The sequence below is a fragment of the Janthinobacterium sp. PC23-8 genome, from assembly GCF_002250505.1.
GTDB lineage: Bacteria > Pseudomonadota > Gammaproteobacteria > Burkholderiales > Burkholderiaceae_D > Janthinobacterium.
Genome location: NZ_NJGY01000001.1, coordinates 2,173,549 through 2,288,891, shown reverse-complemented (window position 1 = coordinate 2,288,891; position 115,343 = coordinate 2,173,549). Strand labels below are relative to the sequence as shown.

The 115,343-nt window shown below is 58.2% G+C and carries 93 protein-coding genes, 4 tRNA genes and 4 pseudogenes (2 of these 101 only partly in view); 48 read left to right on the top strand and 53 right to left on the bottom strand.

Annotated elements, in window-relative coordinates; genetic code table 11:
- Positions 1-981, top strand: partial view of a UvrD-helicase domain-containing protein gene (locus CD932_RS09840; protein ID WP_094442479.1) — the 3' end only. It extends 1,080 nt beyond the left edge of the window; only the last 981 of its 2,061 coding nucleotides appear in the window; its start codon lies off the left edge, out of view; its stop codon occupies positions 979-981.
- A gap of 2 nt (positions 982-983) precedes the next feature.
- Here CD932_RS09840 and CD932_RS09835 read toward each other — a convergent pair whose 3' ends face one another.
- Together CD932_RS09835 and CD932_RS09830 are read right to left on the bottom strand one after the other, a co-directional pair.
- Entirely contained in the window at positions 984-1,325 is a 342-nt protein-coding gene (locus CD932_RS09835) for an addiction module antidote protein (protein WP_094442478.1), read from the bottom strand.
- On the bottom strand, positions 1,322-1,792 hold the full coding sequence (locus CD932_RS09830) for a type II toxin-antitoxin system RelE/ParE family toxin (protein ID WP_254926612.1): 471 nt from the start codon (positions 1,790-1,792) through the stop codon (positions 1,322-1,324). Before CD932_RS09830 ends, CD932_RS09835 begins: the two co-directional genes overlap by 4 nt.
- An 85-nt stretch (positions 1,793-1,877) precedes the next feature.
- Between CD932_RS09830 and CD932_RS09825 the strand changes: the two genes are divergently transcribed.
- Positions 1,878-2,093, top strand: coding sequence for a SlyX family protein (locus CD932_RS09825; protein WP_094442476.1), 216 nt, complete (start codon positions 1,878-1,880; stop codon positions 2,091-2,093).
- A gap of 8 nt (positions 2,094-2,101) precedes the next feature.
- On the opposite strand, the gene CD932_RS09820 is transcribed toward CD932_RS09825, so the two are convergent.
- Complete coding sequence (locus tag CD932_RS09820; RefSeq protein ID WP_094442475.1) at positions 2,102-2,461, bottom strand: DUF6404 family protein; 360 nt, start codon at positions 2,459-2,461, stop codon at positions 2,102-2,104.
- A gap of 176 nt (positions 2,462-2,637) precedes the next feature.
- On the opposite strand from CD932_RS09820, the gene CD932_RS09815 reads away from it, so the two are divergent.
- The 16 genes from CD932_RS09815 to ahpF all read left to right on the top strand — a co-directional run bounded on the left by CD932_RS09815 (position 2,638) and on the right by ahpF (position 19,897).
- Positions 2,638-4,791, top strand: a complete 2,154-nt coding sequence (locus CD932_RS09815; RefSeq protein WP_094442474.1) for a M3 family metallopeptidase — start codon at positions 2,638-2,640, stop codon at positions 4,789-4,791.
- A 193-nt stretch (positions 4,792-4,984) separates the two neighbouring features.
- Positions 4,985-7,141 (top strand): M3 family metallopeptidase, encoded by a 2,157-nt coding sequence (locus tag CD932_RS09810; protein ID WP_094442473.1) that lies wholly within the window; start codon positions 4,985-4,987, stop codon positions 7,139-7,141.
- Positions 7,142-7,243: 102 nt separating this feature from the next.
- Entirely contained in the window at positions 7,244-7,453 is a 210-nt protein-coding gene (locus CD932_RS09805; protein WP_094442472.1) for a VF530 family DNA-binding protein, read from the top strand.
- An 11-nt stretch (positions 7,454-7,464) separates the two neighbouring features.
- Positions 7,465-7,755, top strand: a complete 291-nt coding sequence (locus tag CD932_RS09800) for a DUF4404 family protein (RefSeq protein ID WP_094442471.1) — start codon at positions 7,465-7,467, stop codon at positions 7,753-7,755.
- Positions 7,756-7,978: 223 nt separating this feature from the next.
- Positions 7,979-10,234, top strand: coding sequence for a YgiQ family radical SAM protein (locus CD932_RS09795; protein WP_217907282.1), 2,256 nt, complete (start codon positions 7,979-7,981; stop codon positions 10,232-10,234).
- Between the two features lie 73 nt (positions 10,235-10,307).
- On the top strand, positions 10,308-10,502 hold the full coding sequence (locus tag CD932_RS09790; protein ID WP_094442469.1) for a hypothetical protein: 195 nt from the start codon (positions 10,308-10,310) through the stop codon (positions 10,500-10,502).
- Positions 10,503-10,506: 4 nt separating this feature from the next.
- The gene (locus tag CD932_RS09785) at positions 10,507-10,815 is read left to right on the top strand and encodes a type II toxin-antitoxin system RelE/ParE family toxin (RefSeq protein ID WP_176460816.1); all 309 of its coding nucleotides are present in this window, start codon (positions 10,507-10,509) and stop codon (positions 10,813-10,815) included.
- Positions 10,816-10,980: 165 nt separating this feature from the next.
- The gene (locus tag CD932_RS09780; protein ID WP_254926611.1) at positions 10,981-11,916 is read left to right on the top strand and encodes a sugar ABC transporter substrate-binding protein; all 936 of its coding nucleotides are present in this window, start codon (positions 10,981-10,983) and stop codon (positions 11,914-11,916) included.
- Positions 11,917-11,993: 77 nt separating this feature from the next.
- A complete protein-coding gene (locus CD932_RS09775) occupies positions 11,994-13,547 on the top strand; it encodes a sugar ABC transporter ATP-binding protein (RefSeq protein WP_094442466.1) in 1,554 nt (517 codons plus the stop codon).
- 19 nt (positions 13,548-13,566) lie between these two features.
- On the top strand, positions 13,567-14,535 hold the full coding sequence (locus CD932_RS09770; protein ID WP_094442465.1) for an ABC transporter permease: 969 nt from the start codon (positions 13,567-13,569) through the stop codon (positions 14,533-14,535).
- A 9-nt stretch (positions 14,536-14,544) separates the two neighbouring features.
- Positions 14,545-15,582, top strand: coding sequence for a LacI family DNA-binding transcriptional regulator (locus CD932_RS09765; protein ID WP_094442464.1), 1,038 nt, complete (start codon positions 14,545-14,547; stop codon positions 15,580-15,582).
- The gene (gene rbsK / locus CD932_RS09760; RefSeq protein WP_094442463.1) at positions 15,579-16,490 is read left to right on the top strand and encodes a ribokinase; all 912 of its coding nucleotides are present in this window, start codon (positions 15,579-15,581) and stop codon (positions 16,488-16,490) included. The genes CD932_RS09765 and rbsK overlap by 4 nt, the downstream gene beginning before the upstream one ends.
- Before the next feature lie 8 nt (positions 16,491-16,498).
- Complete coding sequence (gene rbsD / locus CD932_RS09755) at positions 16,499-16,891, top strand: D-ribose pyranase (RefSeq protein ID WP_094442462.1); 393 nt, start codon at positions 16,499-16,501, stop codon at positions 16,889-16,891.
- Between the two features lie 198 nt (positions 16,892-17,089).
- Positions 17,090-17,485: a DUF3597 domain-containing protein gene (locus CD932_RS09750; protein ID WP_094442461.1), complete on the top strand. Its 396-nt coding sequence runs from the start codon at positions 17,090-17,092 to the stop codon at positions 17,483-17,485.
- 154 nt (positions 17,486-17,639) lie between these two features.
- Positions 17,640-18,203, top strand: coding sequence for an alkyl hydroperoxide reductase subunit C (ahpC, locus tag CD932_RS09745; RefSeq protein ID WP_094442460.1), 564 nt, complete (start codon positions 17,640-17,642; stop codon positions 18,201-18,203).
- 98 nt (positions 18,204-18,301) lie between these two features.
- A complete protein-coding gene (ahpF, locus tag CD932_RS09740) occupies positions 18,302-19,897 on the top strand; it encodes an alkyl hydroperoxide reductase subunit F (RefSeq protein ID WP_094442459.1) in 1,596 nt (531 codons plus the stop codon).
- Positions 19,898-19,961: 64 nt separating this feature from the next.
- Here ahpF and CD932_RS09735 read toward each other — a convergent pair whose 3' ends face one another.
- From CD932_RS09735 to CD932_RS09710, 6 genes are all read right to left on the bottom strand, one after another.
- A complete protein-coding gene (locus tag CD932_RS09735) occupies positions 19,962-20,588 on the bottom strand; it encodes an ATP-binding cassette domain-containing protein (RefSeq protein WP_094442458.1) in 627 nt (208 codons plus the stop codon).
- Positions 20,579-21,586, bottom strand: a complete 1,008-nt coding sequence (locus CD932_RS09730; RefSeq protein ID WP_141213221.1) for a hypothetical protein — start codon at positions 21,584-21,586, stop codon at positions 20,579-20,581. The genes CD932_RS09735 and CD932_RS09730 overlap by 10 nt, the downstream gene beginning before the upstream one ends.
- Before the next feature lie 198 nt (positions 21,587-21,784).
- A tRNA-Asp gene (locus CD932_RS09725) sits at positions 21,785-21,861 on the bottom strand.
- A 54-nt stretch (positions 21,862-21,915) separates the two neighbouring features.
- Positions 21,916-21,991: transfer RNA gene (locus tag CD932_RS09720), tRNA-Val, on the bottom strand.
- A gap of 184 nt (positions 21,992-22,175) precedes the next feature.
- Positions 22,176-22,252 (bottom strand) — tRNA-Asp (locus CD932_RS09715).
- Positions 22,253-22,306: 54 nt separating this feature from the next.
- Positions 22,307-22,382: transfer RNA gene (locus CD932_RS09710), tRNA-Val, on the bottom strand.
- A gap of 225 nt (positions 22,383-22,607) precedes the next feature.
- Here CD932_RS09710 and dinB point away from each other — a divergent pair.
- A complete protein-coding gene (gene dinB / locus CD932_RS09705; RefSeq protein ID WP_254926540.1) occupies positions 22,608-23,792 on the top strand; it encodes a DNA polymerase IV in 1,185 nt (394 codons plus the stop codon).
- 117 nt (positions 23,793-23,909) lie between these two features.
- Positions 23,910-24,806 (top strand): recombination-associated protein RdgC, encoded by an 897-nt coding sequence (locus CD932_RS09700; protein WP_094442455.1) that lies wholly within the window; start codon positions 23,910-23,912, stop codon positions 24,804-24,806.
- A 126-nt stretch (positions 24,807-24,932) separates the two neighbouring features.
- Here CD932_RS09700 and CD932_RS09695 read toward each other — a convergent pair whose 3' ends face one another.
- Both CD932_RS09695 and CD932_RS09690 read right to left on the bottom strand, forming a co-directional pair.
- On the bottom strand, positions 24,933-27,668 hold the full coding sequence (locus tag CD932_RS09695) for a TonB-dependent receptor (RefSeq protein ID WP_094442454.1): 2,736 nt from the start codon (positions 27,666-27,668) through the stop codon (positions 24,933-24,935).
- 488 nt (positions 27,669-28,156) lie between these two features.
- Positions 28,157-28,642 carry an asparaginase domain-containing protein gene (locus CD932_RS09690; RefSeq protein WP_094442453.1) on the bottom strand — a complete coding sequence of 162 codons (486 nt, stop codon included), beginning with the start codon at positions 28,640-28,642 and terminating at the stop codon, positions 28,157-28,159.
- A 167-nt stretch (positions 28,643-28,809) separates the two neighbouring features.
- On the opposite strand from CD932_RS09690, the gene CD932_RS09685 reads away from it, so the two are divergent.
- Positions 28,810-29,583, top strand: a complete 774-nt coding sequence (locus CD932_RS09685) for an L-asparaginase (protein ID WP_094442452.1) — start codon at positions 28,810-28,812, stop codon at positions 29,581-29,583.
- Here the strand turns inward: CD932_RS09685 and CD932_RS09680 are convergent.
- A complete protein-coding gene (locus tag CD932_RS09680; protein ID WP_094442451.1) occupies positions 29,561-30,586 on the bottom strand; it encodes a D-2-hydroxyacid dehydrogenase family protein in 1,026 nt (341 codons plus the stop codon). The two genes, CD932_RS09685 and CD932_RS09680, sit on opposite strands and share 23 nt — an antisense overlap.
- A gap of 302 nt (positions 30,587-30,888) precedes the next feature.
- Between CD932_RS09680 and CD932_RS09675 the strand changes: the two genes are divergently transcribed.
- Entirely contained in the window at positions 30,889-32,760 is a 1,872-nt protein-coding gene (locus tag CD932_RS09675; RefSeq protein ID WP_094442450.1) for a phosphoenolpyruvate carboxykinase (GTP), read from the top strand.
- Between the two features lie 138 nt (positions 32,761-32,898).
- Here the strand turns inward: CD932_RS09675 and uvrA are convergent, their stop codons facing one another.
- A complete protein-coding gene (gene uvrA, locus CD932_RS09670; RefSeq protein ID WP_094442449.1) occupies positions 32,899-35,748 on the bottom strand; it encodes an excinuclease ABC subunit UvrA in 2,850 nt (949 codons plus the stop codon).
- A 372-nt stretch (positions 35,749-36,120) separates the two neighbouring features.
- Between uvrA and ssb the strand changes: the two genes are divergently transcribed.
- The 5 genes from ssb (at position 36,121) to CD932_RS09645 (ending at position 42,073) form a co-directional block, all read left to right on the top strand.
- Positions 36,121-36,645 carry a single-stranded DNA-binding protein gene (gene ssb / locus CD932_RS09665; RefSeq protein WP_094442448.1) on the top strand — a complete coding sequence of 175 codons (525 nt, stop codon included), beginning with the start codon at positions 36,121-36,123 and terminating at the stop codon, positions 36,643-36,645.
- Positions 36,646-36,832: 187 nt separating this feature from the next.
- A complete protein-coding gene (locus CD932_RS09660) occupies positions 36,833-38,050 on the top strand; it encodes a site-specific integrase (RefSeq protein WP_217907249.1) in 1,218 nt (405 codons plus the stop codon).
- Positions 38,047-39,594, top strand: a complete 1,548-nt coding sequence (locus CD932_RS09655; protein WP_176460921.1) for a site-specific integrase — start codon at positions 38,047-38,049, stop codon at positions 39,592-39,594. The genes CD932_RS09660 and CD932_RS09655 overlap by 4 nt, the downstream gene beginning before the upstream one ends.
- The gene (locus CD932_RS09650; protein ID WP_094442446.1) at positions 39,591-41,621 is read left to right on the top strand and encodes a hypothetical protein; all 2,031 of its coding nucleotides are present in this window, start codon (positions 39,591-39,593) and stop codon (positions 41,619-41,621) included. The genes CD932_RS09655 and CD932_RS09650 overlap by 4 nt, the downstream gene beginning before the upstream one ends.
- Positions 41,618-42,073 (top strand): hypothetical protein, encoded by a 456-nt coding sequence (locus tag CD932_RS09645; protein ID WP_094442445.1) that lies wholly within the window; start codon positions 41,618-41,620, stop codon positions 42,071-42,073. Before CD932_RS09650 ends, CD932_RS09645 begins: the two co-directional genes overlap by 4 nt.
- Before the next feature lie 126 nt (positions 42,074-42,199).
- Here CD932_RS09645 and CD932_RS09640 read toward each other — a convergent pair whose 3' ends face one another.
- Positions 42,200-46,066 (bottom strand): hypothetical protein, encoded by a 3,867-nt coding sequence (locus CD932_RS09640; protein ID WP_141213220.1) that lies wholly within the window; start codon positions 46,064-46,066, stop codon positions 42,200-42,202.
- A 168-nt stretch (positions 46,067-46,234) separates the two neighbouring features.
- On the opposite strand from CD932_RS09640, the pseudogene CD932_RS29330 reads away from it, so the two are divergent.
- Both CD932_RS29330 and CD932_RS09630 read left to right on the top strand, forming a co-directional pair.
- Positions 46,235-46,422: pseudogene (locus CD932_RS29330) on the top strand (hypothetical protein); the annotation flags it as partial.
- 323 nt (positions 46,423-46,745) lie between these two features.
- Complete coding sequence (locus tag CD932_RS09630) at positions 46,746-47,900, top strand: HNH endonuclease (protein WP_094442443.1); 1,155 nt, start codon at positions 46,746-46,748, stop codon at positions 47,898-47,900.
- Between the two features lie 583 nt (positions 47,901-48,483).
- On the opposite strand, the gene CD932_RS09625 is transcribed toward CD932_RS09630, so the two are convergent.
- On the bottom strand, positions 48,484-49,284 hold the full coding sequence (locus CD932_RS09625; protein ID WP_094442442.1) for an SOS response-associated peptidase family protein: 801 nt from the start codon (positions 49,282-49,284) through the stop codon (positions 48,484-48,486).
- Between the two features lie 160 nt (positions 49,285-49,444).
- Here CD932_RS09625 and CD932_RS09620 point away from each other — a divergent pair, with 160 nt between their 5' ends.
- Together CD932_RS09620 and CD932_RS09615 are read left to right on the top strand one after the other, a co-directional pair.
- Entirely contained in the window at positions 49,445-50,458 is a 1,014-nt protein-coding gene (locus CD932_RS09620; protein WP_094442441.1) for a CBASS cGAMP-activated phospholipase, read from the top strand.
- Positions 50,459-50,460: 2 nt separating this feature from the next.
- On the top strand, positions 50,461-51,876 hold the full coding sequence (locus CD932_RS09615; RefSeq protein ID WP_094442440.1) for a cyclic GMP-AMP synthase DncV-like nucleotidyltransferase: 1,416 nt from the start codon (positions 50,461-50,463) through the stop codon (positions 51,874-51,876).
- A gap of 5 nt (positions 51,877-51,881) precedes the next feature.
- Here CD932_RS09615 and CD932_RS09610 read toward each other — a convergent pair whose 3' ends face one another.
- The 6 genes from CD932_RS09610 to CD932_RS09585 all read right to left on the bottom strand — a co-directional run bounded on the left by CD932_RS09610 (position 51,882) and on the right by CD932_RS09585 (position 59,980).
- Positions 51,882-55,052: an error-prone DNA polymerase gene (locus CD932_RS09610; protein WP_094442439.1), complete on the bottom strand. Its 3,171-nt coding sequence runs from the start codon at positions 55,050-55,052 to the stop codon at positions 51,882-51,884.
- A gap of 3 nt (positions 55,053-55,055) precedes the next feature.
- Complete coding sequence (locus tag CD932_RS09605) at positions 55,056-56,528, bottom strand: DNA polymerase Y family protein (protein ID WP_094442438.1); 1,473 nt, start codon at positions 56,526-56,528, stop codon at positions 55,056-55,058.
- Positions 56,461-57,204 carry a translesion DNA synthesis-associated protein ImuA gene (gene imuA / locus CD932_RS09600; RefSeq protein WP_094442437.1) on the bottom strand — a complete coding sequence of 248 codons (744 nt, stop codon included), beginning with the start codon at positions 57,202-57,204 and terminating at the stop codon, positions 56,461-56,463. Before imuA ends, CD932_RS09605 begins: the two co-directional genes overlap by 68 nt.
- 825 nt (positions 57,205-58,029) lie before the next feature.
- Positions 58,030-58,230: a hypothetical protein gene (locus CD932_RS09595; protein WP_094442436.1), complete on the bottom strand. Its 201-nt coding sequence runs from the start codon at positions 58,228-58,230 to the stop codon at positions 58,030-58,032.
- Positions 58,231-58,513: 283 nt separating this feature from the next.
- Complete coding sequence (locus tag CD932_RS09590) at positions 58,514-59,437, bottom strand: phage exclusion protein Lit family protein (RefSeq protein ID WP_094442435.1); 924 nt, start codon at positions 59,435-59,437, stop codon at positions 58,514-58,516.
- Positions 59,438-59,542: 105 nt separating this feature from the next.
- On the bottom strand, positions 59,543-59,980 hold the full coding sequence (locus CD932_RS09585; RefSeq protein WP_141213219.1) for a GIY-YIG nuclease family protein: 438 nt from the start codon (positions 59,978-59,980) through the stop codon (positions 59,543-59,545).
- Positions 59,981-60,428: 448 nt separating this feature from the next.
- Between CD932_RS09585 and CD932_RS09580 the strand changes: the two genes are divergently transcribed.
- Positions 60,429-60,722 carry an H-NS family nucleoid-associated regulatory protein gene (locus tag CD932_RS09580; protein WP_094442433.1) on the top strand — a complete coding sequence of 98 codons (294 nt, stop codon included), beginning with the start codon at positions 60,429-60,431 and terminating at the stop codon, positions 60,720-60,722.
- A 521-nt stretch (positions 60,723-61,243) separates the two neighbouring features.
- Positions 61,244-62,776 (top strand): HNH endonuclease, encoded by a 1,533-nt coding sequence (locus CD932_RS09575; RefSeq protein WP_094442432.1) that lies wholly within the window; start codon positions 61,244-61,246, stop codon positions 62,774-62,776.
- Between the two features lie 145 nt (positions 62,777-62,921).
- Here CD932_RS09575 and CD932_RS09570 read toward each other — a convergent pair whose 3' ends face one another.
- The 10 genes and pseudogenes from CD932_RS09570 to CD932_RS09535 all read right to left on the bottom strand — a co-directional run bounded on the left by CD932_RS09570 (position 62,922) and on the right by CD932_RS09535 (position 72,944).
- Entirely contained in the window at positions 62,922-63,380 is a 459-nt protein-coding gene (locus tag CD932_RS09570; RefSeq protein WP_141213218.1) for a Mov34/MPN/PAD-1 family protein, read from the bottom strand.
- Between the two features lie 167 nt (positions 63,381-63,547).
- Positions 63,548-64,885, bottom strand: a complete 1,338-nt coding sequence (locus CD932_RS09565) for an IS4 family transposase (RefSeq protein WP_094442111.1) — start codon at positions 64,883-64,885, stop codon at positions 63,548-63,550.
- 54 nt (positions 64,886-64,939) lie between these two features.
- Positions 64,940-65,989, bottom strand: coding sequence for a ThiF family adenylyltransferase (locus CD932_RS29745; protein WP_369679838.1), 1,050 nt, complete (start codon positions 65,987-65,989; stop codon positions 64,940-64,942).
- A gap of 132 nt (positions 65,990-66,121) precedes the next feature.
- Positions 66,122-66,286 (bottom strand): annotated as a pseudogene (locus CD932_RS29320) (hypothetical protein); the annotation flags it as partial.
- Positions 66,287-66,323: 37 nt separating this feature from the next.
- Entirely contained in the window at positions 66,324-67,661 is a 1,338-nt protein-coding gene (locus CD932_RS09555; RefSeq protein WP_094442111.1) for an IS4 family transposase, read from the bottom strand.
- Positions 67,662-67,715: 54 nt separating this feature from the next.
- Positions 67,716-68,765 (bottom strand): ThiF family adenylyltransferase, encoded by a 1,050-nt coding sequence (locus CD932_RS29740; RefSeq protein ID WP_369679838.1) that lies wholly within the window; start codon positions 68,763-68,765, stop codon positions 67,716-67,718.
- Positions 68,766-68,897: 132 nt separating this feature from the next.
- Positions 68,898-69,062, bottom strand: a pseudogene (locus CD932_RS29310) (hypothetical protein); the annotation flags it as partial.
- Between the two features lie 37 nt (positions 69,063-69,099).
- A complete protein-coding gene (locus tag CD932_RS09545; RefSeq protein WP_094442111.1) occupies positions 69,100-70,437 on the bottom strand; it encodes an IS4 family transposase in 1,338 nt (445 codons plus the stop codon).
- Positions 70,438-70,783: 346 nt separating this feature from the next.
- Positions 70,784-71,917, bottom strand: coding sequence for a cyclic GMP-AMP synthase DncV-like nucleotidyltransferase (locus tag CD932_RS09540; protein ID WP_094442429.1), 1,134 nt, complete (start codon positions 71,915-71,917; stop codon positions 70,784-70,786).
- Positions 71,910-72,944: a CBASS cGAMP-activated phospholipase gene (locus CD932_RS09535; RefSeq protein WP_094443563.1), complete on the bottom strand. Its 1,035-nt coding sequence runs from the start codon at positions 72,942-72,944 to the stop codon at positions 71,910-71,912. The genes CD932_RS09540 and CD932_RS09535 overlap by 8 nt, the downstream gene beginning before the upstream one ends.
- Positions 72,945-73,160: 216 nt before the next feature.
- On the opposite strand from CD932_RS09535, the gene CD932_RS28150 reads away from it, so the two are divergent.
- Positions 73,161-73,511 (top strand): helix-turn-helix transcriptional regulator, encoded by a 351-nt coding sequence (locus tag CD932_RS28150; RefSeq protein ID WP_141213217.1) that lies wholly within the window; start codon positions 73,161-73,163, stop codon positions 73,509-73,511.
- A 733-nt stretch (positions 73,512-74,244) separates the two neighbouring features.
- Here CD932_RS28150 and CD932_RS09530 read toward each other — a convergent pair.
- Positions 74,245-75,398, bottom strand: a pseudogene (locus CD932_RS09530) (IS3 family transposase); the annotation flags it as partial.
- Positions 75,399-76,156: 758 nt separating this feature from the next.
- On the opposite strand from CD932_RS09530, the gene CD932_RS09520 reads away from it, so the two are divergent.
- A complete protein-coding gene (locus CD932_RS09520) occupies positions 76,157-76,369 on the top strand; it encodes a hypothetical protein (RefSeq protein ID WP_094442427.1) in 213 nt (70 codons plus the stop codon).
- 169 nt (positions 76,370-76,538) lie between these two features.
- Positions 76,539-76,940 carry a hypothetical protein gene (locus CD932_RS09515; RefSeq protein ID WP_094442426.1) on the top strand — a complete coding sequence of 134 codons (402 nt, stop codon included), beginning with the start codon at positions 76,539-76,541 and terminating at the stop codon, positions 76,938-76,940.
- A gap of 180 nt (positions 76,941-77,120) precedes the next feature.
- On the opposite strand, the gene CD932_RS09510 is transcribed toward CD932_RS09515, so the two are convergent.
- From CD932_RS09510 to CD932_RS28145, 5 genes are all read right to left on the bottom strand, one after another.
- Complete coding sequence (locus CD932_RS09510) at positions 77,121-77,666, bottom strand: RNA 2'-phosphotransferase (RefSeq protein WP_094442425.1); 546 nt, start codon at positions 77,664-77,666, stop codon at positions 77,121-77,123.
- Between the two features lie 412 nt (positions 77,667-78,078).
- Entirely contained in the window at positions 78,079-78,444 is a 366-nt protein-coding gene (locus tag CD932_RS09505) for a hypothetical protein (protein WP_141213216.1), read from the bottom strand.
- Between the two features lie 431 nt (positions 78,445-78,875).
- Positions 78,876-79,397: an HAD domain-containing protein gene (locus CD932_RS09500; protein WP_094442423.1), complete on the bottom strand. Its 522-nt coding sequence runs from the start codon at positions 79,395-79,397 to the stop codon at positions 78,876-78,878.
- Positions 79,398-79,510: 113 nt separating this feature from the next.
- Complete coding sequence (locus CD932_RS09495) at positions 79,511-80,662, bottom strand: hypothetical protein (protein ID WP_141213215.1); 1,152 nt, start codon at positions 80,660-80,662, stop codon at positions 79,511-79,513.
- Between the two features lie 812 nt (positions 80,663-81,474).
- Positions 81,475-82,374, bottom strand: coding sequence for a hypothetical protein (locus tag CD932_RS28145; protein ID WP_141213214.1), 900 nt, complete (start codon positions 82,372-82,374; stop codon positions 81,475-81,477).
- Here CD932_RS28145 and CD932_RS09485 point away from each other — a divergent pair.
- Entirely contained in the window at positions 82,324-82,614 is a 291-nt protein-coding gene (locus tag CD932_RS09485; protein ID WP_369679837.1) for a helix-turn-helix domain-containing protein, read from the top strand. The two genes, CD932_RS28145 and CD932_RS09485, sit on opposite strands and share 51 nt — an antisense overlap.
- A gap of 343 nt (positions 82,615-82,957) precedes the next feature.
- Here CD932_RS09485 and CD932_RS09480 read toward each other — a convergent pair whose 3' ends face one another.
- Together CD932_RS09480 and CD932_RS09475 are read right to left on the bottom strand one after the other, a co-directional pair.
- A complete protein-coding gene (locus CD932_RS09480) occupies positions 82,958-83,632 on the bottom strand; it encodes a hypothetical protein (RefSeq protein ID WP_094442420.1) in 675 nt (224 codons plus the stop codon).
- Positions 83,633-84,011: 379 nt separating this feature from the next.
- Positions 84,012-84,266 (bottom strand): hypothetical protein, encoded by a 255-nt coding sequence (locus CD932_RS09475; protein WP_141213213.1) that lies wholly within the window; start codon positions 84,264-84,266, stop codon positions 84,012-84,014.
- 218 nt (positions 84,267-84,484) lie between these two features.
- Between CD932_RS09475 and CD932_RS09470 the strand changes: the two genes are divergently transcribed.
- The gene (locus CD932_RS09470) at positions 84,485-85,498 is read left to right on the top strand and encodes a nucleotidyltransferase domain-containing protein (protein WP_094442418.1); all 1,014 of its coding nucleotides are present in this window, start codon (positions 84,485-84,487) and stop codon (positions 85,496-85,498) included.
- Positions 85,499-85,633: 135 nt separating this feature from the next.
- Positions 85,634-86,314, top strand: coding sequence for an endonuclease NucS domain-containing protein (locus CD932_RS09465; RefSeq protein WP_094442417.1), 681 nt, complete (start codon positions 85,634-85,636; stop codon positions 86,312-86,314).
- Between the two features lie 418 nt (positions 86,315-86,732).
- Here CD932_RS09465 and CD932_RS09460 read toward each other — a convergent pair whose 3' ends face one another.
- From CD932_RS09460 to CD932_RS09445, 4 genes are all read right to left on the bottom strand, one after another.
- Positions 86,733-87,191: a nuclear transport factor 2 family protein gene (locus CD932_RS09460; protein ID WP_094442416.1), complete on the bottom strand. Its 459-nt coding sequence runs from the start codon at positions 87,189-87,191 to the stop codon at positions 86,733-86,735.
- Positions 87,192-87,487: 296 nt separating this feature from the next.
- Positions 87,488-88,948: a class II fumarate hydratase gene (fumC, locus tag CD932_RS09455; protein ID WP_094442415.1), complete on the bottom strand. Its 1,461-nt coding sequence runs from the start codon at positions 88,946-88,948 to the stop codon at positions 87,488-87,490.
- Positions 88,949-88,964: 16 nt separating this feature from the next.
- Complete coding sequence (gene mqo / locus CD932_RS09450) at positions 88,965-90,482, bottom strand: malate dehydrogenase (quinone) (RefSeq protein WP_176460920.1); 1,518 nt, start codon at positions 90,480-90,482, stop codon at positions 88,965-88,967.
- Complete coding sequence (locus CD932_RS09445) at positions 90,479-90,880, bottom strand: hypothetical protein (RefSeq protein ID WP_094442414.1); 402 nt, start codon at positions 90,878-90,880, stop codon at positions 90,479-90,481. The genes mqo and CD932_RS09445 overlap by 4 nt, the downstream gene beginning before the upstream one ends.
- A 185-nt stretch (positions 90,881-91,065) precedes the next feature.
- Between CD932_RS09445 and CD932_RS09440 the strand changes: the two genes are divergently transcribed.
- The 3 genes from CD932_RS09440 to CD932_RS09430 are packed head-to-tail and all read left to right on the top strand — an operon-like array spanning position 91,066 to position 94,414.
- Positions 91,066-91,959 carry a glyoxalase gene (locus CD932_RS09440; RefSeq protein ID WP_094442413.1) on the top strand — a complete coding sequence of 298 codons (894 nt, stop codon included), beginning with the start codon at positions 91,066-91,068 and terminating at the stop codon, positions 91,957-91,959.
- Entirely contained in the window at positions 91,943-93,349 is a 1,407-nt protein-coding gene (locus tag CD932_RS09435; RefSeq protein ID WP_254926539.1) for an alginate export family protein, read from the top strand. The genes CD932_RS09440 and CD932_RS09435 overlap by 17 nt, the downstream gene beginning before the upstream one ends.
- 45 nt (positions 93,350-93,394) lie before the next feature.
- Positions 93,395-94,414, top strand: a complete 1,020-nt coding sequence (locus CD932_RS09430) for a hypothetical protein (protein ID WP_094442411.1) — start codon at positions 93,395-93,397, stop codon at positions 94,412-94,414.
- Here CD932_RS09430 and CD932_RS09425 read toward each other — a convergent pair.
- From CD932_RS09425 to CD932_RS09415, 3 genes are all read right to left on the bottom strand, one after another.
- Entirely contained in the window at positions 94,411-97,992 is a 3,582-nt protein-coding gene (locus CD932_RS09425) for a M1 family aminopeptidase (RefSeq protein ID WP_094442410.1), read from the bottom strand. The two genes, CD932_RS09430 and CD932_RS09425, sit on opposite strands and share 4 nt — an antisense overlap.
- 10 nt (positions 97,993-98,002) lie before the next feature.
- The gene (locus tag CD932_RS09420) at positions 98,003-98,893 is read right to left on the bottom strand and encodes an ABC transporter ATP-binding protein (protein WP_094442409.1); all 891 of its coding nucleotides are present in this window, start codon (positions 98,891-98,893) and stop codon (positions 98,003-98,005) included.
- 256 nt (positions 98,894-99,149) lie between these two features.
- Positions 99,150-99,986, bottom strand: coding sequence for a hypothetical protein (locus CD932_RS09415; protein WP_094442408.1), 837 nt, complete (start codon positions 99,984-99,986; stop codon positions 99,150-99,152).
- 168 nt (positions 99,987-100,154) lie between these two features.
- Here CD932_RS09415 and CD932_RS09410 point away from each other — a divergent pair, with 168 nt between their 5' ends.
- The gene (locus CD932_RS09410; protein ID WP_094442407.1) at positions 100,155-100,898 is read left to right on the top strand and encodes a metallophosphoesterase; all 744 of its coding nucleotides are present in this window, start codon (positions 100,155-100,157) and stop codon (positions 100,896-100,898) included.
- 4 nt (positions 100,899-100,902) lie between these two features.
- Here the strand turns inward: CD932_RS09410 and CD932_RS09405 are convergent, their stop codons facing one another.
- The 5 genes from CD932_RS09405 to CD932_RS09385 all read right to left on the bottom strand — a co-directional run bounded on the left by CD932_RS09405 (position 100,903) and on the right by CD932_RS09385 (position 109,408).
- A complete protein-coding gene (locus tag CD932_RS09405; protein ID WP_094442406.1) occupies positions 100,903-102,249 on the bottom strand; it encodes a sigma-54 dependent transcriptional regulator in 1,347 nt (448 codons plus the stop codon).
- Positions 102,242-104,149 carry an ATP-binding protein gene (locus CD932_RS09400; protein WP_094442405.1) on the bottom strand — a complete coding sequence of 636 codons (1,908 nt, stop codon included), beginning with the start codon at positions 104,147-104,149 and terminating at the stop codon, positions 102,242-102,244. Before CD932_RS09400 ends, CD932_RS09405 begins: the two co-directional genes overlap by 8 nt.
- A 109-nt stretch (positions 104,150-104,258) precedes the next feature.
- On the bottom strand, positions 104,259-105,275 hold the full coding sequence (locus tag CD932_RS09395) for a porin (RefSeq protein WP_094442404.1): 1,017 nt from the start codon (positions 105,273-105,275) through the stop codon (positions 104,259-104,261).
- Between the two features lie 101 nt (positions 105,276-105,376).
- A complete protein-coding gene (locus CD932_RS09390; RefSeq protein WP_094442403.1) occupies positions 105,377-106,690 on the bottom strand; it encodes a dicarboxylate/amino acid:cation symporter in 1,314 nt (437 codons plus the stop codon).
- Between the two features lie 384 nt (positions 106,691-107,074).
- Positions 107,075-109,408 (bottom strand): catecholate siderophore receptor Fiu, encoded by a 2,334-nt coding sequence (locus CD932_RS09385; RefSeq protein ID WP_094442402.1) that lies wholly within the window; start codon positions 109,406-109,408, stop codon positions 107,075-107,077.
- Positions 109,409-109,688: 280 nt separating this feature from the next.
- On the opposite strand from CD932_RS09385, the gene nudC reads away from it, so the two are divergent.
- Positions 109,689-110,525 carry an NAD(+) diphosphatase gene (gene nudC, locus CD932_RS09380; RefSeq protein ID WP_094443560.1) on the top strand — a complete coding sequence of 279 codons (837 nt, stop codon included), beginning with the start codon at positions 109,689-109,691 and terminating at the stop codon, positions 110,523-110,525.
- Between the two features lie 74 nt (positions 110,526-110,599).
- The gene (gene folE, locus CD932_RS09375) at positions 110,600-111,166 is read left to right on the top strand and encodes a GTP cyclohydrolase I FolE (protein ID WP_065305913.1); all 567 of its coding nucleotides are present in this window, start codon (positions 110,600-110,602) and stop codon (positions 111,164-111,166) included.
- A 60-nt stretch (positions 111,167-111,226) separates the two neighbouring features.
- Here the strand turns inward: folE and CD932_RS09370 are convergent, their stop codons facing one another.
- Entirely contained in the window at positions 111,227-111,592 is a 366-nt protein-coding gene (locus CD932_RS09370) for a hypothetical protein (RefSeq protein ID WP_094442401.1), read from the bottom strand.
- Positions 111,593-111,865: 273 nt separating this feature from the next.
- On the opposite strand from CD932_RS09370, the gene CD932_RS09365 reads away from it, so the two are divergent.
- Positions 111,866-113,482 carry a methyl-accepting chemotaxis protein gene (locus tag CD932_RS09365; RefSeq protein WP_094442400.1) on the top strand — a complete coding sequence of 539 codons (1,617 nt, stop codon included), beginning with the start codon at positions 111,866-111,868 and terminating at the stop codon, positions 113,480-113,482.
- Here CD932_RS09365 and CD932_RS09360 read toward each other — a convergent pair.
- The gene (locus tag CD932_RS09360) at positions 113,445-113,873 is read right to left on the bottom strand and encodes a hypothetical protein (protein WP_094442399.1); all 429 of its coding nucleotides are present in this window, start codon (positions 113,871-113,873) and stop codon (positions 113,445-113,447) included. The two genes, CD932_RS09365 and CD932_RS09360, sit on opposite strands and share 38 nt — an antisense overlap.
- Positions 113,874-113,983: 110 nt before the next feature.
- On the opposite strand from CD932_RS09360, the gene CD932_RS09355 reads away from it, so the two are divergent.
- Positions 113,984-114,682 carry a glutathione binding-like protein gene (locus tag CD932_RS09355; RefSeq protein ID WP_094443559.1) on the top strand — a complete coding sequence of 233 codons (699 nt, stop codon included), beginning with the start codon at positions 113,984-113,986 and terminating at the stop codon, positions 114,680-114,682.
- Positions 114,683-114,693: 11 nt separating this feature from the next.
- Positions 114,694-115,343, top strand: partial view of a heavy metal response regulator transcription factor gene (locus tag CD932_RS09350; protein WP_094442398.1) — the 5' portion only. 34 nt of this gene lie beyond the right edge of the window; only the first 650 of its 684 coding nucleotides appear in the window; its start codon is at positions 114,694-114,696; its stop codon lies beyond the right edge, outside the window.

Sequence of the window (115,343 nt, the reverse complement as noted above, 5' to 3'; positions counted from 1 at the left end):
CAGGCGCGCATCATCGAGCAGTGCTTGCGCAAGGAGCGCATCCCATACACGATTTCCGGCGGCCAGAGTTTTTTCGACAAGGCCGAAATCAAGGACATCATCAGCTATTTGCGCCTCTTGGCCAATGAAGACGACGATCCGGCCTTTATCCGCGCCGTCACCACGCCGCGCCGGGGCGTGGGCCAGTCGACCCTGGAGGTGCTGGGGGCGTTCTCGGGCCAGTGGCAGTGTTCGCTGTTCCAGGCCGTGTTCAAGGGCGGCATCGAAGCCAAGCTGACCGATCGTCAGCTGGGGCCGCTCAGGGATTTCTGCAACTTCATCAACGACCTCGAATCGCGCGCCAGCCGGCCCGGCGCGGCCGGCAGCGGCGACGCGGCGGCCGAAGTGCTCGACGACATGATGAAGGAAATCCATTACGAGTCCTACCTGTACGACGCCTTCGAAGAGCGGCAGGCGCAAAGCAAGTGGCAGAACGTGCTTGAATTCGTCAACTGGTTGAAGGAGCGCGGCCGGGGCGGCAAGGACCGCGACGGCGAAGAAAAAAACGTGCTGGAACTGACGCAGATGGTGGCCCTGATGACCATGTTGGAAGGCAAGGACGAAGAGCAGGATGCGGTGCGCATGTCGACCCTGCATGCCTCGAAAGGACTGGAGTTTCCGCATGTGTTCCTGGTCGGCGTGGAAGAGGGCATCTTGCCGCACAAGGGCGACGCCGATGCGCCGCCCGAAACCATGGCCGCGCGCATCCAGGAGGAACGTCGCCTGATGTACGTGGGCATCACGCGCGCCCAGCGCACCTTGCAGATTACCTGGTGCAAGAAGCGCAAGCGCGCCGGCGAGCAGGTGCATTGCGACGTGTCGCGCTTTGTCAAGGAAATGGAACTCGACGTGGGCGACGCCGTGCCGACCGAGTCGGAAGTGATTTCACCGAAGGAACGCCTGGCGCGCATGAAGGCGCTGCTGGCCACTCCCAAGGGTTGAGTTCAGCTGGCGTCGGGCGTGACCTTGGGCACGATGGCAAACTGCATGCCCAGCGCGTCGAGCATTTTCAGGATGGTGTCAAAGCGCGGCTTGCTGCCTTCGCGCAAGGCTTTATAGGCGCCTTCGCGCGTGATGTCGGCCCTTGCCGCCACCTTGCCCATGCCATGCGCGCGCACCACGTCGCCCATGGCTGCCTGGAACAGTTCGGCATTGCCGGTGGCGACGATCTCGCTCATGTAGGCGGCGATGGCGTCCGGGCTGGTCAGATGCTGGGTCGGGTCGAAACGGCTCAGGCCCAGCGCGCCCAAGTCGTCGAGGTCGAAACTGTCGTGGTCATGGTTCATTGTTTTCGTCCTTTTCGTCCTTTTCGGTCGTTGACGGCGGCCTGTTTCTGCTTGCGCAGCGCCGCCTGCTTTGCCTTCAATTCGGCCAATATCTGTTTTGCTTGCGCGATATCGCGCTGTTGGCTGGCCTTGTCGCCGCCGAGCAGCAGCAGGATCAAGGCGCCCAGATTGGTTTCGTGAAAATACACGCGCCATCCCGGCCCCGTCTGTAAAAAACGCAGTTCGCACACGCCGTCGCCGACCGCGCGCCAGTCGCCTCTTTTCCCATGCTGCAAGTTCTTGATGCGCGCGTCAATGGCGGCCGCCGCCACATCGTGCAGCCTGCCTTCCCAGCGCCGATACTCCGCCGTCTTGTAGGTATCGATCAGGCACGGTTCGTTACGAGTTAATGTATCCATTGTAATCGTTTGTTCTCGTTCGTCAAGGAGCATAGGCGATTCAAGCATAGTAAAAATCCCGCCCCACATGGCCAAGACAGCAGCTCGTTTGCGGTGGATCGCGATGCAGGGAGAGTAAAATGCGCGTTTGATGCCAGGAGTTACCGTGAGCACGATGGATAATGAACAGATGGAAAGCCGCTTCGTCGATATCGAGATCAAGCTGGCGCAGCAGGAAGACCTGGTCGAGTCGCTGAACCAGATGGTGTACCAGCAGGGCCGCCGCATCGACCAGCTCGAAGCGATGCTGCACAAGCTGGGCGAACACGTGCGCGACGGCGCGCAGCAGGCCAATGGCGGCCAGGTCAACGAGCGCCCGCCGCATTATTGAGAGGCAGCTCAGCCCAGCGTGGACCAGTCCGGCAACTGGTGCTTGCGCCGGTCGTGGGCGTAGAAGCTGGCCAGGGCGAGGCCAAACAGCAGGCCGGCGACACACGCCGCCGCCATCGCGATCAAGGCGGCTTGCAGCGGCGCGGCACCCTGGAACCAGCCGAACACGCCCAGGAACACGCCCATGAAGAGACCAAACCAGCCGCCCGTGAGGAGCGCAGTGGATAGAAAAGACTGGAAATGTGGCGGTGCGATCTGCACGCCGGCCTTCCACAGCAGGCGGATCAGCGGCGGCGCGTAATGACTGCGCATCATGCCTGTCGCTTGCAATAATTCCATGGCCCGTGTCTTGCGCTGTTCAAAGTTCATCTGGCATCCTAAATTGTTGCTGATTGGATACTATACGACATGCGGGCGGCAAGAAAATACGCGCTTTCTCACCGCTACCATCGCTTGTTGCGGATGACGCAAGTATGTCAGGCTGTTATGATTTCAGGCTGGCCCGCGACACAATCGCGGTTCTCTTGCGTTCTTTGAAAGATGTCATGACCCGTCCAACACTGCTCGTCATCGCCGCCAGCCTGATGCTGGCGCCAGCCGCTTTTGCCGCGACCAGGGCGCCAGCGGCCACTGCCACGGCGGCCGCCGCCCTGCCTGCAAGCAATCCGTTTGCGCAAGCGAGCACCTTGCCGTTCCATTATCCCCCCTTCGACAAGGTGCGGGACGCCGACTACGCGCCCGCCTTTGCGGCCGGCATGGCACAGCACCTGGCTGAAATCAATGCCATCGCCAACAACCCGAAAGCGGCCACTTTTGAGAACACCATCGTCGCCATGGAGCGCGCCGGCCAGTTGCTCGGCCGCGTGCGCACCGTATTTTCGGTCATGTCGGGCTCGAACACGAACGAGGCCATCCAGGGCCTGGAGCGTGAGCTGGCGCCAAAAATGGCCGCCCATGGCGATGCGATCATGCTCAACGGCAAGCTGTACCAGCGCATCAGCGCCTTGTACGCCAGGCGCGACAAGCTGGGCCTCGATGCTGAATCGAAACGTTTATTGGAACGCTACCACACCGATTTCGTGCGTGCCGGCGCCAGGCTGTCCGCCGCCGACAAGGACCAGCTGAAAACCTGCAACGGCCAACTGGCCGCGCTGTCGACCACGTTTGCACAGAATGTGCTCAAGGAACTCAATGCTTCGGCAGTGGTCGTCGATACCCGCGAAGAACTCGACGGCCTTTCGCCGGCCGCCATCGAAGTGGCCGCCGGTCTCGCCAAAAAGCGCGGCCTGGATGGCAAATATGTGATCGCGCTGGTCAACACCACCGGCCAGGCGCCGCTGTCGCAACTGACCAACCGCACCGTGCGCGAACGCATCATGATGGCCTCGCAGGCGCGCGGCAGCCATGGCGGCCAGTTCGACAACCGCCAGGTGGTGCTGGACCTGGCCCGGCTGCGCGCCGAACGCGCTGCGCTGATGGGCTACCCGAACTACGCCGCCTATGCGCTGGAAGACCAGACCGCCAAAACCACCACCGCCGTCAATGCGCTGCTCGGTGAATTGGCCAAACCGGCTGTGACCAACGCGCGCCATGAAGCGGACGATATCCAGAAAGTCATCGACGCTGAAAAGGGCGGCTTCAAGGTCGGCGCCAGCGACTGGGCGTTTTATAGCGACAAGGTGCGCGCCGAACGCTACAACTTCGACCAGAACCAGTTGAAGCCTTATTTTGAAATGCACAGCGTGCTGACGAAAGGCGTGTTTTTTGCCGCCGGCAAGCTGTACGGCCTCAGTTTCAAGCAGCGCACCGACTTGCCGGTGTATAACGCCGACATGCTGGTGTTCGACGTGTTCAACGAGGACGGCAAGCAACTGGCCATCTTCACGCTTGATCCTTACGCGCGCAGCAACAAGCGCGGTGGCGCCTGGGCCAATGCCTATGTCAGCCAGTCGGCGCTGCTGGGCAACGAACCGGTGATCGCCAACAACCTGAACATTCCGAAGCCGGAAGCGGGCCAGCCGACCCTGATGACGTTCGACGAAGTGACCACCATGTTCCACGAATTCGGCCATGCGCTGCACGGCATGTTCTCGAACGTGAAGTATCCGCGCTTCTCGGGTACCAGCGTGCCGCGCGACTTCGTCGAATACCCGTCGCAAGTCAATGAAATGTGGGCGCTGTGGCCGGAAGTGCTGCAGAACTACGCCAGGCACTACCAGACGGGCGTGGCTATTCCTGCCGAACTGCTGGCCAAGGTGACGGCGGCCGACAATTTCAACCAGGGCTATAAAACCACCGAATACCTGGCCTCGGCCCTGCTCGACCAGCGCTGGCACCAACTGACGCCGCAACAGATTCCGAGCGACGTGCTGGCGTTTGAAAAAACCGCCTTGCTGGAGGCCGGCATCGACTTTGCGCCGGCGCCGCCACGCTACCGCACCACGTATTTCTCGCACGCCTTTGCCGGCGGCTATTCGGCCGGCTACTACGCCTATCTGTGGTCGGAAAAGCTCGACGCCGATACGGTGGAATGGTTCAAGGAAAACGGCGGCCTGACGCGCAAGAACGGCGACTGGTTCCGTACGAAACTGCTGTCGCGCGGCGGCAGCGCCGATGCGCTGCAGATTTACCGCGATTTCCGCGGCCGCGATGCAAAGATCGAACCGCTGCTGGAGCGCCGCGGCCTCGCCGGCAAATAAGTACCCCTCATCTGCCACTAAGCTAAAAATGGCCGCCACGTCTGGGCGGCCATTTTTATTTGGTCAAGCGGAAAGCGCGCCGTGGTAAACCGCGCATTCGGCCCGGGCCGCCGCGCTGGCGGACTGCCCTGCTATCATTTGCCACTGGTCCGCGACATGGTCGCGGTTCTTCCCCGCACTCCAGAAGGATCTCATGCTCCGTCCACCACTGCTCGTCATCGCCGCCAGCGTCATGCTGGCCCACGCCGCCCCGCAAGCCATGGCCGCCGCCGCGCCTGCGCCCGCCACCGCGCCTGCCGCCGTCAGCGCGCAAAATCCGCTGTTGAAAGCAAGCCCGCTGCCGTTCCAGATGCCGCAGTTTGGCCTGATCAAGGACGCGCACTACGCGCCGGCGTTTGCCGAAGGCATGAAGCGCCAGCTGGCCGAAGTCAATGCGATCGCCAACAATCGCCAGGCGCCGACGTTTGAAAACACCATCGTCGCGCTCGAACGCACGGGCCAGTTGCTGCACCGCGTGCAGAGCATTTTCAGTAACATGACTTCGACCAATACCAATGCCGTGCTTGAAGCGGTGGAAGTCGATGTGTCGCCCAAGCTGGCCGCCCATGCGGACGCCATCAGCCTCAATCCGAAACTGTTTACCCGCATTGACACCCTGTATGCCAAGCGCGACAAGCTGGGCCTGGACGCAGAATCGCTGCGCCTGCTGGACCGCTACCATACCGATTTCGTGCGTGCCGGCGCCAAGCTGTCCGACGCCGACAAGGAAAAACTGAAAGCCTTCAATGCCGAGCAGGCCGGCCTGGAAACGGCGTTTGCGCAAAACGTGCTGAAGGAAACCAATGCCAAGGGCCTGGTGGTGCACACCCGCGAAGAGCTGGCCGGCATGACCGACAGCGATATCGACACGGCCGCCGCCGCCGCCAGGGAGCGCGGCCTGGACGGCAAGTTCCTCATCGCCCTGGTCAATACCAGCGGCCAGCCGCCGCTGGCCGTCATGACCCACCGCGCCACGCGCCAGCGCCTGATGGACGCGTCCTTGAATCGCGGCAGCCAGGGCGGCCAATTCGACAACCGCGCCATCGTGCTGAAACTGGCAACACTGCGCGCCGAACGCGCCACCTTGCTCGGCTACCCGAACTACGCGGCCTACTCGCTGGAAGACCAGACGGCGAAAACCACCACGGCGGTGAACACCTTGCTGTCGGAACTGGCGAAACCGGCGGTGACCAATGCACGCCGCGAAGCGGCCGACCTGCAGGGCGTGGTCGACGCGGAAAAAGGCGGTTTCACCGTGGCGGGGGCCGACTGGGCCATCTATACCGACAAACTGCGCAAGCAGCGTTTCAATTTTGACGAAAACCAGCTGAAGCCCTACCTGGAACTCAATAGCGTACTGAACAACGGCGTATTTTTTGCGGCCAATAAACTGTATGGCATCAGTTTCAAACAGCGCACCGATCTCCCGGTGTATAACCCGGACGTGCGCGTGTACGACGTGATCGACGCCAATGGCAAGCCGCTGGCGCTGTTTATCGCCGACTTCTACGCGCGCGGCAACAAGCACGGCGGCGCCTGGATGAATGAATATGTGTCGCAATCGGGCCTGATGGGCACGCATCCGGTGGTGGCCAATCAACTCAATATTCCGAAGCCGCCGGCTGGCCAGCCGACCCTGCTGACGTTTGACGAAGTGACCACCATGTTCCACGAATTTGGCCATGCGCTGCACGGCATGTTCTCGAACGTGAAATATCCGCGCTTTGCCGGCACCAGCGTGCCGAGCGACTTTGTCGAATATCCGTCGCAAGTCAATGAAATGTGGGCCGTCTGGCCGGAAGTGCTGCAGAACTACGCCAAACACTACCAGAGCGGCGCGGCGATGCCGCAGGAACTGCTCGACAAAGTGATGGCGGCGAAAAAATTCAACCAGGGCTTCATGACCACCGAATACCTGGCCGCCGCCCTGCTCGACCAGCGCTGGCACCAGCTGGCGCCAGGCCAGATACCGACCGATGTGCTGGCGTTTGAAGCGGCGTCCTTGAAGGATGCCGGCGTCGACTATGCGCCGGTGCCGCCACGCTATCGCACCAGCTATTTCTCGCACAGTTTTTCGGGCGGCTATTCGGCCGCCTATTACGCCTACCTGTGGTCGGAAAAACTCGATGCCGAGTCGGTCAACTGGTTCAAGGAAAATGGCGGCCTGACGCGCAAGAACGGCGACTGGTTCCGCAGCAAACTGCTGTCGCGCGGCGGCAGCGTCGACGCGCTGCAGTTGTTCCGCGATTTCCGCGGCCGTGACGCCACCGTCGAGCCGCTGCTGGAACGCCGTGGCCTGAAAACACAGTAAAGCTTGACTGCGCTTGCACCATTCCTGAGCGGAAGGTGCAAGCGTAACGTACGGGCGGCGTAGAATTGAGTAAGATAGAAAACAAGGCGTTGAAAGAGAAAAATGAGTCAAGATTTGAATGGCGTCACCCTGGAAGCGATCGTGACGCGATTGCAAGCCCATTACGGCTGGGATGGCTTGGGCAAGCGGATCGATATCAATTGCTTTATCAGCGAGCCGAGCATCAAGTCGAGCCTGAAGTTTTTACGCAAGACCCCGTGGGCCAGGAGCAAGGTGGAACAGCTGTATCTGGACACGCAATTTACTGACTGACAGGAAAAAACATGGAAAGCAAACTCAAGGAATCGTTACAACAGCTGCGCTCGAACCTGGAGTCGAGCAGCCCCGTCGATGAAGAGTTGCAAGGTTTGCTGCAAAAGCTCGATGGCGACATCCACCTGCTGCTGGCAAAGCGCGCCGCGCTCGAAGCCCAGTCACCGCCGGAAGAAGAATCGACCACCTATGGCCTGGCCGAGCGCAGCCAGGAACTGTCGGCCAAGTTTGCTGTCAAGCATCCGAAGCTGGAGCCGGCGCTGCGCGAACTGGGGGAGATACTGGCGAATATGGGGATTTGAGGGGGTCTGTCGCTTCGCGATCGCGATGCGCCCCATTGGCGCGCATCGCCCCCAAGTGATTGAAATATAAACGTTTTTTGCACCGAAATCCAACAGTCGAATGCAGGCTGTCAGGTTTGAAATGGCCAATTCCGGTACAATCGGGCCAATGAACTCCCCAACCAATTTATTTGCGACCGTTCCCAAGCGGTCTGCCCGCGCTGCCGTGGCGCCTTTCCTGCCGATGTCGCGCGCCGAGATGGATGCGCTGGGCTGGGACCAGTGCGACGTCATTCTCGTCACCGGCGACGCCTATATCGACCACCCGAGTTTTGGCATGGCCCTGGTCGGCCGCCTGCTCGAAGCGCAAGGTTACCGCGTCGGCATCATCAGCCAGCCCGACTGGCTGTCGGCCGACGCCTTCCGCATCCTCGGCAAGCCGCGCCTGTACTACGGCGTGACCGCCGGCAATATGGATTCCATGGTCAACCAGTACACGGCCGACCGCAAGATCCGCTCCGACGACGCCTACACGGCCAACGCCGAACCGAACAAACGCCCGGACCGCGCCGTCACCGTCTACGCCCAGCGCGCGCGTGAAGCTTATCCGGATGTGCCGGTGGTGATCGGCAGCATCGAAGCCTCGTTGCGCCGCATCGCCCACTATGATTACTGGTCGGACAAAGTCCGCCGTTCGGTGCTGCCCGATTCCAAGGCCGATTTGCTGATCTTCGGCAATGCCGAGCGCGCGCTGGTGGACCTGACGCACCGCCTGGCCGCCGGTGAAGCGATCAAGGATATCCGCGACCTGCGCGGCACCGCCTTCATGGTGCCGGCCGGCTGGTTGCCGGGCGACGACTGGGGCGTGCACAATTCCACCCGCGTCGACGTGCCCGGCAAGGTCGATCCGCATTACAGCCCGTATGACATGGTGCAGGAAGACAAGACCGCCTGCGCCACCGAGAACGCCTCGAAGTCGGCCGAAGTGATCAAGCCGATCCGCATCATGAGCCGCGAAGAACGGCTGGCGATGGCCAAGGAAAAGCACGACAAGACCGTGGTGCGCCTGCCCGCGTACGACGTGGTCAAGGACGACCCGGTGATGTATGCGCACGCTTCGCGCGTGTTTCACCTGGAATCGAACCCCGGCAATGCGCGCGCCATGGTGCAGGCGCATGGGGAACGCGACGTATGGCTCAATCCGCCGCCGCTGCCGCTGGCCATGGACGAGATGGATGGCGTGTACGACATGAACTACGCGCGCGCGCCGCACCCGAGCTACGGCAAGGCGCATATCCCGGCCTGGGAAATGATCCGCTTTTCCGTCAACATCATGCGCGGCTGCTTCGGCGGCTGCACCTTCTGCTCGATTACCGAGCACGAAGGCCGGATTATCCAGAGCCGTTCGGAACCGTCGATCCTGCGCGAAATCGAGCATATCCGCGATAAAACCAAAGGCTTTACGGGCACCATTTCCGATATGGGTGGTCCGACCGCCAATATGTACCGCCTGGCCTGCAAGGAAAAAGAGATCGAAGTATCGTGCCGCCGCCTGTCGTGCGTGTACCCGTCGATCTGCGTCAACCTCGGCACAGACCACAGCAAGCTCATTTCACTGTATCGCAAGGCACGCGCGATTCCCGGCATCAAGAAGGTATTGATCAGCTCGGGCCTGCGCTACGACCTGGCCGTGCGCTCGCCCGAATACGTCAAGGAACTGGTGACCCACCACGTCGGCGGCCTCCTGAAAATCGCGCCCGAGCACACGGAAGAGGGCACCTTGTCGAAAATGATGAAGCCCGGCATTGGCGCCTATGACGAATTCAAGGAAATGTTCGACCGCTTTTCGCTCGAAGCGGGCAAGAAGCAGTACCTGATTCCGTATTTCATCGCCGCCCACCCCGGCACCACCGATCTGGACATGCTGAACCTGGCGCTGTGGCTGAAGAAAAACAATTTCAAGCTGGACCAGGTGCAGACCTTCATGCCGACACCGATGGCGATGGCCACCACCATGTATCACACGCGTAAGAATCCTTTGCGCAAGGTGACCGCCGACTCGGAAACGGTGGAAACGGCGCGCAGCGGCAAGATCCGCCGCACCCATAAGGCCTTCCTGCGCTACCAGGACCCGGCCAACTGGCCGATCCTGCGCGAAGCGCTGGTCAACATGGGCCGTGGCGACCTGATCGGCAATGGCGACAAGCATTTGATTCCGGCCTGGACCTCGTCGGAATCGGGCGGCCTGGCCGCAGGCGAACGCAGCCGCCAGACGCACGGCGCCGGCACGCCCGACAAGTTCAAGGTCACGCCGGGCAAGAACCGCATAGCGCTGGGCGGCACGGCGGCCGCGCCGAAAGCCTCGGCGGCCGAGTCAAAAGTGCGTCCGTCGATTCTGTCGACCATCAAGACCAGGGCAAAACCGGCGGCTATTGCGCCGATCAGCCGTGGCAAGACGCCTGCGGCCAAGGGTGGTGCGCCGGCACGCGGGCGCAGATAAGCGGCCAATTGAAGCAAGCCCGTTTGGTGCCGGCTTGCTTCAACTGCATAAGAAATAGGCATATAATTCACTGATGACTACCGTAACCACGCCTGTGGCGCCAAAATTCCTGATGCCCCGTGACGCCGATGCAGTTGGCCCGCAAAACGAGGCGGAACGCCGGCTGTATGAACTCGTCATGGAAGGCCTCAACAGCGGCCCTTCGCCGACAACAAACGTCGCCGAGTTGGCCGCTGAACTGCGAGCGCGCATCCGCACCAAGCGATAAAGTCGTGGAATTCAAACTTGCGCCCGTTGCCAAAAGTGATGTGCTTGAGATTACCGACTACTACGCCGAGATCTCTGTCGACCTGGCTGAGCGCTTCGTTTCCGAGCTTGAAACTACCTTGCACGGCCTGTGCTTCCAGCCCGGTGTCGGATCGCGCCGCTATGCTCATTTCCTTGCTGACCAATCGTTGCGCGTCTGGCAGCTTGATCACTTCCCCTTTCTGCTGTTCTATCGTGTCGACGGCATCTGGATCGAAGTATTGCGCGTCCTGCACGAACGACGCGACCTTTCCGCCAATCTGATCACCCACTAATTGCTGCACTGCACATACAGAATTGCTTGCACTCCAATGGGGCATTGAGGCACACTTCGCTACGCGCAAACGTTTGCGCGCAGCGTTTTACAAAAAAGCATTGCTCAGACGTGCTTGCCCAACCATACCCTGGAGACTGACATGACATCCCGTATTCGCCTCAAAATGATCGCCGCCGCCGCTCTCGTGTGCACCCTGCCTGCCTTGCCGGCGATGGCGCAGACAACGGCCAAACCGAAGGTCGCACTGGTGATGAAGTCGCTCGCCAATGAATTTTTCCTGACCATGGAAAACGGCGCGAAGGCGCACCAGAAGGCCAACGCCGCCAAATATGACCTGCTGTCGAACGGCATCAAGGATGAAACCGATACCTCGAGCCAGATCAAGCTGGTCGAGCAGATGATCGTCTCGCGCGTGAACGCGCTGGTGATTGCCCCGGCCGACTCGAAAGCGCTGGTGCCGGTACTGAAGAAAGCCGTCGATGCGGGCATTCTCGTGGTCAATATCGACAACAAGCTCGACGACGCTGCCCTGAAAGAAAAAGGCATCTCGATTCCATTCGTCGGCCCGGACAACCGCAAGGGCGCCAAGCTGGTCGGCGACTTCCTGGGCAAGCAGATCAAGAAGGGTGACCAGGTCGCCATCATCGAAGGCGTGTCGACCACCTATAACGCACAGCAGCGCACGCTGGGCTTCCAGGACGCCATGGCCAGCGCCGGCGCCAAGGTCGTCAGCGTCCAGTCGGGCCAGTGGGAAATCGCTCCGGCCAACACGGTCGCCGCCGCCATGCTGAACGCCAACCCGAACATCACCGCCATCCTCGCTGGCAACGACAACATGGCCCTCGGCGCCGTGTCGGCCATCAAGGCCGCCGGCAAGACCGGCAAGGTGAAGGTTGTCGGTTACGACAATATCAACGCCATCAAGCCGATGCTGGCTGACGGCCGCGTACTGGCGACCGCCGACCAGTTCGGTTCGCAGCAAGCCGTGTTCGGTATCGAAGCCGTGCTGAAAGCCATTGCCGAGAAGAAAAAGCAAGCAGAGCTGGGCGGCACCATCGAAACCAGGGTGGAACTGGTGACCAAGGGCGCCAAGTCCTGATCGTCTGATCCCGCCGGGGCTGGCGTGTGCCGCAATGGCAGGCGCCAGCCCCGTTTGTCCTTTTACGCGGAGCTTCCATGCCTAGCGACACCCCTGCAGCGCACCTTGCCGCCACCCCTTTGCTCACGCTCGACAATATCGGCAAGTCCTATGTCGGCCCCGTGCTCGGCGGCGTGGCCCTGCGTTTCATTCCCGGCCAGGTGCTGGCGCTGACGGGCGAAAACGGCGCGGGCAAGAGCACGCTGTCGAAGATCGTCTGCGGCCTGGAGCAAGCCACCACGGGCACCATGTTGCTCGATGGCAAACCGTATCAGCCGGCCTCGCGCGGCGCTGCCGAAGCGCTGGGCATCCGCATGGTGATGCAGGAGCTGAACCTGATTCCGACCCTGTCGATCGCGGAAAACTTATATCTTAAAAATTTGCCGCAACGTTTCGGCTGGATCGACCGCGCCCGTCTCGAGCGCGACGCGCGCGAACAGATGGAAAAAGTCGGCCTGGGCGGGCTCGACCCGTGGACCCTGGTGGGCGAACTGGGCATCGGCCACCAGCAGATGATTGAAATCGCGCGCAACCTGATCGGCTCGTGCCGTTTGCTGGTGCTCGACGAGCCGACCGCCATGCTGACGCACCGCGAAGTCGAACTGCTGTTCCTTCAAATTGAACGCCTGAAAGCCGAAGGCGTGGCCATCATTTATATTTCGCACCGCCTGGAAGAACTCAAGCGCGTGGCCGACCGCATCGCCGTGCTGCGCGACGGCCAATTGGTGTGCGACGACGATATCGCAGGCCATACGGCGGCCGACCTGGTCAGTCTGATGGTGGGCCGCTCGGCCGACGACGAGATCGACCTGAGCGGGCGCACCATTGGCGCACCGCTGCTGCGCGTGCGCGGCCTGGCGCGTGGCGACACCGTGCACCCCACCTCGTTCGACCTGCGCGCCGGTGAAATCCTTGGCATCGCCGGCCTGATCGGTTCGGGCCGCACGGAACTGCTGCGCCTGATCTTTGGCGCCGACCGCGCCGACGCCGGCCAGGTCTTCCTGGGCGACAGCGAAACGCCGGCCGTGCTCGGCTCGCCGCAGGCGGCCGTGAAGGCCGGCATCGCCATGATCACCGAAGACCGCAAGGGCCAGGGCCTGCTGCTGCGCCAGTCGATCGCCATCAACACCACCCTCGCATCGCTCGACACCGTCAACCGCGCCGGCTGGATGGATCATGCGGCGGAAGCCACCGTCGCCAATGACTATATCGGCCAGCTCGGCGTGCGTTCGCGCAACTGCGAGCAGGCCGTCGGCGAACTGTCGGGCGGCAACCAGCAAAAAGTGGTGATCGCGCGCTGGCTGTACCGCGACTGCCCCGTGATGCTGTTTGACGAGCCGACGCGCGGCATCGATATCGGCGCCAAGTTCGACATCTATCAGGTGCTGGCCGAACAGGCGCGCCAGGGCAAGGGCCTGCTCATCGTCTCGAGCGACCTGCGCGAACTGATGCTGATCTGCGACCGCATCGCCGTGATGAGCGCCGGCAAGATCGTCGACACTTTCGAGCGCGGCGCCTGGAGCCAGGACGCGCTGCTGTCGGCGGCGTTCTCCGGCTATATGAATACTCCTTCCACCCCCGCCGCGGCTTGACGCCGCCGGAAAGCTATCCATGACGACTTCTTCTCCTTCGTATCTGCAGCGCAGCCTGGCCGACCTGAAAAACTATGCGGGCCTGATCGGCGCGCTGCTGGCCATGTGTGTGCTGTTCTCGTTTGCCAGCGAAAACTTCTTTACCGTGGCTACCCTCAGCACCCTGTCGAACAATATTCCGACGCTGGTGGTGATGGCGGTTGGCATGACCTTTATTTTGATTATCGGCGGCATCGACCTGTCGGTCGGCTCGGTGATGGCGCTGGCCGCCTCGGTGCTGTCGCTGGCGGTGGTGCACTGGGGCTGGCCCGTATGGAGCGCGGCCTTGCTGGGCATGCTGGTGGCCGGCACCTGCGGCGCGATTACCGGATTGATTTCCGTCGGTTGGCGCATTCCGTCCTTTATCGTCTCGCTGGGCGTGCTGGAAATGGCGCGCGGCCTGGCCTACCAGGTGACGAACTCGCGCACCGAATATATCGGCAGTGCCGTCGAAGGCATCAGCTCGCCGATCGCGTTCGGCCTGTCGCCGGCCTTTATCGCCTCGATCGCCATCGTCGTCATCGGCCACCTGGTGCTCACGCGTACCGTGCTGGGCCGTCACTGGATCGGCATCGGCACTAATGAAGAAGCGGTGCGCCTGTCGGGAATCAATCCAAAACCGTCGAAAGTGCTGGTCTTCGCGCTGATGGGCCTGCTGGCCGGCGTGGGCGCGCTGTTCCAGGTCTCGCGCCTGGAAGCGGCCGACCCGAACGGCGGCGTGGGCATGGAGTTGCAGGTGATTGCCGCCGTGGTGATTGGCGGCACCAGCCTGATGGGCGGGCGCGGTTCCGTCATCAGCACCTTTATCGGTGTGTTGATCATTTCCGTGCTGGAAGCGGGTCTGGCGCAGGTGGGCGTATCCGAACCCGTCAAACGCATCGTCACGGGCCTGGTAATCGTCGCCGCCGTGGTGCTCGATACCTATCGCCGTCGCGGCGAGCGCGCATAATAGCTTTCCATGGCGACCATCAAACAGGTGGCACAGGTGGCGGGGGTGTCTTTCACCACCGTCTCGCACGTGCTCAACAAGACGCGCCCCGTCAGCGACGAGGCGCGCGCGGCCGTACTGGCGGCGGTGGCGCAATTGCATTACGTGCCCAGCGCGCTGGCGCGTTCCCTGAAGTGCCGCAGCACCGGCACCGTCGGCCTGATCATTCCCAACAATACCAACCCGTATTTTTCGGAAGTGGCGCGCGGTATCGAAGACAGCTGCTATGCGGCCGGCTACAGCGTGATCCTGTGCAATTCCGATGACGACCCGGTCAAGCAGCGCGAGTACCTGAACGTGCTGCTGACCAAGCGCTGCGACGGCTTGATTCTGTCCGCGCTGGCCGACCGCGATGGCGAACTGCTGCATAAAATGAAGGTGCCGGCCGTGCTGCTCGACCGCGCGCCATGCGACCTGTCGCACGATGTGGTGGCGGTCGACAACCGCGCCGGCGGCCTGTTGGCCGCCCGGCATCTGCTGGGCCTGGGACGCCGCCGTATCGCCTGCATCGCCGGCCCGCAGGAAGTCGGCATTTCCAACGAGCGCATTGACGGCGTGCGCGGCGCCCTGCAAGACGCCGGCCTGGCCTTCGACGCCGCCTTGTGCCGCCACAGCGACTTTACCAGCGCCGGCGGCTATGCGGCCGCTTTGGCGTTGCTGGCGCTGCCGCCAGGGCAGCGCCCCGACGCCCTGTTTTGCTGCAATGACCTGATGGCGTTTGGCGCCCTGCGCGCTGCCGCCGAGCTGGGCATTGCCGTGCCGGGCCAGTTGGCCGTGGTGGGCTTTGACGATATCGACCTGGCCAGCTTCGTGCATCCGCCATTGACCAGCGTGGCGCAAAATACGCGCGAGCTGGGCCATATCACCGCCGCCTGCCTGCTGGCGCGCATTGCCGACCCTGCCTTGCCGCGCCAGCAGCGCAGCGTGGCGCCGGTGCTGCACGTGCGCGGCTCGTCCGGCCATACTTTGACTTCACCTTTTACTGAACAGATGGGAATGACACCATGATCGTGGTTATCGGCAGCATTAACATGGACCTGGTCTTGCGCGTGCCGCGCATGCCGCTTCCCGGCGAAACCCTGACCGGCGGCGCCTTCCGTACCATTGCCGGCGGCAAAGGCGCCAACCAGGCCGTCGCCTGCGCGCGCATGAGCGGCAAGGTCGCCGCCGGCGGCCAGCAGGTGGCCATGGTGGCCTGCGTCGGCGACGACGCGTTCGGCGCCACCCTGCGTGCCGCGCTGGTATCTGACGGCATCATCGACAGCCATGTCAGCACCGTGCCGGGCGTGGCCTCCGGCATCGCCTCGATCCTGGTCGACGACAACGGCCAGAACAGCATCGTGCTGGCCGGCGGCGCCAACGACTGCCTGAGCCCGGCGCATATCGATGCGGCCAGGGAACTGATAGCACAGTCCGACATCGTCGTGCTGCAACTGGAAGTGCCGATGGAGACCGTGATCCACGCCATCAAGCTGGCGCGCTCGCTGGGCAAGACCGTGGTGCTGAACCCGGCCCCGGCCGCCCGTGTGCCGGCCGACGTGCTGGCGCTGGTCGACTACCTGATCCCGAACGAAATCGAAGCGGCCATGCTGGCCGGCGGCGAGGTCGCCGCGAACGATGTCAAGGCATTGGCGGCGGCCTTGCAGGCGCAGGGCAGCGACAATATCATCATCACCTTGGGTTCCAAGGGCGTGCATGCGGCCCTGTATGGCGGCGACTACGACTTTCCGGCGCAAGCGGTGCAGGCGGTCGATACCACGGCCGCCGGCGACACCTTTATCGGCGGCTTTGTGGCCGGTCTCGCGTCGGGCCTGGACGAAGCCGAAGCGATTGCCCAAGGCCAGCGCGCGGCCGCCTGGAGCGTCACCAAGCCCGGTGCGCAGACCTCGATTCCCTACCTGCACGAATTGTTTTAATCACGCCCATGAAAAAATCACCGCTGCTCAATATTGCCCTGTCGCAACTGGTTGCCTCGCTTGGCCATGGCGACATGGTCGTCATCGGCGACGCCGGCCTGCCGTCGCAGCCCGGGGTTCCCCTGATCGACCTGGCCCTCACGCATGGCATTCCCGGCTTTATCGACACCGTCACTGCGGTGCTCAGTGAAATGCAGGTCGAACACCATTTCCTGGCCACCGAACTGCCGCACCACAACCCGACCATCGCCGCGCAAGTGGCGGCGCTGGCGTTGCCGGATGCGCGCCAGCTGTCGCATGAAGAATTCAAGCAGCTGAGCAAACGCGCGCGCGCCATCGTGCGCACCGGCGAATGCAGCCCGTACGCCAATGTGATCCTGGTGGCCGGCGTGGTGTTCTGAGCGCCATCCCCTTTCTGCCGTCCTGACCGAAGCACGCGCCGCCATCGTCCTGGCGGCGTCTCTCCCCTTGAAACACGCGCCTCCCGCCGCCAGCTGCTATCTGGCTAGCGGGACGCGGCCGCTTGTCGTTCCCGGCTTATACTCGTCCGGCTGGTTCTCCATTGATACTTCCATCCACTGACCTAAAGAGGCGCACACATGGGCATTTTTACCAATATCTACAACAAGATTTTTCATCATGGCGAGGCCGCCAAGCCGGATGCACCTGCCACCCCGGCCGCTCCTGCAGCAGCAGCGGCGCCGGCCGCGCCAGCCCCTGCGGCAGCACCGGCACAAGCCGTCGATGTCGAAGCCGTGCTGACCAGCCTGGCTGAAAAGAACCCGGAAAAACTCAACTGGCGCACTTCCATCGTCGACCTGCTGAAATTGTTGCAACTCGATAGCAGCCTGGCCTCGCGCAAGGAACTGGCGCAGGAACTGCATTTCACGGGCGACACCAATGACTCGGCCAGCATGAACATCTGGCTGCACCGCCAGGTGATGGTCAAGCTGGCCGAAAACGGCGGCACGGTGCCGGACTCGCTGAAGAACTGAGCTGTTCAAGCCGCCGGGAAGCCCCTATGATGGGGTTTCCATACGGCCACGATAGTCAAAAGCAATTGAATCTATTGTGACAATCAATTTTGAATATGGACTGAAACCCTTTACACTAGGGTCTTACTGATTCACCACACGAGAGGAAATGACCATGTCGCTCATCAATACCCAAGTTAAACCATTCAAGGCAACCGCATACCACAACGGCAAATTCGTCGACCTGACGGAAGAGTCCCTGAAAGGCAAGTGGTCGATCTTTGTGTTCTACCCAGCCGACTTCACCTTCGTTTGCCCAACCGAACTGGAAGACCTGGCCGATCACCACGCCGCCTTCCAGCAAATGGGCGTCGATGTCTACGGCATCTCGACCGACTCGCACTTTGCCCACAAAGCCTGGCACGACACCTCGGACGCGATCAAGAAAGTGCAATACGCACTGATCGGCGACCCGACCGGCACCCTGTCGCGCAACTTCGAAGTCATGATCGAAGAAGAAGGCATGGCACTGCGCGGTACCTTCGTCATCAATCCTGACGGTTTCATCAAAGTGCTGGAAGTGCATGACAACGGCATCGGCCGTGACGCGTCGGAACTGCTGCGCAAAGTCAAAGCCGCACAATACGTTGCCGCTCACCCAGGCGAAGTTTGCCCGGCCAAATGGACCGAAGGCGCCGCCACCCTGACCCCATCGCTGGACCTGGTTGGCAAGATCTGAGTCTTGATGCACCACGCAGCACACAAGTAGTTACCGCGATGCCGGACCGGGCGTCCGGCCCGGCAATCGCCTAAATATTTGTAAAAGGAAAAATAATCATGTTAGACGCAACCCTCAAAACCCAACTGAAATCCTACCTGGAAAAAGTGGTGTATCCGCTTGAGCTGGTCGCTTCTCTCGATGACAGCGCAAAAGCCCGCGAGATGAAAGAATTGCTCCAGGAAATAGTCCTGTTGAGCGACAAGATCACGCTGGTCGAGCGCAATGACGCTGGCGTACGCGCTCCGTCGTTCAGCATCAACCGTGCAGGCTCCGACATCGGCGTGCGTTTCGCCGGTGTGCCGATGGGCCACGAATTCACTTCGCTGGTGCTGGCATTGCTGCAAGTGGGCGGCCACACCATCAAGTTCGATGACGCCGTCATCGAGCAGATCCGCAACCTCGACGGCGACTTCGAGTTTGAAACCTTTATTTCGCTGTCCTGCCATAACTGCCCGGAAGTGGTGCAGGCCCTGAACGCCATGTCGGTGATCAACCCGCGCATCAAGGTCACCACCATCGACGGCGGCGTGTTCCCGAAAGAAGTCGAAGAGCGCCAGATCATGGCCGTGCCGATGATGTTCCTGAATGGCCAGCATTTCGGCCAGGGCCGCACCAATGTCGAGGAAATTCTCGCCAAGCTCGACACCAACGCCGGCGTGCGCCAGGCCGCAGCACTGAGCAAGAAAGACGTGTTTGACGTGCTGATCGTCGGCGGCGGTCCTGCCGGCGCGGCAGCGGCCATCTACGCCGCCCGCAAAGGCATCAATACGGGTGTGCTGGCCGAACGTTTCGGCGGCCAGACCCTCGACACCATGGCCATCGAGAACTTTATCTCGGTCAAGGAAACCGACGGCCCGAAATTTGCCATGGCGCTGGAACAGCACGTCAAGACCTATGACGTCGACATCATGAACACCCAGCGCGCCGCCAGGCTGACGCCAGGCAAGTTGATCGAGATCGAAACGGCCAGCGGCGCCGTGTTGAAAGCCAAGACCGTGATTCTGGCGACCGGCGCGCGCTGGCGCGAAATCAACGTGCCGGGCGAGAAGGAATACCGCAACAAGGGCGTGGCGTACTGCCCGCACTGCGATGGCCCGCTGTTCAAGGGCAAGCGCGTGGCCGTGATCGGCGGCGGCAACTCGGGCGTGGAAGCGGCGATCGACCTGGCCGGCCTGGTCAAACATGTCACCCTGGTCGAATTCGGTGCAGAACTGCGCGCCGATGCGGTGCTGCAACGCAAGCTGCACAGCCTGCCTAACGTCACCGTGATTACTTCGGCGCAAACCACCGAGATCCACGGCGACGGCAAGATCGTCAATGGCCTGAGCTACACCGACCGGGTCAGCGGTGTGTCGAACAAGGTCGAGCTGGAAGGCGTGTTCGTGCAGATCGGCCTGGTGCCGAATACCGAATGGCTCAAGGGCACGCTGGCCTTGTCGCGCCACGGCGAGATCGAAGTGGACGCCCGCGGCCAGACCTCGATTCCGGGCGTGTTTGCGGCCGGCGACGTCACCACGGTGCCGTACAAGCAGATCATTATCGCCACCGGCGAAGGCGCCAAGGCAGCCCTGTCCGCCTTTGACCACCTGATCCGTTCAGGCGACGATGAAGTGGTGGAAGAGTCGGCCTCGAAAGAAGCCATGACGGCCTAAGCTGCGATACACAAAAAACCGGAACCACCACAGGAGGTTCCGGTTTTTTTACGCCTGTTTGAACCTACAGTTGCACGGTTGCCGCCAGCGGCAGCTGCGGCGCCAGATGGCTGGTCAGCACGATGCACTGGCGCGTCAGGCGGGCGGGCTCGGCCAGGCGCTGGCGCAGATGCGCCATGGCGTCGCTATCGAGACCGTTGAACGGTTCATCGATCAGCAGCAGGCGCACCGGCAAGGCCAGCGCCAGCGCCAGTTGCAGCTTTTTATGCTGGCCCAGCGACAGGGCGGTGATGCTTTGCTCCAGACTCGACGTGATGGCAAAGGCGGCAAGTTCCGCGTTCAGCAGCGCCTGGTCGCTGCCCGGATACAGCGCCAGGTGCAGGTCGAGAAATTCATGGACCCGCAGCCAGGGCAGGGCAGGCGCGTCGCCGCCGCAATAGAAGGCCTGGGCGCGGTAGGCCAGCGGCATGCTGGCACTGTCGAGTTCGTCCAGGCGCAGCTTGCCGCGCAGCGGCGCCAGTGCGCCGCCGGCCAGTTTCAACAAGGTGGTCTTGCCGGTGCCGTTGGCACCACGCAGCCAGGTAATGCCGGGGCCGAATTGCTGGCTGAAGCCCTGGAACACGCTGTGCGTGGCGAAATGAAAATCGAGCTGCTCGACATGCAGCATGGGAGAGGACTGCTTCAATTCCATAATTCGCTTCCGATGGCACTCAAGGCAAGAATGGATAACACGACCAGCGCGACGCGTCCGCGCGCGGTGAGGCGCGGCAGGCCGGCGATAGCCAGCACGGCCACGCTGGCGGTGATGGCGTAGACACTGGTGACGCGCTGCTGCAACACGGCTGGATCGATGCAGTACAGCAAGACAGCAGCACCCAGCAGCACTGTCAAGGCGGGCAGCAGGCTGGCGGCGCAGGCCAGGCGGATCACATGGGCGCTGCTCACGGGCCACGCATTGAGCGATGGGCGCAGCACGGCCAGCTGTTCGCGCACGGCCTTGTCGCCCCGGTCCGTCACAAGAACGAGGCTGGCGCTGGCCAGCAAACCGAGCAGCGGCGCCGGCACCAGCGGCACGCGCAGCAGCCAGGCCAGCATGCTGGCGGTCGCGCCGGCCATCAGCACGCTTTGCTGCGCGCCGATCACATTGTCGTTGCGCCAGAACGGCAGCCAGAACAACTGGCGCCACAGGAACAGGGCAGGCCAGCGCGGGCGGCGGTAGCTATATGCCGTCATGGTTGGCGCGCGCGCCTGTTGCGCCGGACGCGGTGTGCGCAGGCGCAGGGCCACGATGCAGCTGGTCACTAACCAGGCCAGCAGCCATGCGACGATGATGATGGCGATGCCGGGCGCGGCGACCGGGCGCAGCCACGGTGGCGACTGCAGCAGCCAGATGCCGGCCGAGACGGCATAGGCGACGCCCAGCGGCAGCATCAGCAGGCCGGCCACGGCGATATCGGCTTGCCGGCGCAGGCGTGGCGACACGGGCAGCTGGCGCAGCCACGCCGCGACGGGAGCGGGCAGCAGGCGCTTGCGCAGCAGCCAGGCGGGCAGGCACGTGAGCAACACTTGCGCGCCCAGCAGGCCCAGCGCGGCGGGCCAGGGCAGCGTCATGGCCAGGAAACCGGGCAGGGCGATGCTGCTGATCAGCGCCAGCAGGACGGGACCGGCCAGGAATACGGCAATTTCCATGGAGCTCATCAGGCTGGCGGCAAATTGCAGCAAAGCCTGATGCGCCAGGCGCAACCGCAGAGCAATATAGGGATGAGTACTGCTGGGTAAGCGCATGCGGGCAGAAAGCAATCAGGAGGAGCGCTGATTCTAGTGCATTTGCTGTCCAGTAATGGGAAAAGCCCTTCGGTTCAGAGAACCAAAGGGCTTTTCTTTTATTGGCGGAGCGGACGGGACTCGAACCCGCGACCCCCGACGTGACAGGCCGGTATTCTAACCAACTGAACTACCACTCCAAGCTCGTATGATCTGTGTTGCCGATCCATGAAGCACCGGATAATTTTCTGATGTGGTGGGTGCTGAGAGGCTCGAACTCCCGACCTACGCCTTGTAAGGGCGCCGCTCTACCAACTGAGCTAAGCACCCGCATACCCAGAAAACTATCCCGACGTTTGTCACCACGTCTGGAAGAGGCACTATTATAGAGGGCAGATTCCCGCTTGTGCAACTAAAAGTACAAAAAAACTTTCAAGGAAAAGAGCCGATGATTTTCCGGCGCCCCAATGGGAAAAGCCCTTCGGTTCAGAGAACCAAAGGGCTTTTCTTTTATTGGCGGAGCGGACGGGACTCGAACCCGCGACCCCCGACGTGACAGGCCGGTATTCTAACCAACTGAACTACCACTCCAAGCTCGTATGATCTGTATTGCCGATCCATGAAGCACTGGACAGTTTTCTGATTTGGTGGGTGCTGAGAGGCTCGAACTCCCGACCTACGCCTTGTAAGGGCGCCGCTCTACCAACTGAGCTAAGCACCCGATGCTTGCTTGTCTCAGAAAACCATCCCGACGTTTGTCACCACGTCTGGAAGAGGCGCTATTATAGGATGGTAAAAATGCTTCTGCAAGCGCTTTTTTCAAATTATCCATGATTCTGCCTGTCCGTTTCAACTTGCCAGAACATCCGTTTCGGGTAATACTGTATGCATGACCAGTATCTTGCCGCCACCATTCTGCGGCAGGCCCAACCGCCGCGAGGTGTCCTTGACTCCATCTGCTCCCCCATCGCCTGAACTACCCGCCGCGCGCCGTTGGATCGCCCACCTCGATATGGACGCCTTTTTTGCGTCCGTCGAACTGCTCAAGTATCCGGAGCTGCGCGGCGAAGCCGTCGTCATCGGTGGCGGGCGGCTGCAGCAGCCCGTGTTGCAGCTGGACGGCACGCGCCAGTTCGCGCGCATGCGCGACTATGTGGGGCGCGGCGTGGTCACCACTTCCACTTACGCGGCGCGCGCCTTTGGCGTGTTTTCGGCGATGGGCATCATGAAGGCGGCCAGGCTGGCGCCCGACAGCATCTTGCTGCCGGCCGATTTCGACGCCTACCGCGAGTATTCGGCCCGCTTCAAGCAGGCCGTGGCGAACCTGGCGCCGGTGATCCAGAACGTCGGCATCGATGAAATCTATATCGACCTGACCGAACATGGCGAAGCTGCGCCGGCGTTTGCGGCAACGTTGAAAGCGGCCGTGTTCGAAGCCACCGGGCTGTCGTGCTCGATTGGTCTCGCGCCCAACAAGTTGCTGGCAAAAATCTGTTCCGACCTTGAAAAGCCCGATGGCCTGACCATCTTGCACCCGGACGATATCGCCACGCGCGTATGGCCCTTGCCGGCAAAAAAAATCAACGGCATCGGCCCGAAAGCCACCGCCAAGCTGGCAGCGATGGACATAGTGACCATCGGCGAGCTGGCGCAGGCCGACCTCGCCATGCTGCGCACGCAGTTCGGCGATGTGTATACAGGCTGGCTGCACCAGGCGGCGCTGGGCATCGATGATCGCCCCGTGCAAACCAGCCGCGAAACCAAGTCGGTCAGCCGCGAAACCACCTTCGAGCGCGACCTGCAGGTGGTGCGCGACCGCGCCATGCTGTCGGAAAAGCTGGAAAGCCTGTGCACGCGGGTGGCCGGCGACCTCGACAAGCAGGCGCTGGCCGGGCGCACGGTGGGCATCAAGTTGCGCTTCGAAGACTTCAGCACCGTCACGCGCGATATCACCTTGCCCAGCGCCACGGCGGACGCGGCGGCGATTCTGCGCGCCACGCGCGACTGCCTGCGGCGGGTGCCGTTCGAAAAGAAAATCCGCCTGCTGGGGGTGCGCATTTCCACCCTGTGCGACCCGTCCCTGGCAACGCGGCAGGCCCCGGCCCAGGCCGAGCTGTTCCCCGCCTTGTAGGTGCTCGGAACCGTATTTCAAGCGTCGCGCCAGCACGCGCTTTTGACGGCAGGAACGTGTCGAAAGTGTAGAATGGCGTCCTATTAGCTCCAACGAAACAACCGGAAGACAAAAACTATGTGGTTCAAGAATCTTCAGATTTACCGCCTGCCCGCGCCGTGGGCCTGCACGCCAGAACAGCTGGAAGAGGCGCTATCGTCGAACAAATTTACGCCGGCCACCAGCATGGACCTGATGCGCCAGGGCTGGGATACGCCGCGTCCGAATGGCGGCCTGGTGCATGTGGTCAACCAACAGATGCTGATCCTGCTGGGTACGGAAAAAAAACTGCTGCCAGCGACCGTGATCAACCAGGTGGCCAAGGCCCGCGCCGCTGAAATGGAAGAGGCGCAAGGCTTTGCGCCAGGCAAGAAGGCCATGAAGGAACTCAAGGAGCGCGTGGCCGACGAACTGCTGCCGCGCGCCTTCAGCATCCGCAGCAATGTCTGGACCTGGATCGATCCGGTCAACGGCTGGCTGGTGGTCGATGCGGCCAGCCCGGCCAAGGCCGACGAAGTGATCAAGCTGCTGTTGAAAGCCGTCGACAAATTGCCGCTGGAAAGCCTGCGCGTGCAGCGCTCGCCGGTGGCGGTGATGACGGAGTGGTTGCAGGCCGACGACGCGCCGGCCGGCTTCACGGTCGACATGGATACGGAATTGCGCGCCACCGGCGAAAGCAAGGCCACCGTGCGCTATGTGCGCCATACCCTGGAAGCGGACGACGTGCGCCGCCATATCGCGGCCGGCAAGCAGTGCACGCGCCTGGCCATGACGTGGAACGACAAGATCTCGTTCGTGCTGACGGAATCGCTGGCGATCAAGAGCATCAAGCCGCTCGACGTGATCAAGGAAACCGAATCGAGCACCAAAAACGACGAAGAGCGTTTCGACGGCGACATGATGCTGATGACGGGCGAACTGTCCAAGCTGATGGCCGACGTGGTCGAAGCACTGGGTGGCGAAGCGAAGGCATAAACCGCCGGCTTTGCCGTACGAAGAAGAGCCGCCTGCGGCTCTTTTTTTACGTGTGCGTTTTGATACGGACATAAAAAAACGCCCTGCACGGTGAAGTGCAGGGCGTTTTCGCAAGGCTGGTTCAGATTAGAACTTGTAGTTGCCGGTGATGTAGAACGAACGCATCATCGGATCGGCGTAGCGGGGATCGAAACCGATCTGGTGGCCCGACGACGCGCGCAGCGACAGCGGTGGCTCACGGTCGAACAGGTTCTTGATGCCGGCGCGGATCGTGGTTTGCTTGTCAAAGGCGAAGCGTGCTTGCCAGTCGACCGTGGTGTACGACGGTACTTCCAGGCGCAGCGTTTCGTTTTTGCCGCTATCGAGGTTGCGCACGGAGGCCGCCGCATCGGTGTAGCCGTTACGGTAGTTGACGGTCAAGGTGTTGCTCAGACGGCCAGTATCGAGGGTCGTCGTCAGCTTCATCAGGTTGCGGAACGTCACTTCGTTGGTGCTGCCAAAGAAGTTCATGTTGCTGGTGTAGACGCTGTCGCTGCCTGGTACCGTGTAGTTCGCATGCAGCATGTGGGTGCCGCTCAGTTGAGCGGTCAGCTTGCCGAAGTCAAACTTGTGGTTGGCCGACAGATCCCAGTCGATACCACGGTATTCCTTCTTGCCGATATTGACTTGCAAGGATTTGAACGCGTAGTAGGTGTTGCCGGTCGATGGCTCGGTGTAGGTGGTGAAGCTGGTCGCGTATTTGACCGGATCGGCAAATGCCTGCTCTTCGGTGATTTCCGACACCGCATTGGTCAGCTTCACGTCCCACAGATCGGCGCCAAACGAGAAGGCGGCGCTAGGCTCGATACGGAAGCCCAAGGTGAACTGCTTCGATTTTTCCGATTTCAGGTTCGGGTTGCCTTGCGAGACTTCATTGTATTGTGTCGCTTCGGAACGGCACAGTGCGGTACCCGGGTACGGGCAATCGAACTTCTTGGCGGTAAAGCCGGCATTGACCAGTGGCTGGGCGATATCCAGCATGCTAGGCGCCTTGAAGCCGGTGCCGTAGGAACCACGGATCAGCACGGTTTGTACCGGCTGCCAGCGTGCCGATACCTTGTAGGTATTGGCGCTGTCTTTTTTACCCACCGTTTCATGCGTCAGCTTGTTGTCGATGGCCTTGACGGCATCGTAACGGCCACCGACGGTCATTTCAAACGACTTGGTCAGCGGCGCCAGCAGTTCGACGAAAGCGCCGTAGGTATCACGGCTCAGGTCGTACGCAGGCGAGGTGTTGAAGTTGTAGATGTCGGCCGTGGTGGCGCCGCTGCTTGGCGACTGCTCATAGCGGTAGGTACGGTAATCACCGCCGACGCCGACGCTGGCTTTGCCGCCTGGCAGGTCGAACAGTTCACGCGAACCGTGCGTGTCGACGCCGCGCATGGTGGTCGATGCGGTACGGATCGAACCGGTGAATTGGGCATTGGCGACTTGCGACTGCACCGAAGCGCTCTGGGTTGGCGAGAACGGATTGAATGCAGGATTGGCGACAATATCCTTGAATGCCTGGTTCTTGGCATAGCCGCCCGTGTAGCGTTCGTCGATCGCGTTTTGCGACCAGGTCAGGCCGCTTTCAAAGTTCCATGCGCCGATTTCACCTTCCATGCCCAATACCACATGCTTGGTTTCGGTAATCGTATTGCTCGCGCGCAGACCAAAATCGGTGGTGCGGTAGTTGGCCGTCACCGACTTGACGTCGGCGCGTTGCGCTGGCGTCAGATAAGGAGATACGTAGGTGTTGTACAGTGCGCTGTTTTTGGCGATCGAGATAGGTACTGGATTGGCAGCAATCCGCGCCGTCAGGTCGTAACGCGAGTAAGCAACCTCGGCAAACGCATTCATGCTTTCGTTCAGCTTGTAAGTGCCGCGCGAGAAAATGCTGTCGCGTTTTGATTGCGGGACGATTTCCACGGTCGAGCCCGTGTCAAATCCGCAAGCGCGGGCATTGCTGGTGGTAACGTAGGAATCGGTAGGGCAGGCGCCGTTTTGCAGCAGGTACGGCGTAAAGGCGCTCGAAGCACTATTGACATTGTTGTAGGCAACGGTGGCGCCAGCCGGCGAAGCGGACGTGCTGGTGCGATCCCAGATATAGTTCTTGCCGCCGCGCTTGAATTTCAGATACGAGGTATCGGCAAACGAACGGTCGGTGGCGCGCAGCTTTTCCTGTTCGTCGTGACGATAAGAAATCAGGACGTTGTAGCGGTCTTCGTCCAGGTCGCCGAAGCCAGCGGTGATGCTGCTGTTCCAGGCGTTGCCGCCCTTGTATTCAGGACCACCATAGGTCGCTTCCAGGGTTGCACCCTGGACATTTTTCTTCAGGATGAAGTTCAATACGCCAGCGATGGCATCCGAGCCGTACAGGGCCGAAGCGCCATCGGTCAGGATCTCGACGCGCTCGACGGCGCTCATTGGAATGGCGTTCAGATTGACGGTAGTGCCGGAGCCTTGTGGCGCGATGCGGCGTCCGTTCAGCAGCACCAGGGTGTAGGTCTCGCCGATACCGTGCAGCGATGCACTGGTATTGCCGCCCGAATTCGAACCGGCGGCAACGGCGCCGATGGTGAAGCCCTGCATGGCTGGCAGCGCCTGAATCAGCTCGGCCACGGAAGTGGCGCCCGATTTGGCGATCGCTTCTTGCGTCAGGCGCTGCACTGGCAGGGCGCCTTCGACGGCGATACGTTTGATGCTCGAACCGGTAATTTCGACCTTCTGGACGACTTCCTGTTCCTGTGCCATTGCCTGGCCGGTCAACAAGACGCTGCCCGCCAACACGGTCAGGGCCAGGCGTACGCTGCGTACGCCGATTTTTTCTTTAAATGCCATTATAACAATTACTCCGTAGTAGTTTTAATAACGACAAGCAGCGTACGAGCAGTGGTACGGCCAACGGGTGGCAGGCCGGTGATGCTGTACACAGTGGCGTATCCACCTCGGACAGAGAGGGAAAACCACAGCGCGCAATATTGTTATAAATGCACTTTTTGCTTATCGTGATAAACATTATGTCGTCTCAGCAATAAAAAATGGAACTCAACCATGTGGGATTTGGCAATAAATTGCAGATACTGAATAAAATTTAATAAATTGTTAAATGTAAAGATTTATATTCTTTAATTTTACTAATGTAATAAATTATGATTGGTGTTTTTTTACAACAAATGACTGATAATTTTTACAATCATTTATTCGACCGACAATAATTCGATGATTTTAGTGAAAATGCAGAATTTTCAATAGGCGTAAAAAAGCCCGCCAGAAGCGGGCTGTTGGGATTGTGTCGGCGCTGGCCGCGGCGGCCTGCGCCAGGCGCTTTACAATGGCTGGAACACGCCGGCGGCGCGGTTCTTCTGCACATTGTCCCAGGCAAAGATCTGCCCGTTCATCGCCACATATACGCCGGCCGGCAGGGCTTGCGCCACGCCGCAGGCAAAGCCCAGGTTGAACAGGGCGTCGGAGTTGTCGATTTCATACGGAATCATGGCGCCCGTCAGGATGATGGTCTGTTGCAATTGCGCCGCGCCCAGCACTTGCGCCGTTTCGCGCATGGTGTCGGTGCCGTGGATGATGACGATGGCTTTTTCGCGCGCTGCGCGGCACGAGGCCAGGACGCGCTGGCGGTCGGCATCCTGCATGTCGAGCGAGTCGAGCAAGGGCAATTGCTCCAGCGCCACCGGCGCCGTCATGCGCGCGCGCGCGATGGCGGCCGGCAAATGGCTGTCGGAAAAGCCCAGGGTGCCGTTCAATTCGTTGTAATGCTTGTCGAAAGTGCCGCCGGTGGCGAGGATGCGCAAGGTCATGATGTGGTCACGATGTCAGTGGAGAATGACGCGCATGATATCTTGGATTGCCGTGCTTGCGTGAATGATGGTGCCGGCTTGAGCAGGGCTTGTTGGCGTCGCTGGAAAATTCGCCCATCTGTGAGTACACTGGATGTTTTGTTCCCGCTCCGGCTTGATGATTCCCCATGAAAGCGCTTGCTCCCGGCACCGTCATTTTTCACCGCCATCGCGGTTATGGCGTGATCACGTCCGTCAACTTGCTGACCGGCTGGGTCGCCGCGCGCTTCGGCAGCGAAGCGCGCACCCTGGACCTGAACCTGTCCACCGATGACGTCGAGTTCGCCGATGGCGAAGCGATCCGTTTTCGCCGCGCGCCGCCCGACCGCATGCCGCATGCGCGCCTGATGGCCATGGTGCGCGAGCTGCACCGCGCCGGCTATCAAAAGCTGTATCTGTATTCCTGGCCGAAACCGTCCGGCCTGCACTGGCGCTGGCATTTGTTTACGGGGCCGCGCTACTGGATGCAGCGGCCCTGGCGCGAAGGCTGGTATGGCTCGGGCGCCGACTACAACGTCAACCCCGTGATGGGCTGGGGCGATACGCCCGGCGCGGCCACCAGCGAACTGGTCGACGCCCTGGCGCGCTTCGACCCGCAAGGGCTGGCCCAGGCGCTGGGCCGCGACGAAGACCACGCGGTCTGGTTCGCGCACGTCTGCGACGCCTTGCTGCCCAACTATATGTACAGCCTGGACATGCCGCGCGCACCGGGCGCCCCTCTGCCCGAGCTGCCGCCGGTACCGGTGATTGCCGTGCGCGCCGGCCTTCCCGCCTACACCGGTCCGCTGCTCGCCTGGCCACCGGGCTGGACCGGCCTGTGGTCGCGCGCCCACGTGCTGCCGCTGCCGCCCGTCAGCCTCGCGGGTGAACCGGACCTGCTCAAGGGGTTCCAGCGCTCCTGAAAGCCGTTTGCCGCGCATGCGCCAGCACCTCGGGGTTCAGCAGGCGCGTGCATTGCCCTTGTGCATAATCGACAATATTTTGCAGTGCATAGCGGAAATACAGCTCATAGCCGTCACGCTCGACGTAGCCCAGGTGCGGCGTGGCCAGCACATTGGGCATTTGCAACAGCGGTGAGGTTGGCGGCAAGGGTTCCTCCGTAAACACGTCCAGCGCGGCCGCGCCCGGACGCCCTTGCGGCAAGGCCGCCTCCAGCGCGCCATCGGCCACCAGTTCGGCGCGGCTGGTATTGACGAACAGCGCGCTCGGTTTCATGCGCGCCAGGTCCTGCGCCGTGACCAGGCCACGCGTCTGGTCCGACAGGCGCAGGTGCAGGCTGAGCACATCGGCCTGCGCAAAAAACTCCTCGCGCGACGCGGCCGCCGTGTCGCCGGCCGCCACCGCCGCCGCGCGGCTCGTTTCGCTGCCCCACACCAGCACCCGCATGCCGAACGCGCGGCCATAGCCGGCTACCAGCTGGCCGATCTTGCCATAGCCCCAGATACCGAGGGTGCGGCCCTTGAGCGCCGTGCCCAGGGTGTTGTGCGCCGGTTCCAGCGAGGCCATTTGCCACAAGCCTTCTTTCAGGTTCTGTGCATACGGCACGATCTTGCGCTGGGCCGCCATGATCAAGGCCCATGTCAGCTCGGCCGGCGCCGTCGGCGAACCCACGCCTTCGGCAATCGCAATGCCCAGTTCGGTGGCGGCCGCCACGTCGACATGGCCGCTGACCTTGCCCGTCTGCGACAGCAGTTTCAGATTGGGCAGCTTGGCCAGCAGGGCGCGGTTGAAACTGCTGCGCTCGCGTATCAGCACCAGGGCATCAAACGGCGCCAGGCGGATCGCCAGCTGGCCCAGGCCGCGCGTGGTGTTACTGAATACCTTGACGTCGTGGCCTGTGCTTAATTTGAAACAATCGAGGCCGCGCACGGCATCCTGATAATCATCGAGTATGGCAATTTTCATGGAAGTTGACCGATCTTAATGTGAATTTGGTAGGGAAATAACAAAATACGGGCAATGCTGAATAGCCTACTACATTAGTCGGGCTATTCTCCTACATTTTTGCGGAAATAGCGCTTTTACGGGTGTACAATCGCCGACACTTTGCAACATTCTGGTGCATGCACCGCGCGCCACCAGGCGCAAACACCCGCCGCTGGCGCCTCGCGCTGCGGCCGGCAAGACGACCAAACAGCCAGCGCGAGCGCGCCGCAGCACGGTGATCTGCCGGAACGACCAGAATTCTTAATTGTATTGGAGGTAATATGAATCAGCCCGTCATGGGTGGCGTTGCTACACTCAACGTCCCAGCTTATATTAAACAACAGAAACTGATCAACTGGGTGGCGGAAATTGCCGCACTGACCAAGCCGGATCGCATCTACTGGTGCGACGGTTCGCAGCAAGAGTACGAACGCCTGTGTGCCGAGATGGTTGCCAGCGGCACCATGAAAAAACTGAACGCCGACAAGCGTCCCAATTCCTACCTGGCCTGCTCGGACCCGAGCGATGTGGCGCGTGTCGAAGACCGCACCTATATTTGCTCGGCAACCAAAGAAGCGGCCGGCCCGACCAATAACTGGACCGAACCGGGCGAGATGCGCAACACCCTGAACGGCCTGTTCGACGGTTGCATGCAGGGTCGTACCATGTATGTCGTGCCGTTCTCGATGGGCCCGCTCGGTTCGCCGATCGCGCATATCGGCGTCGAACTGTCCGACTCGCCCTATGTTGCCGTCAACATGAAAATCATGACCCGCATGGGCCGCGCCGTCTATGACGTGCTCGGTACCGATGGCGAGTTCGTGCCTTGCGTACACAGCGTCGGCGCGCCGCTGGCCGCCGGCCAGGCCGACGTCAAATGGCCATGCAACAGCACCAAATACATCGTGCATTTCCCGGAAACGCGCGAAATCTGGTCCTACGGTTCCGGCTACGGCGGCAACGCGCTGCTGGGCAAGAAATGCTTCGCCCTGCGCATCGCCTCGAACATGGGGCACCAGGAAGCGCAAGCGTCGGTTGACGCACCAGGCTGGCTGGCCGAACACATGCTGATCCTCGGTGTCGAGTCGCCGGAAGGCAAGAAGCACTATGTGGCGGCAGCCTTCCCTTCGGCCTGCGGCAAGACCAACTTCGCCATGCTGATTCCACCGGCCAGTTTCAAGGGCTGGAAAGTGACCACCATCGGCGACGATATCGCGTGGATCAAGCCCGGTGCCGATGGCCGCCTGTACGCCATCAACCCGGAAGCGGGCTATTTTGGCGTGGCGCCGGGCACCAACGAAAAAACCAATTACAACTGCATGGCCTCGATGCGTGAAAACACCATCTTTACCAACGTCGCGCTGACCGACGACGGCGATGTCTGGTGGGAAGGTTTGACGAAAGAAGCGCCGAGCCACCTGATCGACTGGCAGGGCAAGGACTGGACACCAGAGTCCGGCACCAAGGCCGCCCATCCGAACGCGCGTTTTACTGTCGCCGCCACGCAAAACCCCGTCATCGATGCGGCCTGGGACGATCCGGCTGGCGTGCCGATCTCGGCCTTCATCTTTGGCGGACGCCGCTCGACCACCGTGCCACTGGTGACCGAAGCGCGCAACTGGGTCGAAGGCGTCTACATGGCCGCCACCATGGGTTCCGAAACGACGGCTGCCGCCGTTGGCCAGATGGGCGTGGTGCGCCGCGATCCATTTGCAATGTTGCCGTTTATCGGCTATAACATGAGCGACTATTTCCAGCACTGGCTGGACATGGGTGTCAAAGTGGGCAAGGTCAACCCGGCCGCGCTGCCAAAGATTTACTGCGTCAACTGGTTCCGTACCGACGAAGCGGGCAAATTCGTCTGGCCTGGCTTCGGCGACAATATGCGCGTGCTGAAGTGGATGCTGGAACGCATCGAAGGCAAGGCGGGCGGCGTGGAAAACCTGTTCGGCACCACGCCCGAATATGGCGACCTGAACTGGGACGGCCTGCCGTTTACGCAAGCACAATTCGACACTATCACCTCGATCGACAAGGCGGCGTGGCTGGAAGAATTGAAATTGCATACGGAATTGTTTGAAAAGCTGGCGTATCATCTGCCGCAGGAACTGGCAGACAACAAGGCGGCGCTGGAGCAACGTCTGGCGGGCTAAGAGTTAGTGGGGGGAGACGCACGCCGGCAACGACCGGCGTGTGATAAAAAGACACGCCGGCAATGACTGGCGTGCTAGTCGAGAGAAACGGCGCGGATTGCATGAGCAAACCGCGCCGTTTTTTATGGCGCTGACCGCTTATTGCTTCAGCAGCGGCCCCAGGTATTTACCCGTCACGCTGGCCGGATTGAGGGCCACTTCTTCCGGCGTGCCGGTGGCGATGATCTGTCCGCCGCCCGCGCCGCCTTCGGGACCCAGGTCGACGATCCAGTCGGCCGTCTTGATCACGTCCAGGTTGTGCTCGATGATCACCAGGGTGTTGCCCTGGTCGCGCAGGCGGTGGATCACTTTCATCAGCAGGTCGATATCGTGGAAGTGCAGGCCGGTGGTCGGCTCGTCCAGGATATACAGGGTGCGGCCGGTGTCGCGCTTCGACAACTCCAGCGACAGTTTCACGCGCTGCGCCTCGCCGCCCGACAGGGTGGTGGCGCTCTGGCCCAGCTTGATGTAACCGAGGCCCACGTCAAGCAAGGTCTGCAGCTTGCGCGCGATCAGCGGCACCGGCTTGAAGAATTCATGCGCCTCTTCCACCGTCATGCCCAGCACTTCGGTGATGTTCTTGCCCTTGTATTGCACTTCCAGCGTTTCGCGGTTGTAGCGCTTGCCGTGGCACACATCGCACGGCACATAGACGTCCGGCAAAAAGTGCATCTCGACCTTGATCACGCCATCGCCCTGGCACGCCTCGCAGCGCCCGCCCTTGACGTTGAACGAGAAGCGGCCCGCGCTGTAGCCGCGTTCCTTGGCCGTCGGCACGGTCGAGAACAGATCGCGGATCGGCGTAAACAAGCCCGTGTAGGTAGCCGGATTGGAGCGCGGCGTGCGGCCGATGGGCGCCTGGTCGACGGAAATGACCTTGTCGAAATGTTCGAGGCCGCTGATCGAATCGTGCGGCGCCGGTTCCGTTTGCGAGCCGTACAGGTGGCGCGACAGGGCCGGGTACAGGGTGTCGTTGACCAGGGATGACTTGCCCGAACCGGACACGCCCGTCACGCAGGTCATCAGGCCGACTGGCAGGCTCAGCGAGACTTTTTTCAGGTTGTTGCCGGTCGCGCCCGTAATGACCAGCTGTTTTTCCGGATTGCTGGCGTGGCGTTTTTTGGGCACGGCGATTTTCAGCTTGCCGTTCAGGTACTGCGCCGTCAGCGACTTCTTGTTCTTCAGGATGTCCTTCAAGGTGCCTTCGGCGATGATCTCGCCGCCGTGCACGCCGGCGCCCACGCCCATGTCGACGATATAATCGGCGGTGCGGATGGCGTCTTCGTCATGCTCGACCACCAGCACGCTGTTGCCGATATCGCGCAGGTGTTTCAGCGTTTCGATCAGGCGGTCGTTGTCGCGCTGGTGCAGGCCGATCGACGGCTCGTCGAGCACATACATCACGCCTGTCAGGCCCGAGCCGATCTGCGAGGCCAGGCGAATGCGCTGCGCTTCGCCGCCCGACAAGGTATCGGCGCTGCGGTCGAGCGACAGGTAATCAAGGCCAACATTGTTGAGGAACTTCAGGCGCGAAATGATCTCTTTGACGACGCGGTCGGCGATCTCTTTCTTGGCGCCCGTCAATTTCAGTTTTTCAAAGAAATCGAGGGTGTCGCGCAGCGGTTTTTCCGCCACTTCATAGATCGCGCGCTGCTGCTTGCCCATGCCCACTTTCACATGGCGCGCTTCCACGCGCAGGCGCGCGCCGTGGCAGGACGGACACTGCTTTTCATTGATGAATTTGGCCAGCTCTTCCTTGACGGCCATCGAGTCCGTTTCGCGGTAGCGGCGCGACAGATTGTTGACCACGCCTTCGAACGTATGTTCCTTGACCACCGTGCGGCCGCGCTCGTTCACATAGCTGAACGGGATCACCTGCTTGCCCGAGCCGTACAGCACGGCTTGCTGCGCGTTCAGTTCCAGCTGCTCGAACGGCATGTCGAGGTCGAACTCGTAAAAGTCGGCCAGGTTCGACAGCATCTGGAAGTAAAACTGGTTGCGGCGGTCCCAGCCCTTGACGGCGCCCGAAGCCAGCGACAGGTTAGGGAACGCGACGATGCGTTTCGGGTCAAAGAATTCAATATGGCCGAGGCCGTCGCATTCCGGGCAGGCACCCATCGGATTGTTGAACGAGAACAGGCGCGGTTCCAGTTCCTGCAGCGAATAGCCGCACTCGTTGCAGGCGAACTTGTTCGAGAACACCTGCTCTTGCGCGGTATCCATTTCGTAGGCCACGGCGCGGCCATCGGCCAGGCGCAGGGCGGTCTCGAAACTTTCCGCCAGGCGCTGCTTGATGTCCTGGTTGACCTTGACCCGGTCGATCACCACGTCGATCGTGTGCTTTTCGGTTTTCTTCAGTTTCGGCAGGTCGTCGACTTCATGGATCTTCGCCTCGTGCGTGCCGCTTTGCACGCGAAAGCGCACGAAGCCCTGCGCCTGCATCTGCTCGAACAGGTCGACGTGCTCGCCCTTGCGGTTGGCCACCACGGGCGCCAGGATCATCAGCTTGGTGTCTTCCGGCATGGCCAGTACGGCGTCGACCATTTGCGACACGGTTTGCGCGGCCAGCGCGTGTTCCGGATGGTTGATGCAATACGGCGTGCCGACGCGCGCATACAGCAGGCGCAGGTAATCGTGGATTTCCGTTACCGTGCCCACCGTCGAGCGCGGATTGTGCGAAGTGGCTTTCTGTTCGATGGAAATGGCCGGCGACAGGCCTTCGATCAGGTCGACGTCCGGTTTTTCCATCAGTTGCAAGAACTGGCGCGCGTAGGCTGACAGCGACTCGACATAGCGACGCTGGCCTTCCGCGTACAAGGTGTCGAAGGCCAGCGAAGACTTGCCGGAGCCGGACAGGCCGGTAATCACGATCAGCTTGTTGCGCGGCAAATCGAGATTGATGTTCTTGAGGTTATGCGTGCGAGCACCGCGAATGCGGATCTGTTCCATGTGATGAGCCTTGCTTTCAGTGGGATGCGGTGGACCCGTACTGCCCGGAAACGGGCCTGCAACGGGTCAACTTGTAACTATAGCCGGGTTTTGATGCGCACGCGCGAGGCCATGGCAAGCGAATATTGCCGCCTGCCCGGCATGCGCGGACAAAGCTTGATGCAGATGCGTACAGACGTTTGAACACTGTATATAATACCAGTATTCAATATTCTTGTTCGTGCGTGCCACGAAAAAAACGTTGCGCCGCACAGTTGCGGGACGGTCCAGAAAGCGGGTGCTTTGCATCGCCTACTCGCTTATAATTCCCGTTTACAGAAAATCCAACGCGCGGCAATTCCGACCGCCGCAGCCGTTCATCAGGAGTTATTCATGGCATCAGTCAACAAAGTCATTATCGTCGGCAATCTGGGCCGCGACCCGGAAATCCGCTACATGCCTAGCGGCGACGCGATCGCCAACATCGCCGTGGCCACTTCGTACAAATCGAAGGACCGCAACACGGGCGAACAAAAAGAGTTGACCGAATGGCACCGCATCTCGTTCTTCGGCCGCCTGGCTGAAATCGTCGGCCAATACCTGAAAAAAGGTTCCTCGGTCTACGTCGAAGGCCGCCTGCAAACCCGTAAATACACGGACAAGGACGGCGTCGAGAAATACGCCACCGACATCATCGCGGAAAACATGCAAATGCTGGGCGGCCGTTCCGGCATGGGCGGCGACGCCGGCGGTGGCGACGACAGCTATGGTGGCAACGGCGGTGGCAACAGCGGCGGCTACGACGCCCCGGCCCCACGCCAGGCGCCAGCCCCGCGTCCGGCCCCGGCGCCAGCACCGCGCCCGGCACCGAAGCCAGCACCGAATTTTTCGGATATGGATGACGATATTCCGTTCTAATGGGCACTTTTCTTAATTCGTAAACAAAAGGCCTGCAGCCGAGAGACTGCGGGCCTTTTTTATTATTTGCACTTTATTTGCCGTAGTGTAATATTTCGAAAGGGGAGAACTTTCGGAAGTGTAAATAAAAATGTGTGCAAAATACGCTGTAAAGACTGTAGTTTGCCAGGATGGCGAACGTTTGCCGATGCTGCTTGATACTGATTCCGGTCAGCCGCTGTTTGATGCTACGGTCTTCACGCTCTGCGAGCTACGGTCGCGAAACCTAGCTAGTGCAACAATCGAGCAAGTCCTTCGCGCACTGAAGGTCCTGTTCTTGTTTTGTGACCTGCAAGGCATCTCGCTCGACGAGCGGCTTTCCCAAGGGAGGCTCCTGCAATTGGGCGAGGTGGATGACCTGGCGCGGCATTGTCGGTTCTCTATTGACGACCTCGAAGCTCAAGTCCTTCGCGCGACTATCCCATATAAATCCAGTTCCTCCACTACGGTTTCCCTACTGGGCTATCGAAATCGTTCAGTTTTGTCCTCGAAGACTGAGGTTGGAAGTGCAGGTATGCGGCTCCGCTATATCGCTCAGTACCTCAAGTGGCTTACAGAGAGGAGATTACTCAACCTTCCACCACAACATCCAATGTTTGCTGCATTGATAGAAGTGAAGAGTCTCGTGCTTGACGCCATCTTGGCTCGCGTCCCGGGAGGCAAGGGGCGAAATGGTCTAGGTAAGCGAACGTCTCTCACTCAAGAAGCGCAAGAGCGGGTTTGGCAAGTAATTGGCCCGGAATCGCCGGAGAATCCGTGGAAGGGGGCTCATGCGAGGGCCCGAAATGAGCTAATAGTCCGGTGGCTTCTTGGCTTAGGCTTGCGTCGCGGTGAGTTACTTGGCGTCGATATCCGGCTTATCAATTTTCGAAGCAACGAGGTTGTGGTCGTCCGTCGTGCTGACGATAAGCACGACCCTAGGGGGATTCAGCCTAACGCCAAGACGCTGGACCGCGTACTGCCCTTCAATGGCGACCTGGCTAAGCGGACTCAGGACTACATTATCAATTTCCGCCGAAAATTTCCGTTTGCCAAGAAGCATCCGTTTCTCTTTGTCGCCAACGGTGGGCGCCCCTTGGGCATTCGAGCGTTGAACAAGATTTTCGAAGCACTACGAGAGCGCTGTCCGGACCTCCCTGACGACGTGATGCCGCATGTATTACGCCACACTTGGAACGATAACTTCTCGATAGCCATGGACGATTCCGGTACCGCCCCTGAGAACGAACAGAAAATGCGGTCACGCTTGATGGGGTGGAAGCCAACATCTAAAACAGCCGAGACTTATAACCGCCGTGCGACTGAACGTAGGGCACGCAAAGCGTCTCTTGAAATGCAAGAAAAAATGGTGAAAAGAACAAAATGAGTCAACTTATGGTACTTAGGTCGCCGCAGGCGAACTACTTTGGCACCTTGCCGCCTACCGCCCAAACACGTGGCCATGCCGTTTTCGAGCCGACGTCCGATTACTGGGAACTGCGCGAAGCGACGCGCAAATTCTATGCTGATTTCGCGCCCTTCGCTGTCGTCCATGACATCAAGACTGCCCTGAAGGCGACTCTCGTTTGGTATGCAGAAAACTCGTCCCTGTCGCACCTGAAAAATCTTTACTATCAAAGTCGGGAATTCTTTCATTTCAAATTTGACCAGACGGGTGTGCTCGTTTCCGAGGTTACCGCTGCAGATATACTGAACTACAAGGCGTCCCTCGGAAAAGAGAAGGAATGGTATGTCGGTGTACTGTCGGGTCTTGTCCGAAAATGGGGTGCATTAGGCTACGGAGGAGTCTCGGCCGATGCGGTCATCCTTTTGAAGCAGCTTACATTGAAGGGAAATCGCAAGGGTGTGGGAACTGCTACCAGGGACCCGTACACCGGGCCGTTCACCGACATTGAGCTTGAAGCGCTTCAGCACGCGCTAAATGAGGCCTTCGCTTGTAAAGAGGTAGAACTTTCAGAGTATGTGTTGGCTTGGCTGGTTATGACATTAGGCCAACGGGCCACCCAATACGCCGCCTTGAAAGTTTCCGATGTTAGTAAAATGATAGATTCCGAGGGCTTGGAGTCTTTTGTTGTCCGGATGCCGCGCGCAAAGACTAGAGATAGTGACGCCCGAGGGGCGTTCAAAGAGCGGGTGCTCGTGCCGGAAATCGGCCGGCTGGTTATCGAATACGCCGCCACTGTGCGCGAGCGATTCCGCGGGTTGCTCCCAGACGTCGAGAAAGCGCCACTGTTCCCCAAGGAACAAGCCGAAAAAAATGTTGAAGGGTATGCCTATCATCCCACTGCTGCGCACATTGGCTACATTCTTGGCAAGACCTTGAGTCGCCTTCACGTCGTATCCGAACGGACGGGTGACTTCATGAATATTACCCCTAAGCGCTTCAGGCAGACTATCGGGACACGTGCAGCCGAGGAAGGCCACGGTGAGCTAGTGATTGCCGAACTCCTTGACCACTCGGACACCCAGAACGTTGGCGTCTATGTCAGTTCGACTCCGGCCATCGTCGAGCGCATCAACAAGACCCTCGCGATGTCCTTGGCGCCTCTTGCACAAGCTTTTGCGGGGAAGCTCATTGCCGACATTTCCGAGGCAACCCGGGCCGAGGACCCGTCCAGCATCATTCGCGCGCCATCCATCATTAACTCATTTGACGGCATATCCAGCTGTGGGAAACATGGTTTTTGCGGGTTTATGAAACCAGTTGCCTGCTATACCTGCAGCAGTTTTGAGCCGTGGCTGGACGGTCCGCATGAGCAAGTTTTGGAGTATTTGCTCGTAGACCGTGAGCGCCTTCTTTCGACAACGGACGCCCGAATAGCAAAGGTCAACGACCGCACTATCTATGCTGTGGCACAGGTAGTTCAGCTTTGTAACGAAGTGCGAGCCGAACAACGGCCATCCCTATGAGTGAGATTGTCGTATTTGTCCCCAGGGCCGAGCTCGATGCGCAGGCAAATCTGGAGGGGTTCATCGAGTTTTGCCGGTGCCGTCTTACGGTGTTCGGCAAAGACTTGGATTTCGATGCAAACAAGTGGGACGTTAGCGAGACCATCGAGCTTAAAGCCAAGTACCACGCGATTCGAATGGTGTTCAGCAATCTCGAAACTTCGACAAAGAAGAACTTTGTGCCAATGCAGGAACCGTACCTATCATTCGCCAAAGGCTACATGCGGAACCAGCATGCTTTTCGACCGACTGACAATGTCTCAGGGCGCCTGGTCGCATTACGAGTACTGGAAGCTGCCTTGCTTGAAGCCGGTACGGCGGACCCTGTTAGAGTGGACTCTCACATACTTAACCGAGCGGCACAGATGCTTAAGGACCGACTTGCTCCTGCAACGGCATATCGGGCTGGCGGACAGCTGGAACTTGTTTCGGAGTTTCTGTGTGTGAACCATTTGACAAGCATTCGCACAATCTGGCACAACCCCATTCCGCGGCCAGTTGAAGGTGTTCGGGTCGGGAAGGTGTTTGACGACCGGCGGACAGCGAAACTCCCCAGCGAGGCCGCTTTGGGCGCTTTACCTAAAGTCTATCGCCTCGCCACGGAACCTGGCGATATCTTGGTTTCGTCTGCCTGTGCCGTCCTGTGTTCGGCACCTGACCGTATCAATGAGCTTCTTATGCTGCCGGAAAAATGTGAGGTTCGGCAGCCGAACGGAGAAAATGGAGAGCACTTTGGACTTCGCTGGTGGCCTGCCAAGGGGGCTGACCCGATGGTGAAATGGGTCGTCTCCTCGATGTCGGGAGTTGTTCAGGAAGCAATAGAACGCATTCGACGCCTGACCGATGAGGCTCGCACGGTGGCGCGGTGGTACGAGCAAAATCCGACAAAAATCTATCTTACTGCCGAACTGCAGCACCTGCGAACCAAGGAGTGGCTAACGTTACGTGAAGTAGCCGATATTCTTTACGCTGAGGCTGTCGACCTTGGGGTAGCTCGCGAATGGTGTAAGAAAAACATTGCCGTGGCCGGCCCTTTCCGAAAAAACGTGGCTGTGCGATTCGCAGACCTTGAAGCTGCTGTTCTGAAATGGCTCCCACGGGGATTCCCTGTGATGGTCGATGGAATTGGCCTTCGGTATAGCGACGCTCTCTTTGTAATTCTTCGAAATGGTGTAGAGGTTAATAAGTCGTCGTTCAGGTGCATCATCGAGCCGGTCGGGCAAGGCTTCATCTGGAATCGTTTGGGTGCTCGGGACGACCAAAAGTCTATTTTTGACCGAGCCGGGTTCACGGAATATGACGGCAGCTCTATTCACGTCACTACTCACCAATTCAGGCACTATCTGAACACTTTGGCGCAAGCTGGCGGACTAAGCCAGCTCGACATAGCAAAATGGTCCGGGCGCAAGGACATTCGGCAGAACGAGGTCTACGACCATGAGTCAAATGAGTCCTTGCTGGCACGAGTCCGGGAGGCCGTTGGTGACGATACGCGCATGTTTGGTCCCCTAGCGGCAGCGTCACGGAAGAACTTGATTCCGCGGGTCCAATTCGCACGCCTCAAGGTACCGACCGCCCATACTACTGAGTTCGGCTACTGCATCCACGACTACGTCATGGCGCCGTGCCAGATGCATCGTGATTGCATCAATTGCGGCGAACAAGTTTGCATCAAAGGAGAGGTTGAGAAAGAAGGAAGGACTCGCTTAGCGTTCGCAGAGGCCACTCGACTTCTCCAGATGGCAGAAAAGGCTGAAGAGGAAGGCGATTTCGGGGCGTCGGAGTGGGTCGAACACCATCGTGCACAGATGGAGCGACTGTCGTCGCTCATGGAGATTCTCGAGAATCCGTTAGTTCCAAGCGGCGCTGTCATCCGGCTGAGTCCTGCAAACGTCCCTTCCCGGCTTGAACACGCGGTGGCGGCTCGTCTCGGCTATGAAGAACAGCCCAAGCACACAATTCTTGGCATACAGGAGGTTAGCCGATGACACGAACCCGAGAGAAGAACATCGATGAGGAAGCTATAGAAGCCATAGTGGGCGTACTAGATGGCTGGAGTGGCAAGCTGACTTGGGAGATGTTCATCGACGCCATTGAGAAGCGTACTCGCCTGCGATACACCCGCCAGGCCCTGCACCGCTACGAGCGTATCCACCTCGCATTTGTTACTCGAAAAAGGTCGCTTAGTGGCAGCCCTGCCGAAAATGCTGATGTCAATATGGACCCTGAGCTGAAGATGGCGTTGGAACATGTCGAACGGTTGACCGCCGAGAACCAGCGCATGAAGGCTGAACAACACCGCTTACTTGAGCAGTTTGCACGATGGGCCTACAACGCCAATTCCAGGAACCTTACCAAGGAATTTCTGGACACGCCGATGCCGAAGGTGGACCGGGAGCGGACCGACGTTACGAAGTTGAAGCTGACCAGAGGTGGATGAGGGCAAATGGGCAACAACTCACTGAGCAAAATTTCCAAGTAGGTCGTTGCCGCTTGAGCGATTCAGGGACGCGCCGGTACGTTCCCGATGGAATCTTCTCACCTTCAAAAATTGTCGCAGTACTTTCTAAACCGGGCGTGTTAGCAAGACATCACCATAAACACGCATTGCAAGGGAATACTGCGGCACATCTCCGAGGTGTTTGGCAACAGCATCGTTTGCCGTTTTCGTCGCGTCTAAAACAGTGAAGCCAGCTTCCCAAGCTCTCATGAATGGGTCGAGCCAATTGTATGTAACCAACACGTTGAGCGGCCACGGTGATGCAATTACTGCCCGGCTGCCTCTGCTCAAAAGTTGCTTGGGTAGGCTGGTAGTAGAGTTGTCCCAAGGATTTTTGTCGATGCGTCCCCCACTACATACGAAAAGAATGACCAGTTCGACACCCGCTAGCGCGTTCGCCAGAGCAGAAGGTGCCTCTACGAGCACTTCGTCATCGCGGATGCTGTGCAAGTAGTTTCCGTCGCTATTAAGACCTCCGTGTGCAGTCACCACGGCGAGAGCAGCATCTCCCATGTCACTTGGGAGTCGGCGACCGGTGTCGACGGTAAATCCAAATTCGGCAAAGCTCCCGCTGAGACGGCGAAGCGCCACGTCGAGCGTCTGCGCGCGGTCAGGTTCATGAGCATCGACGTCATCGCGGTCGCCCGGGGATTCGCTGTCCTCAAGCTTAGAGTCCAACTGGGCGGAAATCCAAGCTTTGTAGCAAGTCCTTGCGGAGCGCTGCGCAGCTTTCGCTGCAGCAAGCCAAGTCAGCGAAGGAACGGCACCGATGGAACTTTGCGTCCCTGCGAAGTAACTCCAGCTGCCATCGTCAGGTTGTATCACGACCAGGTTGGCAGTCAACTGCTGGAGCATTGGCTCTGCGACGATAATTAGTCTTTCACTTCGTGGAAGGCGAACGTCCAGCTTCTCCATCGTGAGGTAGAAAATGTTGTTGCCGTCGTTGCGGTCGATAGTTCCGTACTTCCTTGGATACTCCAACAGCCACGCATCAAAGCGTCGCCTGAACGTCTGCTCCTGCCGAGGCTGGTCTACAGTGAGGACCTTTTGGTCGGCGACGTGAGTGACCGACAGCTCACTTTTCTCGTCTAACGCCATGAATACAATATCGTAGCCGGCATCGCTCAGTTCAAAAGCTTGCTGCATCGCCCAGTCCACCGTCATCACAGGCCGGCCGGATGGGAGCGTTACGGTTTGGTCCGCAAGCAATTCGACTGCGAAGACTGCATCAGAAGCGACGGTAACGGCTGAATTATTTGTGTTTAATAGACGTCTTGCCGCCAGCGCGATAGAAGCATAGTCGCGAGCAAAGTCCGCAGCGAAAGCGGTGTGCTGAACTTCGTTGAACATCGCTAGAACGTCCTCGACAGATGGCTTCTCCGCAGAAATGGTCTTGATTAAGGTGGCGGACTTGTGTCCGACTTGTTGCAGCGCCGTTTCAAGAAGTGCTTTTGTAGACCGCGTCACAACGCCGCCCGCAGCGTCAACCTTCGAGGAAGCTTGGCCTAGAAGCAATGCGAGGGGAAACAGGCGGTTTCTGTTCCCGAGTGCGCTTTCGGAAGCTGCAGCAATCTTGGTCAATAATTCTTGCAGCCTATCTAGTGATGCATTCCGAGCCAGCATGAGCTGCAAGCCAAGGTCAGCTGCAATAATTCTGGGGTCGGTTTCTGGGTCAAAGCCGAGGTCTCCGAGCAGTTTTCTCATTGCGGGAACGAACTGGAGAGAGAGTTCAAAGAGGCCAAGGTCTCGTAGGACGCGATGGATGGCGTGTACCTCGTGCCATAGGTCTGCCTTGGGAACAGTGACGTCAGTCGCGAGCGCGCAAGCCATCCCCACAAGCGCGACGACATAGTTTCGGCAACGGTGATAGATATCGGCAAAGGCCGCCCACGCAAGACGTTGGCGAAGCAATGAGGTCTGCCCCATCAGCAAAATTTGTTCTGCGGAGTCTCTTGCGCGCTGAAACTGCCCTGACGTTGCAAACTGTGATGCGAGCAAACGCATCAAGCGGATGTCGTCATCGCGCTCCTTAGTGGCGTGAGGGCAGACAGCGCAAGCGATGAGGACAAGTTTCTCCATGGAGACCAAGTCGACGTCTTCGCCAAGTTGCTCACTCCCTCGTTGAACCAGCAGCCCTATTGCAGCTACAAAGTCGTCGGGGGAAGCGACAATGAGTTCTCGTGGGATGACTGTGACTCCAGGCTCACCAGCACCGCTTTCGCCCATCCAACGCATCGCGTTAACTAGGGAAGTTTTCACTTCGTCGTTAAGCAGGTCGGTATTGCTCTTATCTGGTATTTCATCCGAAGATGACAAGCTGATTCCGTGCTCCGCCAGGTCAAGCATAGTCAAAGCGATGAGAGGTAGGCCTTGGTTACCACACGACTCGACTGAGAGGAGCGAAGTGAGGTTCGACCGGATTCCGTCGTCTGCAGGATTACGAGCCAAAAATTGGAATGCTGATTGAAAGAGTCCTCGGTAGTAATCGCGCTCTTCCTTTGGTATCAACTCCCTGAGCATCATTGCTCGAATTGAGTAAAGTAATACCTGCGTGGCTTGCCTTCCGTAGACATCTGAAGAGGTAATGATGCTGGCCGCGTCGGCCGCGTCACGAAACTGGCCCATGCTTCTGGCGTGTATTGCGCAGCACACGACAGCGAGTTGCCACCATTCTTGACCCCATGCATGCGCAGCCTTAATAGCTGCGTCGTAGTTTGGCTTAAGTTCAGTCAGGCGCTCCTGTAACTCCAGATGATGTGCATTGAAACCAGCGCTTGTAAAGCGCTGCTCGACAGCACTTGTTGTCTCCTGACAGTTAGTTAAAAGCCGACGGTCTCGATTCTCTCTTAGGCGCTCTGAGGCAGGCATAAGTGCTTCCAATCGAGCGTCAAACCTCGCGATGCGGTCGTTGTCTTCCAGCTGTGTGGCAACTTCCAGCCCCGCTTCGAGCCACATATCGTCGAAGATGCCGTCTGGGCTATCTGGCAATAGCTCCTGCGCCAAGTCTTCGTCGCCAGCCCGAATCGCAAATTGTGCGAGCTGAACGGCGGCCTCTACTGGAAGCGCCGGCAGATGGGGCGGTAGTCGCCTGAGAAGGTCAAGGGTATCAGCTGTTTGTCCCATCCGATTCACGAGCTGGACAAGTATGTGCAACTTGGTCGCCTCTGGAAGGTCCAGGCCATCCAGCTCGGTCTGCACTTCTTTAAGCCTTCCTTGCAAGGTCATAGACACCCAAGTTTCACTCCGTGTAGAGAGTACCTCCTCCATGTCGTCTGCCTGAGACAACTCTAGGACGTAACAGTCGTCTACTGAGAGAAGCAGTTGCCTGTTTTCCGGCTTTCGCGCCGGAAGTTCCCGCACATGCACGACGGCATAGCTGCCAATACTCTGCACAGCAGAAACCACTTGCCTGCATAACGACGTTACATGAGGTGCCCAACGGTCCTCAGGGAACCGCGTGGCACTTGCCCCGAACACGATTGGCAAGTTGACAGACGGGTCTTGAAAGCGACTCGCCTCGGCGACCGCGATAAGTCTGTTTGAGCCTTGTTCCTGTATCTTGCAAACCAAGTCGGCGACGACGAGTGAAGGTGTATGTAGCACCCTGACAATGCGGCGGAGTACCTTTTCTTCCTCATCGTCGACTGGAAAACCGCGCAGTTCCTGAGTTGCCCCAATTAAAGCAGCGAACACATTCTCCTCGGTGACAGCCGTCGCGTCCGCAGGCGGCAATATGATGGTGGCGCCGGTGAAGACCTGACGCCCATCTTTGTCCGTGGCTTTTATCAAAAGGTCAGTCGTAATTCGGCCAATGACCTCTCGCAAGGAGCCACCTATAACAAGGTCGGCGCATCCTAAATCAAAGCCTTTGCCGAACAGGACAGCCGGGTCAAGACCTTGCATTACTCGATTACTGGGTTCATGTGCCTGCACGTCAGTGTCCTTGGTGTTGTGTTCGAATCTGCATTGGTATGCAGTGATTGATTGCAGCTGCTAGCGCTGTGGGCGTGGATGAGGACGCGGTGCAAGCATATGCCTGAGCGCTGATTGCGGCAAGACATGGTGATGGGCATTTCGTCGGACAGCTACTCTAGCACCTAGTTCGCGACATCAATCATCCGCCAAATCAGGTGGGCGAGTACAGTTTTACCGAGTCTCATGCCGCTTCCTTTCCGCTCTTGGCGTATACCTCAAGTTGGCTGAAGTGCCATGAGCCAGCAGCTTTCCTGACCGCGCTGTTGAACAGTCAGCCGAGGGGTTTCTACTGGCGTTTCTCCGTCGTGCAAGATGGCAGTGTGAGCGCAACGTACGGCACTTGGTTGCAAAGTGGCTTGTGGACCTGCGCCACATTCTTGGAGAACTGGACACTAGGTCGCGGAACTTTCATTGAGATAGAGCGATGCTGAGTTCATGCGCATATAATCGTGCAGGACAGGTACGCTGAACCCCTATCATAGTCGTGGGCGCAATACTGCGTACCGCGGTCGGAGTTGTGGCTCAATCCAGGCACCGGCAGCTTATTGTGTACGGCGTACCATAGGGTCTGCACCGTTACCCTATTAGATGCCGGAAAATGAATTCAAAACCAAGCCCATCCTTCAGGCGATGAAGTATGCAGACACAAGAAGACTCCGTAGTCGATAAGTGCGCGTTTTGCCTCGACCCGCTCACCGAGGCTAACGATTCCGACGAACACATTATTCCGAATTCCATAGGTGGTTGGATGACCGTCAACAGGTTCATCTGCCGCGAGTGCAATAACAGAAAAGGTCGGACTTGGGATGCTGTTTTATCCAAGCAATTCGCTTGGATGTCGTCCATGACAGGTATATCACGCGATAGGGGTTCAGTGCCGTCAGTTGTAGTATCCACTATCGGTGGGAAAGACTACAAGCTACACAATGATGGGACCATGACACCTGCTCGCTTTCAATACAGTCAAGTACCGGACGGCGATAAGACGAAGATTTCCTTTATAGCTCGGGATATGGGGGAGGTGCGAAAGAAGGTATCGGAACTTAAACAACGTTACCCGAATCTTGACGACCAAGCAGCTCTCTCCTCCGCAAAGATGAGCACCAGCTATTTAGAAGAACCTATAAAGGTCGACCTGGCACCTGGCGGACCGGAGGCCGGACGCTCAATTGTCACTACAGCGCTTGCGTACGCCTTCAAACTCGGCATAAGTCCGCATGAATGTGAAGTAGTCCTACCATTTCTTCGTCAGCCAGAACTGCTGACGACCAGCTATGGCTGGAGCAGCCTGATAGACGTTGTAAAGGGGCGCAAACCCGGTCAGATTTTTCATTGCGTAAGCATTTCTGGGGACCCTAAAACATCTAGGCTGCTAGCATATGTGGAGTACTTCTCATTTGCACGATGGCACATTGAGCTTAGTCGACAGTACGATGGCCCCGCCATTGCATCAACCTATGCGATAGTTCCAGACGAAGCCCGTGAAATTGAAATCACTGTTGATTGGAACTTGGAAATCTCTTTAGTTGACAGAATTCTCTATGGAGATGGCTACGATTCGGAGCGCACTGAAAAGGCAGTGGGACAGGTCATGGACGCGCTGATGAAACGTTCATGGGACCGAAGCTTCAATCTCGCTTATCAAGCCGCATGCAAGGAAGCGATGCTAGATATGGGCCTAAGTGAAAACGACTCAATTTCTGGGACTCTGTATCCAATCTTCGAAAAGAAAGTAGTGGAAGCCATGGCACCATTCATTATGCATCACAGAAGCCAAAGGCAGTCGGCCTAGTTCCATACCACGCGCAACTCCATTCGCTCCCGGCTCATGGGAAGTAGCGCCAAGACTTTCATTAAGCTGCGTCCTTACTCCCTGAGCGCTCCAGCGGTCATTTGACTTTGGCAAGCTCGCAAGCGTCGTGTCGTGACATCAAACAATGTGCCACACGAGTGCGCTGGCTCCCTAGAATGTCATCACCTCTTTACGGGACGTTTTTAGGTCCAGACTCTGGCGGGATACCGTCAATCAGCTCGGTGTCCGCAGTTCCCTGAAGCTCAGCCCCTGCTTCGGTCTCGCTTCGCCGAACGACTCGAAGTAGACGCGACCATCGCTGCCGCTTGGAACAAAGTCCATTGTCGACAACCACCCACGCACGTGATGCATCGCGGAATGAATGCCGGCATCATGTCGACGTACACGCTTTTGGTTTCAAAGCCTTCTCGCTGCCGACATGCCGCATCTGCGCAAAGCGCAAGTCCTGTGATGTAACTTCGCCGTATAACGCCGGAAGAGCTTGCGAAGTACAACTAAGTTTTGTGCCTCTCTGCAGTTGGCGCATGCCTCTGAGGCTTTTCATACCTTGGCCTAGACCAAGTTAAAATAGAGATGCCTGCAGCGCGCTCTCTGGCTCCGCAAGAGGGGGCTCGGCGTCATCAACCTCGTCTTTATCCATGGTCTGTTTCGGTGCCGCGAACGCCTGCAGCTCTGTCTCCGAACGCAGCTCAATGAGGACACGCGCGAACTCGGGATTCGTCGAGCTAAGCCAATCATCGTAATACTCCGGTCGAAGAATTGCTACGCCTCGTTTCTCTTCTCCAGGCCGATGGAATCGATTGAGTAATGGGTGGTCGTCAGCATTCAATGTGAAGTGAGTAAAGCTGTGAGTGATGATGCCATCTTTCTCTTCCCAAGTTCGCCACATCCCAGGCAACCCGATAGGCTCGGCGCCTGCGAGCTCGATTGCCCAGCGCTCGTGCACGCCTGTTTCCCAATTTGGCTCGAAGACCCTTAACGCGGGCACGATGCACAACTGCTGCTGCAGCCAGAAGCGCTTATAGTTGAGCTTGCTCCCAACTTCTTCCGCGCGCGCGTTCATCGTGTCCATCCGAATGCGTGGGGGCTCCGGTGTCGGCTTCCCTTGAGCCAGAGCCTTTGCTACCTTCGTGTCGAATTTGGCTTTTTCTTCTGGCGTCAATTTCTTGAATGGGCGATGTCGCTGTGGTACGAAGCCGTACGAGCCTACCAAAGCTTTCCGGTTTCCCTGGTCGTCGTGGACGATAAACGGCGCTAAACGGTCTTTGTAGATTTCATCGCGCCATTCGTCGCTGGCTTCAATTGGCGTGCGGAACCAGTCGAACGATACCTGGCGAGACACTGTGATGTAGTTGACGCACATGCCTAATATTCCTTTTCTAATAGCCAGAGGATTTTACGCCCGATTGTTCGGAGGTGTCAGCAACGCTCAGCTTCGATGTTGAAATTCTATTTCATAATTGTTTTTACTTTAATGCAACCAAATGCGGTATATTTGTCATGTTTAATTGGAAAGTGTTCAGATGAAAGAAAATGTTTCGGTGTGGCCTGCAGAACAAGAGTTCCATGCACTGGCACTTTCAGGTGGAGGGTTCCGTGGGCTCTTCACCGCCCAGGCGTTGGCAAGTATTGAGGAAGCTACTGGGCGACCGATAGGTCGACATTTTGACCTTATCTGTGGAACTTCAATTGGCGGGATAGTCGCGATTGCTGCCGCCTTTGAAGTCCCGATGTCAAAAGTTGTGGAGGTTTTTACTTCTTGCGGGCTGAGTATTTTTCCTCCGGAACGGCGCGCGCCACACGGCGGGCTCGCATACAAATTGGATTTGTTTAAGCACCTAGACAAGCCCCGATACTCAACTGCTCCGTTACGAGATGCTATCGAGCAGCTCATTCCCCGTGGAACTCTTTTCGGTGACGCAATTCATCCGGTTGCTATTCCTGCGGTGAACCTTACTCAAGGAACGCCACAAGTATTCAAGACGCGTCACAAAATTGAGTGGCAACGTGACAGCAATTTCGCTGCAGTAGATGTTGCGCTTGCTACCGCTGCGGCACCAACCTTCTTTGAACTTGCTGAAATCGGAGGAGACCGGTATGCCGATGGTGGCCTGTTTGCAAATGCGCCGGACCAGATTGCACTGCACGAGGCAGAACATTATTTTGGCGTGTCGCCGGCTTCATTCCATCTACTGAGTATCGGGACGACGACGAAGTCTTATTCGGTTGCGCATTCTGCAGGCCGACAGTTCGGTATTGGAAGCTGGATGAAGGACACACGTTTGGTTTCAGTAATGATATCGGCGCAGCAGCAATTTGTAGGACAGCTTATGGCCCACCGCTTGGGTTCGCGGTATGTCCGTTTAGACCGAGAACCATCGCATGAGCAGGCTGAAGAGTTAGGGCTTGATGTCGCGAGCGACGGAGCACGGGCCACGCTCATTAGCTTGGCGAGGAAAGCGGTGTCCGACACAGTCACCACAACCTTAACACCTTTTTTAAAGCACGCGCCTTACTTAAAAATAATTAGAGACTGAATATGGGTAAAGCAGCTCAACTTTTTAGCGGTAACGCTCCAGACTCGTTAATAAATCGCTTGACGCCTAGTGTGGAGCAGCGCGAGTTCTTGCAATTGCAGTGGAATGCGATGCGAGATGTCGTCTGCCCTATGCTACGCGATGATTCAGGCTTCCCAATCTCTACTTGGCTACAAGGGTCCTATAAGTACGGAACACTTATTAAACCCGTTCATCTTCATGAGGAATACGACGTTGATGTTGGCATCTATTTTGAGTGGGTAGGGAAAGCAGGGGAGGCCTATCCGGCGCCAGAACAACTGCGCGCTTGGGTGCAGAATCGGCTGTCCGACTACGGAAAAGAATGTGAAGATGTGGAGCGAGTAGAAGAACCTGCGAAAGAACGCTGTTCGCGTGCGCTTTTCAAGAGACAATTTCATATCGATACCCCCGTCTACCATTTGGACCGGTCCACTGACACACGCCGCCTAGCCACCCTTGCTAAAGGCTGGGAATCGAGTGACCCCAAGCCAATCTACAAATGGTTCAGAGACGCAGCTAGTGGCGCAGAACGTGAGCAACTTCGGCGCCTAATCCGGTATATGAAAGGCTGGGCGGCAGTCGCCTTTGTAGAGACGCCAGACTCGCGCCCATCATCCATTCTCATTACGGTGGTTGTCACGGAGGCTTTTCAGGCCGCATGGTTTGAACGGCTACTTGGATTGAAGGATGACGACGACGCGCTCGTTGACATCATCACCCGTATCCATAACAGGCTGTTCGCCGCCAGAGAGGTTCGTAACCCCGTTGATAGGGACGAAGACCTGAACCGCATGACGGATGATGCTTGGGATGCCTTTCTAAGTAACATGCAAGGCCTGCGTGACGCCGCTGAACAAGCCATAGAAGCGAACGACGAGGCTGCTTCTGCGCTTATATGGTCGCAGCCCTTTTCGTTCCTTATGCCGCTTCCTGACGTAGCCGCGGTGGAAATGCAGGAAGAAGTGTCTGGCAGAGCTGTGATGCAGATTCCGGATATTGAGATAGCTGTGTTTGTTGGAGATAGCAAACAGCCTGACGTGACATATGACAATGAAGTGCCCGGCGTTGCGAAAAATTGTTGGTTAGTATTCCGAATAAAAAATCAGCATATCATCCCGGATTACGCCACAGTCGAGTGGACTGTGCGTAACGCTGGAAATGAATCAGATGGAATTGGAGACCTTGGTCATCGGAAAATGGGCATGCGACTTTTAACCGTGCGTGAGCATACCTCGTATTCAGGCAAGCACTACATGGACTGTGTCGTGAGAGTGAATGGACAGGTGTATGCGGCAAGAAGAGTAACGGTCCATATTAAAAATATTCTCCGAGCAGAACGAAATCCTCCGAAGCCAGCCTACACGAAGCTGGTTAGTCGACTGCGTCGTCGGCGCTAAATTTTCTATTGGAAATCCCGCGACTTTGTGGGAATCTCACCAAGTAAATGACTAAGGTCGACCAGGCGCTTCGCGACCAAGTGCCGCACGCCACTGTCGGATTGCCATATGCCGTAGACGCCCAACAGTTCAGCGCTCATCACCTCCCGGCGGTATTCCTCGACGAGGCTTGGCCAACAGATGACGTTGACGCTCCCGTGTTCATCTTCTAGGGTGATAAAGACCACGCCCTTGGCTGTACCTGGGCGCTGACGAACGGTTACTATGCCGCAGGCGCGAGCGAGCTGTCGGTCAGCGAACCCTGCTAGCACATCGCTTGTAATGAAGCGCCGCTCCGTCAGCGTGGACCTCAGAAAAGACAGCGGATGGCTACGTAGCGTGAGTCCAAGCCGTTTATAGTCCGTAACAACATCCTCTGCTTCAGTTGGGGCCTCAAGCTCCACCAGGTCTTCAGTAATTTCCGCCGGTCGGAGCAGCCCTTTGTCTGGCACACTAGACTTTGCCTGCCACATTGCTTGGCGCCGGTTCCCTGACAGGGTTTGAAGTGCGTCCCCTTGAGCCAATTTGTTCATATCGCCTTCGTCTAAGTTGGCACGATATGCGAGGTCGATAGTGTTTTTGAACGGCGCAATGGCGCGCGCTTCCTCTATGCGCCACGCGGCCTCCTGCTCCATGCCGTTGATAATGTTCAGCCCGAGTCTCACTGCAGGCTGTGTCCCTTTTGTTGGAGGCTCTAGTGTGGCGTCCCAGTTGCTAATGCAGACGTCCGGTGGCCGCACTTCAATGCCATTGCGCTGTGCGTCCTGCGCGAGAGAGGACGATGAGTAAAAACCCATCGGTTGGCTGTTGAGCAGCGCTGCAAGAAAGGCCGCTGGCTCATGCCGCTTTAGCCAACAAGATGCATAGGCTATCAGCGCAAAGGAATGAGCGTGGGACTCGGGAAACCCGTACGCGGCAAATCCTTTAAGCTGGCCGATGATGTTGTTGGCGAACGCTTCGTCGTATCCACGTGCGAGCATGCCGGAAAGAAGGTCGTCCTCGAACTGTGCCAGGTTGCCTTTGCGCTGCCACGCTGCCATGGCTCGTCGCAGTGCATCTGCTTTGCCAGCGGAGAATCCGGCTGCGACCATGGCAATCGACATGACCTGTTCTTGGAAAATCGGCACGCCGAGCGTGCGCTGCAGGACACCCTGAATTTCATCGCTTGGGTAGCTCACAGGTTCGAGACCTTGCCGGCGCCGGATATAAGGCTGAATCATTCCGCCTTGTATTGGCCCTGGTCGAATAATCGCAATCTCGATTACTAGGTCGTAGAACGTGCGTGGCTGCATGCGCGGCAGCATAGACATCTGCGCGCGAGACTCAATCTGGAATACGCCCATGGTCTCAGCTTCACAAATCATCTGGTAGGTTTCAGGGTCCTCGGCTGGGATATCCCCCAATTCAAACCTGCAGCCCCGCTGTTCGGAAACCAGTTCGAGCGCGCGCCGGATACACGACAGCATCCCCAAGGCAAGGAGGTCAATTTTCAATAAGCCTACTGCATCGAGGTCATTCTTGTCCCACTGGACGACAGTCCGGTCTTCCATGGCTGCGTTTTCAATCGGTACTAGGCGAGACAGTTTCGTATGCGAGATGACGAAGCCGCCAGGGTGTTGCGAGAGATGCCGCGGCATGCCAATCAGTGCGTTGGCGAGGTAACTCCATTTCTCGGCGATAGGCGAATCGGGGTCAAAACCACATTCAAGTAGACGCTGCTGCAAATCAGCATGGCCACCCCAGGAGTTGCGGGCCTTTGCGACTTTGTCTACCACGCTCAGGTCGACGCCAAGGGCCTTGCCTACATCACGTAATACCGATTTTGGACGATAAGCAGTCACGACGGCAGTCAATGCCGCTCGCATACGGCCATATTTTTTATAGACATATTGAAGCACTTCTTCACGCCGTTGGTGCTCAAAATCGATATCGATGTCTGGTGGCTCATTCCTCTCTTTTGACATAAACCGTTCAAAGAGAAGTGTGCCGCGCGACGGGTCCACCTCGGTCACGCCCAGACAGTAGCAGACAGCGCTATTGGCTGCGGACCCACGGCCCTGACAGAGGATTTGTTGGGACCGGGCGAATCGCACAATGTCGAACACTGTTAGAAAATATGGCTCGTACCGCAGCTCTTCGATGATGCCCAGTTCATGCTCAAGCTGGGCATGGACGTTCTCTGGAATTCCGTGCGGGTAGCGCCAATGGGCGCCAAGGTACGATTCTTTGCGCAAATATGTTGCTGGCGTTTCGCCCTCGGGAACCAGCTCGTGCGGGTATTCGTAGCGAAGTTCATCCAGCGAAAAATTGCAGAGCTTCGCCAAGCGCATAGTCTCTGCTAAGGCTTCGCGGGGATACAGATTGCCCAACCGAAGACGCGACCGAAGATGCTGTTCTGCGTTCGGAGGCAGCTTGTAGCCGCACTGCGCGACAGGAATGACGTGGCGAATGGCGGTCATGGTGTCGTATAGCGGCTTGCACGAGCGCACGTGCATTCTCACATCGCCTGTGGCAACGACGGGCATGCTGAATTCGCCGGCGATGTCGTCCACCAACTGGCGGTGGATTCGGTCTTTATTCCGATGGTGTAGCGTGAGCGCGATGCGAGCCCGGCCGGGTGCGCACTGTACAAGCCACGCAGCCTGGCGTGCGACTTCTTCGTATGTCGCGCCATATCTTGGCGACAGGATGAACTGGCAATCGGGCAGGCCACGAAGGTGAACGAGGTCGCCCACTGGCGTCGCAATATCGCGTGGCCGCACCAGATAACTCCCTTTGTCTGCGCTCATCCTTCCAACGGTAATCAGTTCGCTCAAGTTGCCATAGCCGTTCTTGTTCGTGGCGAGAATGATGAGCCGAAATGGAGGACTGCCGTCTTCAGGGGTAACTTCCATTTGACTGCCGATAAGCAGTGTTAGCCCAAGCTCCTTCGCGGTGATGTGAGCACGCACGACACCAGCCAGAGAGCATTCGTCAGTAATGGCCAGCGCCGAGTAACCTAAGAAGTAAGCTCGTTCGACTAGCTCGTCCGGCGCCGATGCACCCCGCAGAAATGAGAAATTCGAGATACACTGTAGCTCGACGTATTCAGGTAGAGCTGCCCCTGGTGCGGGTGGCTTGGATGGGATGGTGTGCATCGTTCACGCAAAGAGCCCATGCAGATACCAAAGCACGTCGTCGCGCACGCGCTCTCGATAAATCCAGTAGCAGCTTTGATTAGAGGCTTGCGCAACATAGTAATCGCGCGCCGCCGTCTGGTCCGCCCACCAGCCTGCTTCTAATCGTTCGGGGCCTTCGATAAATCGCAGCGGACTCATATAAAACGGACGCTCGTCGCGCATCAATAATTTAATCGGTTTGGGCAGTAACCAAAATGGACGCCCTTCGAGAATGTCTTCGATTTGAGAGCGCGGTTGCTTTGTCGTAGCGGACACCCAGCTGTTGCACACCTCTGGACGGTAGTCATCCACGTCTGCGGGAACAAGCACATTTTCCTGACCGAGCCGAGCTGTAAGCAATTCCAGCAGACGAGCAAGGTCTTGAGGTGAACCGCCTGGCTCCGGGAACAGCGACTCGTTTGGCGGCAACATTGCCTCGACATCGAGTACCTGCAATCGCAGCGCGATGACGGGGCGCTCCAATTCCACTTTGGCCAGCCGCTCCTTCAGCAGACGCACGAGATGTTGTTCCTGCCACGCCGGCTCGGCGAGGGCTATTTCAATTTGGGTTGGTGGTACGGCGGAACGGCCACGCTCGTGTTCCAGGAGCAGCGTGAATGTGCGCACTGACTGTTGCAATGAGACCAGCCATCCGACCAGTTGCAGGATGAGGCTGGTGGCGCCGTATAGCAGGGCTTCCGCATTCTCTACTCGGCCGAAAGTCTCTGCCCGCACGTTGAATGTCAGCGGTGGCCTTATCCACTCGTGCATCTCCGGGGCCTCCCCATAGGCGCGGTCTAATGCTGCGAGCAGCTCTTTACTTGTCCGGCGGAGCAGTCCTGTGCGCGGCAACTTGCGAAGCTGGCCTATGCGCTTAGCGCCGATATCGGTAAGCCAATCGTGAAAGGGCCACGCAGCGGGAACGAGACCGCATGGCAAGGCATCGAGTCGACGGTGTAAGGTGGGAACAGACAGCGCGCGGCGCTGCAGTGTCAATCCTTTGATTCGGTGACTGTGTGCCAGCAGCCATGCTCCCTCGGCGGTGGGCGCGGCTCCTAAGCGTGCAGTAAAGCCTAACTCTTCGATATTGCGCATCACGCGGCTACACAGTGCATGAGGACCTCGAAACAGAGTGAGACTGGCGCTCACATCTAGCAGTACCGAGAAATCTGGCTGGAACGTCACTTCCGGTGTGTACTGCATCAGCGCGGTCGCGATTGCCTCCATCGCTCTGGACTCTTGTTCAGGAGCGCGCTCTAGGGTTTGGGTAGCGGGTGATACGGCGGACACGCCGCCGGTGCGCATGCCCACGCGCACCCCGTCACGCGCTGCATCACGTGACATTGTCAGAACGGCTCCCTTGTCGATGACGACAAAGGCTGCCGCTTCAGACCATCGCGGACGCATACACTCGAGAGGTAGGAGTGGCAGGTACACACTCAACAGCATTTTCATTTTCAGGGACCGGCTTGTGGGCAACCGGCATGTCTACGAGTGGTATAAAAATCGGGGCGTCGCATGTCGGCCCTTTGCGTTTAATGATGTCGGCAGATACACCTCCAGCTGCAGGGCGCAGTGCGATGCGCAAAGGCGATACAGACGCGTCTGAAGCCGCCGCCAGGGGCCGAACGAGCCATAACCAGGTATCGGTACTCTGAGCTGCGAGATTTAAGCGCCTAAGCGACTCTGGGCGAACGTTGGACTGCCAAATCACCACTGCCCCGCAGCTCCCATTTTTGAGAATCTGTTCCGCAGACCACAGGGCGTCGGCTGAACTTTGCGGCCTCAACCACAACAGGTTTCGGTCATTTAGATGCCACGACCGGCATGTCATCGAGTGCGGCAGATAAGGCGGCTGTACGAATGCTATGCGCTCTTTTTGCGACAGCTTGGCCAGGCATGGCTTCAGCAATTGCATTTCGCCGATTCCATGTTGTTCAACTAAGAGCTCAACAAGAGATGAGCGGGGCCAGCCTCTATTCGGTAACTCCTTATCCAACTTCTCGTAGCCGGTGCCCACAGTGGTAGCGTGCGACACGGCAAGCTCACTGGCCCGCCATACGCTAGAGCGCAAGGCCTGGTCTAGAGCGACTTTGCTAGCAGGCGTTATTTCGAGTGGGGTGGCAATCATTGCTTTTCTTACCTGTGTTTATATACAGTATTTTTAGTATAGTCGGCTACTGTATAACCTAGCAAGGAGATTTTGTTGTCAACTTGAATTTAAAAATCGTTGTGGGTATCCGTTGAACTCTAGGTGAAGATATGTTTTTAACAATGAAAGAATGAGTAGGATAAGAGAGGGTTGCAAGCTCCGACGGCCACCGCTGCATGGCTGCACCCCAGTGTGCGTGAGCTACCTGAGGTGAGGAATTGCCAGGATTACCGTAAGGCCTTCCTGAAGTAGCAGAGGAATGTCAGACACCTGAATAACTTCGGAACGCACGACCGCACTCGCATCAATGTCCATGAAGAACAAAAGATTCGTCATCGGGCACAAGAGCTGGATGTGGAGTCAGGACGAACTGGCGCAGACTGCAAGAACGCCAGCGTGATTGCAACAGGTTTACGAAAACAGCTAGCCAGGTGAAAAGTGGAAGGGGCGCCCTTAAACTTCTCCGTTTAGGGGCATTGCATTGCCTTCTGAAAATTTCGAGGTAATCGCAAGGCTTACGCAATCTACCGAGCGAGAGTCGCTTTATGACAAGAACACATGGCGATGATAATCCGACTACACTCGCCGCCGTCCCAGCTTCCATCCAGCGTGTTCATCGCGTTCAGACTCAGCCGGGTGTGAAGTGAAACGCGTCGGTTCATGCCTGCAACACCCTCGCTCCTAACCAGCTTGACAGGTTCTCCGCACTTACGACAAAGCAGACGCCTCCTATGGCTCATTCGCAGCTGGTGGGAAGCCCATCGTCATGGTGCACGCGCAAAGTCCCAGAGAACGTTGCCGTGGTCACGCGATTCGTGCCCTTGCCAGCACAAAAGGCCGCAACAAACTCTGCGCGACGAAAGCGCCAACTTGAAAACCGAGCGTGGCGCCAACCCACGCATTGAGCGCTATGTCGCTGCTGACGATGCCGACGGTCGGTATCACGCAGACTCTTGGACTTGTAAGCAGGAGAACAGCGGCGAGCGGGTCGAGGAAGGTCAGCATCGTTCGGTATGCAAAAACGACAATGGGCATTTCACAGTAGTACCAGTTCAGCCCATGCTCGAGAAGAATGCGAATGCGTTGACACCGGCGCGCTGCCCCCTCTGGTCAACGCAACTCGTCAGTCCATGCGAACCGGTCCCGATGCCGTGATGGTTTTAGTCATGAAGGCTTGGTAGTGCTTCCCCTAACAGGCAGCTAACGTCCCAAAGCGGCCCTAAACAAGCAAAAAAACGACTATTCGGATTTGAGTTGAATGGCAGCCACTTGAGGACGGTTAGAACTATTATTTCGTTTCAATTGCGCCTAGCAAAAACAAACAATATTCACGCTGATTTTTAACAATGGAAGAATTAATTGATATTTTTTTTCTGAAAATCACAGAAATAAGAAGGCATGAAAGGTAAGGCCAAAAATAGTCGTTGTCAGAAACGCCTATAGCATCAACCAGTTCCTGAATCCTGCTTACAACCGACGGATGGCTGGCTGAGCCTTGCCAATGGCTTTCTGGCGTTACTACCAGAAGAAGGATAGATGCGAGTGCAATTGCCATACCTCTTTTATTTTTTAACAGACTTAAATCGTAACCCGATTGCATCGCATATTCATCAATTTTTTCGAGAAGGAAATTTCTTGCGTATTTATCACACTCATATTCTTCTTCAATAGGGTCTATGTTGCTGCCTAAGTTACGAAACTGTACATGCCGTAGCTCATGAAGAAAGCAATACGCAGAGGCCATACATAGCAAATCAAAAACCATACTCCCGTTAACATCGCTTGGCTTTCCGTTATCCGGATTTGGTATGCTCGACGGCCAAGCAACATCATCGACATTTTCAGCCTCTTTTAGCATGTCAATAGCGTCATACAGAGCCGACACTTCCTTCTGAATATCAATTTCTTCTTGCTCACTTACCATGCTGTATGGAAAAAATGATATTCCAGTTGCTTGATATAGGATTAGATAAGGAAGATAAAGATTAAAAGAATGCTGTGCTGCAAACCCAAGCAGCCAAATCTGGCACATTGTTTTATGGTCAAAAAGTACTAAGCCAAACGAACCCGCTTCGAGCGAAAAGCCCTTTTTGTCATATGTTTGGTGCACATTGGGCTGATGTTCTTCCCACATCTGCGATAGTTCTACCGCCCGCTCTGGCGCAGACGCGCGGATAGCTATCTTTACTGCATCCTCTGCAACATTATTCATGGGCCTTATCCAGTAACAAAGCAAATATCTGATATCTTATAGACATTCAGATAATTTTTTATTTTTCAACGAAATGTTTTTTCTAGAACTGCCAAATCAATGCCCCTAACTCAGCGTACTGCTCTTAAAAACTCGCATTTGGTAGTCGTATTCTTCCAGTCTATCAAGATACCAGCGCTCATATTTTATACCATTTTTTTGCAAAATTTCATCTATATCGCAGGATAATTTGTTGTGAATATTTAAACCGTTTATAACATCCGGCCAAGAAATATCTATTTCGTTATCATAGGCTTCAAATACCTCAAAAAATTCACGCCGAGGGTTAGGTCGATAATATGCTAACTCTTTGTGAATCAACTTCTCCACTGAATGCATGTCAGCCACCTCCCATACATGTAGAATGTGGTATGGATGTGACGAACTGGAGTTGTAAAGTTCCTTGCAACGTCTAACTGGATTATTGGAGTAGCCAATTTTTACCCTATGTGCAGCCTCCTCCATAACCATCATATAAATAAATTGTTTTTCAATAAAAATCAATCTTGCCTCCTTAAAAATTATTAAATTTTTATATATATTGACGCGAAATTTTAAAAATTCCGTCTAAACAATATTTGCCAGCACGGAAACTGTAGATGCTAATGCATAACTACGTTTTTCAAGCAATTCATGTTTCGACTAACGGACGTAAAAATAAATTTCTAACAAAAAGATAATTGCTGCTTCCTGCCCAAGCTATGTAAAAACGCTAAAACAAGAAATTTTGATGGGTAGGGTAACCGGCCGATTGACGACCGCCGGAAATCGCCCAAAAATAGCCATGGTGTTTATAAATTAGCTGTTATTAACATACACACGTCGGCGCCAATTGAACAGGCTACTCATATCGAACGGGTGAAGGCCACCATTGGTTTGGCTAAATCATTATCGATATGTTATATTGCGCGTGTACTCATTCGTTTAAATCACCTATCCCGTTGGAGACAATATGACGTCGTACGCAGAGTATGTTGAACAAATCGCAAAATTGCAATCCCTGGCCGAAGCTGCCCGCAAAAATGAAATCAGTGGTGCAATTCAGAAAATTAAGGATTTGATGCAACAGTACGGCATCACCGTGGACGACCTGTCCTCTGGAACTCGCAAGAAGGCAGCAAAAATCAAGGGCAAGGTTGCTGCACAATTCAAAAACCCTGAAACAGGAGAGACCTGGAGTGGACGTGGCCGGGCGCCACGTTGGCTTGATGGTAAGGACAGGGATGCGTATAGCATCAAGGGCTAGTGCGATTTCGGGACCGAGGGAGTCAGTATCCCCCGCAATGCGCGCGCACGATTCAGACTTGGACAAGCTCTGCACGTGCTCCGGTCGCTGCAGCGAAATGCGAGGACCGGAAACCTGCATTAACAGTTAGCGCATCACATACCAGGTGATGGCAGATTGAGGAAGAAATATAAACTCCATGGCGTATACTCTGTATAGGTTGCTCGCGATTGTCTTCAAACCATCTGGCAAATGGTCGTAAGTAAGCGAGCTCAGTTTTAGTGCCTCAGATGTATTGGCTCTGTTGATAGCGTGGCAAGCTCAATCTCACTTAGAGCGCGACGGGCGTCGGCAAATTCATTCACGACGGCTGTGAGTCTGCTGGTAAAAAACAGGAGGAGAACTGAGCACACAGTCGTGACGTTTCGTGAAGAGTCGCTAGTAATAAGCGTAAAGAAACATGGGCGCTGTCAATAGTCCAAAGAAAACAAGAACAGGCGTGTCCGGTTCTTTTTATATTTACCATATACGTCGAGGTGTCAATGGAACCAGAAGTGAATATTACCGAGGCCGCCATACTGGTCGGAATGTCACCCCAACTATTGCGTTGGTTATCGAGTTATGCTCCGAAAAGTTTTTCTACCAAGAAGCTGCCTATCGCACGAAAGGTTGGCCCAGTTACGTTTTATAAGACAGCTGAACTAATTGAATTTAATGCTTGGCTGGCAGAACCCTGGCCAGCGAAACTTGGCGAACGCCCCCACATTCCCACTAAAATTAGAGAAGAAATCATCCAAGAGGCAGCAGCGCAATGTGCGTTCTGCCATACCCATGCTGATACCTGTGAAGCTGCACATATAGACCCCATTTCGCAGAGTAAAAACAACCATCCCCATAATCTAATTTGGCTCTGCGCGAATCATCACACAAGTTACGATAAGGGGCTGATAGGCCCGAAAGCTGGAACCGAGAACTTCGTCAAGAACTTGAAAGCTATTCTTCTCGGATATTCAAAAATTGTGTACGAAGTCAAGGCCGAGGCCGCCACAGAAGCATTTCATCTTTTAGAAGTGTGTCGACGCGCCGCTTCTCTTAACCCCACCACCCCGGAACAGATTGCCTCAACCGAATATATTGGGGAAGATGTTTTAGCAAAACTTGTAGGAATCTCAAACGGTACAGCTAAAAACCCAGGAACGAAGAAAGGCAAAAGTATTCAAGCGTTTTTGAAGCTCGGCAATTTACTTTCGAGTGAGAAGTTAGCTGCATCGCTCCCGGTCAAATCACGTCTCGAGGCCGTGACGGCAGTTCGAGAAGACTTCCGCTTGGCAGCAGGTCTAAAAGTATGCCCGCTATGTGCAGGTTCACGTCTACGCAATGGCGATGAATGCGCATTTTGTGGAGGAGAAGGGTCTGTTACTGCAAAAGCCGAAGAAAATTTCGACCCTCGCGAATTTGAGGTCGTGAACTGCCCGCTTTGTGATGGCAATGGACGCCATGAGGGCGAGAGTTGTCCAGTGTGTCAAGGTGAGTGTCAGATGGAAAGGCGATTCGCAGAAGCTGTCGACATTAACGATTTCGACCAAGTTGACTGCCCCCTCTGCACGGGTACAGGTCGGAGCGGGTCCCATGATTGTGAGATTTGCCATGGGGACTGCAGGATACCACGACGAGTTGCTGAGGCCGTCGAAATAAGAGACTTCGATTCGGTCGAATGCCCGTTGTGTCAGGGTTCTGGACGTTCGGATGAGGGTGATGATTGCCCATTATGCGTCGGCGAGTGTACCGTTTCCCGCCGTCTTTCCGCCACGGTCGACTTAAGCATTTTCGATAAGGTCGACTGTCCGCTGTGTGACGGAACTGGGCAAAGCGAATGGGGCGACTGCTCATATTGCGGTGGCGAGGGCATAGTGAGTAAAGGCCACGCAGAACAATTCGACCCGGCAGAGTACGAGCTTGCGGAATGCCCAATCTGCGAAGGCACAGGCAGTAACGACGAAGGCGATTGCGAAATTTGCGAAGGTGGCGGGCAGGTTACAAAAGTTTTGGCGAATAGGTTGCGACGTCGCAGGTAAGCGTGCCCCCATACCCGAGCAAGAGGCCAGGTGGTGATGCGTCGCACCGCCGAACTGGTTGGACGGCAGGCGCCGCCATCCGCGTTCCCCTGACTTGCTTCATAACAAGAGCACATGTCGATGATATAGATGTTCTTGGTACAACTCACGAGGATTGACACTCTATAAAAACGTTCGTTTCTCCCTCTCTATCGACAAGCGAAACGTACAGGCCAACGCGGCCGACGATAACGGATAAGGTCGCACGCCCATCTTGACGAGCTAAGGCTCGGTGCCTCCAGCCATTCATGTCCACACTTGAAGGGCTTGGCCTATCTTCCGGATGAGTATGCCATTCACCAAGATACCGAATTTCCCCGTCGCTCTGTTTCCACATGAGGTCGGCTTTCGTTTGATGACCTGGGTCGTTACGCTCATATCGCATCCGATGCCGAACATCCCCAGCCTGAGGCTGAGTGGCCTGTATCACCTCTAGGTGCTCACCACGGACATGACCGAGCAATATACCGCCGGCCTCTGTCGCAGCCCGAGAGTTTTGGCGATACATATCAAAGGTTTCGAGCACTGATGCTTGAAACAATAAATATATCTTTTGGCTCGGCATCTGCCACAAATCTACGAATCGCACGCCGGGCAACCTTCGATATTTGGCGGAGAGGAATCGGGTTGGCAAGTGTAGCCCGGTACCATCACTCTTGTCCGCAAGGTGCTTGTTTGGTTTCCTGCTACCCAGTCTAACGCCATATCTAAAGCCATATCGTTATACATAAGTCAGCCAAGCCCATCGCGCAGTGCGCGTAATGTTTCGGCTGCGGCGTGAACTTGACTCAATCCGCGCCAGATGGTTTTGACGCCGGGTTCTCCGTCGCTTTTCCGACCGAGGAAGCCGCCGACTTGGGCGATCAGGCGGACGATCTCGTTCAAGGTGGGCGGCGAGGCTGGCATCTTCTTCTTGGTCAGCAAATGGACGCCACGAATCTCGTCAGGATCGAAGAACAGCGCGGCATCGAGATCGGGGCAGGTCCTGCCCATCCGCATCAGAAAGGTGATGCGCCAGGCGACCACCATGAACAAGGCCAGCGCCCGCTCGATGCGGTCGATGGCCGATAGCTGCAGCGCTTCGACCTTGCAACCATTTTTGATCACATGGAAATAAATCTCGATCTCCCAGCGCGCCCGGTACCACTCGATCAATTCGACGGCTTGCTCGACCGTCTCGATGGGCCGATTGGTCAGCAGGCGCCATTCGACCGGCTCGCTGCCGGCCGGCGCGCCCACTTCGCGCGCCACCACGCAGGTCACGCCCAGGCGCCCGCCTTTGCCGTCGGCAATCTCGACCTGCCGGGCCCACAGTTGTTGGCGCACAGCACGCGCCTTCTGATCTTCGCGGGCCGGCATGGTGAAGCTGATTTCCCCCAGGGCCGTACCGCTGCAAGTGTACTCCCACAGCTTTTCGCCGTCGTCCACACTGCGGTTGTGTGTGGCGCGCACCAGCCAGTCGGCCGGCGTGTCCAAGTCACGCGCGCGACGCATCAACGCCACTACGTCGGCCTCGCGGTCGGCCACGTACACCAGCCGTGTGCCGGCCAACGTCGCGGCCATCTCGGCCACGCGTTCGTAACCCTCGATCCAGCGCGCGCTTTCTTTCTGTCCGGGACGTACGCCGTCCTTGCCGCGCTTCGCGCGCGCCCACATCCAGGCATCGAGCACGCCGAGCGGTTCGCGTGTCGGCGTGACGGCGTAGGTCGGATGCAGGTACATGCCGCGCCGTGCCTCATAGTTCAGCGGCCCAAGCCCCTCCGCTTCCTGGCCGTTGAAATCGAGTTCGGTCGTGTCCTGGATGCACAGCACGACAGGATGGGCCTGCATGCGCTCGCGGGTACGCTCCCAATGCGGGGCCAGGATGGCCTCCCAAGACACATCATCATTGGCGAGAAAGCGGTAGGCCGCGCAGGTTTCGCTCCAACTGTCGCAGGCCTCGGGAATGCTCGCCGTCGGCTTTGCCGTAAATCGTTCCATCAGTGTTCTCGCTCGTTTGTCGAGGCGAGCATCGCCCAAGTCCAGTCCAGCAAACTCTTGCTCCGTCCAGCGGCTCGATACCTTGGTCAATGCGTCACCCAAAGTCAAAGAGTAAACGCGATCTCGGCAAAGTTTACAAGCCCCTCAGGTAAGTCCTTGAAAGTTAACGACTTTCAGGGCGGCGCGTGGGACGCCTGCCGACTTGTGTATAACGATATGATCTAAAGCTAGGCACGCCGCTTGAATTGACACCGTGGCGGGGAAAGGCACGTATTCTTGCTCGCAGCCCTGTCCGGCATAGATTTTGGGCATAGGTTCTACGGTTGCCTGATACAGACCTTCCCGCGCGTAATTTGCCAAGCAGTAGCCACATGCATGGCACCGTTCCGTTTTTAGATGTCCGCGAACGGCTATTCCAGGACCTTCAATCCACGTGGACAGCCGTGCCTGTGCTGCGTGGTATTTATGCTCTAGGACATACCCTAGCGACTCCTCGCCAGTCGCGTCGATGATAAGGTCCATCTTAGTCAGGTTGACTTCCTTTGCGTCGCGATGGATAGGTTTAACATTCACACCTGGAGCATCGCGAAGAAACTTCCGCGCCATTCCTCTCGCCTTATTTTTCCCAACATCCGAAAATCCCAGGATGTGACGCCCTAAGTTCCCAGTACTAAGAATATCGTTATCAATCAGTACTAGCTCGCCCCCGCCGCTACCAGCCCCAGCGCGCACTAGCAGGTCAGCGAGATGCCCGCCAATTGTTCCGCAACCCACCAGAGCAATCCGTTTTTCGGCTAGCGTCTTCATTGAAGGCACATTCCTTTCCACAATAAATTTGTTATCAATCCTGCTTCCGAAATACGGCACGGCTACACTTTCGCGCAACTCATCTAACGAAACCTTCTTTTTCTTCAGTTTCGAGGATTTAGCGAAGAGAATCGCCAAGCTATAGATAAACCGAGGCGACTTTATTACTACCACTACACCTAATGAACCGGAGCGAACAACGTTCCTTATCGCAGCCTCAATTCGATAAAATATCGCTCCATCAAGTCGGCGCTGCCAACTTAGAAACTCGCCCAAATTAGAGATTGGCCAGTGTATTAGGCTCGCTTGGGGCGGCACGGTTGACACAAAAGCCAAAACCGGGATTCTATTTGGTAAAATATTTAGGCCAAGTGCAGCAGCTTTCATCTTCGTTCGTACTGGGTCATCAGACAGAAATACCTGATTGTCTTCGGATTTCTCGTCCCCTAAAAGCAATTGCAGCGATTTGGATTCAAAGTCGTCCACATCAAAAAAGCAATTACTGCCGCCGCTTCCCCAGTAAGCGAAGAATTCATCAGCCAAATCGTCCACTACCGAACCATCAAGAATCTGCCCCAAGACGTATTCGGCCCGCTTAACAAAGGCGATAGTCTGGCCAACAGGGTCGAAAATATTGACAACTGTAGAAGACCGAGAAAGGTAGCACAGCCAACCCGTTGCGCTTAGATGAGGAGCTACTGCTCATATCGTTATACATAAGTCAGCCAAGCCCATCGCGCAGTGCGCGTAATGTTTCGGCTGCGGCGTGAACTTGACTCAATCCGCGCCAGATGGTTTTGACGCCGGGTTCTCCGTCGCTTTTCCGACCGAGGAAGCCGCCGACTTGGGCGATCAGGCGGACGATCTCGTTCAAGGTGGGCGGCGAGGCTGGCATCTTCTTCTTGGTCAGCAAATGGACGCCACGAATCTCGTCAGGATCGAAGAACAGCGCGGCATCGAGATCGGGGCAGGTCCTGCCCATCCGCATCAGAAAGGTGATGCGCCAGGCGACCACCATGAACAAGGCCAGCGCCCGCTCGATGCGGTCGATGGCCGATAGCTGCAGCGCTTCGACCTTGCAACCATTTTTGATCACATGGAAATAAATCTCGATCTCCCAGCGCGCCCGGTACCACTCGATCAATTCGACGGCTTGCTCGACCGTCTCGATGGGCCGATTGGTCAGCAGGCGCCATTCGACCGGCTCGCTGCCGGCCGGCGCGCCCACTTCGCGCGCCACCACGCAGGTCACGCCCAGGCGCCCGCCTTTGCCGTCGGCAATCTCGACCTGCCGGGCCCACAGTTGTTGGCGCACAGCACGCGCCTTCTGATCTTCGCGGGCCGGCATGGTGAAGCTGATTTCCCCCAGGGCCGTACCGCTGCAAGTGTACTCCCACAGCTTTTCGCCGTCGTCCACACTGCGGTTGTGTGTGGCGCGCACCAGCCAGTCGGCCGGCGTGTCCAAGTCACGCGCGCGACGCATCAACGCCACTACGTCGGCCTCGCGGTCGGCCACGTACACCAGCCGTGTGCCGGCCAACGTCGCGGCCATCTCGGCCACGCGTTCGTAACCCTCGATCCAGCGCGCGCTTTCTTTCTGTCCGGGACGTACGCCGTCCTTGCCGCGCTTCGCGCGCGCCCACATCCAGGCATCGAGCACGCCGAGCGGTTCGCGTGTCGGCGTGACGGCGTAGGTCGGATGCAGGTACATGCCGCGCCGTGCCTCATAGTTCAGCGGCCCAAGCCCCTCCGCTTCCTGGCCGTTGAAATCGAGTTCGGTCGTGTCCTGGATGCACAGCACGACAGGATGGGCCTGCATGCGCTCGCGGGTACGCTCCCAATGCGGGGCCAGGATGGCCTCCCAAGACACATCATCATTGGCGAGAAAGCGGTAGGCCGCGCAGGTTTCGCTCCAACTGTCGCAGGCCTCGGGAATGCTCGCCGTCGGCTTTGCCGTAAATCGTTCCATCAGTGTTCTCGCTCGTTTGTCGAGGCGAGCATCGCCCAAGTCCAGTCCAGCAAACTCTTGCTCCGTCCAGCGGCTCGATACCTTGGTCAATGCGTCACCCAAAGTCAAAGAGTAAACGCGATCTCGGCAAAGTTTACAAGCCCCTCAGGTAAGTCCTTGAAAGTTAACGACTTTCAGGGCGGCGCGTGGGACGCCTGCCGACTTGTGTATAACGATATGATCTAAAGCTAGGCACGCCGCTTGAATTGACACCGTGGCGGGGAAAGGCACGTATTCTTGCTCGCAGCCCTGTCCGGCATAGATTTTGGGCATAGGTTCTACGGTTGCCTGATACAGACCTTCCCGCGCGTAATTTGCCAAGCAGTAGCCACATGCATGGCACCGTTCCGTTTTTAGATGTCCGCGAACGGCTATTCCAGGACCTTCAATCCACGTGGACAGCCGTGCCTGTGCTGCGTGGTATTTATGCTCTAGGACATACCCTAGCGACTCCTCGCCAGTCGCGTCGATGATAAGGTCCATCTTAGTCAGGTTGACTTCCTTTGCGTCGCGATGGATAGGTTTAACATTCACACCTGGAGCATCGCGAAGAAACTTCCGCGCCATTCCTCTCGCCTTATTTTTCCCAACATCCGAAAATCCCAGGATGTGACGCCCTAAGTTCCCAGTACTAAGAATATCGTTATCAATCAGTACTAGCTCGCCCCCGCCGCTACCAGCCCCAGCGCGCACTAGCAGGTCAGCGAGATGCCCGCCAATTGTTCCGCAACCCACCAGAGCAATCCGTTTTTCGGCTAGCGTCTTCATTGAAGGCACATTCCTTTCCACAATAAATTTGTTATCAATCCTGCTTCCGAAATACGGCACGGCTACACTTTCGCGCAACTCATCTAACGAAACCTTCTTTTTCTTCAGTTTCGAGGATTTAGCGAAGAGAATCGCCAAGCTATAGATAAACCGAGGCGACTTTATTACTACCACTACACCTAATGAACCGGAGCGAACAACGTTCCTTATCGCAGCCTCAATTCGATAAAATATCGCTCCATCAAGTCGGCGCTGCCAACTTAGAAACTCGCCCAAATTAGAGATTGGCCAGTGTATTAGGCTCGCTTGGGGCGGCACGGTTGACACAAAAGCCAAAACCGGGATTCTATTTGGTAAAATATTTAGGCCAAGTGCAGCAGCTTTCATCTTCGTTCGTACTGGGTCATCAGACAGAAATACCTGATTGTCTTCGGATTTCTCGTCCCCTAAAAGCAATTGCAGCGATTTGGATTCAAAGTCGTCCACATCAAAAAAGCAATTACTGCCGCCGCTTCCCCAGTAAGCGAAGAATTCATCAGCCAAATCGTCCACTACCGAACCATCAAGAATCTGCCCCAAGACGTATTCGGCCCGCTTAACAAAGGCGATAGTCTGGCCAACAGGGTCGAAAATATTGACAACTGTAGAAGACCGAGAAAGGTAGCACAGCCAACCCGTTGCGCTTAGATGAGGAGCTACTGCTCATATCGTTATACATAAGTCAGCCAAGCCCATCGCGCAGTGCGCGTAATGTTTCGGCTGCGGCGTGAACTTGACTCAATCCGCGCCAGATGGTTTTGACGCCGGGTTCTCCGTCGCTTTTCCGACCGAGGAAGCCGCCGACTTGGGCGATCAGGCGGACGATCTCGTTCAAGGTGGGCGGCGAGGCTGGCATCTTCTTCTTGGTCAGCAAATGGACGCCACGAATCTCGTCAGGATCGAAGAACAGCGCGGCATCGAGATCGGGGCAGGTCCTGCCCATCCGCATCAGAAAGGTGATGCGCCAGGCGACCACCATGAACAAGGCCAGCGCCCGCTCGATGCGGTCGATGGCCGATAGCTGCAGCGCTTCGACCTTGCAACCATTTTTGATCACATGGAAATAAATCTCGATCTCCCAGCGCGCCCGGTACCACTCGATCAATTCGACGGCTTGCTCGACCGTCTCGATGGGCCGATTGGTCAGCAGGCGCCATTCGACCGGCTCGCTGCCGGCCGGCGCGCCCACTTCGCGCGCCACCACGCAGGTCACGCCCAGGCGCCCGCCTTTGCCGTCGGCAATCTCGACCTGCCGGGCCCACAGTTGTTGGCGCACAGCACGCGCCTTCTGATCTTCGCGGGCCGGCATGGTGAAGCTGATTTCCCCCAGGGCCGTACCGCTGCAAGTGTACTCCCACAGCTTTTCGCCGTCGTCCACACTGCGGTTGTGTGTGGCGCGCACCAGCCAGTCGGCCGGCGTGTCCAAGTCACGCGCGCGACGCATCAACGCCACTACGTCGGCCTCGCGGTCGGCCACGTACACCAGCCGTGTGCCGGCCAACGTCGCGGCCATCTCGGCCACGCGTTCGTAACCCTCGATCCAGCGCGCGCTTTCTTTCTGTCCGGGACGTACGCCGTCCTTGCCGCGCTTCGCGCGCGCCCACATCCAGGCATCGAGCACGCCGAGCGGTTCGCGTGTCGGCGTGACGGCGTAGGTCGGATGCAGGTACATGCCGCGCCGTGCCTCATAGTTCAGCGGCCCAAGCCCCTCCGCTTCCTGGCCGTTGAAATCGAGTTCGGTCGTGTCCTGGATGCACAGCACGACAGGATGGGCCTGCATGCGCTCGCGGGTACGCTCCCAATGCGGGGCCAGGATGGCCTCCCAAGACACATCATCATTGGCGAGAAAGCGGTAGGCCGCGCAGGTTTCGCTCCAACTGTCGCAGGCCTCGGGAATGCTCGCCGTCGGCTTTGCCGTAAATCGTTCCATCAGTGTTCTCGCTCGTTTGTCGAGGCGAGCATCGCCCAAGTCCAGTCCAGCAAACTCTTGCTCCGTCCAGCGGCTCGATACCTTGGTCAATGCGTCACCCAAAGTCAAAGAGTAAACGCGATCTCGGCAAAGTTTACAAGCCCCTCAGGTAAGTCCTTGAAAGTTAACGACTTTCAGGGCGGCGCGTGGGACGCCTGCCGACTTGTGTATAACGATATGGCTACTGCTCCCAAGATACCAGGGATTGTTTTCAACCGAATCAGAGGAATCGATGCAAAATCCTTCGCAATATACATTTCACAATCGTAGGCACACCTTTCGTGTCGAAGTACTCCTTGGAATACTAAAAATACGTCTAAAGTGCACTCGTACCTGAACTCATAATGCGAGAGGGCCTCGACCACCTCGGATATCTTGTTTGCGGCCGCCATTTGTGTCACGCAGACTTGTTGCGCCCGACGATTTCGGATGGCCCTGGGATAGCTGCCGTTGCAAGTACAGCTTCACGGGCCGATGGTGTTGGCACCCAATAAGGTTCAAATGGGAACCTTTGGCCCAACTGCTCCTGAAGCCAGCGACAGGCCAGTGACGCATCTGAACAGCTGATTGCCGCTTCTAGAACACCGGCGAACTTCTCGAACGCTTCAGCGGCTTCTTCAACGCCTTCCGGACCCAGCCGAGCCGTTAACGACTCTGCTTTTTCGGTAGGATTATCCACGCCATCCCGTAAGGTCTTGGGTAGAGCTTTGCACACTTCAAGCAACGCCAAATCATCTCGTGCGTGCTTTGCCTTAAACAGCGGCGACGCTGCCGCCATCAGCAAGATGGAGGCGGGCCCGCCTTGGCTCCATCGCCAATCACGATATGCTTTTATATAGCGGATAACGCGGCGAAGCTGTTCACCCTTTGCATCCACCTCATTCAAAAACCAGTCTTTTAGAGGTCGAGGGTCAGACTCAATCCAGTCTTTGTCACGATGAGCAAGAAGCACTTGGTCGTTTGGCAGGGCCGTCCATGCATCCCGTTCAGAACGTGTTACGGCGTCTTCTACACTATCCATCGCATATGAAGCACGCGCTTTCAGCAGCTCAAACTCCGTGTCTGGGATAGCGTACAGGGGTATATCCACGTGGGCGTCTAATGAGACTTCAACGCGAATACAAGTCGGCCTCTCAGACTGCTTCCATCCACGCATTTTTACCAACGGCTCCAGTGCCTCTTCCGCTGCGCTGAAGAATAGGGAGGCTGCTTTGCTCGGACGCTTCGTTTGAGTCACAAAGCCCATTGGCAAATATGCTCCGTCATCCAAATCGCACTGCTGCGGCGTTTGAGCGGGTGCATTAAGGGTCTTATACGACCATGAACCTTGAGTGAAAAATCGCGGAGTGGGAACGTCCAACTCATAGCCGCGTGCCCGCAACACTCTGGGTAGACCAAGCTTCAAGCACTCACGAATCTCTTTACGCGCATATTCAAGTATGACTTTTTGATAAGAATCTAAGGTCAGTGCATCCAGAAAGGCTGGGCGCTCTTCGTTGCTATTGTTAAACAAGACACTGAGGTTAAGCATTTGGTATCTCCGAATTTTTATTGGGACCGTGGTAAAAAGCTGGCTTTGGAGCGATGTGCTTACGGAAGACTTGGAAATTTGCCTCGCCAATGCTCCGTTGGAACGTATGGTTTGCCCTGTCCTTTAGTGTGTTAGTGGCCGCCACCGAGACCTTATCAAGTTTCTTAATGTCGGTACTTTGCTCAGGAGTAGGCTTTTCATCAAGCGATACATAATCACCGCCCAAAAGCTGTTTAAGCATGTAGTCGACAGACGACTCCTGAGCGGATATGACCAAACTAAACAAGCTTTCTCTCCACTGCCAAATTCCCCTATCGAGCGTTGAGCTATATGGCATAGTGGCTCCGCTTGTCATGGTTCCAATCGACAGAACACGGACACGAATCTTCCTAGCAGGTGCAATAAACTGATGTACCTCATGCAACCCGAAAAGTCCCGGAGCGTTTCCAACCAACCCGCCGTCCACGTATACGCCCCGATTGTTTTGAGCAATCGGGAAATAGGTCGGCGCCGCCGACGTGGCCAACCCGATGTCTGTCAAGCTCATGCGATGGTCTAACTCAAAGGATGGGTGGTGGGGGGTTTTAAAGAATTGCCCCATACCAGTTGAATAGTTCACGGTGGGGATAAGTACACGATGACGTAAATCACCTATTGTTTTGCTTCCGAAAGTTTGACCAAGTAAGTCTCGCAACCCATGGCTTGAATGTTTCGCCATGCACAGGAACCCTGCCCACCGCCGTAGCAGATTGCGATTTCCGAAAATCTTCTTACCGTGCACCTCGAATAGAGCCTGCAACTGTTCTGCGGGTACTTCTGCAGCCAAGCCAAGCGCAAGCAACCCACCCGCCGACGTGCCACATATCAAGTCGAAGTGGTTCGCCAATGGCCTTCCCAAGAGTGACTCGAGCTGATTGAGTATGGTCGCGGTGTACAAGCCTCGATACCCGCCTCCTGAGAGGGCAAGAACATGGTACTCCGGGACATCGTAGTCCGGAGCGCTTTCATATTTTTCTAAAAATGACATATAACGCCCCATGACAAAAACTTATCCACAATTTGATTTAAATAAATCAACTACTGTATCTAGTTAAAACAGCGAATAAAAATCAATATATTGTAAAAAATGGCAAAAGTATAAGTGCATATGGAAAGAAACGTGCCAGTTGCCATGAATTGATATAAAACAGCTTACACTAAAAAAATGCTAATATTCAAGTTATCCACAATTTTGGGGCCAGAAATGGCACTTTTTGATATGGCTATGCCCGACTTTGGCTCTGCTGGAGCCCTTGATACCGAAAATCTGATAATTCTGCTTCGTGACAGAGTGCGTTTTGAACGTCGGCGCCAAAACCTCTCACAGGCCGCGTTCGCCGAAGTGTGTGGCATACCATTGCGAACGTTTAAGCGCTACGAGTCCACAGGAACTGGCTCCATTGAACTCTTGGTGAAGATAGCGCAAGGGTTTGGTCGTGCACGTGGTTTCGATTCCATCTTTCCTCCGCAACCGCTAAACCCTCAACCTCGTGGGGTCAATGCGGTACTAGCGCGCTTGGGGCAAAGCATCGAGAAACGCAAGACCGAAAAGTAAAGATTAATCACGCGAGTGCGAAAATGAGAGTCGAGTCGTAGCCGATGAACGCAACGCACGTTAAAAATAATTCATGCCGTTTGCCAGCAGCTCTTTTGGCTACGAGCGCATACGTAGCATGCCTGGAGCCTTCTCCAAGCGCACCACGCTAAGCGACATCATGCCAATTTCGAATGATGGATTGGCAAAATGGTTCAACACAACTTGAATGAGCGAGGGTAAGTGCTGGGTTGGGCCTGAGCGGACATGCCCGCTGAGGGGAACCCGCTCGTGTACCTGCATAGACTCGACGGCCAATGCAACGGTATTTCTGTCTGACGGGTCGGAAGGAATTCAGGCCAAACCTGGCTGACGTGTGGCTTGGAGCCTCAAGTCTTCCATACGAAACAACACCGCCCTAGTGTGCATATCTCACGCTTCCGTGAACTCAGCGCTGAGCGCTGTACTTGGCCGCCACATTAAACGACTCAAGCATTCGGCCAACATAGACGTGCAGGAAGTAAAGTGGACCCATCCGTCAAGACAGTTTTTGCCTGAATTTAAGCTATGGTCTTGATCCTGCATGCAGCAGATCAGCGCTGCCCTGTCTTGCTTAATTTTACCCACCCGTGAGCATGGGAGTCATCTCGGTCGGCTCCCGGCAGGGCGGGGTTTGGGGCGGAGCCCCATGCTCCCCAGCACTGCTTGCATCGTGCCCTGGTTTTGTCTCAGGTGATTCCAGCGCAGGCACGCTGCCGTATTTATCGAGGATCAAGGCACCACCGCCTTCGCCACTTTTGTACACTACATCCGGCGTCTGATAGTTCAACGCCTGGTGCGGCCGCTCGCCATTGTAAAAGGCGAAGTACCGCGTCAATCCTGCATGCAGGTCGCCCATCGTGGCGTAGCCGTTCAAGTACACGTCCTCGTACTTGACGTTGCGCCACAGGCGCTCCACGAAGATGTTGTCCAATGCACGGCCCCGCCCGTCCATGCTGATGTCAACTCCTGCACGCTTCAGGACCCCTGTGAAGGCCACGCTCGTGAACTGACTGCCCTGGTCGGTGTTGAAGATCTCAGGCTTGCCGTGATCGATCAATGCCTCCTCCAGACAGTCCACGCAAAATGACGCGTCCATGCTGTTGCTGATGCGCCAGGTCAGCACGCGCCGCGAGTACCAGTCGATGATCGCGACCAGGTACGCAAAGCCGCGTGCCAGCCTGATATACGTGATGTCTGTACTCCAGACATGGTTTGGCCGCACGATGGCCACGCCACGCAGTAGATACGGATACACCTTGTGCCCTGGATGTTGAACTGCCGTGCCCGGCCCCGGCGCCATCCCCGCCAGCCCGAGCATGCGCATCAATCGCTGCACATGCTTGCGGTTAACCATCCAACCTTGCCGCGTCAGAATCACCACCATCCGCCGGCTCCCGTAGAACGGATGCCGCGTGAATTCTTCATCGATCAGCGCACACAAGGTCAGCTCATCGTCATCAGGACGCGCCGCCTCCCGTGGCCGGTACACGGTCGCCCTCGAGACACCCGCCAACTCGCATTGTCGCGACAGCGATATCTCGCCGGCGACGATCCATTCCAACCGCACCGCGCCGCTTACAGGCCTGACTTTTTTTTAAGCCAATCTAACTCCATCTTAAGGCGACCAATTTCGCCGTACAGCCGGTCTTCGTCCTCGTGTGCCGCCTCCACTTTCGGTCCCCGCTTACCTTCGAACAGGGTCCCAGCTCGGGCAAGGATCTCCTTCTTCCACTGGCTGACCATCACAGGATGGACACCGTGATGCTGCGCGATCTCGTTCACCGTTTTGATACCACGCACGGCCTCAAGACCGACCTTTCCCTTGAACTCCGCGCTGTGCACTTTCCGCTTCTTTATCTCCGCCATTCGCCGCCATCCTCCTGTGAGGACCATAGCTTAAACTGCTGTCTCAAATCGTGGGTCCACTATAAAGAACGCGCGTGCGGCACCGCCTAGCTAGTGTTCGCCGCGATAAATAAGCTATCTACATGAGGTACGAATTTCAACTGAACGCGCCTCCTGGAGACCAAATGCCAACAAATTACCTTGATGTCGTCGAACTGGGGGAGATGTTGGGCTTGAGTGTCGCGACCGTACGGAGACGGCTCCGGTGTCGAGCGTGGGAGTTACCACCGAGGGCGCATGGCTTTGGAGAACTTCTGCGATGGCGACGTACGGAAGTGGTTTGCTGGGTAGCTGAAACAGAATATCGAGCTGGCATGAAAAGGTAACGAGTCGCTGCCCGCATATAAATCCATCCGCTACACGTGCCGTCACTCAATGACGCTTACCGGCATCTGTCGGCGCCCAGCTCATTCTTTTGGCGCCTCGGGTGCTTCACATAATTTTTTGCAGAACATATGAAAAATTCACTTTTGGACTTAGCCGACTTGCTAGGCCGTAGCCCGGAAACAATAAAAAAAGACATCCGCCGCAACCGTCTGGCCGTTCCTCCTCGCCTGCATACTCCAGGAACGCGGCTCCTGCGATGGCGCCGGGGCGACGTTGATGCCTGGCTCGCAGGCCACGTCGAGTCTCACGTAAACGCGACAAGCGGCAAATAGCAACTAGAAGATTCAAGTCCCAATTCGAGCACCCATTACTTCACCATGGAAATCATAAACATGAACCCTACCGCCTCCCGTGCCCCAGTTGATTTTAAGGTCACAAACGACAATGCACTTTCCCTTCTCGCCGGTTTCAGTCGCGCCGCTCGTGCTGCCGGTTGGACCGACGAACAGATAAAGGAAACAACCGACCGAGCAATGTTGAGGGAGTACCGGCTTTTACAGGTCACTCTCGCCGCATACACTGCGGAGTATCTCACCGAGGGCTAGGCGAAGTGCGACGTTGAGCAGACTGAAACGGTCATTAGCCGCCTTAATTTTCCTTTTTCCGGATGGGAAGAAATATTCTCAATGCATATAACAAGATTCGCTCCCTTGTGCCTATACCAAAAGTAGGCGCTTCCTGCGCCCCGAAAATGATTTCCCAAAGGACAAAATTATGCTGACTACATCCGACGTGTCGAACCTTGTTAAGCTCGAAACTGAATACCACGCTGCAGTCGAACACCGTAGTGCTGCAAGAGAAGTGGCAAACTCCGCCGATTTCCAGTTTCGCGCAACATTAGAAGTATGTGAGCACGCAATCAATTTGCAGCGAGCGTTGGAGAAGAATAGGTTTCATGAGGCTGAAGAGGCATATACCCCTGCTCACCGTATGCTCATGAATATGCAGTACAAGGCCCGAGATTTGTACCGGCACGCTGACGAGGCATATAAAGACGCCCATACAGCCGCAGAGAAGAGTTTTTACGCGGTCAAAGAAGCACGCGTGTCTGCAACTTCAGGTGCGCCGCAAACTCATTCAGGCACCGATGAAATCTTGTTGAAAGACATTTCATAATTTGATGAGGGGCATGCTACCAGCATGCCCCTCATATTTTCTCGCGCCCGTCGCCACTCCCCTTGATGTATCCCACCGCATCGGACGAGGACAAGTCATGGGTTTGGTGGGTGAAGCTGAGGGCCGTCGGTGTGCAAAAGTGTCATGGCGCGACGGAGGCTTTGAGCGTCGCCAGTACATTCATTTATCTGGAAACCGAATGTATCTAGCAGGGATGGTCGGAGTCAACCACACACCGTTGTCCGAGCATCTGAACCGGTACCCATCACGGAGCAGTGGAAATGTTTCCACGAGGAGCACGACCGGCGTACCCCGTCGCGCACCTACCTCGGATGCAGTTTGTTTCGTTGCAGAGAGATGTACGTCTCGGCGCGTGCCTGGTAGCAGACCCTGCCGGCGAATCGATGCGATAAACTTTTGCGCCGTACCGTGAAATAGCACCGGGGGCGGGGTTTTTACCGGAAGCTTCAGGTCAACATCGACAGAGTGCCCCTGTGCCGCGCGGATACGCGTTCTGTCCTCACTCAACGAAAATCGCTGCTTATCATTTTCGACCACTATTTGCATCAGCTCATCTTGAGTGAGTACGACGCCGGCACTCGCTGATTTCAAGAGCAGCTCAGCAACCGCAACCCATCCCCGTTTATCGATTTCAAGGCCGATAGCGTCCGGCCGGTGCCGAAGCCACCGGGATAGCAACTTGCTCTTCTCTTGCAAACTTGTCATTTGATTTCTCGCTTTCAATTCATAAACGCGCCCTGCGTTTTTCGAAATGCACCTGCAGTTGCTGCCGTTGCCGCCGGGCGAACAGTCGTCTGGGCGGCGGTTGGCATCAGCTCAGCCGACCGTATACAACGAACTGAGGCGAAAGGGCGTGACATTCGAACTGCTGCGGCCGTGCTATCGGACGGCTACATGATGTTGTCACGCCTCGCTCGAGCCTGTCCGAGTATCTCGTCGGCTCTGGCATTCTCCCCAAGTGCGCTGAGGACCTCCGCTTCTGTGACATTGGGCAGAGCAAAAAAGACGGTCCACCGTGGAAGAGGAAGTTGACCTCGCAACGTTTGTTACCGCGTCCAAGCGGACTCCGGCGCACAGGGCCTCGAGCATTTTCGCCAGCTTTGCGGCGACGCCGGGCTCAACGAGCGCCAGGTATGGGCTGGTCGGGGCAACCGACCGATGCATCTTCAGTTTTAGCTGCTTTTTCGGGTGCTGCCGCCGGTTTGACCTTAACGCGTGCACGTGCCGTGTTCGTGCTCACCGAATTCTCGTCGAGATGGGACAAGAACGCCAAAATCTCCCTAAGAATCTGGCTCACTGCGGCAACTTCCTCGACCGGTGCCTGTTTAAAAGCAGTCATCAATCCATCAAGCTGCTTAGTTTCCAGTCTAAGGTTGTTATTTGTGGACTGCGAAGCGAAAAGCACAGCGAGCTGTTTGAAAAGGCACGCCGCTGCCGCGCATTCCGGGGACCGGGCTGCTTTTTTGAGGGCGGTTGCACACATGTTCATTTCTCCTAGAGATTGTGGATTATGGTGGGTATGCCAAGCGGGGCAAGCTCGACACAGTAAATCGTTGGCTGGCATTGGGATAGAGCAAAGGCGGTTCCGTTGCCTCACTCGCTGCTCCGGAGTCCTAGAGTGTCACGAGACGATAACCACCCGCCCGTCGGTTTGTAAGAGCGTCACGGCGCGGCGTGCACCGCAAGACTTAGTGGTCGGCCATCACTGGTCGTTTCACTTTGCGGCCGCACTCTAGCGTCGCCTACTCAACAGTATGCGCCCCGGTGGCGGCCCTCTGACAGGCGCCGGCGAGGACCACGCTGACTGAGTTGGCTGACTCGCAGCGACAGTTGCTGTAGGCGATTCCATGTGTGTATTCCGGTACCCTTCATTCGATTAGGAGCACACCCCCTGCAGCGATAATCTCGGACGAATCAGAAAGAAGCTAAGACCTTGCGAATTGCTTTCTGCACACTGATGCAGCTGAGTCCAAGATGGTCTTCCGTTTTAATGAGACGGTCTCTGCACCACGCTGGCCAGCCTCGGTCGTCATTATCAATCGCGAACCACTTTGTTGGCTTGCGGCGCTCGACGTCCCGCCATACCTGCAGGCCTCTCGACATCAGGTCGAAATCCAGCTTTTGGGTTACGCGATTGTCGAAGGTTGCACCAACCACTCTTGCCTGAAGTGCTGGGGAAAGCTGAGCCTTAGCAAACTCAAGACTTCGGGCGCGCACCCACGATGTACTCAGTACGATTTCAACTTCTGGAAATGGTTGTAGCAGCCGTTCCAAAATCGGTGCCCATTCGAAAAGTTCGTGTCCGTGCGCCGTCATATGAATCCCACGGCTGGAACTTACGTAGACAGAGTCAAAATGCGTCACTCCGTCGAAGTCGCAATAGCAGACCCATAACGGCCCACCAGGCACCTCTTCATCACCATTCAACTGTTGCATTTCGACGCTCCAGTAAGGCAACAAAAGTGACTAGCTGCAAAGGCAACGCCCGGCGACAGAGCCGCTTCCAAATATCGCTCCGCCGTGATTGCAGCCGCATCGTGCTTGGCCAGTTACTTCATTCGAGTACTGTTGTTCGTTGCGACCCGCGCCTTGAGGTCAGCGATGCGCTGCGCTGCCGCGCTGCAATCGGCTGCGGGCATTTTTCCTTGAGCATCAACCTGGTAGTACGGATAACGGCTAGTGAAATACAGCGATGCATTGCTGCGGCACGCAGTATCCATGACGAAGTCCATCACCAGGTAGCGACTCACGTACTCGTTTAGACGAGGTGCGACTTTAGTGCCGGCAACAGTCCCCGATACTTTTTGCGCATCAGGCGTTTTAGTATCCCGGAGGGCCTGTAGGGTCATCGTTGCGCCTGGGTTAAACGTGCCATTCGCCCAGGTCCCGACACTGATGGGCATGCCCGAGCCATCTACATTGGCCAACGCGTAGCTGCCCTGAGCCGCGGTGCCGACAGCCTTGACCACCGCTTGGGCTGGCAGGTCCAGCATCACGCCGAGGTACTCCAGCCCGTTAAGGAGTTCCTGGCCTTGTAACGATTGCGCACCGTAATAGGTTGTGTCACTCTTGACTGACCCTTTCAGCACATTCAGGTATACCGACTTGTCCTGTAGGAAAACGGCGTTTGCAACATCTAGCTCGAGCACGCGCTGCATACCCTCGACGAATGCGTTGGCCAATGTCGCACCTTTACGTGCGCTCGCCGTCATCGCATTAGCCGCGATATCAGTTAGCTGGCTAATTTTGAAGTTGTTGTACTCGGTTGTCACGAACGGCGTTATTAGTTCCAGCGAACCGCCGGGCTGAATTGTGTTGTCTGCAGCACGGGCTACTGTTCCGCCAACCGCCACAAGGCGTACCGGGCCCAAAGGGGCAGTGGTTGCTGTGATAGCGAACTGGCCGTTGACATCCGCAGTGACCTGAGCACCTAACGCCGCACCAGGGCTACCATCCGCCTGCACGCTGTACGCGGTCACGGAGGCGCCGACATATGCGGTGCCTCGAATATTCTGGGTAGCGACACCTGGCGCAGCCGCGCCGGTCAAAATGTTGGTTACGGTCGTTGGCGCCGCCGTTACTGGCGGCGTCACCGTTGTTGGTGGCGCGGACGAGCCGGCATTGCTACTGGAACCCCCTCCGCCACATCCACCAATGATAAGCATGGCTGCCGTTGCTGAAATTTTTTGTAGAGTTTTCATTTTTCTCATGAGTATGTACAAGCGTAGGCCCTTGGGGGCAGGTATGAAAATTTTGTATATGGGTTGACAGTTGAGAGCTTGTTTCGAATGGAGTTTGCGGCTGCGTATCCAGGCCTAGCATCCATCCGGTTTCCAATCCCATTTACCACTAAAGGGGTCGTGGCAATACTGGGCTTGGAACCGCTGCGTGCAGCCATTTTCAAACGTACGTACGCAGTCGCCGTTAATGCACTGGTAGGTAGACCGAACTGTTCGCCCAGGGGGAGGGCCGCAATTTGCCCTCGGCTCTCGTTTAGGTGTATTCGGCTGGGGATACCCTGTCTCGTCCCACCAACTTGTGATATCAGTAGTTTGACAATCACCCAGCTTCTTTTCCTCACATTGGCGAAATGCTCGGTCTACGGCGTCCTGCTGCGTGTCGACACCTGTGCTCATTGCACATCCTCTTACCCCGCACACCATCGCACCGCCGCCGAAGCCTTTTTGCCTATGTATTACGGCGCACGTTGCCGCCTTCTTAGCAAGGCCGCTTTCTTTTGCATACGCTCTGCATCCTTTTACTGCAGCCAAGTCGGCCTCTTTTTGAGTTGCGTAACTCGACGCGGCGTAAATCGTGCCGTGTGGTATCCCGTCGACTTGCGCGATGGCGGTGTAAGCTTGACTGACTAACGGCGTGAGGGCAGCCACTAATAGCAGCAGAAACTGCCGGCCCCTTCTAGCAAAGCCAAGCTGATGACTGTGTACTTCGCGTTCCCTCCCGGCGTCGGCAAGATTGGCGGATGTGCAAACAGGGTGAGCTCCGTCATGCCGTGTCATAGGCTCAACCTCGTTTTAGGTACTCGTCGTCGAAATTCCTTTGCTGCCAGCAGCACCTGTTCAAGTTTCTGCCCGTACCCTACGGCGCCATCTTGCTCTCCATTAGTGGCTAATATTTTTAACGGTGTCTGATTGCCTAAGTCCACGTGCTCGGTTGTGAAAAAACGAAACTTACGAACTCCATCAATGCTAAGCAGTCCTTTTGACACAGCAGCAAGACGGGCTGGGTCGTACTGCGAGTCAGCGAAAAAAGCAGGGTAATAGTCATCGCCAAAAACCCCGTCAACCCAGTGCGGCATCGTGAAGATTTTTCGTTCATGTACCAACCTGAGTAGGCGAGCTTCGGTGAAGCCAGCACGAAGACCCAGCTCAGTTGCGGTGATTAAGGTGCCATCGTCAATTAATTCACGTCCACGTCTTCCCATGGCACGGTCGAGACGGAACTCAGTCGCACAGGCCTGGGTCAGCTTACTTCCAACGCACCCAGGCTGCGTAGTTATCCAATGCAAGTACTCCGTGATGCTGGCCAAGTCTGACCGTGCCAGTCCCTTGGTCGCCTCCTTGAACGCTTTTGCCACCGCTTTGCTATCGGCGTCGGCCCGGCCCGAGGGCAGGCCTGCACGGGATGCACCCACTGCAGCTGAAAAAATGCAATAGGAAGAAAGGAATTGAGCTGAAGTCATTTCGTAGTTAAAAATTGCGTTGGTCAAAACGTTATGTGGATGCGTTCTGCTAGTAAATGTAAGGAGCAAAACTGCGCCAAACTTCGTTACCTCTATGGCGGCAGAAAAAAACAGAGTCGACAACTGACGTGGAAGCACGCAGCAAGTCTGATTTTCCGTAATATGAAATATTGTATCGTATACTTTATAGACCGAGTAAAGTATATAACTCATGCTATGGCTGTCATGAGCAGCCATTACACAGTCAAAACAGCCCGAGAACGACTCGCTCGTAATCTAAGGGATTGGCGTGCAAAAAGAGGTATGAGCCAGGATGTTTTGGCGGAGCATTCGGGTCTGTCCCGAGTTTTTCTTTCTCGTATAGAGAGTGCGCTCGACACTGTTTCTCTCGACAATATCGAAAAAATAGCCGAAGTATTGAAGATTGATATCCTAGATTTGCTGCAGCACTAGCACGCTCACAGAAATGCCATCTACCGCTATGCCGCCATCGCGGTGGCACCTACAACAGCGGATTCGAGTTTTCGGGCCGGCTCCGGTAGGAGCTTAGGAGACCTTCTGCGCGACTGTCTTCACAACATGGCCTGTGAGGCAGCGGCTACAGCAGCGTTAGGAGCGCGCCCACCAAGGATTTGGCCGGTAGAACTGGGTTCAATTTGGCGGGGTATGGCCGCATGACCCATGTAGACCACAACGCCCAGGGGGACCAGTCTGCGGCCCGACGTGTTGCGGTACCTGATGCAGTGCTCGCGCCATGCAGAAGGTGTGGGTTTTGGACTATATCCCGCGGTTCAGACTATCGTTCCGTGGGATGCGAATACTGCATATATTCGTCGTTATAGAGTGCGGTGCGAAGTTGGTGGGTCAACTCTGCTATTCGTATTCCCGTTTGTTCGATATCAGCGTCACTTTGTGGACCTGGTTGGGTAACACCGTTGTGGCTGAACAGACCTGCCCAGTCTAATTCATTGCAGGCGCGCGCCGAGCGGAGCGATTCCAAGAAGTACCGCCGGTCCTGTTCCTTGGCGGTTTCCAGGGCGGGCTTGCCGAATCGGACTTCGGCCAGCACGAAGAATCCTAAGGCTGCGATGATAAGTGTCGTCCCCCAACCCGCCGCGCCCCCCAGCATAATTACCGCCCCCACTGCAAGAACGATTCCGCCGACACCGCCGGCGACCATTGCCAACAACATCAACCGTGTGGCCTTGGTTTGCAATGCCTCTTGGGATTCGCTATTGCGGAGTTCCTCAAGTTGCTTGCTGAAGCGGTCGTAGTAGGCGACGTGGTTCTCGCTGGCCGGGTTGTAACCGTGGAGGGACTTCAAATAAAAAATGAAGGATTCCACTTGTTGCACGTTAAGAGTCTCCAAACCCGGCAGCGCCTGTTCGACGATGCGATAGAGCTCTTCGTCTTGTTTCACGTAGCTCAGGTATTCAGACGCCATGCTCGTCCCGTGTGAGATGTTCTGCATGCAGTCTACACTGAAGGTTACGGGGCTTGCTATTCGAACATTACCCGACACCGCTAAAAATCACGCGGAAGTGCTTGCTTGGCAAAGCACAGAAACCATGCACTCGTCGCCGTCACGGATTGACTCCGGAGTCGCAATGGGGCCAACCGGTCCACGTGCGCGTGCCGCGTGCAGTATCTCCTAGACCTTCGCGTCAACTGCGTCGGACGGAGGAACCTGCCATCCAACCAGCTCGGCGGTTCGACGCATTACCCACTTGGCCTCCGGCTCGGATACCCAGCCCGTTGCAATCAGCCGCGGCAAATATTGGTCGAGAATCTCTGTCTCTGACATGTGTGAGCGTTTTCTGCCTTTGGACTCAAGGGACTTTTATGGCGAGTTATTGCGCAAGGTCTTCGCAGTTGTTCCTGCGCTCGAGTAGCTCCGGCGGCGTGCAGCCAGGGCTGTAGAAGCGGCCTTGGTAGCGAGTCATCAGGAACTTGGCCTGGGCGCCTGAAACGGTGCCAAGGTTCTTTGGGCGAGGAAAATCTTCCGGCAGCGACACAGCAAGCTCCGCTTCGGCTTCATCCGGTTGGGGGATGTCGAGTTCAGTATCCATAGTGTAATCAGCGTTGAGTGTTGGGACTTCGAGCATATACTCCAAGGCTGAATTTGAAGGTCTGGCGAACTGGGAGGTTCATCAGCAACCTCCTATCCAACGCGACGACATGGCACTATTTATCTAATCTGCGGGAAGACATGTAATATTTTCTATGTAATTGATTTTAAAGGATTTTCACAAGTTTTCGCCTATTTTTCTAGATTTTTGTGAAAACCTTTGAAAAACAAACACTTAGGGTATAAAATCCGTTCATGGAAATCGACTACGGATTCACACTACTAGACGGTGACGCGCGACGTCAGTACATCAACGCTCGAGAGGTTTTTGAAGCGGTGCGAGCTGCCGAGGTTCAAGCCCGCGACTATGAGGGGACGATACGCTGGCGGGCTACATCTGGGAGCGAATATCTCATTCGAGTTTCCCGCAGAGGGACACAGAGAAGCCTAGGAGCACGTTCGCCAAACACTGAGGCTATCTATGAAACCTTTTTTGTCAAGAAAAATGCAGTTGAAGAACGACTCGAAGGATTGCGAAAGAAACTGGAACTTAATACGCGCCTCAACCGTGCGCAGTTTCTTGGCCGAGTAGACTCAACTGTAGTTGGAATTCTTAATTGCCTCCGTGACGCCGGACTGCAGGACAACACGCTGGTAGTTGGAACGAATGCACTCTACTGCTACGAAGCTGCTGCCGGTGTTCGTATCGAGAGAGAACATCTGGCCACGGACGACCTCGACATCCTGTGGGACAACCGCAAGCGTCTAACATTGGCTACGCGAGAGAAACTTCAACCATCCGGGCTTCTAGGCCTTCTTAAGCGTGTTGATAAATCATTCGAGCTCAAAGCTACTCCCGACCTATTTACCGCAGTGAACCGGGATGGCTACCAAGTCGACCTTCTACGCCGCGCCGGGCCTGGGAGCGACAAAGAGCCTGGACGCATGAGCGAGCACGCAGATGACTTCTGGGCCGTGCGCTCGCGCAATGCGGACTGGATGCTAAGTGCCCCAAAATTTGACTCCGTCGTCGTTGGCGATGATGGCGCAATGGCCAAAATGACAACCATCGACCCGCGGGCATTTGTGCTCTTCAAAATGTGGATGTCGGGCCAAAAAGACAGAGACCCCATCAAGAAGCACCGAGACAAGAACCAAGCACGTCTTGTCACAAAGCTTATTGAGGAGTATCTCCCGCACTTAGGCTTTGATGAACTCGTATCGTTCCCTGCAGACTTGCGTGAGGCTGTTATCACTTTTTCCCAGTGAGCCTAAACGAATGGGTATTGAGTCCGCCCTGGATGGCGTGGTATAGGGCAATCCACCCAAGTTAAGAGTTGCCGTGCGTCGGTGCCAAGTAAGCTAGTCGCAGGTTGAAACTTTTATATAAACAAAAAGGCCCGAATGTCTCGCTACGCCCAGCTCACGCAGCACCTGCTTGCAAACCCTAATGCTCAGTTCATGCTGTCATTTGACGAGTTGGACAAAGTGGTTTTCGGCGGCCTACCTGCGTCAGCACGTCAATACCACGCGTGGTGGGCAAATAACGCAGCAAGTCAGCCGCATGCTAGATACTGGTTAGATGCAGGCCTACGAGCCTCCCCGAACTTCAAAAACGGGTTTGTCGTCTTCACCAATGACGCCGCACTAGAAACAAGCGAACTGGCGGCATCGGTTGTGGACGAATCGACGCAGCAGGAGCTGACTGAGTACGTTGAAAGCAGCCTGAGCCTCGAACGGGACCTGGAAGACCAAATCGTCAGCCACCTTGACGTCCTTGAGCCAGGCCTGAGGCTGGTGTCCCGCCAAGAGTCCAGCGACGTCGGTCGGCTCGACTTACTCGCGCGGGACGCCGAGGGGCGCACGGTAATCATCGAGCTGAAAGCAGGAGAAGCGAAGGACTCATCTATCGGCCAAATCGCCAGGTACATTGGGTGGTACGCCGATAAAGAGGGCACGCCGCCACGGGCCATATTGGTCGCAAGTGCGTTCGCGGAGCCGGTGCGCTGGGCGGCGAGGGCCATTCCTGGGCTGAAGCTGGTGACTTACAGAGTGCAGTTCGCGTTCGAAGAAGCGACAGTGTAAAAAGGGATATAGCCGCCGTATGACGAGTCGGCCAGAATGTAACTAAGAACGTCGTTTAAGGGATGTTATTTACGGAGTTGGAAGGGGTGGGCGCTGAAACATCGGCCACCACTCAGTTACACGTCTTAGTTACAAAAAAAAGTTCTCATAACCGTTCTGAGGTACAACAAGCCCCGGTTTGTAAACTAAACCCTGTAGATCGTTGATTTACAGGGTTTTTTCTTGTTTACACAATGTTCTTTGACAACACACGGAGATTGTATATAGGGGACCGCAGTGATTGACGTGGCATTACCAGTAATTGTCAGGCGCTGGCACCTTCGGGACAAGGTCCCACCAAGGAACATTGCCAAGGGCTAATCACCATTAAGCAAGCGTACTTGTCGCCCGTTTTGATGGGAGTGCCGACGGGCAGCAACTATTTTTTGCTGACCTGACGCGCCGTATCGTAGTACTGCCACAGCACATTGACGATCTTCCACTCGCCGCGCTGGTTTTTATACAGGTGCAGATAATCGATCCACTCATCGGCACTCAACTTGACAGTCGCCACGCGCTGATCGATATCGAGGATCCTGATGTCCACCCGTGGATGCGTCGGGAATTTCGTGCCATCCTGGTTGTAGTTCCTGGCCACCTTGAGCATGGTGTCCATGTCGGTTTTCATGATGAATTCCGTGCCGTCGGCCGCCTGCCAATAGGTGCGTTTGGCGAGCTGGGGGTCGAGCGCGCGTTCCATGCGCGCCGGATCGGTCTGGTGCTGCGACTCGATATAGTCGCGTACGGCACCTTCGATCAACTGGCTATCGGTGATATCGGCTGCCTGCGCCACCAGTGGCGATACCACGAACAACAAACACATTAAAAAGCGCTTCATGGAAAACCTCGGTTAGTGGGCAATCGTGGATAGCCAACGCAGCCAAGCTTGGGCCGCGCCTCTGCATGGTTCATCTACTGGGATAGGTTAGGTGCGACCGGCTCCGCCGGGGGCGCACGCGGGCGGACGAAGCGGGAACCTTGTCGAGGACAGTTTGCGTATGGGGGAAAGGACATCAGCTTGCTGGCGATATGCAGCGTCCTTGTTGCGGTGGAAGCGGTCATGGCGTGCCCCGGTAGCTGGAATAGCGTCGATTCTACAAGGCTTCACCCATTGACGGAGTCCTTCAAGCCGTCTCAGGCGCCACCGACACCGCTGCCCACCATGGCGCCGGGGTTGACCACGCGGTCGAACGTGGCGGCGTCGACGTAACCCGATTGCAGCGCCGCCTCGCGCAGGGTGCTGCCGCTGGCCTCGGCCTGTTCGGCGATCTGGGCCGCCTTCTGGTAGCCGATCACCGGCGACAAGGCCGTCACCAGCATCAGGCTGTTGGCGACGAAGCCGGCGATTTTCTGTTCGTCGAGCTGCGTGCCTTCGACCGAATAGCGGCGGAATTTTTCGCAGCCGTCGGCCAGGATGGTGGCCGAATGCAGGAAGGCGTTGATGATAATCGGGCGCATCGCGTTCAACTCGAAATTGCCCTGCGAACCGGCAAAGGCGACGGCGCTGTCGTCGCCCATCACCTGGATGGCGATCATGACGATGGCTTCGCACTGGGTCGGATTGACCTTGCCCGGCATGATCGACGATCCCGGCTCGTTCTGCGGCAGTTTCAGTTCGCCCAGGCCGCAGCGCGGGCCCGACGCCAGCCAGCGCATGTCGTTGGCGATTTTCATCAGCGCCACCGCCAGGCCGCGCAGCGCGCCGTGCGCGCGCACCATGGCGTCGAGCGAGCCTTGCGCCATGAACTTGTTCGGCGCGGTCACGAAAGGCTTGCCGGTCAGCGTGGCGATCTGCCGCGCCACCTTGACGGAAAAGCCCGCCGGCGCATTGATGCCGGTGCCGACCGCCGTGCCGCCGACGGCCAGTTCGTACAGGCCCTGCCGGCTGTCCTCGATGGCGCGCATGGCCGCGCGCAGCTGGGCCGCATAGCCCGACCATTCCTGGCCCACCGTCAGCGGCGTGGCGTCCTCCAGATGGGTGCGGCCGATCTTGATCACCCCCATCCAGGCCGCCGCCTTGGCTTCGATCACAGCGGCCAGCCGGTCCACTTCGGGCAGCAGGCGGCGTTCGAGCACATCGAGCGCGGCGATATGCATGGCGGTGGGGAAAGTGTCGTTCGAGCTTTGTCCCAGGTTGACGTCGTCGTTCGGGCCGACCGGCTGCTGGCTGCCCAGCACGCCCCCCAAGAGCTCGATGGCGCGGTTCGACAGCACCTCGTTGACATTCATGTTCGACTGCGTGCCGGAACCGGTTTGCCAGACGTACAGCGGAAAATGCTCGTCCAGGCTGCCGGCGATGGTTTCGTCGGCGGCGCGGATGATGGCCTGCGCCTTCCAGTCCGGCAGCCGGCCCTCGGCCTGGTTGACCAGTGCGCAAGCTTTCTTGACGACACCGTAGGCGTGATACAGGGCCTTGGGCATGCGGTCGTCGCCGATCGAAAAATGCACGAGCGAGCGCGCCGTCTGCGCGCCGTAATATTTGTCGGCAGGCACGTCGATCGTGCCCATCGAATCGAATTCCTGGCGCAGGCCGGTAGCGGCCAGGCTGATCGGCACATCGTGCAGCACCGGCGGCTGGCTGTGGGTGTCATTCATCGCATGCTCTCCTGGCTCAGACATTGTCGATCTGCAGCAGTACGGCCGTTTCGGCGCGGCTGCGGCGGCAGGCTTCGGCGTCCTGCTTCAGGTCGATGCCATAGGTCGGCAGCATGGTTGTCAGGCGCGCCAGCCAGCGCGGGTCCTGCAGGCGCTCGGCGAAGCAGCGCTGCAGCACTTGCAGCGCAATGTAGGCGGCCGTCGACGCGCCCGGCGAGGCGCCCAGCAGGGCGACGATGGAATGGTCGGCGGCCGCTACCAGCTCGGTGCCAAACTGCAGTTGTCCTTCCTCGTGCTTGAACCAGCCGGCGCTTTCATGCGGCGCGATGGTTTGCACGCGCTGGCCGGCGACGGCTTTTTTCCAGTCCTGCTGCAGCGCCAGCGGGAAAAATTCCTTCAGCGCCGCGAACTGGTGCTCGGCGCTTTGCATCACCTGGCCGATCAGGTATTCGGTCAGCGCCAGATTGTCGCGCGCCACGTCGAACAGGGGGATGACGTTGTCGTGCGTGAGCGACGCGAACAGATCGGCCGGCGAGCCATGTTTCAGGAACTTGGTGGAAAAGCCCGCATACGGGCCGAACAGCAGCGACTGCTTGCCGTCGATGATGCGCGTGTCCAGGTGCGGCACCGACATCGGCGGCGAACCGCTGGCGGCCTTGCCATACACCTTGGCGTGATGGCGCTGGCTGACGGCGTCGACGTCGCAGCGCAGCCAGATGCCGCTGACGGGAAAGCCGCCATACCCCTTCGCTTCCGGGATGCCCGACTGTTGCAGCAGCGGCAGGGCACCGCCGCCGGCGCCGATAAACACAAACTTCGCCAACACACTCTGTTGCCCGCCGCCGCGCGTATCCTCGACCGTCACGCGCCAGCCATCCATCGCCTGCCGCGCCAGCCCCGTCACCTTGCTGTGGTAGCGCACGGCAAAGCCGGGATGCGCCGCAAGATGATCGACCAGCAGATGGGTCAGGGCGCCGTAATCGACATCGGTGCCGCTCACCATGCGGGTGGCGGCGACCGGCTGGCCTTCGTCGCGCCCTTCCATGATCAGGGGCGCCCATTGCGCAATGGTGGCGCGGTCCTCGGAATATTGCATGCCGTGGTAGCAATGGTGCGCGGACATGGCCTGGTAGCGGGCGCGCAAGAAGGCGACATTGGCCTCGCCCCACACAAAGCTCATGTGCGGGCAAGGGTGGATAAAGGCGCGCGGATCGGGGATTGCGCCCTGTTGCACCAGATATGCCCACAACTGGCGCGAGATGTCGAACTCGGTATTGACCTCCAGCGCCTTGCTGATGTCGATGCTGCCGTCCGCGCGCTGCGGCGTGTAGTTCATTTCGCAGTTGGCGGCGTGGCCGGTGCCGGCATTGTTCCAGCCGCCGGAACTTTCCTGCGCGCAGTCGTCCAGTGTTTCAAACATGACGATGGACAATGCCGGATCAAGTTCCTTGAGCAGCACGCCCAGGGTGGCGCTCATGATGCCGCCGCCGATCAGGACGATGTCGTGGCAGGGAATATCAATGGTGGGATTCAAGATGGCTCTCCTTTGATGAACAGGGTGCGGGCGTGCTCGCCCACGATGACATAGGCGCGGCGCCACGGCGCCTCGCCGATCAGCCGCCAGCTGTGGCCGCTGCCGGTGGTGTCTTCGGCCAGCAGCAGGTCGCCGGGGCGGATGATGAAAGTGGCGCCGTCAGCGCAGCGAAATTCCAGCGTGCCACTCAAGGTCAGCACGAACTGGCGCGCCGGTGCATTGTGCGCGGCAAAAGCGCCGCCGCTGGCGGTCTCGCGCCAGGAAATGCTGGCCGCTTGCATGACTTCGCTGAAGATATCGCCACGCTCACCGTGCTCACCAGCGTGCAGCGCAATGCTGCCTTCCTCGAACACGGAGTTGCTGTCCGCGCCGGTCCAGATACGTACACATCGGATCATGCCGTTTCTCCTTGCCTGATAAACCAGCCCACTGTAGCGGCTTCGCTTGCGCTTCGAACCTGCCATAGGATCAGGGTGCCAAAGCCTGCTTACCTGACCCAATGGCAGGTCAAGCGCGGGCCAGTTTTCCGTACAGTGCGGTGATACGGTCAATCAGGCCGCCATCCCTTTTCCAGGAGTTTTCCATGGCACTTCCTTCCTTGCTCAACCGTCTTGCCGCCGGCGCGCTGGTCGCCGCGCTGTCCCTGCCGCTGGCCGCTTTCGCCGCGCCCGACGTGTCCGTCGCGCCGCAGTACGACACCACCCATGTGTATGTGCAGAACGCCGACATCGACGCTTTTGTGACCAGTTTTGTCGGTACCTTTGGCGGCAAGGCCTCGCCGCGCGCCGTGTTTACCGTCACGCCCACACCGAGCAAGACAGCCTCGCAATACATCCAGACGCCGGTCGGCATGCTGTCGGTGTTCGCCTTCCAGACGCCGATCCCCTACGGCTTCGGCCTGGAACGTAATGGCTATCTGGTCACCGATATCTATCAGGCGACCGAGGCCGCCGTCGAAGCGGGCGCCGACGTGACCGTGGCGCCGTTTGACGATCCGATCGGCAAGGATGTGCTGATCCAGTGGGCCGGCGGCATCAACCTGCAGCTGTACTGGCATACCAAGGCGCCGTCGTATCCGGCGCTGCACTCGGTGCCCGACAACCGCGTGTATATTTCACCTATTTCAGCCGACAAGTTCCTGGCCCAGTTCAAGCAGTTCGCGCATGCGACCGTGGTCGCTGACGAGAAAGTCGACGGCGGCGAGATCGGCCGCGGCGGCGAGGCGATTCGCCGCGTGCAGCTGACCTCGGGCTTCGGCAAGATGACGGTGTTTGTCAGCGACGGCAAGCTGCCGTTCCCGTATGGCCGTGAAAGCACCGGCTACCAGGTCGACGACATGGCGGCCACTTTGGCCAAGGCCGCCGCCAATGGCGTGACGGTGCTGGTGCCGCCACTGAAAACCAGCAAGGGCAATGCCAGCGCCATGCTGCAGTTCCCTGGCGGCTATATCAGCGAGATCCATGATGCCGTGCACTAAGCGCGCCATGCGGCTGTGCTGCGCCGTGCTGGCGCTGCTCAGCGGCGGGGTTGCCGGCGCCCAGGAGCTTGCCTGCGACGCACAGCGCCCCGCGCTCAACTTCAACCGCTGGAATGAAAACTGGAGCGCGCTGGCCGAGCCCTGTCTGGCGCGCCAGCCGCTGGACGGCTTGAAATACCTGCCGCTCGGCGACGGCGGCTCCTACCTGTCGCTGGGCGCCGGCCTGCGCGAGCGCTATGAACATATCGCCACGCCCCTGTTCGGCGCCGGCAGCGCGCGTCCGGACGGCTACGTGATCGAGCGCGCCAATGTGCACGCCGACCTGCGCCTGGGGCAGTACGTGCAGGTGTTCGGTCAGCTGGTCGACGCGCGCGCTTTTCAAAAGCACGCGCTGGCGCCGCCGGACCAGGACAAGCTGGACGTCGAGCAGCTGTTTGCCACCGTGGCCGTGCCGACCGACAACGGCGCCGTCAAGCTGCGCGTGGGCCGCCAGCAAATGGCCTTCGACCTGCAGCGCTTTATCGCCGCGCGCGATGGTCCGAATGTGCGCCAGTCGTTTGACGGCGTCTGGGCCGACTGGGAGCATGGGCCGTGGCGCCTGATCGGCTACGCCACGCAGCCGGTGCAGAACCGCAGCGAGAACACCTTCGACGATTATTCCAACGGCCAGCTGCGCCTCGATGGCCTGCGCGTGGAATACCAAGGCTTCGGGCCAGGCGATGTGTCGGGCTACTACTCGCGCTACCGCCGCGACGCGGCGCGTTTTCTCGACGCGGCTGGCAACGAGCGGCGCGACGTATATGACCTGCGCTACAACGGCAAGCGCGGCGGTGTTGACTGGGATATCGAAGGCATGCTGCAGCGCGGCCAGGTGGGTTCCCAACGGGCGCAGGCCTGGGCCTTGGGCTCGATCGCCGGCTATACCTTTGCCAGCACACCGTGGACGCCGCGCGTGGGCCTGCAGTTCGACATGGCTTCGGGCGACCGGCACGCGGGCGATGGCAAGCTGGGCACTTTCAATCCCCTGTTTGCCAACGGCTACTATTTTTCGCTGGCGGGCCTGACCGGTTACAGCAACCTGATCCATTTGAAGCCGTCGCTGAACTTCAAGCCGGCCAAGGCGCTCAGCGTGACCACATCGTTGGGCCTGCAGTGGCGCCAGAGCACCGGCGACGCGGTCTACGTGCAGAACATGTCGGGCGTGCCGCGCACGGCCGGGCAGGGCAGCCGCTGGACCGGTGCCTACGCGCAATTGCGCAGCGACTGGAGCATCAATCCGAACCTGACGGCCTCGCTCGAAGCGGTGCACTTCCAGGCCGGCGACAGCTTGCGCACGGCCGGCGGTGGCAATGCCAATTACCTGGGAATGGAATTGAAATTCGGTTGGTAATCGATGGTGTTAAGCTCGCTCTTCCCACCATGACAGGAGCCTGGCTTGCAATCCGCATCGCACCACCGCCAGATCGCCCTCGTCAGCTATGGCACGCAATGCTTGCGCGGCAAGCTGGCGCTGGACGACTGGTACCGGCATGGCATTTTTTTCGGCGCCCGCCTGCAGTTCCGGCAACTGGCCGACAACGCCCTGCTGGCCGATGATTTCACCTGGTGGCTGGGCATCCTGAAGCAGTCGGGCGCGGTGCGCCTGTCGCTGCACCTGCTGTCCGGGTTCGGCATCGCCAGCCCGGCCGTCATCGACTACGGCGACTACGCGGTGGTGGCGCATTTTCCTGATCGCCACCAGATCTGGGCCGTCGGCGTGGAGCGCCCAGCCTGGCGCGATCACCCGCTGGTGCCGGATGTGCCGGGCATACCGATTTTCCCCGACGCCACATCATGGGGTGGGCAGATCGACAGCTACTGGTGCGTCGAAGAGCGGAGCGGCACACTGGTAGTGCCGGAAACCAACTGGAAGGCACTGGCCGGCAGCATCGCCGCCGATCTCGAGATCACGATGCCATCGAGCCTGGCGCCGCCCGGACCGGTGTTCCTGCCATCGGAACCGCCCGCCTCGTGGGCGAAATTTCCACTGTTCCCCAGCGGCAAGGTGACCGCGCTCGCGCATGCCATCCTGGCCTCGCTGTACCGGGAACAGGCCAAGTTCGGGAACGATACGCATTTTAAAAATGACAGCAGTTATTACCAGGGCCTCGATGCGCAAGGGGTGGCCAAAGTGGACGGCTGGGGCCGGCGTCTCGATGGCTGGCTGCTTGAAGTGGAGCTGCGCTGCGCCAACGAATACCGCCAGCGGGCGTCAAGCGACGATGGCATGCCGTTGCCTCTGCCGCCGGCGGCAGCTCGTCCGGCGCGCAGCAAGGACGTCAAGGCGCAGCAGCAAGCGCCAGGCTACACCGACCCAGTGGCGACATCGGGCAGTAAATGGTTGCGCCGCATCGTCTTGCTGGTGGTGTGCCTGGTGCTGCTGGCCTTTGCCCGTTGCATGTGGCTGGCCGTTTAATTGAAACTGACTTCCTTGCGGTTGTCGCTCGACACGCGGTCAATCATCTTGTTGTACGGATCGACGCCGACGTCAAACGGTTTTTCCTTGACCGTGATGGTCAGCACCGGGTCGTGGCCAGCCAGCACGCGCTTGTCGGTGAACAGGACTTTCTCGTCCTTTTCCTTGGCGCCAGGCGCGCGCGCGAAGATGGCGATCTCCACCGGCTCGTCATATACGCGTGGACTTTCCTTGCCCTTGCCGTCCGATTCAAGCTTGGCCAGGTGCAGCTTCATGGTCACATCCCACTGGCCGTCGGGCCGCTTGACGGCGGACGCTTGCTTGACGCGGTTGTCGTAGAAAACGATTTTCTCGAACAGGTCGGTGATCAAGGCCTGCTTGTCCTGCGGCGCTTCGGCGCGGATATACGCCAGCAGTTCTGCGCTGGTGGTAAACGGCGCCTGCTGGTAGCCCTTGTCTTGCAGGAAGCGTTTCAGCGCGCGGTTGACGGCCGCCTCGCCGATCTCGTCGCGCAGGCGATAGAAGATCAGGCTGCCCTTGCGGTAGTGGATATATTGCTGGTTTTCCACGCGTGCCAATGGCAGTTCCTCGATCAATTCGCCGCCGCGTCCGCTCAGGTAACGGTCCAGCTCATAGCGCAGGAAGCGGCGCAGCTTGTCGCGGCCGTATTCCTTTTCCATCACCATCAGCGCCGAGTATTGCGCCAGCGACTCCATCAGCATCGAGGCGCCCTGCACATTGGCGCCGATCACCTGATGCCCCCACCACTGATGCGCCATCTCATGGGCCGTCACGTAATACACATAGTCGATATCGTCCTTGTCGCGCAGGTCGGCGATAAAGCCGATGCCTTCCGAGTAGGGAATCGTGTTGGCAAACGACTGGGCAAAGCTGGCGTAGCCCGGAAACTCCAGGATGCGCACCTGCTTGTGCTGGTACGGCGTGAACTCGGTGGTGTAATAGTCGAGCGACTTTTGCACCGAGGTGATCATGCGGTTGGTGTTGTAGCCGTGCTTTTTGTCGACATAGATTTCGATCGGCACGCCATGCCAGTCGCCTTTTTTCACGTCCCAGCGCGCCGACAGATAGGCAAAGAAGGGCATCATCGGCTGGTCCATCTTGTAGTGGTAATAGCGGCGGCCATCCTTTTCCCAGCTTTTTTGCAGGTAGCCTGGCGCCAGCGCGATCTGGTCCAGGCTGGTCGATACCGTGGTGTCAAAGCTGATCCAGTCCGCTTCGCCGCCGAACACGGTATTGCCGTAAGCCGACTTGTCTTCCAGCCTGGCCATGCGCTGCGGCTCGCCCAGGCCCCGCTTGCGGCGCTCGTTGCGGTCCTTCAGCTCCATCTCGTGCTGGTAGCCGAAGTGCGGGAAAAAGGCCGCGTTGTTGAAGAAAGTGCCGTTCAGGTTGATCTGGTCCGGCGCGCCGTTGTTGGTAAAGCCCTCATGCGTGACGGCCACCGTGAAATCGAGCGGCAGTTGCGCGCCGGGCGCCACCGGCTGCCTGAGCTTGAGGATGCTGAAACCGAGCTCCTTGTCGTCCAACTGTGTGCTGTGCGCCGGCAGGTTCAGCCATTTGGTGTCGAGCTCGGGATCGAGCACGATGCGCAGGGTGTCGATCGCCTGCGCGGTCTTGTTCTGCAGCACGTAGTGGCCCTTGATCAGCACCTTGCGCTGTTCCGGGTAGATGTCGACGTTGGCCTGCACCTCGGTGATTTTGAGCTGCGGCAAGTCCTTGTACTGGCGATACAATTTTTCGTAGCGCGCCTGCTTGTCCATGCGCGCGTCTGCCGGTTCATAGGTGTTGAGCACATTGGTGTTGTAGAAGATCCAGCCACCGGTGCCCAGCCAGCACAGCAACACCACCGCCAGCGCGGCGCCGGTTGCGCTTTTCAGGCGCCGGCCAGCCAGGCTGATGCGCGCGCGCCAGCCAGTCGACAGGCCGCGCACCCAGAACGCCTGCGCCAGTATCACCAGCGCGACCGTGAACAAGCTCCAGTACAGCGCATACCAGCGCCAGCCCGCCAGGAAGTGGCCATAGCCATTCATGTCGGAATACTTGATGTCGGGCGTGGCGCCGAAATTGTAGAGATTATGCTCGAAGTGCATGATGCCCAGCACGCTCTGCGACACCATCAGCAGGATCACCAGCAGATAGCCGATGAATTTATTGTTCGACAGCACCTGCAGCACGATGGCGCACAAACCCATCAGCACGAAGAAGAAGGCGCCCAGCAGGCTACCCTCCAGATACAGCCCCGGCTCCACCGCTGCGCCGCCCTTGACCAGCTGAAAGATGATGGTGCTCAAGACGCCGACCAGCATGTAGCCGGCCACCACGCCGACCAGCGCCGTGCACTTGGCCAGCAGCGGCGTCCAGTCGGCGACCGGCATGGCGTCGCTGACATCGGCGATGCGCGCTTGCCGCTCCTTGAAGATCAGTTCGCCTGCATAGAACGTCACGATAATGATCAGCATGAAGCTGAAGCTCTGGCTGATCTGTTGCAGCATCAGGTAGGTCATCGGATAGACGGCCGTGCCGAACATTTTCGAGCCCATGCTGGCGCCGGCCACCAGGTTGATTACGCCGAACAGCAGCATGACCAGGAAGGGCACGCTCTTGAATACGCCGGCCGCGTCGAAACGCAGGATCTGCCACCACTGGCGCCAGGCCGTGGCCGCGCCGAAGACCGGCGTGATGCGCGGCAGCAGCAAAGGCGCGGCCGCCGGCAGCATGGCCGCTGGCGCCTTGTGCTTGCCGAACAGGCGCTTGCCGGTGCCGCTGCGTTGTGGCTTGAACAGCACGACGGTGGCGGCAAACAGCACCACAGTGATGCCCAGCCACAGCAGCCGGTTGGCCAGCAGGAAATGTTCAAACGGCGGCAAGCTCGTGTTCGCTTCGGACGAGGTGAAATAGCGCGTCATGCGGCCAAAGGCGGTCACGCCAAACGGGTCGAGCAGCACGGCGATCCATTCGTTGTTGATGTCGCGCGTAAAGACGCTGGCGATGGTCCTGAGCACGAAAAACGCCAGCACGCCCACATACACCAGCAGCATCGAGCGCGTGGTGGCCGCCAGCAGCATCAGCAGCGCGCCGACAAACAGCAAGTTGGGGATCACCAGCACGGCAAAGGACCAGCCATAGGTGTGCAGCGAAAACGGGCCCACGCGCTGCGGGTCGACCCACGGCATCAGGGGGCCGATCATGGTGCCGAGCGCGATGCACACGAAAATCACCAGGCAGGCGACAAAGCCGGCGGCAAAGCGGCCGAACAGATAATCCCATTTGCGCATCGGCGTGGCGAACAGCATGTCGGCCATGCCGACCTCGCTGTCGCGCAGCACGGCGCCGGCGATAAAGACGGTGATCAAAAACATCGACAGCAGGGTAAACATGCCCAGCAACTGCGCCACCACGGTGGGCGCATTGCGGTTGACATTGCCGATCGCGCCGCCCATCTGCACCGAGTCGCTGGTCGTCACGCCAAAGGCCATCAGGGCCAGGATGGCGGCAAATACCCACAGCAACGGTTGCTTGAGCTGATAGCCGAGGTCAAACTTGAAAAATTCCTTCCACATGGCGCGCTCCTCAGGCCACGGCGGAGGTGGATGCGGCGGCGTGGCGCACATGCAGGAAGTACACGTCTTCCAGGTCGGGCGCGATCTGCACGAAGCCGGCATCAGGCTGGCTGTCGGCATAGACATTGATCTGCGGGCGGCCGCCCACCAGGCGCGTCGACAGCACGTTCAGGCTTTGCTGGTACTGCGCCAGTTCGTCGGCCGAGACGCTGCGGCGCCACACCTTGTTGTGCAGGGTATCGATGGCCGCCTGCGGTTCGCCCTGCACCAGCACCTGTCCCTTGACGATCATCGCCATGCGCGGGCACAGGTCGGTCACGTCGGCCACGATATGGGTCGACAGAATCACCACCACCTGCTCGCCGATCTTCGCCAGCAGGTTCAAGAAGCGGTTGCGTTCGTCCGGGTCCAGGCCGGCCGTCGGTTCATCGACGATCACCAGCCGCGGCGCGCCCAGCAGCGCCTGGGCAATGCCGAAGCGCTGGCGCATGCCGCCCGAATAGGTGCCCAGCTTGCGCTTGCGCGCTTCCCACAGATTGGTTTGCTGCAGCAAGGCTTCGACCGCCTCCTTGCGCGGCCCTTTTTCCGTCAGGCCTTTCAATACCGCAAAGTGATTGAGCAAGGTTTCCGCGCTGACTTTCGGATAGACGCCAAAATCCTGCGGCAAATAGCCGAGCTGGCGGCGCAAGCCTTCCTTGTCTTTCAGTACATCGACGCCGTTGAAGGTGATGCTGCCGCTGTCGGGGTCTTGCAAGGTTGCAATGGTGCGCATGAGCGAGGATTTGCCGGCGCCATTCGGCCCCAGCAGACCGAACATGCCGTTTGGAATGTCGAGGCTGATGTCATGGATGGCCCTGACGCCATTGGCATAGGTTTTGTTCAGTTGTTTGATCGATAGCATTGCGACACTCTCCTGGGCTTGACGGTAAAAATGCCGGCCGATTGGTGTCGGCCGGTCTGTCCTGGTCGTCCGCGATAGCGGATGTTACTTAAAGACAATACTGTATCGTCAATTAAGAAGTAAATAATATTTTTGCGACCGGGCGCCAGAAAACAGGGCTGAAAGGCGGCAGGAGGGGATGAGTGACGCAGTATCAACGACATCATCCCCGCACGCGGCGGGGACGCAGACAGGAGAACGGGAGGGCAGCAGTGCGTCAGAAGCGCATCTTGACGTAGGCCGAGGGGCCCGTCAGGCGGATATTGAGGTCGGCGTCGCGGCTGCTGTCGCGGCGCAGGGCAATTTTCGAGATGCCGTAATCGGCCACGAAACCGATATTCTGGAACGGAAACCATTCCACGCCGATATTGCCACCGTAGATATGGCCGTTGATGGTGCCGCCATTTTTCTTGATGCCGGACGCTTCCAGGTACATGCGCACTTGCGGCGTGAAGGCATGGCACCACGCCACTTCGAGCAGCGGCGCAAACGCGTGTTCGCTGACGGAGTCGCGCGCGGTGGCGCTCACGCCATTGACCAGGCCGGTGGCAGTGCCGTCGAGCCTGGCGCTGTAGTAGGCCGCGCCCAGGCCGATGCCGAAGGTATCCTTGTCCGCGCCCAGCCACCACTTGTAGGCCAACTGGGCCAGGTCCAGTCGCAGGTCGGCGTCGGCGGTAGCCGTGCCGGTGACGGGCTGGCCGTTGATGATGGTCTGGCCGGACAGGGTCGGCGTATAGTTCTTGTCGTAGCGGTAGTAGTCAAAGGCCAGGCCATGGCGCTCACCGATCAGCAGGTCGGCCTTGATGCGCGGAATCGTGGTGTGTTTGGGATTGGACGATGGCGTATCGAGGCGGCCGAACTGCGTGTCGGCGCCGATATCGATGCGCGGATCGGCATAAAAGGCGCCCAGGGAAATGCTGGCGCGGTCCAGCGCCACGGACGGCTCGGCATGCGCCGCCGAGCCGGTGGCGGCAACCCCCACGATGGCCAGCAGCATGGCGAGACGGCGCTGACGTGGTGGCGACAGGCGGGTGGACGCGGGCTGGGCAAACATGGGAAACTCCTCTGGAAAATAATGACGCAGTAAAACGCCGCAGCGTAGGCGGCAGTGCAATGAGGAAATGGTATCAATTGCACCATGTTGTCGATGTAGCCGCACTTCTCAAATTTGCGTCAGAATCGTCCTACTGTATTTGATTGACTGATCACCAAGGGGAACATCATGAAAATCGCCGCCATTTCCGATATCCACGGCAATCTTGCCGCGTTAGCGGCCGTGCTGGCCGATATCGCGCGCCGCGGCGTCGATGTCACTGTGAACCTCGGCGATATCGTCTCGGGTGCCTTGCAGCCGCGCGAGACGGCGGCGCGCCTGATGGCGCTGGCGCTGCCGACCATACGCGGCAACCATGAACGCCAGTTGCTGGGCGACCCGGCGCGCATGGGGCCGTCCGATGCGTATGCGCGGGCGCAATTGTTGCCAGAGCAGCTGGACTGGATCGCCGCGCTGCCGGCTACCCTTCGCCTGCGTCACGACGTGCTGCTGGTGCATGGCACGCCGACCAGCGACCTGGTGTATTTTCTCGATACCGTCACGCCGCAAGGCAACCGCGCCGCTACCGTGGACGAAGCGCGGCAACGCGCCGGCGATGCCCGGGCAGCCCTGATTTTATGCGGCCACACGCATATGCCGCGCAGTGTCACCCTGCCCGATGGACGGCTGATCGTCAATCCGGGCAGCGTCGGCCTGCAGGCCTACGACGACGAGCATCCTTATGCACATGTGATGGCAAACGGCACGCCACATGCGCGCTACGCGATTGTCGAAGACGATGCGCAAGGGCTCTGGCATGCGCAGTTTCACCAGGTGGATTACGACTGGGAGGCGCAAGCGCAGCTGGCGCTGGCGCACGGCCGGCCAGACTGGGTGCTACCCCTGCGCAGCGGCCGGGTGGTCCAGGGGTAGATCATCAGCGGAACTCTTCGGCCACCAGATTGTATTTCTGCATCTTGTGATACAGGGTCTGTTTCGGCAGCCCCAGCACATTGCTCACTTCGCTGACATTGCCCGCATATGCGCGCAGTTCCTGTTCGATCAATGCGCGTTCAAAGCCGTTGACCTGTTCGGCCAGCGACAGCGCGCCGGTCGGCGCGCCGCTCGCCAGCAGGTTGGAGGTGCCGCCGGCGATGCCCAGCACGAAGCGGTCGGCGATATTGCGCAGCTCGCGCACATTGCCGGGCCAGCCATGGGCCATCAGCTTGCGCATCTGCGCGCTCGACACCATCGGCGCGGTGCGGTTGTAGCGCGCGGCGGCGGCCAGCACGAAATGCTCGAACAGCATCGGGATATCGTCGCGCCGCTCGCGCAGCGGCGGCAGGTGCAGCACGATCAGGTTCAGCCGGTAATACAGGTCGCTGCGAAATTTTTGTTGCTGCGACAGTTCTTCCAGGTCCAGCTTGGCGGCGGCCACCACGCGCACATCGACCGGCGTGGCAGTATTCGAGCCCAGCCGTTCGATATAGCGCTCCTGCAGCACGCGCAGCAATTTGACCTGCAGCGACAGCGGCAGGCTTTCGATTTCATCGAGGAAAAACGTGCCGTGGTCGGCGTGTTCGATCTTCCCCACCTGGCGCTTGGCCGCACCCGTAAACGCGCCCGTTTCATGGCCGAACACTTCGCTTTCAAAAATGCTTTCGGGGATGGCGCCGCAGTTGACGGCGACAAAATTGTGCTTGCGCCGGTGGCTGTAGTCATGCAGGCAGCGCGCCACCATTTCCTTGCCGGTGCCCGTGTCGCCATAGATCAGCACGTCGGCCGGTTCATCGGCCACGTCGAGTATCAGGCGGCGGATATCGCGCATCGATTGCGAGTTGCCCAGCAAACGCGACTCGATGCCGCCGCCGTCTTCCAGCTGGCGGCGCAGGCTGTGCACTTCCAGCATCAACCTGCGCGTTTCCAGCGCGCGCAAAATCACGTCGACCAGTTGCTCTGAGGAATACGGTTTTTCGATAAAGTCGTAGGCGCCCGTGCGCATGGCGTGCACCGCCATCGTGATGTCGCCGTGGCCGGTGACCAGGATCACCGGCAGGTTGGCGTCGAGCAGCTTGATTGCCTGCAACAGGTCGAGGCCGCTCATGCCGGGCAGGCGCACATCGCTCACCACGATGCCGGCAAAGCCGGGCGTGAGCAGCTTGTAGGCCTGCTCGGCCGAATCGAAGGCCAGCACGTCCAGGCCGGCCAGCTGCAGCGCCTGCTCGCTGCCTTCGCGCACGGTCGGATCGTCCTCGACCAGCAACACCTTCAAACCATCAAACATGCTTTTCCTCCTGCGTTGCCATCTGTAATTCGATGGTGAATATGGCGCCGCCGCCGGCAGCGTTGTCGGCGCGCAGCACGCCGCCGAACTGGCGCGTGATCTGTTCTGAAATGGCCAGTCCCAGGCCCAGCCCCAGGCCCTGCGGCTTGGTGGTAAAAAACGGTTCGAACAGGTGTTCGTACACTTCCGTCGACAGGCCCGGCCCCGTATCGGCCACATGGATCAGCACCAGCTGCGCCTTGCACTCGACGGTGACGCGCAGGCTGCGCACCTCGCTGCCGTTCATGGCGTCGAGCGCGTTCGCAAACAGGTTCACCAGCACCTGCTCCAGGCGGTTGCTTTCGCACACGGCAAAGATATCGTCGGGCGGCAGCTGCAAGGTAAAACGCACGTTTTCCACCTGCAAGCGGCGTTCGACCAGAAACAGCGCATTGCTGATCGCCGTCGGGATCGATACCGACGTCAGGCTGGTGGTCGACTTGCGCGCAAACACCTTCAATTGACCCGTGATGGCGCCCATGCGCGCAGCGATCTGCGATATTTTAGCCAGGTTGCGGCGCGCATCGTCGAGCCGGCCCCGTTCCAGCAAAATCACGGCGTTGTCCGACATGGTGCGCAGGGCCGTCAACGGCTGGTTCAGCTCGTGCGTGATGCTGGCCGACATCTGTCCCAGCACGGCCATCTTGCCGGCCTGGAACAGCTCGTTTTGCGTGATGTGCAGCTTCTGTTCGGCCTTGCTGCGCACCTCGATTTCCTGGCTCAGGCTCTGCGTCATGGCGTTCAGTTCCGAGGTGCGTTCCTCGACCATGGTTTCCAGGTTGTCATAGGCGTGCTGCAAGTCTTCGCGCGCGCGCAGCTTTTGCGCCACCGCCGCGCGCCGCTGGCGCACATAAAAGAACAGCAGCACGAAAAAACCCAGCAGCACGCCCGAAAACGCGGCCGCCGAGCGCGCGCTGGCCTTCGCCTGCGCCAGGTCGGACAGGTAGATGAAGGTCCAGCCATTGGGCGACTTGAGCTTCATCTGGGTCATCACGCTGGACGTGGTTTTTTGCGTGGCGTCGGCCCGTTCCTGCTCGCGCACGCTGATCACGCGCGCGCCATTGCCCAGCTGGCGGTCCGACACGAAAGGAATCGTTTCGAGCTGCTTCGAGTAGTACTGACGGGTTCGGTTGATTTCCTCGATCACCGCCGGCGACAGCGGCGCCAGGGTCTTGTATTTCCATTCCGCCACGGAACTCAAGAAAATCACGCCGTGCTCGTCGGCCAGCATCACCTTGTCGGCGCCCTGCACCCAGCGCTTTTCCAGGTTTTCCAGGTTCAGCTTGACGGTGGCCAGGCCCAGCATGCGGCCATTCTGATAGATGCCGTGGGCAAAGAAATAACCGGGCTCCAGGCGCGTCGTGCCGACCCCGTAAAAGCGGCCCGGCGTGCCGCGCAGCGCATCCTGGGCGTAGGGGCGAAAGGCGATATTGTCGCCGATAAAACTGTCAGGCCGCCGCCAGTTGCTGGCCGCGCGCGTGTTGCCGTCGAGGTTGCTGATAAAGATGGTCGACGACTTGGCCTGGGCATTCATCTGCTCCAGGTAATTGTTGACGGTGTCGACCAGCACCGGGTCTTCCGGGTGCTGCAGCAGGCCGATCACGTCGCGGTTCAGTTCCAGCGTCTTGGGCAGGAAATCGTATTTTTCCAGCGCATTTTCCAGGCTGCTGACATACACTTCCAGGCGCTGCGCGCCGCTGGCCTGCAGCTTGCCGATGGCGATGCGCTCGGTCCAGAAATACACCAGCCAGACGATGGCCAGGCAGGCCGCCAGCACCACGCTCCAGGCCAGCGCCTTGCGGGCCGAACGTTGCGCCAGGCGCTGTCGCCAGGAAAGAAGGGGGGTGCCGCTGTTGTTCATGGTTCGGTGTCAGACTGCAAGAGGCCCACAGTATCGCATCAAGGGCGGCATCAAAATGAAAAAAGCCGCCGGAGTAGTCTCCGGCGGCTCTGGCGGGAGCTAAACGTACTTAGAACTGGTGACGCATGCCCAAGTTGAAACCGGTATTGCCAGTACCGTTGTCGGTGGCGTTACCGACCACAAAGGTGGCGCCATTCTTGTTGTTGATATGGCTGTAAGCGGTGTACAGGTCGCTACGCTTGGACAGCGAGTAGTAGGCGCCGATGGCCCATTGCTGGGCGTCGCGGTTCAGGCTGCTCTTGTCGTCGTGACGGATGTACGAGGCGATCACCTTGGTCACGCCGAATGGCACGGTCACGCCCAGCAGCATGTCGTTGCTCTTGCTGTTGTTCTCGGCGCGGTTGTCGGCGTAGCCGAGGTTGGCTTGCGCGACGCCGAAGTCATAGCGCATGGCCAGCAGGCTGTTGCGCGCTTGCGCCGTGGCCAGGGCATTGTTCTTGCGGTTGTGCGTCAGGGTCAGGTTCAGCGGACCCTCGATGTAGTGCACGGCGCCGCCCAGGGTGCGGCTTTTCGAGTTGTCGCCAGCCACTTCGCCGAAGCCGTAGGCCAGCTCGCCCGACAGCTTGTTCCAGGTCGGGCTGGCGTACTGCACCATGTTGTCGACGCGGGTATTGGCTCCCAGGTTGTCGACGCGGGAATTGGTCGCCATGATGTTCGAGGCCGTGCCGGCCAGGCCGATGGCGAACGGATCGGCCACGTCGCGCAGCGCCAGGTAGTACGGCGAGTACTGGCGACCCAGGGTGACGGCGCCGGCGTTGCCGGTCAGGCCGACATACGCCTGGCGGCCGAACAGCAGGCCGCCCTGGCCGGAAGTGCCCGTATCGATATTGAAACCGCTTTCCAGAACGAAGGTTGCGGCCAGGCCACCGCCGAGGTCTTCCTTGCCCTTGAAGCCCAGGCGCGAGCCGGAAGCGACGCCGGAAGCGACGCGGGTCAGGCGATTGCCGGCAGCGTCCTTGTCAGCGACCAGGCCGGCATCGGCCACGCCGTAGATGGTGACGCTCGATTGCGCCAGGGCGGTGCAGGATGCACCAAGAGCGAACAAGGTAAACAGGACTTTTTTCATGAAAATCTCTCTATTAGGGTTAACTACTGATTGCACTGCCCGACTGCTTGTTACTCAACATTGAGATTAAATAAATGGCCCGCTTGTGACGGGCCATCGTTTTAAGCCTTGCTAGCGTGGTCTGCTTCACCCCAATGGCTTTCGGTATTCATGTTGGCGGCATTGGCTGCCGCCGCTTCTTCTTCGGTTGCCAGGCCGCCTTCCCACTTGGCGACGACTGCCGTGGCGACGGCATTGCCGACCGCGTTGGTTGCCGAACGGCCCATGTCGAGGAACTGGTCCACGCCCATCAGCAACAGCAGGCCGGCTTCCGGAATATTAAATTGGTTCAAGGTGGCGGCAATCACCACCAGCGAGGCGCGCGGTACGCCGGCAATGCCTTTCGAGGTCAGCATCAGCAGCAGCAGCATGGTGATCTGGGTACCGATCGACAGGTCGATGCCATAAGCCTGGGCAATGAACAGCACGGCGAAGGTGCAGTACATCATCGAGCCATCCAGGTTGAACGAGTAACCCAAAGGCATCACGAAGCTGGAGATCTTGCGGTCCACGCCGAACTGGTCGAGCGCGGTCAGCAGTTTCGGATAGGCCGCTTCCGAGCTGGCGGTCGAGAAAGCCAGCAGGAACGGTTCGCGGATCAGGCTGACGAGCTTGAAAATGCGCGGACCGATGACCACAAAGCCGGCGGCGATCAGCAGCGCCCACAGGCACATCAGGCCGACATAGAAGCCGCCCATGAATTTGGCAAACGTGACCAGCACGCCCAGGCCGTGGGTGGTGACGACCGAGGCCATGGCGGCGAACACGGCCAGCGGGGCCAGGTTCATGATGGTGCCGGTAATGCGCAGCATTACTTGCGCCAGCTGGTCGATCACATTGGTGAGCGCCTTGCCCGATTCGCCCAGGCCGGCCAGTGCGCCGCCGAAGAAGATCGAAAACACCAGCACTTGCAGGATTTCATTGTTGGCCATCGCCTCGATCGGCGACTTCGGCACCAGGTGGGTGAAGAAGTCTTTCATCGTGAAAGCGGCGGTTTTCAGATTGGTCGACGCGTGCACGTCCGGCAGTGGCAGCCCCAAGTTGGTGCCCAGCTGCATGATATTGGACAGCACCATGCCCAGCGCCAGGGAGACCAGCGAAGCGACCAGGAACCAGCACATGGCTTTCAGGCCGATGCGGCCAGCCGTCTTGCCGTCGCCCATGTGGGCAATGCCGACGGTCAGGGTGGAGAACACCAGCAGCGCGATGATCATCTTGATCAGGCGCAGGAAGATATCGGTGACGATGGAAATATTGCTGGCGATCTTGGCGCTGACGGCCGTATCGGGGTAAGCGGTGTGACAGGCGTAGCCCACCAGAATGCCCAAGATCATGGCAATCAGGATATATAGGGTTAACGGGCGTTTCTTTTTCATTGGTGACTCCTCCAGTAAATCGCCGCTGTGAGCGGATTATAAATAGCGAGCAACTTAAGCTTGGAAGGAATAATGCCGAAAAAACAAGCTCTTGCATGCTAGCGTTTATTTGCTGCAAGGTCACTAAGTAGCAAAGGATATGCCTGAAAATGTCTTTTGGTACAGAACTTATTAAGTTATTGATTACAAGGTGAATTTTTGTTGTCAGGAAGCCGCATCATGGCCGGCCCTGGCCGAAATATTGGACGCGGCCGGCGCTGGCTGTATGAGTTTTCATACAGCCACAGCCAGCTTTGTAATTGAAAGGTCAAGATTGCTGGATAAATAAAAAGCCCCGCACTGGGCGGGGCTTTCAGGGGAGCCGTGTGCAAGCTCAGGCGTTCATCAGAACTTGACGTTGGCCGTCAGGCTGAACGAACGTGGCTGGCCCGGCGTGTAGCGGAAACCGCTCTTGTTGATCGCCGCCACATAGGTCTTGTCGGCCAGGTTGTAGGCGTTGAACTGCAGATCCAGGTTCTTGTTGACCGGATAGGTCGCCATCGCGTCGAAGACCCAGTAGGAATCGATACGCGCCGGGGTGCCGACGGCGCCATCGGTGCCGCGCAGCATTTCGCCGACATAGCGCGCGCCGCCGCCGATTTTCAGGCCGAACGGCAGGGTGTACGAGGTCCAGCTGGTGAACGCCTGTTTTGGCGTGTAGCTGAGGTTGTTGACGCCGCTGGCGGTCACGACCCTGCCCGATTTGACGCTGGTATTCATGCGCGTGTAGCCGACGCTGACCAGCCAGTTATGCATGACTTCGCCAACCAGGCCCACTTCCACGCCTTGCACGCGCTTTTCACCGGTCTGGTAATAAATGGTCGGAATGACCGGGTCCTGTTCCACTTCATTGCTGACCGTGGTCTGGTAGACGGCGGCCGACAGCGACAGCTTTTGTTTCAGGAAATCCCACTTGGTGCCGATCTCCTTGGTGGTGGTTTCCTGTGGATCGTACTTCGGATTCTGTGCGCTGTTGGCGCCTGCGCTCAGGGCGAAGTTGGTGCCCGGCGGCGCTTTCGAGGTGGCCCACAGGGCATACACGCTGCTGTCCGGGGTCGGTTTGTACATGGCCGAGATCTTGCCGTTGGCGAAGGTGTCGCTGAGGGTCAGGTGGGTCGGAATCGGCGTGCCCACTGGCAGTACCTGCACCTGGCCGCTGGCCACCGCCGTTTGCAGGCTGATCGCATCATAGGTGGTATTGAAATGGTCGAAACGCACGCCGCCGTTGAACAGCCATTGCTCGCCGAACTTGATGGTGTCGAACAGATACGCGCTTTGCGTATTGACTTCGCCCTGGGTGTAGGCGCCGCTGCGTACCGGCTTGTAGCCGGTGACCGGGTCGCGCGGGTTCGGGTTGTACAGATTGGCTGCGGCCATGGTGCCCATGCTGGCGGCGACATAGCTGTAGTTGGTCTGCTTTTCGCTGGTAAATTCGGCGCCGGCCACCAGCGAGTGCTTCAGGGCCGCCGTATTGAACTGCGCGCTCAGCACGGTCTGGTTGGTCAGGATGGTGTTTTGCTGGTCCTTGACGGTACGCAGCGAGCGCGCCATGGTCCAGGTGGCCGGATTGGCAGGCACCGGCGTTTGCAGATTGGCGGTGTTGCCCATGAAGGCCGTCAGCAGGTAGTCCTGATCGGTCTTGCCGTAACGCGTGGTGTTTTGCAGTTGCACTGTCGGCGAAAAATCGTGGTCGATGCGCAAGGTCGCCATGTCGGCCTTGACCTTGTTATAGTCCGCGGTGGAACCGTAGAAATTCTTCGGATCGACCCTGGCCGCCGTGTTCAGGAAGGTACGGATGGTGGGGGTGTTCGTCGTGACGGTGTCTGGCGCGCGGTAACCGGGCAGGCCGATGGTCGGCACGCCGCCGTCCGGCACGTTGTCCTGGTCCACGTGCAGGTAGCTGGCCGTCACGCGGGTCGGTTTGCCGATGCCGAAGGTGACGGTCGGCGCAATCGCCCAGCGCTTGTCGGTGACTTCATCGCGGGCCGGATTGCCGCTGTCCTGGGTCATCATGTTCAGGCGGAAAGCGGTGCCGCTGTCGGCGTCGATCACGCGATTCCAGTCCGCCGTGGCGCGTTTTTGCTTGACGCTGCCAGCCGTCAACAGCGAGTTGAAGGCGTTTTCCAGGCTGGCCGTCTTGCTGACCAGGTTGATCGAACCGGTCGGCGAACCGCGGCCGCTGTCGGTGCCGGCCGGGCCTTTCAGGACGTCGATCTGTTCGATGTTGAACACGTCGCGCGAGATCGAACCGACATCGCGCACGCCGTCGACATAGATGCTGCTCGAGGCGTCAAAGCCGCGCATGTAGACCGCGTCGCCCGTATTCGTGTTGCCATTTTCACCGAGGAAGAAGGTGCCCACGCCTGGCGTATTGCGCAGGGCGTCGGTCAGCGTCAGCGCGCCTTGCTGTTCGATCAGTTCTTTCTTGATCACGACGATGGTTTGCGGCGTGTTGACCAGCGCCTCGGTGTACTTCGGCGACGAGGCCTTGTCGGCCTTGAAGTCGTTTTCCTGGGTGCCAACGACGGTGACTTCCTTGAGCATCTGTTGCGATGCCGGCGCGCTCTGGCCGGCAGGGTCTGCGGCCTGGGCTGCAACGGGCAGCAGCATGACGGCCAGGGCGGCGCCGACATGCTGGTTGAAACGGGATTGGACGTGTTTGCGGCTCTTGATTGCCATCTTGCTCTTTCTTTGTGGTCAGGATAGATGTGTGTGCCTTGTTGCGGGCGCAGGCACTGGGTCGTAACAATGAGTGACATTGTAATAATCGCTGATGGTTACGTAAATGAGAATCGTTATCAGTCTTGTTTACGTCGCGTTAACGCAACGCTTTTGGCGTGCTTTAAAAAAACATCGTTATTTCCCCCCATCCTCTTGCAAACCCGCATTTTCTGGTGCTATCACGCACGCGAACTTGCGCGGGAGTATGATGGGCAACCTCTTTCCCTACTGGTGCAGCATGCTCGAAACGCCCCTTGCCTTTGTTCCCCTGATCGACGTACCCGTGCCGGTGCCATCGCCGGCGGACACCCTGACTTTTATCTTTCACCGTGGCCGTTTGCTGCTGCGCACGCCGGACCTGGCCTTGCCGACGTTGGATCAGGTGGCCGCGCTGGCGCTGGACCTGACGCGCGCCCAGCCGGTGGGCCTGTGGCAGGGCCGCTATTGCCAGACGCTCTGGTGTGACGACGACACCTTGCCCGACGCCAGCGTCGAGTGGCGCGGCCTGCGTTCGCTGTTCAATGTGCTCGACGATGGTTTTGTGGGCCTGGCCAGCCGTGCCGTGCAACTGGCCGAATGGGCGCGCAGCCACCGCTACTGCGGCGTATGCGCCACGCCCACGGTGCGCCTGCCCGGCGAGCGCTGCTTCAAATGCCTGGGCTGCGCCATGGTGGCTTATCCGCGCATTTCGCCGGCCATGATGGTGCTGATCCGCAAGGGCGACCAAGTGCTGCTGGCGCTGCACAAGCAGTCGCCCTCACAGCGCTACAGTCCGCTGGCCGGCTTCCTGGAAGCGGGCGAATCGGTGGAAGAAGCGGTGCACCGCGAGGTGATGGAAGAGGTCGGCTTGAGGGTGCACAACCTGAACTATTTCATGAGCCAGTCGTGGCCGTTTCCCCATTCGCTGATGCTGGCTTTTACGGCCGACTATCTCGATGGCGAGATCCGCCTTGACGAGAACGAGATCGCCGAGGCGCGCTGGTTCGGCCCCGGCGACACCTGGCCAGAAGCGAGCTCCAGCGTATCGATTTCCTCCTTGCTGGTGCAGGCACACCGGCTGCCGCCGCCAGGGTAAAACCAGGCCCGTCAAGGCAGCCTCCCCAGTTTTCTATATACTGGCGGCAATTGAAAATTGGAGGAAGTTTGAGCATGGCACACGAAGAGTTCACCGAAGACGACTGGCGCCGCATGATTGCCAGCATAGGCGAAGATCCGCAACGCCCGGGCTTGCTGGAAACCCCGGCGCGCGTGACGAAAGCCTGGAAACACTGGACCTCGGGCTATGGCCAGGACCCGGTCGAATTGCTGAAGGCATTTGAAGATGGCGCGGAACAGTACAACGAACTGATCGTCGTGCGCGGCATTCCCGTCTACAGCCACTGCGAACACCACCTGGCGCCGTTCTTCGGCAAAGCCACCATCGGTTATGTCCCCAACGGCAAGATCGTCGGCCTGTCGAAACTGACGCGCCTGGTCGATTGCTTCTCCAAGCGATTGCAGGTGCAGGAACGCATGACGATGCAGATCGCCAATGCGCTGATGGAAGTGCTGGAACCGAAAGCGGTCGGCGTGGTCGTGCGCTGCCGCCACCTGTGCATGGAAAGCCGCGGCATCCGCACGCCCGGCGAAGAAACCGTGACCTCGGCCATGCTGGGCGAATTGCAGCCGAACCTGGCGATGCGCACGGAGTTCCTGGCACTGGCGCGCGAAACCTGATTTTTATCCGGTGATATCGACAGAAGGCGGCGCGATGCTGCCTTTTTCACGTCCGGAGGGTCAGTAGCGGTATTCGCTGACCAGGTGTTTCGTAAAATTGTATTTGCTGCCGCCATCGAGCAGGTCGATCAGGCGTTTCGGCGTCGAGGCCGACATGAAGGCGTCGGCGGCGCCGTCGGTGCTGCGAAACTTCATGCCGGGGCTGAGAATCTGGTTGGCGCCAACTTTCAAATGCTGGAAGCTTTTGGTTTTCTCATTGTTGAGGATGAAATGCAGTTCCTGCCTGAAGGTCAGGAACGCAATCTTCAGCCACCAGCCTTCGTCCGTGCCATAGTTGGTCACGCTGGCAAAATGCGTGTTCTTGTCCGTCAGGGTCGGCTTGCCCAGGCGGTCGTTAATGCGTTTCATGGCGTCATTCTTGGTCATGCATTTCTTTCTTGAACATCGTTTCGTGAGCAGCGTTGCAGACGCGCATTCTGCCACAGTTTTCCTTCCCTCCATCGGTCCGGCCTGCCAGCAACGCATTAACAACACTGGCAAGAAAACATTGTCAGAAAGCACTGTAAAGAATGCCGGTTCCCGCGTATGCTGGAAACGACTGATCGGCGCCGCCAGAGTGCCGGCGCCGCCGCATCCGTGCCGCCATGGAAGCGGGGCAAGCCCCTGCCGCTGCAAAAAAAATACAAGTAGGAGACACGCATGAATAAACTGTCGTTCAAGCAGAAGCTGTGGATACCCCTGATTTGCAGCCTGCTGTGTATTTCCATCATGTTTGTCTATAACGCTTTCGAAGTGCGCAATATCCGCATCGAAGAGCGCAGCGCCGATATCACCAACGCAGCCGACCTGGGCCTGGGCGCCGTCAAGATGTTCGGCGAACGGGCCGCCAGCGGCGCGCTCACCACGCAGGAAGCGCAACAGCAGGCGCTGGCCGTGATTCGCAGCATGCGCTTCGGCGCGACCGGCTATCTGGCCGTCATCAACAACGAGGCGGTGGTGGTGATGAACCCGGCCGCGCCGCAGACCGATGGCAAGAACATGTCCGCAGTCCAGGATGCCAACGGCACCTATCTGTACCGCGACATCGTCAGCGTCGGCAACAGCGAGACGGGCAAGGGTTTTGTGCGCTATCACTTTCCCCGTCCCGGCCAGAAAGTTGCCGAACCCAAGCTGAGCCGCGTGGCCGCCTACAAGCCGTGGCACTGGAATATCGTCGTCGGCGTCTATATGGACGATATCGACGCGGCGTTCCGCCAGACCCTGTTCGTGTCGCTGGGCCTGCTGGTGCTGGTCTGCCTCTTCCTGGGCGGCGTGGTGGTGGTGATCAACCGCAGCCTGCGCCATGCGCTGGGCGGCGACCCGGAATACGCGGCCGACGTGGCAGGCAAGATCGCCGCCAATGACCTGAGCATCGTTGTGCACACCAAACCCAAGGACCACCAAAGCGTGCTGTACGCGATGAAAACCATGCAGGCCAACCTGGTTGCCGCCATCAGCGAAATCCGCCAGAGCGCCGACACCATCGCCACGGCGTCGGGCGAAATCGCCAGCGGCAATATGGACTTGTCGGCGCGCACCGAAATGCAGGCCAGTTCGCTGGAAGAAACGGCCGCCTCGATGGAAGAACTGACCTCGACCGTGACGCAAAACGCGGGCAACGCCGTGCAGGCCAACGAGCTGGCCCAATCGGCGTCCAGGGTGGCACGCGAGGGCGGCGCCGTGGTGGCGCAGGTGATCGGCACCATGGACACGATCAATGCCTCGTCGCGCAAGATCGTCGACATTATCGGCGTGATCGACGGTATCGCTTTCCAGACCAATATCCTGGCCCTCAACGCCGCCGTGGAAGCGGCCCGGGCCGGCGAACAGGGCCGCGGCTTTGCGGTGGTGGCGTCGGAAGTGCGCAACCTGGCGCAACGCTCGGCGGGCGCCGCCAGGGAAATCAAGGCCCTGATCGGCGCCTCGGTCGACAGCATCGCCGCCGGCAGTACCCTGGTGGCGCAGGCGGGCACGACGATGGATCAGGTGGTGGCCAGCGTCTCGCGCGTGACCGACATCATGGCCGACATCACGGCCGCCTCGCACGAGCAAAGCACGGGCATCGGCCATGTCAACCGGGCGATCACGGAAATGGATGCGGTCACGCAGCAAAATGCGGCGCTGGTCGAGCAGGCGGCGGCCGCCGCCGGCAGCATGCAGGACCAGGCGGCCGTGCTGGCGCAGCTGGTGTCGCGTTTCAAATTGACGGCGCAGGAGTCAACTGGCACGCGCCCAGATTCTATCGGGCGGGCGATGCCGCTTGTGGCGCTGCGGTAAACGTCAGCTGGTCATCGACGACCTCGAATTTGCCGACCGGCTGGCCCAGGTCGGCTTTCGGATCGTTTTCCATTTCCACCAGGCTGTTGCAGGTATTTGTTTCCACCTGCCACAGCTGGTCGCCCATGCGGATATTCCACACGCCATCGCCGGCCGAAAACACGTCGACCGTCACCTCGTCGACCGGCGTGTCGGGCGACAAGGTATGCAGGCGCTGGCATTGCGGCAGATGGGACGCCATCAGTTGCACTTCCACCGTATCTTGCCAAAAATAATTTTGCTGGCGGCGCACGGTCAGCGAGTGTTCCTGGCCATCGATCATATAGATGGCGAAATCTTTGACGCAGCCCGACAGCAGCAGGCATAGCGAGACGATCAGGAGTTTGCGCATGGTCGGCTTTCGGTGAGGGTTGTTTTCCGCTTACGTGGCATTATATCCATGCATACCAGTTGCGGCGCGACAATATGGGCGCCGCTGCCACCCTCACCGGAGAGACCACCATGATCGATCTGTACTATTGGACCACGCCCAACGGGCACAAGATAACCATGTTCCTGGAAGAAGCGGGCATCCCCTACCAGCTGATCCCCGTGCATATCGGCAAGGGTGAGCAGTTCACGCCCGAGTTCCTGGCCATCGCGCCGAACAACCGCATTCCCGCCATCGTCGACCAGGCGCCCGAGGATGGCGGCGCGCCCTTGTCCTTGTTCGAATCGGGCGCGATTTTGCAGTATCTGGCCGAGAAAAGCGGCCAGTTCCTGCCCGCCGACGTGCGCGGCCGCGCGGAAGTGATGCAATGGCTGTTCTGGCAAATGGGCGGGCTGGGGCCGATGGCCGGCCAGAACCACCATTTCGTGCAATACGCGCCGGAACCGATCGAGTATGCGATCAACCGCTACGTGAACGAAACCAACCGCCTGTATGGCGTGCTCAACAAACGCCTGGCCGATCGCGCCTATGTTGCCGGCGATACATACACGATTGCCGACATGGCGATTTACCCGTGGATCGTGCCGCACCAGCGCCAGCGCCAGGACTTGGCCGACTTTCCGCACCTGGCGCGCTGGTTCGCCGACATCGCCGCGCGTCCCGCCACCGTGCGCGCCTATGCCCGCGCGGCCGAGATCAATCTGCAGCCCACCGTCAGCGGCGACGCGAAAAGCGTGCTGTTCGGACAAACCGCAAAAAGCCTGGGCTGACGCAGGCGGCCATGCGTATCCTGGTGATCGAAGACGAACCGAAGACCGGCGACTACCTGTTGCGCGGCCTGGGCGAAGCGGGCTTTGTGGTCAGCCTGGCGCGCAACGGCCGCGACGGCCTGCGGCTGGCCGGCGAGGGTGACTTCGACCTGGTCGTGCTCGACGTCATGCTGCCCATCATGGACGGCTGGCAAGTGCTGCGTTCCTTGCGGCTGCAGGAAGGCGGGGCCGATGTGCCGGTGATTTTCCTCACCGCCCGCGATGAAGTGCAGGACCGTGTCAAAGGGCTGGAACTGGGCGCCGACGATTATCTGGTCAAACCGTTCGCGTTTGCCGAACTGGTGGCGCGCATCCGCACCCTGCTGCGGCGCGGCCCGCCGCGTGAAGACGACGTGATCCGCATCGGCGACATGGAAATCGACGTGATGAAACGCAAGGTCAGCCGGCAAGGCCAGCGCATCGCCCTGACGGCCAAGGAGTTCGGGCTATTGCACCTGCTGGCGCGGCGCCAGGGCGAGGTGCTGTCGCGCTCGATCATCGCCTCGCAAGTGTGGGACATCAATTTCGAGAGCGACACCAATGTGATCGACGCGGCCATCCGCCGCCTGCGCAGCAAGCTCGACGATCCCTTTGAGCCCAAGCTGATCCACACCCTGCGCGG

Coding starts and splice junctions, on each gene's coding strand:
- CD932_RS09835 (WP_094442478.1), bottom strand. CDS start 1,325: ATGAACCATGACCACGACAGTTTCGACCTCGACGACTTGGGCGCGCTG.
- CD932_RS09830 (WP_254926612.1), bottom strand. CDS start 1,792: ATGTGGGGCGGGATTTTTACTATGCTTGAATCGCCTATGCTCCTTGAC.
- CD932_RS09825 (WP_094442476.1), top strand. CDS start 1,878: ATGGATAATGAACAGATGGAAAGCCGCTTCGTCGATATCGAGATCAAG.
- CD932_RS09820 (WP_094442475.1), bottom strand. CDS start 2,461: ATGAACTTTGAACAGCGCAAGACACGGGCCATGGAATTATTGCAAGCG.
- CD932_RS09815 (WP_094442474.1), top strand. CDS start 2,638: ATGACCCGTCCAACACTGCTCGTCATCGCCGCCAGCCTGATGCTGGCG.
- CD932_RS09810 (WP_094442473.1), top strand. CDS start 4,985: ATGCTCCGTCCACCACTGCTCGTCATCGCCGCCAGCGTCATGCTGGCC.
- CD932_RS09805 (WP_094442472.1), top strand. CDS start 7,244: ATGAGTCAAGATTTGAATGGCGTCACCCTGGAAGCGATCGTGACGCGA.
- CD932_RS09800 (WP_094442471.1), top strand. CDS start 7,465: ATGGAAAGCAAACTCAAGGAATCGTTACAACAGCTGCGCTCGAACCTG.
- CD932_RS09795 (WP_217907282.1), top strand. CDS start 7,979: ATGTCGCGCGCCGAGATGGATGCGCTGGGCTGGGACCAGTGCGACGTC.
- CD932_RS09790 (WP_094442469.1), top strand. CDS start 10,308: ATGACTACCGTAACCACGCCTGTGGCGCCAAAATTCCTGATGCCCCGT.
- CD932_RS09780 (WP_254926611.1), top strand. CDS start 10,981: ATGATCGCCGCCGCCGCTCTCGTGTGCACCCTGCCTGCCTTGCCGGCG.
- CD932_RS09775 (WP_094442466.1), top strand. CDS start 11,994: ATGCCTAGCGACACCCCTGCAGCGCACCTTGCCGCCACCCCTTTGCTC.
- CD932_RS09770 (WP_094442465.1), top strand. CDS start 13,567: ATGACGACTTCTTCTCCTTCGTATCTGCAGCGCAGCCTGGCCGACCTG.
- CD932_RS09765 (WP_094442464.1), top strand. CDS start 14,545: ATGGCGACCATCAAACAGGTGGCACAGGTGGCGGGGGTGTCTTTCACC.
- rbsK (WP_094442463.1), top strand. CDS start 15,579: ATGATCGTGGTTATCGGCAGCATTAACATGGACCTGGTCTTGCGCGTG.
- rbsD (WP_094442462.1), top strand. CDS start 16,499: ATGAAAAAATCACCGCTGCTCAATATTGCCCTGTCGCAACTGGTTGCC.
- CD932_RS09750 (WP_094442461.1), top strand. CDS start 17,090: ATGGGCATTTTTACCAATATCTACAACAAGATTTTTCATCATGGCGAG.
- ahpC (WP_094442460.1), top strand. CDS start 17,640: ATGTCGCTCATCAATACCCAAGTTAAACCATTCAAGGCAACCGCATAC.
- ahpF (WP_094442459.1), top strand. CDS start 18,302: ATGTTAGACGCAACCCTCAAAACCCAACTGAAATCCTACCTGGAAAAA.
- CD932_RS09735 (WP_094442458.1), bottom strand. CDS start 20,588: ATGGAATTGAAGCAGTCCTCTCCCATGCTGCATGTCGAGCAGCTCGAT.
- CD932_RS09730 (WP_141213221.1), bottom strand. CDS start 21,586: ATGGAAATTGCCGTATTCCTGGCCGGTCCCGTCCTGCTGGCGCTGATC.
- CD932_RS09700 (WP_094442455.1), top strand. CDS start 23,910: ATGTGGTTCAAGAATCTTCAGATTTACCGCCTGCCCGCGCCGTGGGCC.
- CD932_RS09695 (WP_094442454.1), bottom strand. CDS start 27,668: ATGGCATTTAAAGAAAAAATCGGCGTACGCAGCGTACGCCTGGCCCTG.
- CD932_RS09690 (WP_094442453.1), bottom strand. CDS start 28,642: ATGACCTTGCGCATCCTCGCCACCGGCGGCACTTTCGACAAGCATTAC.
- CD932_RS09685 (WP_094442452.1), top strand. CDS start 28,810: ATGAAAGCGCTTGCTCCCGGCACCGTCATTTTTCACCGCCATCGCGGT.
- CD932_RS09680 (WP_094442451.1), bottom strand. CDS start 30,586: ATGAAAATTGCCATACTCGATGATTATCAGGATGCCGTGCGCGGCCTC.
- CD932_RS09675 (WP_094442450.1), top strand. CDS start 30,889: ATGAATCAGCCCGTCATGGGTGGCGTTGCTACACTCAACGTCCCAGCT.
- uvrA (WP_094442449.1), bottom strand. CDS start 35,748: ATGGAACAGATCCGCATTCGCGGTGCTCGCACGCATAACCTCAAGAAC.
- ssb (WP_094442448.1), top strand. CDS start 36,121: ATGGCATCAGTCAACAAAGTCATTATCGTCGGCAATCTGGGCCGCGAC.
- CD932_RS09660 (WP_217907249.1), top strand. CDS start 36,833: ATGCTGCTTGATACTGATTCCGGTCAGCCGCTGTTTGATGCTACGGTC.
- CD932_RS09655 (WP_176460921.1), top strand. CDS start 38,047: ATGAGTCAACTTATGGTACTTAGGTCGCCGCAGGCGAACTACTTTGGC.
- CD932_RS09650 (WP_094442446.1), top strand. CDS start 39,591: ATGAGTGAGATTGTCGTATTTGTCCCCAGGGCCGAGCTCGATGCGCAG.
- CD932_RS09645 (WP_094442445.1), top strand. CDS start 41,618: ATGACACGAACCCGAGAGAAGAACATCGATGAGGAAGCTATAGAAGCC.
- CD932_RS09630 (WP_094442443.1), top strand. CDS start 46,746: ATGCAGACACAAGAAGACTCCGTAGTCGATAAGTGCGCGTTTTGCCTC.
- CD932_RS09625 (WP_094442442.1), bottom strand. CDS start 49,284: ATGTGCGTCAACTACATCACAGTGTCTCGCCAGGTATCGTTCGACTGG.
- CD932_RS09620 (WP_094442441.1), top strand. CDS start 49,445: ATGAAAGAAAATGTTTCGGTGTGGCCTGCAGAACAAGAGTTCCATGCA.
- CD932_RS09615 (WP_094442440.1), top strand. CDS start 50,461: ATGGGTAAAGCAGCTCAACTTTTTAGCGGTAACGCTCCAGACTCGTTA.
- CD932_RS09610 (WP_094442439.1), bottom strand. CDS start 55,052: ATGCACACCATCCCATCCAAGCCACCCGCACCAGGGGCAGCTCTACCT.
- CD932_RS09605 (WP_094442438.1), bottom strand. CDS start 56,528: ATGAAAATGCTGTTGAGTGTGTACCTGCCACTCCTACCTCTCGAGTGT.
- imuA (WP_094442437.1), bottom strand. CDS start 57,204: ATGATTGCCACCCCACTCGAAATAACGCCTGCTAGCAAAGTCGCTCTA.
- CD932_RS09595 (WP_094442436.1), bottom strand. CDS start 58,230: ATGCTGACCTTCCTCGACCCGCTCGCCGCTGTTCTCCTGCTTACAAGT.
- CD932_RS09590 (WP_094442435.1), bottom strand. CDS start 59,437: ATGAATAATGTTGCAGAGGATGCAGTAAAGATAGCTATCCGCGCGTCT.
- CD932_RS09580 (WP_094442433.1), top strand. CDS start 60,429: ATGACGTCGTACGCAGAGTATGTTGAACAAATCGCAAAATTGCAATCC.
- CD932_RS09575 (WP_094442432.1), top strand. CDS start 61,244: ATGGAACCAGAAGTGAATATTACCGAGGCCGCCATACTGGTCGGAATG.
- CD932_RS09570 (WP_141213218.1), bottom strand. CDS start 63,380: ATGCCGAGCCAAAAGATATATTTATTGTTTCAAGCATCAGTGCTCGAA.
- CD932_RS29745 (WP_369679838.1), bottom strand. CDS start 65,989: ATGAAAGCTGCTGCACTTGGCCTAAATATTTTACCAAATAGAATCCCG.
- CD932_RS29740 (WP_369679838.1), bottom strand. CDS start 68,765: ATGAAAGCTGCTGCACTTGGCCTAAATATTTTACCAAATAGAATCCCG.
- CD932_RS09540 (WP_094442429.1), bottom strand. CDS start 71,917: ATGCTTAACCTCAGTGTCTTGTTTAACAATAGCAACGAAGAGCGCCCA.
- CD932_RS09535 (WP_094443563.1), bottom strand. CDS start 72,944: ATGTCATTTTTAGAAAAATATGAAAGCGCTCCGGACTACGATGTCCCG.
- CD932_RS28150 (WP_141213217.1), top strand. CDS start 73,161: ATGGCACTTTTTGATATGGCTATGCCCGACTTTGGCTCTGCTGGAGCC.
- CD932_RS09520 (WP_094442427.1), top strand. CDS start 76,157: ATGAACCCTACCGCCTCCCGTGCCCCAGTTGATTTTAAGGTCACAAAC.
- CD932_RS09515 (WP_094442426.1), top strand. CDS start 76,539: ATGCTGACTACATCCGACGTGTCGAACCTTGTTAAGCTCGAAACTGAA.
- CD932_RS09510 (WP_094442425.1), bottom strand. CDS start 77,666: ATGACAAGTTTGCAAGAGAAGAGCAAGTTGCTATCCCGGTGGCTTCGG.
- CD932_RS09505 (WP_141213216.1), bottom strand. CDS start 78,444: ATGTGTGCAACCGCCCTCAAAAAAGCAGCCCGGTCCCCGGAATGCGCG.
- CD932_RS09500 (WP_094442423.1), bottom strand. CDS start 79,397: ATGCAACAGTTGAATGGTGATGAAGAGGTGCCTGGTGGGCCGTTATGG.
- CD932_RS09495 (WP_141213215.1), bottom strand. CDS start 80,662: ATGAAAACTCTACAAAAAATTTCAGCAACGGCAGCCATGCTTATCATT.
- CD932_RS09485 (WP_369679837.1), top strand. CDS start 82,324: ATGAAATATTGTATCGTATACTTTATAGACCGAGTAAAGTATATAACT.
- CD932_RS28145 (WP_141213214.1), bottom strand. CDS start 82,374: ATGAGTTATATACTTTACTCGGTCTATAAAGTATACGATACAATATTT.
- CD932_RS09480 (WP_094442420.1), bottom strand. CDS start 83,632: ATGCAGAACATCTCACACGGGACGAGCATGGCGTCTGAATACCTGAGC.
- CD932_RS09475 (WP_141213213.1), bottom strand. CDS start 84,266: ATGCTCGAAGTCCCAACACTCAACGCTGATTACACTATGGATACTGAA.
- CD932_RS09470 (WP_094442418.1), top strand. CDS start 84,485: ATGGAAATCGACTACGGATTCACACTACTAGACGGTGACGCGCGACGT.
- CD932_RS09465 (WP_094442417.1), top strand. CDS start 85,634: ATGTCTCGCTACGCCCAGCTCACGCAGCACCTGCTTGCAAACCCTAAT.
- CD932_RS09460 (WP_094442416.1), bottom strand. CDS start 87,191: ATGAAGCGCTTTTTAATGTGTTTGTTGTTCGTGGTATCGCCACTGGTG.
- fumC (WP_094442415.1), bottom strand. CDS start 88,948: ATGAATGACACCCACAGCCAGCCGCCGGTGCTGCACGATGTGCCGATC.
- CD932_RS09445 (WP_094442414.1), bottom strand. CDS start 90,880: ATGATCCGATGTGTACGTATCTGGACCGGCGCGGACAGCAACTCCGTG.
- CD932_RS09440 (WP_094442413.1), top strand. CDS start 91,066: ATGGCACTTCCTTCCTTGCTCAACCGTCTTGCCGCCGGCGCGCTGGTC.
- CD932_RS09435 (WP_254926539.1), top strand. CDS start 91,943: ATGATGCCGTGCACTAAGCGCGCCATGCGGCTGTGCTGCGCCGTGCTG.
- CD932_RS09425 (WP_094442410.1), bottom strand. CDS start 97,992: ATGTGGAAGGAATTTTTCAAGTTTGACCTCGGCTATCAGCTCAAGCAA.
- CD932_RS09420 (WP_094442409.1), bottom strand. CDS start 98,893: ATGCTATCGATCAAACAACTGAACAAAACCTATGCCAATGGCGTCAGG.
- CD932_RS09415 (WP_094442408.1), bottom strand. CDS start 99,986: ATGTTTGCCCAGCCCGCGTCCACCCGCCTGTCGCCACCACGTCAGCGC.
- CD932_RS09410 (WP_094442407.1), top strand. CDS start 100,155: ATGAAAATCGCCGCCATTTCCGATATCCACGGCAATCTTGCCGCGTTA.
- CD932_RS09405 (WP_094442406.1), bottom strand. CDS start 102,249: ATGTTTGATGGTTTGAAGGTGTTGCTGGTCGAGGACGATCCGACCGTG.
- CD932_RS09400 (WP_094442405.1), bottom strand. CDS start 104,149: ATGAACAACAGCGGCACCCCCCTTCTTTCCTGGCGACAGCGCCTGGCG.
- CD932_RS09395 (WP_094442404.1), bottom strand. CDS start 105,275: ATGAAAAAAGTCCTGTTTACCTTGTTCGCTCTTGGTGCATCCTGCACC.
- CD932_RS09390 (WP_094442403.1), bottom strand. CDS start 106,690: ATGAAAAAGAAACGCCCGTTAACCCTATATATCCTGATTGCCATGATC.
- CD932_RS09385 (WP_094442402.1), bottom strand. CDS start 109,408: ATGGCAATCAAGAGCCGCAAACACGTCCAATCCCGTTTCAACCAGCAT.
- nudC (WP_094443560.1), top strand. CDS start 109,689: ATGCTCGAAACGCCCCTTGCCTTTGTTCCCCTGATCGACGTACCCGTG.
- folE (WP_065305913.1), top strand. CDS start 110,600: ATGGCACACGAAGAGTTCACCGAAGACGACTGGCGCCGCATGATTGCC.
- CD932_RS09370 (WP_094442401.1), bottom strand. CDS start 111,592: ATGACCAAGAATGACGCCATGAAACGCATTAACGACCGCCTGGGCAAG.
- CD932_RS09365 (WP_094442400.1), top strand. CDS start 111,866: ATGAATAAACTGTCGTTCAAGCAGAAGCTGTGGATACCCCTGATTTGC.
- CD932_RS09360 (WP_094442399.1), bottom strand. CDS start 113,873: ATGCGCAAACTCCTGATCGTCTCGCTATGCCTGCTGCTGTCGGGCTGC.
- CD932_RS09355 (WP_094443559.1), top strand. CDS start 113,984: ATGATCGATCTGTACTATTGGACCACGCCCAACGGGCACAAGATAACC.